Source organism: Micromonospora sp. DT178 (assembly GCF_049841695.1).
Taxonomy (GTDB): domain Bacteria; phylum Actinomycetota; class Actinomycetes; order Mycobacteriales; family Micromonosporaceae; genus Micromonospora.
This window is the reverse complement of record NZ_JBNCKV010000001.1, coordinates 450486-565828: the sequence shown is the minus strand read 5'-3', so window position 1 is coordinate 565828 and position 115343 is coordinate 450486. Positions and strand designations below refer to the sequence as shown.

Genomic DNA, 115343 nt, shown 5'->3' with positions numbered 1-115343 from the left:
CGGAAGCTGGACGCGGCGGCCGCCCACCGGCGCAGCGCCAGCAGGCTCAGGCCGACGTTCAGGTGCAGGTGACCGGCGGTCAGGTCACCGATCTGCGGGGACGGCGCCCGGCTCGGGTCGGCCAGCAGGGCTTCCAGCCGCCGGTACTGCTCGATGGCCTCGCGGTGCCGGCCACCCTGGGCGAGGCTGCCGGCCAGCAGGGACAGCCCCTGCGCGTAACCGTCCCAGTCCGCGGCGGCCTCGAACAACGGCAGCGACCGTCCGGCCGCCGCCTGCGCCCCGGTGGCGTCGCCACGACGCCGGGCCGCGGACCCGAGGTAGGTCCACGCCCACGCCTGCTGGCGGGGGTCGCCCGCGGCGCCGGCCAGCCGCAACGCCTCCCGGGCCGGCACCTCCGCCAGGTCGGGACGCATGGCACACATCGTGTACGCCCACGAGACGTAGTTCAGGTGGACGGCCCGCCCGCGTGGGTCGCCGAGCGCCTCGGCGGAGGCCGCCGAGAGCTGGTACACCTCCAGCCAGTGTTCCCAGTGCGTCCACCGGTCGGAGAACCAGTGCATGGCGTCGGCGACCGCCATCACCTCGGCGTGCCGGCCCGCGGCGAAGGCCGTCCGCAGCGCGCCGAGCCAGTTCAGGCTCTCCTGCTCGATCCAGCGGCTGGCCGCCGCGGCCGAGGCCGGCCCGCCGCCGGCCCCGCCGGCGTACTCCGGCTCGAACCACCGCCCGGCGGCGACCGCGGCGTCGAGCAACCAGGTCACCATCCGGTTCTCGGCCTGTCGCCGCGCCTGGGAGGTCTCCTCGGCGGACAGGCGTGCCCGGGCGAACAACCTCATCAGGTCGTGGAACCGGTAGCGGCCGTCGCTGGCCGGCTGGAGCAGCCCCAGCTCGGCCAGCTCCTCCAGGGCCGCCTCGGTCTCCCGGCCGCCCAGGCCGGCCGCCTGCGCGGCCAGCTTCAGGCCGACGTCCGGGCCGGGGATCAGGGACAGCCGCCGGAACGTGCGGGCGGCGGCAGGGGACAGTTGCCGGTAGGAGAGCATGAACGGCGCCGCGATCTGGAGGTCGCCGGCGACCAGGAGGTCGAGCCGGTCGTCCTGGTCGGCCAGCCGGCGCAGCAGGAACTCGATGCTCCAGTCCGGGCGGCTGAGCAGGCGGTTGCCGGCGATCCGCAGCGCCAGCGGCAGGTCTCCGCAGGCCTGCGCGAGGCCGAGCAGCATGGCGTCCGGCTCGGCGGCGGCGCGGTCCGGCCCGATGATCTGTTGCAGCAGCGTGACCGCCTCACCCCTGGCGAGCGCCGGCAGGGGAAGCCGGTCGACCGCCTCCAGGCCGACCAGCCCGCGCCTGCTGGTGACGATCGTCATCGTGCTCCCGGCGCCCGGCAACAGCGGGCGGACCTGCGCCTCGTCGGCGGCGTTGTCGAGCAGCAGCAGGCTGCGCCGCTCGGCCAGCAGGGCCCGGTACTGGGCGCTGCGGGCGTGCGCGTCGCCCGGCACCTGGGTCTCCGCCACGCCCAGCGCGGTCAGCAGGCGTAGCAGCAGATCCTCCGGGCGGGGCGGGTCGGCGTCCAGGCCGCGTAGGTCGACGAAGAGCACACCGTCCGGGAACGACTCGGCGTACCGGGTCGCGGCCTGCAAGATGAGCGCCGTCTTGCCCAGGCCGGGGGGCCCGGACACGACCGCGACCACGGGAGCACCCTGCCGGTCGGGTGGTTCGGCGCTGCGGGCGACGAGGTCGCCCAACCAGCGCAGTTCGCCGTGCCGACCGGTGAAGTCGGCGACGGTCCGCGGCGGCGCCAACGCCGGCGCGGACCGCGCGACGCGACGGCCGGCGCGGGCGGTCTCCCGTAGCGCGGTGGCCGCGCTGGCCGACAGACCCAGCGCCCGAATGAGCGCCTCGACGGTACGCCGCTGCGGCACCCGGCTCCGCCCACGTTCCATGTCGCTGATCGCCCGCACGCTGACCTGCGACGCTGCCGACAACTCCTCGATCGTCAGGCCGGCGTCGCTGCGATGCCGGCGCAGTCGCAGACCGAAGCGGTTCGGCTCGGTCGGGTCGAGGCGGTCTGCTGGGGCCGAGCGATGCGATGCCGCCTGCCCACCGACCCTCCGCGGTGACCAGCCACCGGGGGAAGCCATCAGGTCGGCGGCAGGGTCGCCTCGTGGCCACGGGTCACCTGGTCCGTGGGGGACGAGTCGATCACCTGCGGCATGTGCCCGATCATGCCAGCAGCCCGTGCCGGGTGTAACCCCCGATGAGCAGGCGTTCGCCGCCATCGGGTGGCGTGTGCCAGGGGCGTCACGCCGGGCCCGCCGGCAACCACGCCGGCGGCGGGCGCCAGGCCGCTGGGCCGCGCACGAAGCAGGCGGGCGAAGCGGTGGGACGGACGAGCCGGAAACACATCAGCGGCCTGGTCGAATCGCTCTCGACCAGGCCGCTGACCTGCAAAAAACAAGGGTGGAGCCGAGGGGACTCGAACCCCTGACCCCCACACTGCCAGTGTGGTGCGCTACCAGCTGCGCCACGGCCCCTTGCCTCGTCCCGGTCACCCGGGCACGAGAGAACTATACACAGCGCCCGCCGCATGGTCATCTCGCGGGGGGCCCACCCGTGCGCGGCTCAGTTGAGCGCCACGTCCGGCGGGAAGTGCGCGACCGCCGCCATCATGCCGCCCTGACGGCGCAGCACCATCGGCCACAGGTCGTCCGGCCGGTCGACGAAGGCGTCGCCGGGCAGCGCGTCCAGCACGAACCAGGAGCCGTCCTCGATCTCCTGCTCCAACTGCCCCGTGCCCCAGCCGGAGTAGCCGGCGAAGACCCGGATGCCGGTGATGCCCTCCCGCAGCGGCCCCGGGTCGACGGAGAGGTCGAGCGTGCCGACCGCCCCGGAGACCTGGTGGAATCCCCTGAGCCGCTGCACCGGGTGGCGCATCCGGGCCAGGCAGATCGCCGAGTCGGGCTGCACGGGGCCGCCCTCGAAGAGCACCGCCGGGTCGCGGGCCAGGTTGCTCCAGTCGCCGAGCACGTCGGCGACCGGCACCTCGGTGGCCCGGTTGAGCACCACGCCGAGGGCGCCGCCGGGCTCGTGCGCCACCAGCAGCACCACCGTACGGTCGAAGTTCGGGTCCTTCAGCGCCGGCGTCGCGACCAGCAGCCGCCCGGTCATCGACCCCGTCCGCCCGCCGATCGCCTGCCCCTCTCCCTGCATGCCGGACACCCGTCAGACCGACCGGACCAGGACGCCCGGGGGCACCGGTGTCATCCGCGCTGTGAACGCCATGTCTGGCACCATAGCCTGCCCCCGGGGCGGTGGCTAAGGTCTGACGTGCGGTAGATCGACGGACACGAGGGAGGACCTGTGGACCCCACGGCGGAACTCGCGGTGATCGGCGGTTCGGGGCTCTACGCGTTGCTCGACGGCGCGACCGAGCACGTGCTGGAGACGCCGTACGGGCCGCCGTCCGACGCCGTCACCATCGCCGAGGTGGGCGGCCGGCGGGTGGCGTTCCTGCCCCGCCACGGCCGGGACCACCGCCACCCGCCGCACCTGATCCCCTACCGGGCCAACCTCTGGGCGCTGCGCTCCCTCGGGGTACGCCAGGTGCTCGCCCCCTGTGCCGTGGGCGGCCTGCGGCCGGAGCTCGGCCCGGGCACGTTCGTGGTGCCGGACCAGCTGATCGACCGCACCAGCGGGCGGGCGCAGACCTACTACGACCGGGGCGCGGTGCACGTCTCCTTCGCCGACCCGTACTGCCCCGCCGGCCGGCGCACGCTGCTCGCCGCCGCGGCCCGCCGGGACGTGCCCGCGGTGGACGGCGGGACGGTGGTGGTGGTCGAGGGCCCGCGCTTCTCCACCCGCGCCGAGTCGCGGTGGTACGCCTCGATCGGCGGCACGGTGGTCAACATGACGGGCCACCCGGAGGCGGTGCTGGCCCGCGAGCTGGCCCTCTGCTACTCCTCGATCGCCCTGGTCACCGACCTCGACGCGGGCGTGGAGGGCGGCGAGGCGGTGACGCACGAGGAGGTGTTCCGCGTCTTCGGGGAGAACACCGAGCGGCTGCGGGGCCTGCTGCTGGCGGCCGTCGCCGCGCTGCCAACCGAGCGCGACTGCGCCTGCGGACGCGCGCTGGACGGCATCACCCTGCCCTTCGCGCTCCCCTGAGGCGAGGAGCGCGAAAGGCCCCGGATCGCCCGGGTCGCCCCGATAGCCTGGGGGCGATGGCAACGGTCCGCGACACCACGTACGACCTGCTCCGCGCCCTCGGCCTGACCACCGTCTTCGGCAACCCGGGCTCCACCGAGGAGCCGTTCCTGCGGGACTTCCCGGACGACTTCCACTACGTGCTCGCCCTGCACGAGGCGTCGGCCGTCGGCATGGCGGACGGCTACGCGCAGGCCACCGGCGGGCCGGCGCACGTCAACCTGCACACCGCCCCCGGCACGGGCAACGGCATGGGCAACCTGGTCACCGCGTGGCACAACCGCACGCCGCTGATCGTCACCGCCGGCCAGCAGACCCGGGAGATGCTGCTGATCGAGCCCCGGCTGACCAGCCGGCGGGCCACCGAGCTGCCCCAGCCGTACGTGAAGTGGAGCCACGAGCCGGTCCGCGCGCAGGACGTCCCGGCGGCACTGATGCGGGCGTACGCGACGGCGGTGCAGCCGCCCGCCGGGCCGGTCTTCCTCTCGCTGCCCCTCGACGACTGGGCGCAGCCGGCCGACCCGCCGCCGCCGGTGCGGACGGTGGCCACCCGGTTCGCGCCCGACCCGCGCCGGCTGCGCGAGTTCGCCGCCGTGCTGGCCGCCAGCCGCGCGCCCGCGCTGGTGCTCGGCGCGGCCGTGGACCGGGCCGACGGCTGGCCCGCCGCCGTGGCGCTGGCGGAGCGGCTCGCCGCGCCGGTCTGGTCGGCGCCCGCGCCGGAGCGGGCCGCCTTCCCCGAGGACCACCCGCACTTCCGGGGGGTACTCCCGTTCGCGATGGGGCCGCTCTCGGAGGCGCTGGACGGGCACGACACCGTGCTGGTGGTCGGGGCGCCGGTGTTCCGCTACTACCCGCACGTGCCGGGCGACCACCTGCCCGCCGGGGCCCGCCTGCTGCACGTCACCGACGACCCGGACGAGGCGGCCCGCGCGCCGGTGGGCGACAGCCTGCTCGCCGACGCCGCGCTGGCCCTGGCGGCCCTGGTCGACCTGCTCCCGGCGGCGGACCGGCCGGCGCCGCCGGCGCGTCCCGACCCGCCCCCGCCGGCGGACGGGCTGCCGCTGGCCCCGGACGCCCTCTTCGCGGCCCTGGCCCGGCACTGGCCGGCCGACGGGATCCTGGTCCAGGAGTCGCCGTCCAACCTGCCGGCGCTGCGCCGCCGGCTGCGCAGCACCCGCCCCGGGTCGTACTTCACGATGGCCAGCGGCGGCCTCGGGTACGGGCTGCCGGCGGCGGTCGGCATCGCGCTCGCGCAGCGCGACACCGGGCGGGGACGGCCGGTGGTCGCGGTCATCGGGGACGGTTCGTTCCACTACTCGGTGCAGGCGCTCTGGACCGCCGCGCGGCTGCGCCTGCCGCTGGTCGTGGTGGTGCCGGTCAACCAGCAGTACGCCATCCTGAAGGCCTTCGCCGACTTCAAGGACACCCCGGGGGTGCCCGGGCTGGACCTGCCCGGGCTGGACATCACCGCGATCGCCCGGGGCTACGGCTGCGCGGCCACCGTCGTGGAGACCCCGGAGCAGCTCGGCGACGCCCTGGCCGCCGGGCTGCGCGCGGACGGCCCGACGGTGCTGCCGGTGCCGGTCAGCACCGAGGTGCCCCGGCTCCTGTGAGCCGGGGCGGCCCGCTCGCGTCAGCTCGCCGCGAGCCGCAGCGGCGTGCCGGTGAGCACGTCGAGGATCGGCCGGTCGCCCAGCGGCGCCTTCAGCGTGGCGGTGACCGGTTCCAACTTCAGCATCGCGTTGCACACGCCGGTGGCGGTGATCACGCTGCCGCCCACCACGACGACGTCGTCGCGCTCCTGCACCAGCGGGGTGATCCCGGTGTCACAGCTGCCCACGCCGAGCCGCCAGGTCAGCTCGGTGCCGTCCACGGACTGGACGTTCTGCGCGCCGACCAGGCCCGCCGGGGCCGGGCTGGCCGGCGGGGCGGGCTCGGGCAGGGCGGTGACGGCCTCCGGTGCCACGGCGAGCCGGGCCACCGGCGCGGTGAGTTCCTCGACGGTGAACAGCCACGCGGGCACCTGCGCCTCGCCCCGGCTGGTGCGCACGGGCGCGGTGCCCAGCTTCACGGCCGTGACCGTCAGCGGGACGCAGGCGCTCTGCGGGGCGCTGCTCACCGGACCGTCGGGCCCCGGCTCGATGGTGGGGCCGCCACCGGGGAGCTTCGGTCCGGGGTCCTTGGGGCGGCCGCCGCACGGCGGTGGGTCGCCCTGGTCGAGCTGCCCGTACGCGGTGGCGGCGCTGACCAGCGGGACGGTCAGCGTGCCGTCCGGGAACCGGATGGTGCCGTCGGCGGGCTTCGCGACGGGCAGGTCGACCTGGTCGCGGTACCAGCCGCCGAGGAAGGCGATCTTGGTCTCCCCGGTGAAGCCCGGGTCGCCGATGAGCACCGTCGGGTCCTGCATCGGCACGTAACCGGACTTCCACGCGGGAAGCGGTCGCCACGCGTCGGCCACCTCGGTGGCCCGCTGGACGAAGGCGTCCCGACGCGGGTCGGAGTCGACCGGGTCGACGGCCGGGTCGGAGCCGGCCGGCGCGCACCCGGCGACGATCATCAACAGCGGAAGGCCCAGCAGGGCGGCGGTACGGCGCATGTGGGTTGGACGCCGGTACGCCCACGCCGGTTCCCCAGGTCAGGTCTCTCCGCCCAGATCCGTCTCGTACGCCTCCCAGAGCAGGTCCGCGCCGCGCTGCCGGTGCCGGGCGAGGGCCCGTAGCAGGTGGGCGGCCCGGTCGAGGATCTCGTCGAGCGAGGCGTCCGGCACCTCCGCCGCCTGCTGGAGGGCGCTCAGCGCGGCGGCGATGGCGACGTGCTCCCGGGCCAGCAGCCGCACCCCGCGTTCCAGGCGGGGCGCCTGGCCGAGCAGCTCGGCGTAGAGACCGGCGGGCCCCTCGGTGACCCGGACGTGCTCCGTGAAGCCCCGGCGCACGGGGCCGAGCCCCACGAGGAAGCGTTCCCGCCAGCGTGGACCGGCCGGCGCGACGGCCAGCGCCCGGGCGAGCGGGTGCAGGTCCCCGGGCGGGGTGGCGGGGAGCCGGCGCGCGGCGGGCGGCCGGAGCCCTCCGGGCGGGGTGGGCGGCTGCTGGATCGGACCGGTGACCATGGGCACCTCCCGCGTCGCGTCTGACCGCGTACAGCGATGGTGGACCCGCGCGTCCGCCCTGTCCAGAGGCGGAGCGGACCTCATCGGCCCCATCCGTCGCGCCCGTCCCGTGCGACCCGGCCGCCCCAGGCGCGACCGCCCCGGAGACGCCGATGCGCCCCGGTCCGGTGGACCGGGGCGCATCGTCTGGTTGTGGAGGTGCCGGGAATCGAACCCGGGTCCTTCGCCGGTTTGTCAGGGCTTCTCCGAGCGCAGCTCGCTATGCCTCTACTCGGCCCCACCGCTCACGCGAGCAAGTTGGTGTGACGGGCCCAGTCGCTGATTGATCTCGCCGCACGGACCCCGCGACCGGGTCCGATTGGCCAGCCTTCTAGCTGATGCCGGCTAACTGGGTCGAAGGCGCTCCCAGGCCGACAGACTCACTACTCGCCTCAGGCGGCGAGAGCGAAGTCAGCGCGATTGTTCTTGGCGCTTATTGGTTTCCGACGACCGATTCTCGAGACGACGTCGGCTTCCTCGGCTCGCTTCCCCTGTCGCTGCGTACGAAGTCGAAACCAGTCACCCCCTCGACGGGCCGCCCTTGTGGCGGCACTGACAAGCGTAACGCCTGCCGCAACGGGTTTCATCCCGAGCCCCCGGCGGGCGCGCCGAATCGGACAGGACGGACACCTCAGTCATCCATGCCCTTGCCGCGCCGGCCGGCGACGCGGGCGATCTCCCGGTCCGCGTCCCGCTTGGCGAGGTCCTGCCGCTTGTCGTACGACTTCTTGCCCTTCGCCAGGGCAATCTCCACCTTGGCCCAGCCGTCGGAGAAGTAGACCTGCAACGGGACCATGGTCAGGCCGCCCTCGCGGGTCTTGCCGATCAGCCGGTCGATCTCCAGCCGCTTGAGCAGCAGCTTGCGGGTCCGCCGGGGCTCGTGGTTGGTCCACGTGCCCTGCGTGTACTCGGGAATGTGCATCGCGTGCAGGTAGAGCTCGCCGTTGCGCTCCTGCGCGAACGCGTCGACCAGCGACGCGCGCCCGGCCCGCAGCGACTTGACCTCCGTGCCGGTCAACGCCATGCCCGCCTCGTAGGTGTCGAGGATCGCGTAGTCGTGCCGGGCCTTCTTGTTGGAGGCGACGACCTTGCGTCCCTTTTCCCGTGGCATCGGCGCCACCCCCTCTCCGGTGATCCGCGCCGGACGTGACCGGCCGCGGGGCGGGAATCATGCTACCCGAACGACAAGGACCCTCCCGCGCCGTTTATTCCTGGCGCGGAAGGGTCCCGTCGAGCCGTACGGCGTCAGACCCGCAGGTAGAAGCGGAGCGTGACCCAGGCGGTCACCGCGCTGACCAGACCACCGACGCCGGCCATCAGCGGGAACATGAACAGGATGTCGCCCCAGCTCACCGGCGAGAGCAGGCCCTGCAGCGCCTGGAGCGACCCGTCGAAGAGCAGGTACTTGGCCGCGATGAGGGCCACCAGGCCGAGCAGCGAGCCGATCAGGCCGGCGACCACGGCCTCCAGCACGAACGGCGCCTGGATGAACCAGTTCGACGCGCCGACCAGTTTCATGACCGCGACCTCACGCCGCTTGCTGTACGCCGCCACCTGGATCGTGTTGGCGACCAGGAGCAGCGCGGCGATGGCCATCACGATCGCGGCGGCCAGGGCGATGTTCTGGATCGAGGTGAGGATGTCGAAGATCTTGTCCAGCAGCCGGCTCTGGTCGACGATCTCGTCGACGCCCTCGGCGTCCTTGTACTGGTCGTAGATGTTCTTGTACTGCTCCGGGTTGTTCAGCTTCAGCCGGAACGACTCGGGCAGGCTGTCCGCCTTGACGGCGCTGAGCAGGTCGGGAGCGTCCTGGAACATCTCCTGGAAGCGCTTGTACGCCTCGTCCTTGTTGACGTAGAGGACCTCCTTGACCAGCGGGTCGCCCTTGAGCTTGGCGTCCAACGCGTCACGCTGCTCGGGGCTCACCTCCTGGTCGAGGAAGATCGAGACCTCGATGTTCTTGTAGTAGAGGTCCTTCATGTCGTCGACCTGGCGGTACATGAGACCGCTGGCGCCGAGCATGGTCAGCGAGACCGCCATCGTGATGATCATCGCGATGGTCATGGTCACGTTGCGCCACAGTCCGACCAGTACCTCGGACAGGACGTATTTCACGCGCATCGGGATTTCCTCCGGGTCTCCGGCATGAGGTGTTCGTCGTCAGGCTGCGCAGGGGTGGCGTCGGCTCAGCCGTAGACGCCGCGGGCCTGGTCGCGCACGATGCGGCCACTCTCGATCTCGATGACCCGGCGGCGCATCTGGTTCACGATGTTGGAGTCGTGCGTGACCATCACGACGGTCGTGCCGGTGCGGTTGATCCGGTCCAGCAGGCGCATGATCTCGATCGAGGTGTCCGGGTCCAGGTTTCCGGTCGGCTCGTCCGCGAGCAGGATCAGCGGACGGTTCACGAACGCCCGGGCGACGGCGACCCGCTGCTGCTCACCACCGGAGAGCTCGTGCGGGTAGCGGTGCTCCTTGCCACCGAGCCCGACCAGCTCCAGAACCTCCGGCACGACCCGGCGGGCGACCGCCTTGGTCTTGCCGATCACCTCGAGGGCGAACGCCACGTTCTCGTACGCGGTGCGGTTCGGCAGCAGCCGGAAGTCCTGGAACACGCAGCCGATGGAACGCCGGAAGTGGGGACGCTTCCACGAACGCATCGACGTGACGTCCTTGCTGTTGACGACGACCCGGCCCTTGTTGGGCGCGACCTCGTGCAGCAGCAGCTTGATGATCGTGGACTTGCCGGAGCCGGATGGACCGATGAAGAAGACGAACTCGCCCTTCTCGATCGAGACGGACACGTTGTCGAGCGAAGGCCGGGACGCCTTCGGGTACGTCTTCGTCACTTGCTCAAGCTGAATCACGGGTGGTGAGTCTACGCGGTGTAACCGGGGAGCCAAGCCCCACGCCCCGCCGTTGCGAGTCGCGTCATGCAATTCGGGCGTACCGGAGAGATCGACGACGCGCTCCGCCCATGGTTGATCACGCAGCGTCTCCGGCGAGCTGCTGCTGCTTGCGCCACCGGATGCCCGCCTCGAGGAACTTGTCCAGATCGCCGTCGAAGACCGCGGTCGGGTTGCCCGTCTCCTGCTCGGTCCGGAGATCCTTCACCATCTGGTACGGGTGCAGGACGTACGAGCGCATCTGGTCGCCCCACGAGCCGGCGGCGTCGGTCTTGAGGCCCTGGAGCTTGGCCTGCTCCTCCTGGCGCTTGCGCTCCAGCAGCCGGGCCTGGAGCACCCGCAGCGCGGACGCCTTGTTCTGCAACTGGGACTTCTCGTTCTGGCAGGTGACCACGATGCCGGTCGGGATGTGCGTGAGCCGCACGGCGGAGTCGGTGGTGTTGACGCTCTGCCCGCCCGGACCGGAGGAGCGGTAGACGTCGACCCGCATCTCGTTCTCGGGGATCTCGATGCTGTCGGTCTGCTCGACCACCGGCAGCACCTCGACGCCGGCGAAGCTGGTCTGCCGGCGACCCTGGTTGTCGAAGGGGCTGATCCGCACCAGCCGGTGGGTGCCCGACTCGACGCTGAGCGTGCCGTACGCGTAGGGCACCTTGACCGTGAAGGTGGCCGACTTCAGGCCCGCCTCCTCGGCGTAGGAGGTCTCGTAGACCTCCGTCGGGTAGCCGTGCCGCTCCGCCCAGCGCAGGTACATCCGCAGCAGCATCTCGGCGAAGTCCGCCGCGTCCACGCCGCCGGCGCCGGCCCGGATGGCGACCAGCGCCTCCCGGGAGTCGTACTCGCCGGAGAGCAGGGTGCGGACCTCCATCTCCTCGATGGCCTTGCCCAGCGAGGCGATCTCCGCCTCGACCTCGGTGAGCACCCCCGGGTCGGACTCCGCCTCGGCCAGCTCCAGCAGCACCTTGGCGTCGTCGAGCCCGGAGCGGAGACTGCCGAGCTTGCTGATCTCGCCGTTGACGTACGACAACTGGGAGGTCACCTGCTGGGCCTTCGCCTGGTCGTCCCACAGGTCGGGCGCGGAGGCCTCCTGCTCCAGGCGGTCCTTGTCCGCGCGCAGCCGGTCGATGTCGAGCACCGCCTCGATGTTGCGCAGGGTGGCGTCGAGGCCCTTGAGCTGTTCGGCGTAATCGGCAGCGGTCACGACAGACAAGGGTACTGCTCGTGCGAGGAGTGAGCTTGCGAGCCCCGCAGTCACGAGCCAAAAAGGTCCAGCTCGTGCGAGGAGCGGGCCTGCCAGCCCCGCAGTCACGAGCCAAAAAGGTCCAGCTCGTGCGAGAAACGGGTCTGCGGAGCGGCGGCGGTCAGCCGACCGGGGCGCTCTTCAGCCAGGACAGGGCGGCCTTGTGGTAGGCGACGGCGAACTCCAGCGCGCTGGCGTCGTACGCGTCGCCCTCCTTCTTGGCGTTCTTGACCTGCTCCCGGACCTTGGCCAGGGCCTCGGTGTGGTAGTCGTTGGCCGCGGCCTGGAGGTTCTTGAGCTGGCTGGCCGAGTGCAGCTCGCCGAAGGCGATCCGCAGGGCGATCGGGTTACGGATGGTGTCCCGCCCCGGCTCCTCGGCCAGCCAGCGGGAAAATGTCCGTTTTCCCGCCGCCGTGATCGCGTACGGCTGGCTGGAGCGCGGGCCGGGCTTGCCCATCCGGACCAGGCCCCGCTCGGCCAGCACCGGCAGCTCCCGGTAGACCTGACTACGCGTCATCGACCAGTACGGCGCCAGTCGGCGCTCGGCGGCGGCCATCAACTGGCCACCTGTCATGGGGCCCTCGTGGAGCAGCCCGAGCAGGGCCGCCGCCGTGGGGTTGACTCCGGAATCCGCCATGCCCCTCACGCTGCCACTTTGCCGACGCGGCGTCCAGGATTTGGCATTTTCGCCACCCGGTCGGGTTCCTATGTGCACTGTCGGCGCGAGACAGTCCGCCGGGGAGGCGCACGGCGGGCCGCCGGACGATCACAGTCGGCTACGCAGCTCCCACAGTTCCGGGTAGAAGCGGGTCTCCACGCGGGAGCGCAGGTACGCCCCACCGGCCGAGCCCCCGGTGCCGGGCTTCGTGCCGATCTGCCGCTCGGCCATCAGCACGTGCCGGGCCCGCCACAGCGAGAACGCCTGGTCGTGGGCGACCAGCGCCTCCGCGAGGTCCCACAGCGGCCCGAACCGCTCGCGGTCCCCGGCGATCGTGGCGTACGCGGCGAAGCGCGACTCCTCCTCGGCGACGTCGAAGCCGGCCCGGCCGAGCACGGCCAGGAAGCCGTCCCAGAGGCTCGGTTCGGCCAGCCGCCGCTCCAACCGCTCCCGCTCCACGTCGGGCAGCCCCCGGAAGCGGCGCAGGTAGTCCGGGTCCTTGAGGCCGGAGAGGAACTCGATCTCCCGGAACTGGGCGGACTGGAAGCCCGAGGCCGGGGCGAGCTTGGTGCGGAAGGCCAGGAAGTCCTGCGGGGTCATCGTGTCGATCACGTCGACCTGACCGATCAGGACCCGTTCCACCACGTGGCAGCGCTCCAGCCGCACCCGGGGCAGGTAGGTCTCGCCGGCCAGCAGCCGGTCCCGGGCGTCGGTCAGCTCCGCGAGCAGCAGCTTGAACCACAGCTCGTAGACCTGGTGGATGGTGATGAAGAGCAGCTCGTCGTGGGAGGCCGGGTCGGACTCCGGCACCTGGGCGGCCAGCAGGTCGGCCAGCCGCAGATAGTCCGTGTAGGTGAGCAGGCCACCCTGCTCGCCGAAGTGGGGATCCTGCGCGGGGGTGGGGTGGGTCACAGCGGCCACCGTACCGCCGCCCGGCGGCCCCCGCCTCTCGCGGTGCGGGCACGCAAAGGGCCCTCTCCCCCTACCTCGGGAGAGGGCCCCTGCGCACGCCTCAGCCCATGTGGGGGTACGTGTGGTCGGTCGGCGCGACGAAGGTCTCCTTGATCGTCCGGGGCGACATCCACCGGACGAGGTTGTGCCAGGAGCCGGCCTTGTCGTTGGTGCCGCTGGCCCGGGCGCCGCCGAAGGGCTGCTGCCCGACCACCGCGCCGGTCGGCTTGTCGTTGATGTAGAAGTTGCCGGCGGCGTACCGCATCTTCTCGGCGACCGCGTCGACCACCCGGCGGTCCGTCGCGAAGATCGACCCGGTCAGGGCGTACGGCGCGATCGACTCGGCCTGGCCGACCACCTCGTCGAAGCGGCCGTCGTCGAAGACGTGCACGCCGAGGATCGGACCGAAGTACTCGGTGGTGAACGTCTCGTGCGCCGCGTCGGTGCACTCGAAGAGCGTCGGCCGGACGAACCAGCCGACGGAGTCGTCGGCGGTGCCGCCGGCGAGGACCCGGCAGGCGTCGTCGCCGGAGATCAGCTCCAGCGCGGCCGTGTGCCGTTCGAACGCCTTGGCGTCGATCACGGCCCCGCCGAAGTTGCCGAAGTCGGTGACGTCGCCGTAGGTGAGGGACTCCGCGGTGGCGGCCAGCCGGTCGCGCAGCCCGCCCTCCCACAGCGACCGAGGGACGTACGCCCGGGACGCCGCCGAGCACTTCTGGCCCTGGTACTCGAAGGCGCCGCGGATCAGGGCGGTGTGCAGGGCGTCGACGTCGGCGCTGGTGTGCGCGACGACGAAGTCCTTGCCACCGGTCTCGCCGACCAGCCGGGGGTAGCCCCGGTAGCGGGAGATGTTCTCGCCGACGGTCCGCCACAGGTGCTGGAAGACCTTGGTGGAGCCGGTGAAGTGGATGCCGGCCAGGTCCGGGTCGGCGAGCACGACGTCGGAGACCTCCTCGCCGCGCCCGGTGACCATGTTGATCACGCCGGGGGGCAGGCCCGCCGCCTCGAACAGCCGCATGGTGAAGTGCGCGGCGAACTGCTGGGTCGGGCCCGGCTTCCAGACCACGGTGTTACCCAGCAGGGCCGGCGCCGAGGGCAGGTTGCCCGCGATGGCCGTGAAGTTGAACGGGGTGACCGCGTAGACGAAGCCCTCCAGCGGGCGGTGGTCGAAGCGGTTCCACACCCCCGGCGACGACATCGGCTGCGCCTCGAGCAGCTCCCGCGCGAAGTGCACGTTGAACCGGAGGAAGTCGATGAACTCGCAGGCCGCGTCGATCTCGGCCTGGATCACGGTCTTCGACTGGCCGAGCATGGTGGCCGCGTTCAGCGTGTCCCGCCACGGGCCGGCGAGCAGCTCGGCGGCGCGCAGGAAGATCGCGGCCCGCTCCTCGAACGGCAGGGCCCGCCACATCGGGGCGGCGTCCTTCGCGGCCTTCACGGCGGCGCGCGCGTCGTCGTGGGTGGCGTGCGCGGTGACGCCGAGCACGTGCGCGTGCTTGTGCGGCTGCACGACGTCGATCGACTCGCCGCCGGCCATCCGCTGCTCGCCGGCGATGGTCATCGGCAGGTCGATCCGCTCGGCGGCCAGCTCGGTCAGCCTCCGCTGGAGCCGTTCCCGGTCGGTGCTGCCCGGCTCGTAGTTGCGCACCGGCTCGTTGCGCGGCTCAGGTACGGAGAACACGGCGTCCATCAAGGCTCCTGGCGATCTCGACAGCGGTGGCGAAACCGGACCCGCGGGCACCGGCCGGGTGACCGGCGCCGACGCCGCGCCGGGTTGACCGGTCACGGCAGCGGGACCTTCCCCGATTCTTCCACGCCCCAGCCCTTCGGCCTTCCCACCCTGCGCGGGGCGGGCCACGGGTGGTGGGGTGGTGGACGCGTACGCTGGGTGGCCGGTGAACTGCCGGCCCACCGGGGCCGGGCGTCCGTCGGAGGGAAGACGATGACCAAGCAGCCCGGCAGCTCCGCAGCCGCGGAGTCGGACCCCGCCGGCGACAGCGCCACCGCGCCGGCGGACGCGACGAGCGGCACCGGTGCCGGGACCGGGCGCTCGGCCGACGGGACGGCGCCGGCGCTCGCGCCCGGTGCGCCGGTACTCGCGCTCCTGGCGCTCGGGTGGCTGGCCGCGATGCTCTGGTCGACCCGCGAGGTGATCAGCTCGGCGGCCGCCGGGCTCACCGCCATCAGCCTCTCCGCGTTCGCCCTGCCGGGGGTGATCTCGGCCGCGCTGGTCGCCGGCGCCGGCTTCGCCCTCTTCGGCGTCGACCTGCTCGCCCGCCGGGGCAGCGACCGGGTCACCCTGCGCTTCGTAGCGGCGATCGGCACCGGCCTGCTCGTCGGGCTCGCCGCCGCGTTCGCGATCAACCTGACGTACGCCGACAACGCGACCACCAACGTGATCGCCGCGACCACCGCCGCCGCCGCGACCGTCGGCGGGGCCATCGCCGGCGCCCGCAGCGGGTCCGTGGTCGGGGCTGTGGTGGCCGCCGCCCTCGGCACGCTGATCTTCGTGGTGGCCTTCAGCCGGGCCCGCGACCCGCTCTTCGACCTGTTCGGCGGCGGCGACACCCAGGAGTCGCTGCTCAGCGCCGCCAAGTGGGTGTCCCGCACCGAGTCGCTGCTCGCCGGCCTGCTGGCCGGGCTGCTGGCCTTCGGATACCTGACCCTGGCCCGCCGCCGGGCCGCCCGGCACGACGCGGCGGCGCCCGCGCCCCGCTGGCCCGCCTACCTGCTGGCCGGCGCCGGCCCCGGCCTGCTCCTGATCGTCGCCGAGGTGATCATCCGGGTCGGCGGGCGGTCCCTGCTCGACCTGGCCGGCGCGCTGAGCGAGGCGGACGCGGTGGCCCAGACCTCGCTGGGCACCTCCCGGATCGACAACGCCATCTGGGTGCTCTTCGTGGGCGCCCTGACCGCGATGATCGCCTTCGGCCGCACCCTGGGGCCGGCCCACGCCGACGACGACGAGCCGGCCGAGGCCGCCCCCACCCGCTGACCCCGGCGCCCGCCGCGCCGCCGGCCCGGGCGTCGCCCGTCGGTGCCGCCGGCATCGGTCGACACCCCGTCGGCGGGGCGCGCGGAGGTCAGGAGGTCGCGCGGAGCAGCAGGTCCAGCTCGGTGACGTCGTACCACTCCAGCTCGTGGTCCTCGGCACCGTCGACCGTGAACTGCGCGTCCTCGTCGCCGGCCAGGGCCTCGGTGACCACCTCCGCCGCGGCGGACACGTCGTCGACCGCGTCGGCGCCGTCCACGTGGACGGCCGCGACGGCGCCGACCGGCACGGGGGCGCCCAGCTCGACCGCGCTGGAGCCCAACTCCCCGTCGCCCCGGCCCACGGCCGAGGCGGGCAGGTCAACCGAGACGACGACCCGGCGGCGGGGCGCGTCGGGGTCGGCCCGGAGCAGCTGCAACGCGTCCTGGGCGGCCCGGGTGAAGGCGACGTACTCCAGCTCCTCCTCGTCGCCCTCGGCGTACCACTCCCGCAGGGTGGGGGTCACCGCGTGCGCGGCGGCCACCGGCAGGCCCGCGCCGCGCAGGAGGGTCAGCATCGGGACGGTCGCCGGCACGTACACCCGGACAAGCTCCTCGGTCACCGGTCGTCTCCCCCGCTCAGGTCCTGCGCCGGCCTCCGCCGGTACCGGCCGATCATGCCCTATGCCGTGACCGTCATACACCGCGCACCTTCCCGGTGGAAGCGTCCCGCCGGTGTGTCCCGGGGCGTGTCGCCGCAGGTGGCGTCCCGGCGGCTGGGCCATGTCGGCCGTCGGTGGCAAACTGAACCAAACGACGCCAACCCCGGGGGTTTTCGTGGAGCCGAGGTTCCTGCTGCTCTCCGACGTGGCCACCGAGCTGAACGTGTCGGACTCGCAGGTCTACCACATGGTGCGCAGCGGCGAACTGCCCGCGATCAAGATCGGCGGGCGCGGCCAGTGGCGGGTGGAACGCGCCCGGCTGGAGGAGTACATCGAGCGCAAGTACGCCGAGACGGCCGACTGGGTGCGCAGCAACCCGCTGGCCGACCGCGACCCGGAGTAACCGGACCGATCCGTACGGGCATTGACCGTGGACTCTGCCATGCCTGAGAATGGAAGCAGTCGGAGGCAAACGAAAGCAAACGCAAGATCATGGGAGGTAACCGGATGACCGACCCACGCCGCCCCGGGCCGGCGCGACCTCCCGTCCGGTTGCGCCCCGCCCCCTCGTTCGAGCCGCCGTTCACCGACGACGACGCCGCCCACTGGCCGGCTGCGGGCCACGCCCAGCTCGTCCTCGACCTGTTCGAGCCGTCCCGGCGCGAGGCCGACCGGCCACCCGGCCGACGGCAGCGGCCGGTGCCGAGCGGCCCCGGTAGGCGGCCCGCCGCCCCGCTGCCGCTGGACGCGCTGGTGACCGCCACCCCCGAGGCGACCCGGGCCGCGCACCGCTTCGTCCGCACCTGCCTGGAGGTGCTCAACGGCTACCGCCCGCCCGGGCAGCTCAGGCCGCTGCTCGACCCGGCTCGGGCGGCCGGGCTGCTGCCCGAACTGGCCCGCGCCACCGCCCGCTCCGGTCCGGTGCGCCGCCGGTCGACCCGACCGGCCGTACGCCTGCTCCGGCTGCGGGTCTGCGAGCCGCGCGCCGCCGCCGTCGAGGTGGCCGCGGTGCTCGCCAGCACGGGCGGGCGCACCTGGGCGATGGCGCTGCGCCTGGAGCACCGCCGGGGCAGCTGGCTCTGCACGGCCCTCCAGGTGCTCTGAAACGCAGGCGAGCCGCGGTCCCCAAGGACCGCGGCTCCACACTGCTCGGGCGGGCGCGGGCCCGCTCAACTGCTGGTCACGCGCCGCCGTTGGGGGAGCCGTGGCAGCGCTTGTACTTCCGGCCGGACCCGCACGGGCACGGCGCGTTGCGGGACGGACCGTTGCCGGCCTCCGCCTGCCCCGGTGCCACCCGCCGGTTGTTGCCGGCCGGGACGCCCGGGCCGCGCAGACCGGACGCCGGACGCTGCGGCGCCGCCGGGGCGGTCGTCCCCGGCGCGGCCGGGGCGGCCGGGACCGGACGACCGACACCCAGCGCGGGGGCCTGCTGTTCGTCACGCTCGACGGCCACCGCGCCGGCACCGGCCTCGCCGTCGATGGTCGGCGCGGAGTACTGCAGGCCCTGCTGCTGCGGCGCCCGGCCCAGGCCCTTCGCCCGGATCTCGACCGGCTTGTCGAGCAGCTGGACCTCCTCGGCCTCGGGCTCCGGCTCGTTGACCTGGACCTCGAGGTTGTAGAGGAAGCCGACCGTCTCCTCCTTGATGCCGTCCATCATGGTGGCGAACATGTCGAAGCCCTCGCGCTGGTATTCCACCACCGGGTCGCGCTGGGCGTACGCCCGCAGGCTGATGCCCTCCTGGAGGTAGTCCATCTCGTAGAGGTGCTCGCGCCACTTGCGGTCGATGACCTGGAGCAGGACCATCCGCTCCAGCTGGCGGGTGCCCTCCTCGCCGAGCTGCTCCTCGCGCCGGTCGTACGCGGCGTGCGCGTCCTCCTTGAGGCGGGCGAGCAGGAAGTCGGCGTCGATGCCGGCCCGCGAGCCGCCGGCCTCCTCCTCCAGCTCCTCGATGGTGATACCCACCGGGTAGAGCTGCTTGAGGCTGGCCCAGAGCTGCTCCAGGTCCCAGTCCTCGGCGTAGCCGTCGGCGGTGGCCCCCTGCACGTACGCGCCGACGACGTCGTCGATCATGTTGCGGACCTGGTCGGAGAGGTCCTCGCCGTTGAGCACCCGCAGCCGCTCGGCGTAGATCACCTGGCGCTGCTTGTTCATGACCTCGTCGTACTTGAGGACGTTCTTGCGGATCTCGGCGTTCTGGCCCTCGATCTGGGCCTGCGCGCTCTTGATCTGCTTGGTGACCATCTTCGACTCGATGGGCACGTCCTCCGGGATGTTGAAGCGCTCCATGACCGCCTCGACGGCGCCGGAGCGGAAGCGCTTCATCAGCTCGTCCTGGAGCGAGAGGTAGAAGCGGGACTCGCCGGGGTCACCCTGGCGGCCCGACCGACCGCGCAGCTGGTTGTCGATGCGGCGGGACTCGTGCCGCTCGGTGCCCAGCACGTAGAGGCCACCGGCGGCGGCGACCTCCTCCGCCTCGGCGTCGCAGGCCTGCTTCCACTGGGGCAGGACCTCCTCCAGCGCCTTGGCGTACTCCTCCTCCTGCTCGACCGGGTCGAGACCACGCTGGCGCAGCTCGTTGGCGGCGAGGAACTCGGCGTTGCCGCCGAGCAGGATGTCGGTGCCGCGGCCGGCCATGTTGGTGGCGACGGTGACGGCGCCCTTGCGGCCCGCCTGGGCGACGATCTCGGCCTCCCGGGCGTGGAACTTGGCGTTCAGCACGGAGTGCGGGATGCCGCGCCGGCGCAGCAGCTGGGAGATGATCTCGGAATTCTCCACCGAGACCGTGCCGACGAGCACCGGCTGACCCATCGCGTGCCGCTCGGCGATGTCCTCCACCACGGCGTTGAACTTGGCCTTCTCGGTCTTGTAGATCACGTCCGGCCGGTCCTGCCGGACCATCGGCCGGTGGGTCGGGATCGTCACCACGCCGACCTTGTAGACCTTGTTGAACTCGCCCGCCTCGGTCTGGGCGGTACCGGTCATGCCGGAGAGCTTCTCGTAGAGGCGGAAGTAGTTCTGGAGGGTGATGGTGGCCAGCGTCTGGTTCTCCTGCTTGATCTCCACCCCCTCCTTGGCCTCGATCGCCTGGTGCATGCCCTCGTTGTAGCGGCGGCCGTGCAGGATGCGACCGGTGAACTCGTCGACGATCAGGACCTCGCCGTCGCTGACGATGTAGTCCTTGTCGCGCTTGTAGAGCTCCTTGGCCTTGATGGCGTTGTTGAGGTAGCCCACCAGCGGGGTGTTGACCGACTCGTAGAGGTTGTCGATGCCCAGCCGGTCCTCGACCTTGGCCACGCCGCGCTCGGTGACCGCGATGGTGCGCTTGGAGTGGTCGACCTCGTAGTCGCCCTCGCCGTCCTTGCCGGGCTGGAGCCGGGCCACGACGCCCGCGAACTCGCCGTACCAGCGGGCGGAGTGCTCGGCCGGGCCGGAGATGATCAGCGGGGTGCGGGCCTCGTCGATCAGGATCGAGTCGACCTCGTCGACCACCGCGAAGTTGTGGCCGCGCTGGACCAGCTCCTCCTTCGACCACGCCATGTTGTCGCGCAGGTAGTCGAAGCCGAACTCGTTGTTGGTGCCGTAGGTGATGTCGCACTCGTAGGCGGCCCGGTGCTCGGTGGCCGGCCGGTTGGGCAGCACCACGCCGACGGTGAGGCCGAGGAACTCGTGCACCCGCCCCATCCAGGCGGCGTCGCGCTGGGCCAGGTAGTCGTTGACCGTGATGACGTGCACGCCGTCGCCGGAGAGCGCGTTGAGGTAGACCGGCATGACCGAGGTCAGGGTCTTGCCCTCACCGGTCTTCATCTCGGCGATGTTGCCGAAGTGCAGCGCCGCGCCGCCCATGACCTGGACGTCGTAGGGCCGCTGGCCGAGCACCCGGGCGGCCGCCTCACGGCAGACCGCGAACGCCTCCGGCAGCAGGTCGTCGAGGGTCTCGCCGTCGGCGAGCCGCTCCTTGAACTGGTCGGTCATGCCGCGCAACTCGTCGTCGGTGAGGTTGACGTAGTCGTCCTCGATCGAGTTGACGGCGGCGGCGATGGCCTTGAGCCGGCGCACCATACGGCCCTCGCCCGCGCGGAGGACCTTTTCCAGAATCGACACGGATCAACGCTCCCCTAGACAGTCTCGAACCATCGTAGGCGCTTCATCGGCGCGATGGTCACTGGTGGCGGCCCTCCGAGCCGGCGAAACCGACATAACACGCTCGACTCGCGCCGGCCCGCCGAAATCCGGTTACGCCGTCCGCGAACGGTCCGGCACGATGGCTCGGGTGGAACCTGTGGAGATCACCGAGGACGGCCTGTTGCTGCGACCCTGGCGGGCGACCGACGCCGACGCGGTGCACCGGGCGTGCCAGGACCCGGACATCCAGCGCTGGACCACCGTACCGCGCCCGTACCTGACCGAACACGCCCTCAGGTTCGTCACCGAGGTGACCCCGGCGGACTGGGCGGCGGGCACCGGGGCGCCGTTCGCGGTCTGCGACGCCGCCACCGGCGAGCTGCTCGGCTCGTGCGGGCTGGTCTCCGTCGACGCCGGCCTGCGCTCCGGCGAGATCGGCTACTGGACCGCGCCCTGGGCCCGGGGCGCCGGCGTCAGCGTCCGGGCCGCCCGGGCCGTCGCCCGCTGGGCGTTCGACTCGCTGGCGCTGCGCCGGCTGATCTGGCAGGCCGAGGTGGGCAACCACGCCTCCCGCCTGGTCGCGCTCCGGACGGGCTTCCGCGTCGAGGGCCGGCTGCGGCTCGCCGACCCCGCCCCCGACGGCAGTACGCAGGGCTGGATCGGCTCGCTGCTCCCGGGCGAGGTGCCCGCCCCCGGCGAGACCGGTCCGGCCGGCCCGGGGACCCTGGAGGCCCGCCGCGCCGCCGTCTTCGGCGGGCCCCAGCCCGTCCTCTTCGCCACCGCCGGCGCCACCGAGCTGCGGCTGCGCCCGATGGAGGAGCGCGACCTGGACGCGATCGTCGACACCTGCCGGGACCGGGAGACCCTCCGCTGGACCAGCGTGCCCGACCCGTACGAGCGGGCGGACGCCGAGTCGTACCTGGAGTTCGGCCGGGGCACCTGGGCCGGCGGCACCAGCGCCTGCTTCGTGGTCGCCGACGCCGAGGACCGGTACGTCGGCACGATCGACCTGCGACTCTCCGCCGCCGACCCGCTGCTGGCCGACGTCGGCTTCATGGCCGCCCCCGCGGCCCGGGGCCGGGGCTACCTGTCGGCCGCGCTGACCGCCCTGAGCGCCTGGGGATTCACCACGCTGGGCCTGGCCCGCATCGAGTGGCGGGCCCACGTCGGCAACACCGCCTCCCGTCGGGTCGCCGAGAAGGCCGGCTTCACGGTCGAGGGCATCGCCCGGAGCGGGCTCACCCACCGCGACGAGCGGGTGGACGTCTGGGTCGGCGCGCTGCTCGCCGGGGACCTGACGTGACGCCTGAGGTGATCGAGGCCGACGGGGTGCGGCTGCGGCAGTTCCGCCCCGCCGACGCCGCCGACCTGACCGCCGGCTGCGGCGACCCGGTCAACCTGCGCTTCAACCCCGGCATGCCGCAGCCGTACACCAAGGCCGACGCCCGCTGGTGGATCGCCGAGGGCGCCCCGGCGGCCTGGGCCACCGGCGGGGCCGCGTACGCCATCGCCGACCGGACCACCGACCGGCTGGTCGGCGGCGCGGGCATCGGCCAGGTCGTGGCGCCGCGCCGGCAGGCGGAGGTGGGCTACTGGGTCGCGCCGTGGGCGCGGCGGCGCGGGATCGCCACCGCCGCGACGCGGGCCCTGGCCGACTCGGCGCTCCGACACGGCATCGACCGGCTGGAACTGATGACCCACGCCGAGAACCCGGCCAGCCAGCGGGTGGCGCTCGCCGCCGGCTTCACCCACGAGGGGGTACGCCGGGCGGCCGGCCAGCTGCGCGGCGGCGGGCGGACGGACCTGCTCGCCTGGGTACGGCTCGCCGACGACCCGCCCGGTCCCGCCCCCCGGCTCCTGCCGGACCTGCCCGACGGCCGGCTCACCGACGGCGTGGTGACCCTGCGCCGGCTCGGCCCGGACGACGTCGACCTGATGTACCGCCTGCACACGCGGCCGGAGGTGGTGGCGAACCAGGCCCCACCGGTGCCCCCGACCCGGGCGGCCGTCGAGCGGCGTTGCCTGCTGGCCGAGAGCGCGTGGCTCACCGGTGCCATCGCCCGCCTGCTGATCGTCGACGCGGTCACCGGCGAGCCGGCGGGCAGTTGCGGGCTCAGCCTCTCCGACCCGGAGGCCGGTGAGGGTTCGATCGGCTACGCGCTCCTGCCCGACCAGCGGGGACGCGGGCTGGCCACCAGGGCGGTGCGGCTCCTGGCCGGCTGGGCGTTCGGCCCGGCCGGCATCGCCCGGCTGGTCGCCGGCACCGTGCCCGGCAACACCGCCTCGCACGGGGTCCTGGAGCGGCTCGGATTCCGCCGGGAGGGCCTGCTGCGCGGGCGGCTGCCGGGGCTCGCCGGCACCCGGCTCGACGACCTGGTCTTCGGGCTGCTCCCCGACGAACTCCGCTGACCCGCCCGTCCGCCCGGATCGGGTGTCGGGGCGCCCCGGGGCGACGTCGACCCCGGGCGCCCGGCGCGACTGCCCGCCCCGGGCGGGCCGTGGTGGCGGGGTGGGCCGCCACCACGGCGCCGGAGGGGTCAGACGGCGAGGGAGATGATTCCGTAGTCGTAGGCGTGCCGCCGGTAGACGACGCTCGGGCGGCCGGACTCCTTGTCCTGGAACAGGTAGAAGTCGTGGCCGACGAGTTCCATCTGGAACAGGGCGTCGTCGACGGTCATCGGCTCGGCGGGGTGCACCTTCTCCCGCGCGATGTGCCAGGGCTGGTCGCGTTCCTCCTCCTCGACCCGTTCGGCGACGGCGGTGGCCGTCCCGGCGCCGTCGGGGGACGCGCCCAGCGGCCCGTCGAGGCCGGCTACCGGCAGGCCGGCGGTGGCCGCGGCGACGGAGAGCGGCGCGTGCCGGCCCCGGTGGACACGGCGGCGGTCGGCCGCCCGGCGCAACCGGGTGTCCAGCTTGGCGATGGCCGCGTCGAGCGCGCTGTAGAAGTCGTTCGTGCAGGCCTCCGCCCGGATCACCGGGCCACGGGAAACGCAGGTGATTTCGACGCGCTGGCAGTGGTCCGCCTGGCGTGGATTGCGCTCGTGAAACAGCTCTACATCGACACGAATAAGTTTGTGGTCGTAGCGTTCGATCTTCGCGAGTTTCTCCGCCACGTGCACCCGGTAATGATCCGGCACTTCGACGTTACGGCCCTTGACCACGATGTCCATGTGACCTCCCTAGTTCGGACGGTCGTTCGTTCCGGCATCCGGTCGCGCCCCTGGGGGAGGTCCCACTCGGCGTCGACCGGTCAGTGCGGCTACGCCTCCTTTCACCGCCGGGGCGGGTGGAAAGACCTCCTACCCCCGACACGAAAACGCTAACTCCTGTTCGCCCGACAGTCACCCCCGGTCGCCACGACAACTAACAATTTTTCACAGCTCATACACCAACGGGTGAAACGGAAACACGCACCGTCACAACTTGCGCCGTTTCTCGGTCGCGGCGAGCACCGCGGCGACCGTCGGTGACAGCCCGCTCGCGGTCAGCGCCCGCCCCACCGTGGCGAGGGTGGCCCCGGTGGTCAGGATGTCGTCGAGCACCACCACCGCCGCCCCGTCGGGCGCGGACGGGACCCGCGGGCGCACCCGGAAGGCCGCCTCGGCCGCCGCCGCCCGACCGGCGCTGTCCAGCGTCACCGAGTCGGGGCGGGGCAGGGCCCGCAGCGGTCGCCGCACCCGCACCGGCCAGCCCGCCCGGCGCAGCCGGTCCGCGCAGTGCCGGGTCAGCCGGTCGAGGTGGTCGCCGTAGCGGGCGCGGGCCGCCGCTGCGGTGTCCGGCACCGGCACCAGCGTCACCGGGCGGACCCCGCCCACCGCCGCCGCCACGACCTCGGCGAGCAGCGACCCCAGCGGCCGGGCCAGCCCGTGCCGGCCGTGGTCCTTGTACGCCAGCAGCGCCTCCCGCAGCGGGCCCGCGTACGGGCCGAGGGCGACGCAGGGCGGCAGGTCGGGCGGGGCCGGGGTCGGGCGTACGGCCCGGGGGCGCAGCGCGCCGAGCGCCGCCACGCACTCCGGGCAGACGCCGTGCCGCAGCCCCGGCCGGCGCTCGCGGCAGCCGGCGCACTCCACGGGCAGCACCAGGTCGGTGAGGTCCGCCCAGAGCCCGCCGAGATCCCGCACGGAGATCAGTAGAGGAAGAAGGGGGCGGTCGGGTTGCCGGCGCGCGCCCCGGCCGACGGCGCGACCTCCTGCACCTGCTCGGGCTGGATCCGCTCGAACGGGCCGCTGCGGTACGCCACCCCGTTCGCCTCGTACATCGCGGCGCCGACGCGCCCCACGGCGTTCGCCGGGTACGCGGCCAGGTGCGTCACCCGGGCGCCGATCTTGTCCTCCAGCCGGCTCTCCCGAGCGCCGTCCACGCTGACCTCGTAGACCGCCGGGCGGCCGACCGCGCCCGCGAGGACCAGGGCGTTCTCGCCGTACCAGTCGACGGCCGACAGGCTGGTCAGCCGGGTGTGCAGCCGACGGGCCGGGCCGGGGGTGACCCCCGCGCCGTCGGGGCTGAGGGCGGCGACGTAGAGCGCGCCCCCGGCGATGGCGGCGATCCGGTGGCCGTCCAGCGAGGCCGCCACCGCGGTCACCGGGCCGGGCACGCCCAGCGACACGGCGGTGAGCTGCGCCTGGGCGTCGAAGCGGTACAGGCTTCCGTCGGCGACCACCAGCCCGGCCGGCTGCCCCCGGTACGTCGAGCGCAGCCAGACGGGCCGGCTCATGGCGGCGTAGCCCTTGGCGCTGCGGCTGAACACGGCCACCGGGTCGGTGCCGGTGCCGACGGAGAGCCACTGTCGGCCGGCGTCGGTGACCACCAGCGCCGCCAGGATCTGGTTGTCGGCGCGGCTGAGCCCGGCGGACACGACGTTCCGGTTGGCCTTGGCGTCCACGGGCACCGGGCCGCTCGGCTCGCCGGCGTAGGCCAGCGGGTGGACGGCTCCCTCGTAGACGCAGAACCGCTGGAAGCTCTCCGGGAGCTGGTGCACCGGGCGGTCCAGGCGCCGCCGCTCCAGGTCCGGGATCAACTCCTGGGACTGGTTGCGGATCTTGATGTCGAGCGGCCCGTCGAAGTCCGGCAGCGACCAGGCGAGCTGCGTGCCGAGCTGCTCCAGCCGGGCCTTGTTCTCCGGCATCTCCAGGTCGACCTCCCAGCGGCCGTCCGTCCGGGTGGCGTTGTTGATCAGGCGGGTGCCGTCCGGCAGCCTGCTCACGGCCGTGCCGAGCCAGGCGGAGGGGCCGGCGGTCAGCCACTTGACCACCTCGCTCACCCGCCGCTCGTCCGGCACGGCGAGGGGGAGGTAGCGCTGGTCGGGGACGAGGCGGCTGCGGTCGTTGTTCCAGAAGTAGATCGTCCGGCTCTGGTAGTACGTCTCCAGCGCCTCGACGCTGAGCAGCAGCGCGGTCGGCGGGTTCGCCACGTACAGGCCCCCGTCCGCCAGGCCCTCCTGGCCGGGCTGGCTGCGCAGCTCGAACGTGTACGTCGTGGTGCTCGTCTCGGGCGGGCCCAGCGTGCCGTCGTTGCGCAGCTGCCCGACCTGCTGCACCTTGAGGGTGACCTCGGTCCGGTCCGGGGCGGGCTCGATCACCGGCTCCTCGGTGAGCCGGACGACGGCCAGCGCGACCTCGCTGCCCTGCTTCACCTGGAGACGGTCGCGGTCGGCCGGCGCGATGAACTGCCGGACCCGTTGGTAGGCGCGGTCCGGCTCGCCGGCCGCGGCGGAGAGGAAGTTCTCGACGAACAGCTCCGCGTCGGCGCCGGCCGCGCTCCGGCTCGGGGGCTCGCCCCGGCTGCCGCTGGTCGAGCCGCCCTCCGCCGCCGGGCCCGGCCCGTCCACCGTGACCTCGGTGTTCTCCGGGATGCCGCAGCCGACCGCGCCGCTCAGCAGCAGCGCGCCGCCGAGCAGGCCGGCGAGCAGCCGACGCCTCACGACCCCACCTCCGCGTGCCCCCCGTTGCCCGGCCGGCGCGGACCGACGGCCAGCGCGCCGTCGGTGCCCGGCCCGATCGTGAGCGCGCCCCCGGTGCCGGGGCCGATGGCCAGCAGCCCGCCCGCCCGGGGTCCGCCGAAGGGCAGCGTGGCGTCGGCCGGGACCAGCCGCAGCGGCGAGGTGGTCAACCGGTCGCCGGCCCGCGACGGCAGGGTGAGCCGGAACTGGGCGCCCTGCCCGGGCGCGCCCCACGCCTCCAGCCAGCCGCCGTGCAGCCGGGCGTCCTCCAGGCTGATCGACAGGCCGAGCCCGGTGCCGCCGGTCTGCCGGGCCCGGGACGGGTCGGCCCGCCAGAACCGGTTGAACACCAGCTTCTCCTCGCCCGGCTTGAGCCCCACCCCGTGGTCGCGGACGGTGATCGCCACCGCCGTGTCGTCCACCCCGAGCGTGATCAGCACCGGCTTGGCCTCGCCGTGCTCGACGGCGTTGCCGACCAGGTTGCGCAGCACCCGCTCCACCCGCCGGGGGTCGACCTCGGCGATCACCGGGGTGCCGGGGACGTCCAGCTCGATGGCCACCCCGACGCGCTCGGCGAGACCGGCCAGGCGGTCGGCCACCCGGTGCACGACCGGCACCAGGTCGGTCGGCTCGGAGTCCAGCATGGCGAAGCCGGCGTCGAAACGGCTGATCTCCAGCAGGTCGGTGAGCAGTTCCTCGAACCGGTCCAGCTCGGCCTGGAGCAGCTCGGCGCTGCGGGCCACCGCCGGGTCGAACTCGTCCCGCTCGGCGAAGATCAGGTCGGCGGCCATCCGGACCGTGGTCAGCGGCGTACGCAGCTCGTGCGAGACGTCGGAGGTGAAGCGGCGTTGCAGCCGGGACATCTCCTCCAGCCGCAGGATCTGCCGTTGCAGGTTGGTCGCCATCTGGTTGAACGACGCGGCGAGCAGCGCGAGGTCGTCCTCGCCGTTGACCACCATCCGCTGGTCGAGCAGGCCGGCGGAGAGCCGCTGGGCCGTGCGGGCGGCCACCCGTACCGGGGTCACCACCAGCCGGGTGACCAGGCCGGCGAGCAGGGCGAGCAGGAGCACCAGGGCCGCTCCGGTGGCGGCCACGGTGCCCCGTACGTCGGCGGCCGTGGCGTCCTGCCGGGTCAGCGGCACGAGGTAGTAGAGCTCCACCTGGCCGAACCGGGTGGGCACCGGCGAGCCGTAGACCAGGTACTTCGTGCGCTTCTCGCCCAGCCGGCCGGTGCGGATCTGGCTGGCGACCTTGCCCCCGGCGACGGTCTCGCGCAGCTCGCGGCTGATCAGCGGGCGGACGTTGACCGCGGGCGAGGACCGGGGCTGGATGGCCCCGGTGTGGTTGTCGGCGGTGAGCGCCACGATCACGCCGGTGGTCTGCTGCGGGTCACCGCCGGCCAGGTAGTTGACCGTGCCGTCGATGGTCTCCTGGAGCTGACCCTCCTGCGGCTGGTTGTAGAGGCCGAACTGCTTCGCCGCGTAGTCCGCGCCGCCACCCAGCCGCAGCCGCACGTCGGTCTCGACGTTCTCCACGAGGATGCCGGTGATCTTGTCGGCGATCAGGTAGGCGAAACCGCCCACCAGCAGGCTGGAGGCGACCAGGGTGATGGTCACCACCCGCAGCTGGAGCGACCGCCGCCAGCTCTGGTGCAACCCGGCGAGCAGGCGGGCGGCCCGGCCGCTCACGCCACGCCACAGCTCGCGCGCGGCGACACGCCGGCGCGGAGCTGCCGTCGGGGGGTCCGGAATCGGGGAGGTGGCCACAGTGTGACCAGGCTATCCGGTGCCCGCCTTGTAGCCCACGCCCCGCACGGTGAGGATGATTTCCGGCCGCTCCGGATCCGGTTCGATCTTGGCCCGCAGCCGCTGCACGTGCACGTTGACCAGCCGGGTGTCCGCCGCGTGCCGGTAGCCCCAGACCTGCTCCAGCAGCACCTCGCGGGTGAAGACCTGGCGCGGCTTGCGGGCGAGCGCGACCAGCAGGTCGAACTCCAGCGGCGTCAGCTTCACCTCCTCGCCGTTGCGGCTGACGGTGTGCGCCGGCACGTCGATGGTGATCTGGTTGCCGGGCGGCCCGATGGTCAGCATCTCCGGGGCGACGTCCTCGCCCCGGCGCAGCCGCGCCCGCATCCGGGCGACCAGCTCCTTGGGCTTGAACGGCTTGACCACGTAGTCGTCGGCCCCGGACTCCAGGCCGAGGACCACGTCGACAGTGTCGCTCTTGGCGGTCAGCATGACGATCGGCACGCCCGACTCGGCCCGGATCGACCGGGCCACGTCGATGCCGCTCATGCCGGGGAGCATGAGGTCGAGCAGGACGATGTCGGGCCGGCTCTCGCGGAACGCGGCCAGCGCCCGCTCCCCGTCGGCGACGAAGGAGGGCAGGAAACCCTCGCTGCGCAGGACGATGCCGAGCATCTCGGCGAGCGCGGGGTCGTCGTCGACCACCAGTACCCGGGCTCTCATGGGGTTAATGTTTCCATCCCGTTCAGTTCGGTGGGATCCACGTCACCCGGCACGCTACTGCCGTGGGACGCCGCCGCCCAGCAACCGACGCCCGGCGTCGCCGCCCCGGCGTGCGGGTCCACCCGATCGGAACCCGCGTGTCACCATGATCCCCGCGTGCGCCGTCACGCGCCACCGCCGCCCGTCCCCAGGAGTACGCGTGCCCGACGCCGGCCCGACCGCCGTGCTCCCGCGCCGCCCCCTCACGGTCGGTGAGCTGCTGGACTCCGCGGTCCTGCTGCTGCGCGGCCAGGCCCGGGTGCTGGTTCCGCTCGCCCTCGTCCTGACCGTGGGCGAGCAGCTCCTGCTCCATCCGCTGCGGCTCGCCGCCGGCACCGTACCGCCGGTCTGGTTCGTCGAGTTCGACCGGTTCGGCGTGTTCTGGCTGCTGCTGGCGGTGGGCGCGGCGACCGAGGCGGTGATCGTCCTGCTGCTCGGCAACCCGGCCGCCCGGGCCGCCGGAGCCGCGCTGTTCGGCCGCGCGGCGGGCCCCCGGGAACTGCTCCGCCCGGCCGGCGCGCGCTGGGGCGCCACCGCGCTGCTCGCCGTCCTCGTCGGCGTGCTGATGTGCGGGGTCGCGCTGTTCGGGCCGGCGTGGATCGTCGGGTTCGCCCTGCTCGGCGCCGTGGCGCCGGCACTGGTCGTCGACCGGGTGCACCCGCTGCGCGCCCCGCTGCGCGCCGCCGCCCTGGCCGTCCGCGCCGCCGGCCGGGCCGGCTGGATCCGGCTGCTCGGCTACCTGGTGTGGTGGATCGTCCGCGTCGGCCTCGGCGTCGGCGTCTACCTCGGGCTGGACTCGTTCGACCTCGTCGACCGCGCCTGGGCCGGGTGGCTGTCGCTGGCCGTCTGGGCGGGCGTGAACAGCGTCGCCTACCCGGCCCTGGCCTGCCTGGACGCGGTGCTGCACCTGGAGACCCGGATGCGTACCGAGGGCCTGGACATCCGGCTCTCCCGGGCCCGGGCGGGCACGCCGGAGACCATCCTGCTGGCGGCCGGGCGATGAGCTTCAGCCGGTGGTGGACCGAGACCACGGCGGCGCTCGGCGACCGGGTGCCGCTGTCCCTGGTCGCGCTGCTGCTGGTGCTCGCCGCGGTGCTGGTCGCGGCCGGCTGGTACACGTTCCCGGCCTGGGTCCCCCGGCGGTTGCCCCGGCTGCGCCGACGCCGCCGGAAGAGCTCGCCGCCGGACGCCCCGCCGCCGGTCGTCCCCGCTCCCCGCGAGCCCGAGTTGCCGGCCGCCGCGTACGTCTCCCTCGCGGACCGGCTCGCCGCCGAGGGCCGGTACGCCGAAGCCGTCCGGGAGCGGCTGCGCGCGATGGTCCGGGAGCTGGCCGCCCGCCGCGTGGTGCAGCCGCAGCCCGGCATGACCGTCGCCGAGCTGGTGCGGGCCGCGACGGACACCCGGCCCCAGGTGGGCCCACCGCTGAGCGCCGCCGGCGCGATCTTCTCCGAGCTCTGGTACGGCCAGCGCCACGCCTCTGCCGAGCACGACCACCGGATGCGCGAGCACGCCGCCGACCTGGACCGGGTGCTGACCGGCCGACCCGAGGACGGGCCACGACCATGAGCGCACAGGCCACCGCCGTCCCATCGGCGCCACGCGCGGACGCCGCCCCCCGGCGACGACGCCGCCGGCACCGGCTGCTGATCCCGCTGGGCCTGGCCGCGGCGCTGCTGGCCACCACCCTGATCACCCACGCGGTCGACCAGCCCGACCCCGGCGACCGGGGTTTCCTCTCCCCCGTCGCGACCGGGGACGACGGCGGCAGCCGGCTCGCCGACGCGCTGCGGGAACGGGGCGTCACCGTGCAGCGGGAGACGGACACGCTGCGCGCCCTGCTGGCCGCCCGCAGCGGCGCGGCCACGCTCTTCGTGCCCGCGCCGGCGCTGCTGCACCCGGACACGGTCGGCGCGTTGGACTCGCTGCCCTCGGCCACCAGGCTGGTGCTGGTGGACCCGCCGCGGCGGGTGCTGGAGGCGGTCAGGCTGCTGCCGGTGGAGCCGGCCGGCCGCCGGTGGGCCGCGCAGGCGGTGGGGCCGGACGCGCGTGGCCTGCCCTGCCCGTTGCCCGAGCTGCGTCAGCTCGGGCGCGTGGCGGTCGGGCTGCAACGCTACGCGCTCGCCCTGGGCGCGTCGGCGCCCGTCAGGTTCTGCTTCGCCGACGGGCTCGCCCTGTTGTCCCGGGTCCCCGAGAGCACCGTGGCGGTGGGCGCCAGCGACCCGTTCCGCAACGACCGGATCGACGAGTGGGACAACCGGGCGTTCGCCACCGCGCTGCTCGGCGGGCCGGGCCGGGTGGTGTGGCTCGACCTGGACGGCCCCGAACCCCCGCCGGTCTTCGGCGACGGCAACAGCGGCAGCCCGGCCTGGTCGCCGACGCCGGGCGGCTCCACCGGGAACGGCGGCCCCGGCCGCGGCACCGGGGACGGCGACGGGCGACCCGGCGACCCGGCGGGCCCGGGCGGGGAGCCCGACGACGACAGCGAAAGCGAGGGCCGCGACGACTCCCGGGCCGACAGACCCGACCCGCCGAACCCGCTCTGGTCCGCCTTCCCCGCGTGGCTGTGGGCGTTGCTGGCCCAGCTCGCCGTGGCCGCCCTGCTGGCCGCGCTCTGGCGGGCCCGCCGGCTCGGCCCGCCGGCGGTGGAGCCGCTGCCGGTCACGGTCCGCTCGGCGGAGACGGTGCTCGGCCGGGCGCGGCTCTACGAGAAGGCGGGCGCCCGGGACGCGGCCGCGCGGACGCTACGGACCGCCGCCCTGGACCGCCTGACGCCCCGGCTGCACCTGCCGCCGACCGCGCCGCCGGCCGACGTGGCCGCGGCGGTCGCCGCCCGCACCGGCGACGACCCCCGGTGGACCTACGAGGTGCTGCACGGCGCCGGGCCCGAGACCGACCAGGACCTGCTGGACCTGGCCCGCGCGCTGGACCGGCTGACCCGCGTCGCCGCCCCGCACGCCACCGACGGCCCGCACCCGCCCGCCGAGGCACCGCCGCCGGCCGCCGCCGCCGGGCCGCACCCGCCCGCCGAGGGGCCGGTGGCTCAGCCGCCCGGTCCGGTGCAGCCAGCGCCGCCCCCGCCTGCCGCGCCGCCCGCCGAAGGGCCGCCCCCGCCAGCCGCACCGCACCCGCACCGAGCCGAAGGAGACCCCCGGTGACCCGACCCGCCGGTACCACCGAGCCGCCGACCACCGACCCCGTCGACCCCCGCGCCGCCCTGCACCGGCTGCGCGCCGAGGTCGCCAAGGCGGTCGTCGGGCAGGACGCGGTCGTCACCGGCCTGGTGATCGCCCTGCTCTGCCGCGGGCACGTGCTGCTGGAGGGCGTGCCGGGCGTGGCCAAGACCCTGCTGATCCGCACCGTGGCCACCGCCCTCGACCTCGGGTCCAAGCGGGTGCAGTTCACCCCGGACCTGATGCCGGGCGACGTCACCGGCTCGCTGATCTTCGACCCGCGCACCGCCGCCTTCACCTTCCGCGAAGGGCCGGTCTTCACCAACCTGCTGCTCGCCGACGAGATCAACCGGACGCCGCCGAAGACCCAGTCGGCGCTGCTGGAGGTGATGGAGGAGCGGCAGGTCTCGGTGGAGGGCGAACGGCGGGCGCTGCCCGACCCGTTCATCGTCGCCGCCACCCAGAACCCGATCGAGTACGAGGGCACCTACCCGCTGCCGGAGGCGCAGCTCGACCGGTTCCTGCTCAAGCTCACCGTGCCGCTGCCCAACCGGGACGAGGAGCTGGGCGTGCTCCGCGCGCACCACGCCGGCTTCGACCCCCGCGACCTGGGCGCCGCCGGCGTACGGCCGGTGGCCGACGCGGCCGACCTGGCGGCGGCCCGGGCGGCGGTCGGCCGGGTGCACGTGGCGGAGCCGCTCTTCGGCTACATCGTCGACCTCTGCCGGGCCACCCGCAACACCCCGGCGCTGGAGCTGGGCGCCTCGCCCCGAGGCGCCACCGCGCTGCTCAACACGGCCAAGGCGTGGGCCTGGCTGGCCGGCCGCGACCACGTCGTACCGGACGACGTGAAGGCGGTCGCCCGGCCGACGCTGCGGCACCGGCTGCGGCTGCGCCCCGAGGTGGAACTGGAGGGCGTCGGCGTCGACGCGGTGCTGGACACGGTGCTCGCCACCGTGCCGACGCCGCGATGACCTGGCAGGCGGCGCTCCTGCTGGCGGTCGGCGCGCTGACCCTGCCGGCCTGGCCGTCGCCGTTCGCCGGGCTGCTGGTGATGACCGGGGCGGTGCTGCTGCTGGTGCTGCTCGACCGGGCGCTGGCCGCGCCGCCGGGCGCGCTCACCGCCGCCCGGGAGGGGGACCGCGCGGTCCGCCTCGGCGGCACCGCCACCGTCACGCTGCTGCTGCACAACCCCTCCGGCCGTACGCTGCGGGCCAAGGTCCGCGACGCCTGGGTGCCCTCCGCCGGCGCCCGCCCCGACGTGCCCCCGGCGCGGCTGGTACGCGTCGAACCGGGCACGACGGTGGCGCTGCCCAGCCGGCTCACCCCCGTCCGGCGGGGCGACCGGCCGGCGGTGGCGCTGACGGTGCGCTCGTTCGGGCCGCTGGGCCTCGGGTTCCGGCAGCGCTCCGGAAGGCCGGCCACCCCACCGTGGACGGTGCGCGTGCTGCCCCGCTTCGACTCCCGCCGGCACCTGCCGGAGAAGCTGTCCCGGCTGCGGGTCATCGACGGCACCCAGGTGAGCCGAGGACGGGGTCAGGGCACCGAGTTCGACACCCTCCGCGAGTACGTGGTCGGCGACGACGTGCGGTCGATCGACTGGCGGGCGAGCGCACGCCGGGCCGACGTGCTGGTGCGCACGTGGCGGCCGGAGCGGGACCGCCGGCTGCTCTGCGTGCTGGACACCGGACGGACGTCTGCGGTGCGGGTCGGCGACGAACCCCGGCTGGACACCGCGATCGACGCCGCGCTGCTGCTCACCGCCCTCGCCGCCCGCGCCGGCGACCGGGTCGACCTGCTCGCCGCCGACACGGCGGTGCGGGCCACCGTCACCGGCACCGGCGGGCCGGCCCTGCTCTCCCGGGTGGTGCACGCCCTCGCCCCGCTCCAGCCGACGCTGGCGGAGACGGACTTCGACCTGATCGCGGGCGAGCTGCTGCGCCGGCAGCGCCAACGCAGCCTCGTGGTGCTCTTCACCGCGTTGGAGGCCGGCGCCCTCGGCGAGGGGCTGCTGCCGGTGCTCCCCCGGCTGGCCGCCCGGCACAAGGTGGTGATCGCGGCGACGCACGACCCGGTGCTGACCGCCCTCACCACCGCCGTCCCGCAGCGGCCGGGGGACGCCTACGCCGCGGCGGCGGCCTGGCGGGCGCTCGCCGAACGCGACCGGGTCCGCGCCGCCCTGGGCCGGCACGGCGTGACCGTGGTCGACGCCCCGGCGGGCCGGCTGGCCCCCACGCTGGCCGACACCTACCTGCGCCTGAAGGCCCTCGGTCAGCTCTGATCAGGTTCGGCGGCGACGGCGCGGCGACCGAGGACCACCACGTACGCCAGGAAGGCGAGCCAGACGGCGGCGCCCGCGGCGACGCGGAGCGGAACCGGCACGGGCGCGGGGGTCACGAACGCCTCGATGACGGCGGAGACCGCGAAGAGCCCCACCAGCCCGAGGGCGACGAGGACGCCCTCGCGTCCCGCCCGGGCCACCGCCTGCCCCCGGGTGAGCTGCGTCGGCGGCGCGATCCACGCCCACCCGATGCGCAGGCCCACCCCGGCGGCCACGAAGACGCCGGTGAGTTCCAGCAGCCCGTGCGGGGTGATCAGGCCGAAGAAGACGTCTGCGCGGCCGTAGGCGACCATCACCCCGCCGACCACGCCGATGTTGAGGGCGTTCTGCCAGAGCAGGTAGAGCACCGGGACGATCAGCACCCCGGCGGCGAGGCACTGGGCGGCGAGCCAGGCGTTGTGCGTCCACAGGTGGAAGGCGAACGTCGGCGCGGAGAACTCGGTGTAGTAGCCGGCGAAGCCGGACTCGACCAGGTCGGCGGCCGCCGCGTCGCCGATGAAGGCCGCCGCCGTCTGCGGGTTGCCGGCGACGAACCAGATGAGAAAGAGGCTGAGCAGGCTGAACCCGGTCGCCACCCCGCACCACCAGGGCCAGGCGCGGTAGACCGCGGCGGGGAAACCGGCCACGAGGAACCGCCCGACCGCCGCCCACGACGGGCGCGGGCGCCCGGTGAGCCGGGCCCGGGCGCGCAGCACCACCTGGGAGAGCTGACTGACCAGCGCCGGGTCGGGTGAGCGGCTGCGCAGCACCGACAGCTGGGTGGTCGCGCGCTGGTAGAGGGCGACCAGCTCGTCGACCTCGGCGGCGTCAAGCCGGCCGCGCCCGGAGAGTTCCTCCAGCCGTCGCCACTCCCCGCCGTGTTCCGCGACGTACGCGTCGAGATCCACCGTCACCCCCGTCCGGCGATCATAGTGTTCACTGTCGGGGTGAGAGCACAACCGCGACCGCCGGCCAGACCCGCCCCGTGGGGCGACGCCGGGCTGGTCAGCGGGGAGGCCGTGGAGCTGGACGTCCGGGCCGCCCGCATCGGTTCCCGGGTGCTCGCGCTGCTGCTCGACGTCCTGGCGCAGGCGGCCCTCATGCTGGTGCTCTCCATGAGCGTCGGCGTCGCGCTGCTCAACCTGCCGGAAGGACTGGTCGACGGCGCCCTGGCCGGCGGGCTCGCGACGGTGGGCCTGATCATGGTGCTGGTCGGCTACCCGGTGCTGTGCGAGCGGTTCAACCACGGCCGCACGCTGGGCAAGATGGCGGTCGGGCTGCGCGTGGTCAGCGCCGACGGCGCTCCGGTCGCGGCGCGGCAGTCCCTGATCCGGGCGCTGGTCGGCGTGGCCGTGGAGTGGCCCGGTCTGGTGCTGCCGCTGCTGAGCTGGGTGGCCGGGGTGACGGTGATGGTGACCGACCGGCGCGGGCGTCGACTGGGCGACCTGGTGGCGGGCACGCTGGTCGTGCACACCCGGACGGCGACCGCCTGGCGGCCCGTCCCCACGGCGGTCCCCGCGCTGGCCGGCTGGGCGGGCACGGTGGACCTGAGCCGGCTCGACGACGGCCTGGCGTTGGCCGCCCGCCAGTACCTGGCCCGGGTGCGCCAGCTGGCGGAGCCGGCGCGCGGGCAGCTGGGGCGCGGGCTGTGGACCGAGGTCTCGGCGGTGATCGCGCCGCCCCCGCCACCGGGCATGCCCGAGTCGGTCTACCTGGCCGCGGTCCTCGGCGAGCGGCACCGGCGGGCGCGCTACCGGCTGGGCCTCGGCCGGTCGGCCGCCGCGACGCTCTGGCCCGAGCTGGTGTCCGGTCCGCCCGACGCCACCTCCCGGCCCGGCCCGATCCGGCCGGCGGCGCCGGACCTCGCCCTGGTGGCCGGGCCCGCCGTGCCGGCGCAGACCGCCCCGGCGGTACGACCGGCCGTCGTACCGGCGACGCGGGACGACGCCCCGTCCACTGTCGACTCCCGCACCTGAGCAGCGGCGCGGAAGCGGGCCGGGCGCCGGCTGTGGCAGGATCCGGCTCGCCCCTACGAGACAGGATGACCGTGGCTGACGACCTGTTCACCCCCACGATCGCGCCGCCGACGTACGAGGTGCGACGCCCGCCGTGGCGGCCCCAGTCGCTGATCTTCCCCGCCGTGTTCGGCGGTCCGACGGCCGTCACCGTGCTGGCCCTGGTCAACGGGCACCGGCTGGGGGTGTCCCGCCCGGCACGCCTGGCGGTGCTCGGCGCCGGGCTGGCCGCGCTGATCGCCCGGCTGGCGATCACGCTCGCGATCTTCGACGACGGCGGCAACCGCCCCGTACGACTGGTCGGGGCGCTGGCCGGCGGGCTGGTCTGGCTCGTCGCCGCCACCACCCAGAAGCGACAGTTCCGGGCATACGAGCTGCGTGGCGGCCAGCCCGCCTCGCTGTGGCTGCCCGGTCTCGGGGCGGTGCTCCTGCTCGGTTTCACCGAGGCCGTGCTGGTCTCCCTGGTGGCCGCCGCGTGACCGCCCCGGAGATGCAGCTCGCCCGGGTGGCCCAGCTGCTGGAGGTGAACCGCCCGGAGCAGGCCCTGGCGGAGGTCGACCGGCTGCCCGCCCCGCTGGCCACCAGCCTGCTCGCGTTCCGGCTGCGGGCGGGCGCGCTGACCGTGCTCGACCGCTGGGACGACGTGGTCGCCGTGGCCCGGCAGGGGCTCGCCGAGCACGGCCCGGACGCCGAACTGCTCGGCCGGCTCGGCCTCGCGCTGCGGCACCGCCGCGAGCACCACCTCGCCGAGCGGGCGCTGCTGGACGCGCTCGCCATCGAGCCGGAGAACCCGTGGCTGCTCTGCCAGTACGCCGACCTCTGCTGCGCCGTCGGCCAGACCGACAAGGCGGAACGCCTGGTGGCCCGCGCCGCGGCGATCGCCCCGGACGCGCCGGCCGTCTTCGCCTCCCGCTTCCAGCTCGCGTACGCCCGCGGTGACGACCGGGCGGCCGAGCGGGTCGCCGGGGAGTTCCTGGGGGCGTGGCCGGGCAATCCGGTGGCGCTCGCCCTGCACGGCGTCGCCGCCGCCCAGCGGGGCCGGGTGGGCGCCGCCCACCGCGCCTTCGGTCAGGCGGCGGCGCACGACCCGACCGACGCCGACTACGCGGACGCCGCCTGGGAGACCCGGGTGTACGCGCACCCGCTGCTGCTGCCGTTGCGCCCGCTCTACCGGCTGGGGATCTTCCGCACCTGGCTGCTCGCGGTCGGCGTGATCGTGCTGCTCAGCGCCGCCGGCCTGAACGTGCTCGGCGGCCTGTTCGCCCTGGCCTGGATGCTCTTTTGCGTCTGGTCGTGGATCGCTCCGCCGCTGGTGCGCCGGATGGTGCTCGGCCGGTGGCGGTCGTGAGGGCGTTCGGGCCGTGGCTGGCCGTCCTCGCCGTGGTGCTGCTGCTCGACGCGCTGCGCCTGCGCACGCTGGCGGCCGTGGTCTCGGTGGCCTGGCTCGTCTGGTGCGTGTGGAGCTGGATCCGCCCCGCCCGTCGCCGCTCCCCCCGGGACTGACCGCCCGCCGGCACACGTCCACACCCGTGCGGACGCCGGCGGGCTCGACCCGTGGCGGCGCGTGCCCGCCCGTGCGGACACCGGCCGGCTCGACCCGTGGCGGCGCGCGCCCGCCCCCGGAAACGCCGACCGGGCCGGCCGCTGGGAAGAAGCGGTCGGCCCGGTCGGTGCGGTCGGTGTCAGTAGCGGTAGTGCTCCGGCTTGAACGGGCCCTCCACGGGGATGCCGAGGTAGGACGCCTGCTCCTTGGTCAGGGTGCTCAGCTTGGCGCCGAGCGCCTCCAGGTGCAGCCGGGCGACCTTCTCGTCGAGGTGCTTCGGCAGCACGTAGACGCCGATCGGGTATTCCTCGGTCTTGGTGTACAGCTCGATCTGGGCGATCGTCTGGTTGGCGAACGAGTTCGACATCACGAAGCTCGGGTGGCCGGTGGCGTTGCCCAGGTTCAGCAGGCGGCCCTCCGACAGCACGATGATGGCGTGCCCGTCGGCGAACTTCCAGAGGTCGACCTGCGGCTTGATGTTGACCCGCTCGACGTCGGAACGCTTCGCCAGGCCGGCCATGTCGATCTCGTTGTCGAAGTGGCCGATGTTGCCGACGATGGCCTGGTGCTTCATCCGGGCCATGTGCTCGTTGGTGATGACGTCGAAGCAGCCGGTGGCGGTGATGAAGATGTCGGCCTTGTCGACCACGTCGTCCAGGGTGGCGACCTGGTAGCCGTCCATCGCCGCCTGGAGCGCGCAGATCGGGTCGACCTCGGTCACCACGACCCGGGCGCCCTGGCCGCGCAACGACTCGGCGCAGCCCTTGCCGACGTCGCCGTAGCCGAGCACGACCGCCATCTTGCCGCCGATCAGCACGTCGGTGGCCCGGTTGATGCCGTCGATCAGCGAGTGGCGGCAGCCGTACTTGTTGTCGAACTTGCTCTTCGTCACCGAGTCGTTGACGTTGATGGCGGGGAAGAGCAGGGTGCCGGCGCGGTGCATCTCGTAGAGCCGGTGCACGCCGGTGGTGGTCTCCTCGGTCACGCCCTTGATGCCGGCGGCGATCCGGGTCCACCGCTGGCCGTCCTCGGCGAGCGAGCGGTGCAGCACGCCGAGGATGACCGCGTACTCCTCGGAGTCGGCGGACTCGACCGGCGGCACGGCGCCGGCCTTCTCGAACTCGGCGCCCTTGTGCACCAGCAGGGTGGCGTCGCCGCCGTCGTCGAGGATCATGTTCGGGCCCTGCCCGTCGGGCCAGGCGAGCACCTGCTCGGTGCACCACCAGTACTCCTCCAGGCTCTCGCCCTTCCAGGCGTAGACCGGGACGCCGGCCGGGGCCTCGGGGGTGCCCTCCGGGCCGACCACGATCGCGGCGGCGGCGTGGTCCTGGGTGGAGAAGATGTTGCAGGACGCCCAGCGGACCTGCGCGCCGAGCGCGACCAGGGTCTCGATGAGGACGGCGGTCTGGATGGTCATGTGCAGCGACCCGGTGATCCGGGCACCGGCGAGCGGCTGGGCGTCGGCGAACTCACGACGGATCGCCATCAGGCCGGGCATCTCGTGCTCGGCGAGCTGGATCTCCTTGCGCCCGAACTCGGCGAGCGACAGATCCGCCACCTTGTAGTCGCCCTCGGCGAGAGTGCTCGGCCGGGCCTCGGACGGCGTGCTGGCGGACGCCGGGAGGGTGCTGGTCATGAAATCTCCTGTCGGACGATGTGCTGCGCGACCATTCACCTTACGCTCGCGGACCGCCGCCGGGAGGACCGGCCGGTGAAGAGAGCACGAAGACATCAGCGGACAGCGCACGGGGCGGTCGGTCGTGAACGGTGTCCCGTCCACCAGCCGCCCGCCCCGTGCATCCCCCCGGTTTGGTTCCCCCGCGCGTTCTCGGACCTTCGTCGCGATAACGCTGCGTACTCATATAGTCACACTCAGCCAGAGCCGAGTCAGGCTATTCCGGGAAAGTCGGACTTGCGCCGCCGCCCGGCAACCAGCTCCACCGTCCGACGCTTCGCGCCTCAGCGCAGGCCGCAGCTCGCGACGTACGCCTCCCCCACGCCGCCCAGGCGCAGCGGTCCGGCGGCGGCGCTCCCGACGGCCGCCCGTCCGGGCGCCAGCGTCACCGCGCCGGCCCCGTCGTCGACGGAGACCTCGCCGGAGCGGCAGAGCACCACCCGGGGCCCGGGCACCTCGACCGTGACCTCCGGCAACCCCGCGTCGACAGTCACCCGGTGCAGCGCGAAGTCCTCCACCGGCACCGGCCAGGTGACCACGCCCGGGGCGACCTCCAGCGGCGGCACCACCGGGTCGCGCAGCACCTCGAAGCGCAGCACCCGCAGCAGTTCCTCGACGTCCACCCGCTTCGGCGTCAGCCCGCCGCGCAGGACGTTGTCGCTGGCCGCCATGATCTCCACGCCGGTGCCGCGCAGGTAGGCGTGCAGGTTGCCCGCCGGCATCCAGATCGCCTCGCCGGGGGCCAGGCGCACCCGGTTGAGCAGCATCGCCACCAGCACCCCGGGGTCGCCCGGGTAGGCGGCGGCCAGGTCCCGGGCCAGCTCCGCGTCCGGCCCCGCGATCGGCGCCGACGCCACGGCCGCCACCAGCGCGTCGCGCCGGTCGGCGGGCCAGGTCAGCAGCAGTCGTACGGCGTCGCGCAGGCCCGCCGGCCCGGTCCGCAGCGCCGCCAGCACCGGCTCCAGCGCGGGTACGCCGAAGCCGGCCAGCACCGCCGCCGAGGCCACCGGGTCCCGGAACCCGCAGAGCGCCTCCATCGGCGAGAGCGCGACCAGCAGCTCCGGCTTGTGGTACGGATCGACGTAGTTGCGCTGCCCGTCGGGGCGGGCGGCGTCGGCGGCGTGCCCGGCGCGGGCCTGCTCGGCGTCCGGGTGCGCCTGCAGGCTCAGCGGGGCGTCCGCGGCGAGCACCTTGAGTAGGAACGGCAGCCGGGTGCCGAACCGGCCGACCAGCCGCTCGCCGAGCCAGTGGTGCGGCTCGGCGAGCAGCAGGTCGGTGAGGCTCACCCGGTCACCGTCGCGGTCGACCAGGGCCGGGCCGCCCGGGTGGGCGCCCAGCCACAGCTCGGCCTCCGGGCCGTCGCTCGGCGCCGGGCGCCCCTGCAACTCGGCGATCGCCGAGCGGGACCCCCAGGCGTAGTCGCGGATCGGTCCGTGCAGCAGTTCCACCGGTCAGCTCCCGGGCCGCCCGGCGACCTCACCCGGCTCGGAGGGCGACGCGCTCCCGGTCCCCGCCGGCTCGGCGGTGGCGCGGTAGATGTCCGGTTCCAGGTAGATCACCCGGGCGGTCGGCACGGCGGCGCGGATCCGATCCTCGACGGTGTTGATGCTCTGCGCCAACACCTCCGCGGTGACGCCGGCCGGCACGGCGACCTTGGCGGCCACCATCAGCTCCTCGGGGCCGAGGTAGAGCGTCTTCATGTGGATGATCCGCTCGAACTCGGGGCCGTCGGTGACCGACTTCTCCAGCGCGGCGACGTCGTGCGCCTCGGCGCCCTCACCGAGCAGCAGGCTCTTGGTCTCGATGGCCAGGATGATCGCGATGACCACCAGCAGCACACCGATCATCGCGGTGCCCACCGCGTCCCACCGGCCGTTGCCGGTGATCAGCGTCATGCCCACGCCGAAGAGCGCGAAGATCAGACCGACCAGCGCGCCCAGGTCCTCCAGCAGCACCACCGGCAGCTCGGGCGCCTTGGCCCGCCGGACGAACTTCACCCACGACTGGTTGCCCCGGACGAGGTTAGACTCGACGATCGCGGTGCGGAAGGAGAACGTCTCCATGATGATCGCGGCCACCAGCACCACGACCGGCACCCAGTGCCACGAGGTGATGCCCTCCTCGTGCGACCACTTGTGGTACGCCTCGTAGAGGGCGAACAGGCCACCGACGCTGAACAGCACGATGGAGACGATGAACGCGTAGATGTAGCGCTCGCGGCCGTAGCCGAAGGGGTGCTGAGGGGTGGCCGCGCGCTTGGCCCGCCGCCCGCCGAGCAGCAGCAGGGCCTGGTTGCCGGAGTCCGCCACCGAGTGGATCGACTCGGCCAGCATCGACGACGACCCGGTCAGCAGGAACGCGACGAACTTGGTGACGGCGATGCCGGCGTTGGCCAGCAGGGCGGCGACGATCGCCTTCGTACCACCGTTGGCGCTCACGCCGTCGCTCCGTTCGGTCGCGCGGCACCGCCGGGCATCGGCGCGGCGCGCCGTTCGACCCGTTCCCTGCTATCGCTCACTGGTTTGCCAGCTCCTTCATTTCGGTGATGGCCGGCACGGCCATCGGGTCCAGTCCGTGTGCCAGGGCGAGGTAGATCGAGGCGAAGTCCGGCACGGCGACCAGCGAGGCGAGCCGCTCCAGCGCGGAGCCGCCCTCGGCGGTCACCACGTCGCAGCGCACACCCCGCCGCTCGGCGAGGGTCTGCACGGCGTCCGCGCGGCGCTCCTCGACGTCGAGCGGCTCGTCGGCGTCGTCCTCCGGGTTCAGCCCCCCGTCACGCAGCAGCACCAGCCGCAGCCGGGTGCCCGACGGCGCCTCCGCGTCGGGATCGGCGAAGATGTCGCGCTCCCCCTCGGCCAGGCCGCCGAAGACGCCGTCGAGCAGGCCGACCCGACCGCGCCCCGCCTCGCCGAGCGCCCCGCTGACCACGGGGTAGCGGGCGTTGGCGGACAGGGTGTCGCCGAACCGGCGCGCCGCGACCGTCGCCAGCGGCGACGAGCCCCAGACGATCGGCACCGAGCCGGCGAGGCCCAGGGCCAGCGACTTCGCCGGGTTGACGAAGGACTCGGCCGTCGGACGGCAGCGGTCGGCCTCCGCGTCCAACCGGGCCGCGGTCTCCGCCAGATCCGCCTCGTTGACCTTCACGAGCCCGAGCGTACGGGCGGCGAGCAGGACCGGCACGGTGAGCGCCCAGAGGCTGGCCCGGGCCGGGGCGCGCCGGGGCACCGGGATGAACGGCGCCCGGGCCCGCTCGGCCACGGACTGCAACTGCGAGTCGGGCGCGCCGACGGCGACCAGCCGGGCGCCCCGCCGGTGCGCGGCCTCGGCGGCGCCCAGCGCCTCGGGGCTGCGACCGGACGCGCTGACGGCGATGACCACGTCGGCGGCGCCCACCCAGCCGGGCACGCCGGCGCTGCGGTGCGGGATGACCGGCACCGGGCAGCGCGGCCCGGCGACGGTGGCCAGCACGTCGCCCGTACGCCCGGCGGTGCCGATGCCGGCGATGACGACCGCCCGGGGGCGGCCCTCGTCGGCGAGCACCTGGAGGTTGGCCTCGGCGGCCAGGGCGGCCGTCTCGCGGACCTGCGCCCCGGCGGAGGCGGTGTGCCGCAGCATGCCGCCCGGGTCGTGCTCGGCCAGCGCGGCCGGGTCGTCGAGAAGTGCCTCGTCGGGCTCGCGACGGCCGCTGACCCCGGCCGCACCGTCGATCATGACTGCTCCGAAGGGCCGCGCGCCTCGTCCAGCAGCAGCACCGGCACGTCGTCGCGGACCTCGAAGACCCGACCGCACTCGGTGCAGGTCAGCGTCTGCGCCTGCGCGTCGTAGTCGAGCGGGGCGTGATGCGTGTCCGGACAGGCGAGGATTTCCAGCAACTGCGGGTCCAGGGCCACGGCGCGGCTCCTTCCACGTATGCGGTCTCACCGATCGACGGTGCCGACCGGCGCAGGCGATCTTATCGGCGAACCCGGTCGAGCACCTCGTCACGGAGGGCGGCCATCCGCTCCCGCGTCGGGGCCTCGACGTTGAGCCGCAGCAGCGGCTCGGTGTTGGAGGCGCGCAGATTGAACCACGCGCCGTCCGGGAAGCGCAGGGTCAGCCCGTCCATCTCGTCGGCGTCGGCCTGCGGGTACGCGGCCCGCACCTCGGCCACCCTGGCGGCCTGGTCGGCCACCGTCGAGTTGATCTCGCCCGAGGCCACGTACCGCTCGTACTCGCTCGCCAGCACGGACAGCGGCAGCGACTGCTCGCCCAGGGCCGCCAGCGTGTGCAGCGCGGCGAGCATGCCGGTGTCGGCGAACCAGAAGTCCCGGAAGTAGTAGTGGGCGGAGTGCTCGCCGCCGAAGATCGCGTTCGTCCGGGCCATCTCCGCCTTGACGAAGGAGTGCCCGACCCGGGAGACGACCGGCTCGCCGCCGTGCTCGCGGATGATCTCCGGCACCGCCCGGGAGGTGATCAGGCCGTGGATCACCGTCGAGCCGGGGTGCTTGGCCAGCTCGCGGGCCGCCACCAGCGCGGTGATCGCCGACGGCGAGACGGGCTCGCCGCGCTCGTCGACCACGAAGCAGCGGTCGGCGTCGCCGTCGAACGCCAGGCCGATCTCGGCGCCGTGCTCGATCACCGCGCGCTGGAGGTCGACCAGGTTGGCCGGGTCCAGCGGGTTGGCCTCGTGGTTGGGGAACGTGCCGTCGAGTTCGAAGTAGAGCGGCACGATCTCCAGCGGCAGCGCCGGCAGGACGGTGTCGCCGAGCACGGCCGGGACGGTGTAGCCACCCATGCCGTTGCCGGCGTCGACGACCACCTTCAGCGGACGGATGCCGGAGAGGTCGACCAGCTGCCGCAGGTACGCCGCGTAGTCGGCCAGCAGGTCGCGCCGCTCGGCCGACGCGGCCGGCCTCCCGGTCGGACGCTCGCCCTTGTCCAGCAGGGCCTGCGCCCGCTCGCGGATCTCGGCCAGCCCGCTGTCCTGCCCGATCGGGCGGGCCCCGGAGCGGCACATCTTGATGCCGTTGTACTGCGCCGGGTTGTGGCTGGCGGTGAACATCGCACCGGGCAGCCCCAGCGCCCCGGAGGCGTAGTAGAGCATGTCGGTCGAGGCGAGGCCCAGCTCGACGACCGCGCGCCCCTCGGCGCGGACGCCGGCGGCGAAGGCGGCGGCCAGCCCAGGCCCCGTGGCGCGCATGTCGTGCGCGACGAGCACCGCCTCGTCCTGCTCGCCGAAGCCGTTCAGCACCTGCGCGAAGGCCGCGCCGAGGGCCTCGGCGGCCTGCTCGTCCCACTGGTCCGGCACCGTCCCACGGACGTCGTAGGCCTTCACGATCTGGGACAGATCAGACACCGGTCTCGCTCCTTGCGCCGCAGGTCCTCAACGGCCTGAGCGTATCGGAGGGGCGCGGCGCGGCCCGGCTCAGCCGGGGAGCCGGGGCATGAACACCGTGTGGTCGCCACCGCCGGTCTCCGGCGGCGGGTCACCGGGCTTGCCCTGGGCGGGCGGCACGGGCGGCGGCGCCCCGTACTGCCCCGGCACCGGGGGCGCCGGCCTCGGGCTCGCGGGCGGGGCCGACACGGGCGGGGAGGCGGGCGGGGAGGCGGGCGCGCCGGGCACCACCTGCGTGGCCTCCGGGGCCGGTGCCGGGCGGCTGCCGTACACGCCGCCGGCTGGACGCGGCGCGGGCGTGCCGCCGGCCGGACGCGGCGCGGGCGTGCCGCCGTACAGGCCGGGGGCGGGAGGCTGCTGCCCGTACACCTGGCCGGGTGGGCCGGGGGCGGCGGCCGGGCCCTGCCCGGAGCGGTACGTGGTGCCGCCGGGGTTGCGGGGCAGCGGGACGTGGCCCGGGTCGGCCGGCTTCTTGTCCGCCCGCGAGCGGCGGAACAGCAGGACGATGAGCAGGATCCCGACGGCGACCATGGCGATGCCGAAGAACATGACCACCGAGCCGCCGGAGGACGCCTCCTCGGCGGCGTTGCTGACGGCGCCGGCGCCCTGGCCGGCGGCCAGGCTCGGGTCCGCCGCGCCGGCCCGCACCTCGGTGGCGGCCGCGCTCGGGGTGGGCGACGGCTTCTTCGAGGGCTTCGGCGTCGGCGAGGGCGTGGCCCGGTCGCCGACCACCCGGGACGCCACCGCGCCCCGCCCCAGGGCCCGCCCGAGCGCGTCGCTGGCCGCGCCGCTCACGGTCAGCCGGCCGCCCGGCACCTCGGCGGCGAACGCCACCCGGTAGCGCACGGTGATGCTCTTGCCCTTGCAGAGCCTCGGGTTCAGCGGCGAGGTGGCCGACGTGGCCGCGCTGCCCCGGCTCCCGGAGAGCGGCACCGGGAACCAGCGTCCGCCCACGTTGACCTGCGCGCTGACCTGGTCGGCGCGCAGGCCGGTCAGGCGCAGCCCCAGTGCGGTACGCAGCAGCACGCAGCCGTCGCTGCGCTTGCGCACCTCGATCGAGACGCCTCCGGCGGAACCGCCGGCGGTGAAGCTGCCGGCCGAACGCACCCGGACCGAGTCGCCTGCGGCGAGCGCCGGCGTCGCGCCGAGCGCCACCAGGCCGCCCAGCAACGCGCAGACCGTCGCGAGCCGCGCCGCGTGCCGACGTACCGCCATGATCACCTCGCCGTTCCTCCCCCGACGGGGGTCCGCCGGTCAGGCTACTACCGGGCCCGGTAGAGGCCCGGTCATTGAGCGCCCCGGATGTGCGCCGTATTACCCCGCGACCCGGTCCGCGTACCTGGCCGGCGGCGGGACACCTCGCGCGCCGGTCGGGCCGGGGCCGCCGGAACCGGTGGCGGCTTCAGGCGGCGCGGGCGGTCGGTCCGTCGGCGGCTTCGGGCATCGCGGACGGTCCCTCCCGCAGCGACCCCGGGATTGCGGGGCGGCCCCTCGGGGGCGGCTTCAGGTGGGGCGGGCGGTCGCTTCGGCGGCGGCCAGGGCGTCGCGGCAGAGCCGGTCGGCGGTACGGGTGGTCTCCGGCAGCCGGTAGCGCGGCGTCAACGCCAGCACCCGCGCGGTCGCGTCGTCGAGGCTCATCCGGTGGCCGACACTGACGAAGACCGGCTTCACGCCGTCCCGGGTACGCAGCACCCGACCCACGATCTCGTCCCCGTCGCGCAACGGCGCCCACGAGCCCCGGCGGCCGGCCGGCGGCGTCCACTCCCCCAACAGGGGCGTCTTGCCCACACCGATGGCCGGCAGGCCGGTCACCACGCCCAGGTGGCAGGCGAGCCCGAACCGGCGCGGGTGGGCCAGCCCGTGCCCGTCGCAGACCAGCAGCTCGGGCCGCACGGTCAGCCGGTCGAGCGCGTCGAGCAGCGCGGGCAGCTCGCGGAAGGCGAAGAGCCCCGGGACGTACGCGAACGCGGGCCGACCCACGCTCACCGCCGAGTCGACCACCGCGAGGGTCCGGGCGTCCAGCACGGTCACGGCCGCCGCGAGCCGGTCACCACTCTCGGCGTACGCCACGTCCAGGCCGGCCACCGTCGCGGGCTCGGCCGGACCGGGCCCGACCAGGTCCACCAGCGGCCGCAACCGCTCCTGTACGGCCAGCGCCTCCGCCACGCTGCCCGGCGTGACCGTCCGAGGGTCCGGCGCCCCGGACGTCTCCACCGGCACGGCCCCGGGTTCGCCCGACATCACGACGCCCCGTCGGTACGCGCCCTGTCGGCGCCCTGCCCGTCGATACCCGGCGTCCCAACACCCTCCCGGCCGACTCGCTGCCGCTCGGCGGCCTGCTCGTGAGCGTTCCGCCCGTCGTCGTCCTCACTGCCGGGATCGCTGACGGCGTCCTTACTGTCGTCGCTCTCGCTGCCGGCGCTGTCCTCGTCTTCGCTGTCGTCGTCCTGGGTGCTGCCGGCTCCCAGGGCGACGGCGAAGGCCAGCCCCATCACGATGCCGACGCCCACACCGGCGACCCCGTCCAGCGCGGCCAGGCCGATGACCAGACCGAGCAGGAGCCCGACCGGCCAGGCCCAGGTGTTGGAACGCCACCTGCCAGGGCCGGACGACTTCTGCCCATTGTCTGATTCAGCCATTTCGCCATGGTATTCCGGCCCGGCAAGCCGACCTGAATCTGCGCCTCTTTGCCACGGCGGGTTGCCAGCCGGCTGGAAGCAGGAGACGCACCTCGGTTCATAGGTGACCGCTGGTCCCGCAGCACTCGAAGAGCAGGCCCCCCATCCACCGTGTCGCCGCCCGAGCAGGGATCATCGTCGATGGGGGAACGAGTTCGACCAGCCGAAGCGCCGGGTAGAGGCATCGCTGGAGAGGGCGGCGGCTTGGTCGACGGAGAGTCAGCCATACCAGCGTCCCGAGTCAGGGCTCGACGAGCCGCAACAGGTCTCCGCAGCGCGCCAAGCTCAGGAAGAACTGCTCCCGTCAATCCCCAAGGAAGGATCAGCTGCGGGGTCACCCGCCTGTTGAAGCTGCTCTTCGAACATGACGAAGGTCTTTCTTCGAATACCTCCCACCAACGCCGACTCGTGCGGCGTGAGCGGCCGCCGTTCGAGGTCCGCCTGCTCCACGATCGCGTTTACTGTCTCGTAAAGCGCGAAGATCGGGCCGGCGCCGCGAAGGTACCTCCCTCGGTCATGTTCGGTGTACTCGATAAATTCATTGCGGGACAACTCCTCGATCTCATCGCCGCCCACAAGGAGAATCTTCCTGACGAGATCGTCGGCTCGCTCCCAGCCGCCATCAGCTTTCGAAAGCTTCCATCCGATCACATGGCCCACTTCATCAGCCACCAGCTTGACCGGAGTCTCGTAGTAGCTGAAGAAGGCCGGGAGACTGCCCGGAGGTCGGTGGCTCACCGCTCCCCCCTTCCTTCCTGGTGGCGCTCCAGGGCGAGCCGAAACGCCTCCTGCCCCTTCAGAGCAAGTCCGTCCCTGATTGCCAACTCTCTTGTCGTCAAGGGACGACCTTGCGATTCTGCCATGGCATCAAGGTCCCTACGCACCTCGTAAAGCGCGTGCTCCCACTCTGCCACCTCATCCATCGCAAGGAGCTGCAGGCGAAGTTCAGCGATGTGACCATTTGACATCCGCAAACTTAACAGCACATCTCGGTACCCGCTCAACTGGGCTCCGAGGAAACGATCCTTTTTAGCTATCACCTCGACGTCGGGGTCCTGACCGATTCGCGAGAGGGTCTGATACAGGTCGCTCAGGCTGTCGAACTGGATCCTGGCTCCGGCGAGATCTTTTAGAGACGAAACATCGTTCCCATATTCACCTATCTTGTCGAGTACGCGCTGATGGTCCTTGGGCTTCTCGCGCCAGCTTGCCAGACCACGCTCGCCGGCCATTCGTACCGCCAGTTCGTTGAGTTCCAGTTGAGCCGCCGAGGCTTCCCTGTAGAGATTGCTGAGGTAGTCCAACCGATAGTTCTCGTCTTCCTTTCGGGAAGGGTCGAAGCCGGGCTGGTGGACCTTTCGCTTCCGAGGACCGACCGAGTCGCTGAGCGCCTTCAGCTCGTCACTCAGAGATCCCTCAGGCGGCCGCACCTCTACGGCGGGCACCGCTTCGAGACCGGACTTCTCGATGTGATCCAAGACGGACCCGAGGACGTTGACCGCCTGTTGCTGACTGGCGAGGTGATGCAGCGTCACGGGACGAGCCGTCAGCGAAGTGGCCAACTCAGGCGTAACAAGGACCATCCGCGCCAATTCAGGTCGCTGCGCCAACTGTCGGACGAGGTTCTCGGCCAACATCGGCTCGTCCTTGGGCGGCTGCCGCCACGTCTCGTCCAGCATCCGCTGCACGCGTGGATCCGCGAACAGCCGTGCCACGTCTTCGGCGCCCGCGTCGTCAAGTTGCGGTACGAGTCGCCGGAGTGTCGGGGGGTCTACGCCGGCCGCCACCTCGGCCGGCGTCACGCCGGCGGCGAAGACCCGTCCCAGGTCGGGCTCTGCGGCCAGGATCGCGCCGACGGCAAGCGGGTTCCCCGCCCGGTCGGCCTGCGCGCGTTCCCGCACCGTCCGCAGGTCCTCGGACGGTGTGTCGCTGCGTTCGGGAACCGGTCCCGCCTCGTCGGACTGTCGTGGGAGCCCTGGTGGCATCGACCCGTCGGACGGAGCCGAGCCCGGTCCGTCCAGCAGGTGCATGCGGTTGAGGAACAGTTCGCCGTACCCCTGGTCGGTTTCGACGGGTGGGTACTCCGGCAGGTCCGGTCGCTGGCTGAACCGCCCCCGCCGCAGCCCGCCCAGCGGCATCGGTCTGCCGTCGGAGCCGATCACCAGGACCTCGGTGTCGACGGCGTTGTGCGGGTGCGGGACGCCCTGGTGCCGGTACAGGGGCGTCGTCGAAACGGCGTTGGTCTGCGGGTCGAGGTAGAGAATGGTGCCGTTCTGGTTGAGGGCGACCCAGATGTGGGAACCGCCCTGTTCCCAGTTGTTGATGACGAAGGCGAAGCTGCCGTGGCCGCCGAGGCGGAGCTGGTCGTGCAGGTTGCGGTATCCCGTGTCGATGGCCCGCTGCCGCTCAACACCCTGGATGTCCTCGGTCGGCTGGCAGAGGCGCTGGAAGCGGCCTCCCGTGATGTCCTCCACCCGCCCGATGCCGTCGCGTTCGCCGTTGATGGGGCACGTGATGTCGCCGGCCAGGTAGGCGTCGAAGGTGCGGGGAGCGGCCACCCGGGGGCGACCGTGCATCCAGGTGTCGAACATCGACAGGGTGCAGTCGATGCAGTTGATGCCGCGGGTCGGGTCGGCCTGCGGTCCGCCGTCGTTGACCAACCCGAACCAGCCACCCACTCGCGGGTCGGCGTTGCGCCGGACGCTCCCGTCGGGTTCTCGGGGCACCTGCCGTTCGATGTCGGTCTGGTGCAGGGCCAGCGGTGGACGCAGACCGCCGGGCCGGCCGTAGTTCCGGGACCGGTCGATCGGCGGCGGGTAGTCGTCGCCCGTCAAGGCCGAGCGGTCGGCGGTCTCCACGGCACCGTATGCCAGGTCGCCGACGTCGTCGTTGATCCGGCGGAAGTCCGCGGGATCGACGACGCCCACGACGGACGGCACGACGCCGCCGGCCAGTACGGCTTCCGCGTAGTCCAGGTACTCGTCGTACGCCCGCATCTCGTCGTTCGCTGCCCGCTGCCACCCGTCAGCCTGGCGCGCCTGGCCCGTCTGGTGCAGGTGGAAGGCGTGGGCGGCGAAGTCCCGCGCCCTCTGGTGGTGCTCGTCCGCGCGGGCCCTGAGTCGCACAGCTTCGTCATAACGGCGCTTGTCCTCGAACCACGCCCGCTGTGACTCGTAGTAGCCGCGGTAGCGACGTCTCTCGAACGCGTCCCGGTCGAGGGCCCACTTGGCCGCGTACCACTCGGGGCTTCTGACCCGGGGGCCGGCCGAATCATCCTGACCGGCGGCTGCCGACGTGTCGCTGGGGACGTGCGGATTCTGCTCGGCTGCCGGCGCATCGGGCGAAGGCAGCATCGTCGGTGGTGCCGGCCGCGGCTGTGCCGGCACCGTTCCGGTGGCTCCTCGTGCGACGGCGGGCTCGGGATTGGCGACCGACGGCACCTGGCCCGCACCGGGGGCGGAGGCAACCGTTCTCGGCTCAGGGAACGAGGCGGGGGTCGGCCCGACCGTCGCGGTGCCCAGGCCGGTGCTGGGGCCGTTCACCGGAGCCGCTGTCGGCGCATTCGACGGGCCGGCAGCACTCGCGACGTTGACGGAGGCGGCGCCGATCGCGGCGTTTCCGGAAATGGTCGACTGGCCCTCCATGCCGACCGAGACGCCCCCGACGGCGCCGTGGACGAGGGCTGCCGTCGTGACAGAGGAGAGAGTCGGGCTGAGTGCGGACTCTGGCAGCGCGGGCGACGTGGCCGCCACGGTCGCGCCGGCCCGTTCGGTTCCGGCAGCGTTCACAGGCGCGGTCGTGTCACCCGCTTGGGCGGCGGCGATGGTCGTCGCGGGACCGTTCGGCTCCGTCCGGCCCTCCGCCGACGGCCGGGCCGACGGTGCCGTCTCCGCAGCGGCCACACCTCGCTGGCCCTCATCTGGCGCGCTGACAGATGCCCCCGCTCCGTGGACCGGAGGACCCGCTCCCGCGTCGGGCACGGTGACGGACGGCGCCACCCCCGCGCTGGGCAGGGCGACAGGTGGCCCATCCGCTGCCGGCACTTCGGGAGGCGTCGAGAGCCCGCCGGCTCCCGTCGACGTCAGCGACATCCCGGCCAGGGCGCTCATCTGGCCGTTGAGCCGTGCCTGCAACGCCGCGTCGGCCTGCGCGGTGGCGGAACCACGGGCACCGGACGCGGCCGCGCGGGCCGCGTCCTCCACCGAGGTCAGCCCCCGGCCCGTGGCGAGACTGGCGGCCTGATCGGCCATCACCTCGCCGGCCATCTCGCGGCCGAAGTGCTCCCCGATCCGGGCGCCCCGGCCGGTGGCGTGCCGCCCGAGACCGGCCAGCGGCGCGACCGCCCCGCCGGCCATACCGCCGAGCGCCGTGGTGCCCAACTCCGTCACGTCCAGCCCGTGCCGGCGGCCGGTCGAATTCTGGTACGCCTGGGTGGCGAGGTTGATGCCGCTCTCCTCGGCCGCCTCGGACACACCGCTCAGCGCCGCGCGGCGGCTGAACCCCCGCACGCCGCCCTTCGTGACCTCCTTCGCCGCCCGCTCGCCGGCCTCCTTGAGCCCCTGCTTGATCGACTTGCGGGCCAGCTGCGCCATCAGCCGCTTGAAGATCTGCTGCACGATCAGCCTGGTGGCGGTGATCGCCGCCCCGGCGGCGGGCGAGGCCGCGCCCGCGGTGAGCACGGTCGCGACGGCCAGCGACAGCAACTCGATCACCAGGATGCCCAGCTCGATCCAGACCTCGAGCTTGGCGCCCTCGATGTCGCAGCCACACTCCTCCACCAGCCGACCCAACTCGGTACTCACGGCGAGCAGCACGGGCAACGGCGCCTCGTCACCCTCCGCCACCCGACGCCAGGCGGTGTCGAAGGCGGCAGCGACCGCCCCGACGCCGCCGTACCCGCTGCGCACCTCACCGGCGGCGGCAACGGCGTCGGCACGCGGCCCGGCCAGCACGGCGGCCACCGCGTACCACTGGTCCGCGAGTTCCCAGACCGCGCGTTCGTTGCCCTCCGGCCACTCGACACCGATGACCCAGTCCAGCGCCTCGTAGACCCAGCCGGGCAACTGCCAGGGCGAGTAGTCGAGCGGGTGCGGGATGGGGCTCGGCAACACACTCATCCGGGTCTCCTCAGCGGATCAGCGCTGCTGGTGCCGGTCGCTGACACGGCCGAGCCGACCCGCACCCGCCGCGTCCGTCCGCAGGTTGGCGTCCACCGACCGGACCACGTCCGCCCCGAGACCCTCCAGGTGCCGACCCACGCCCTCCCACGCGCGCAGGACCAGCTCCTCGAAGCCGCGGTACTTCTGCTCGAACGCGGCCCCGATGTCGTCCTTGCCCCAGGGCGACCGGTCGCTCGCCGCCGCGATGGCGCCGCCCACCTGGCGGCGACATGCCGTGATCGCCTCACCGGAGAGCGAGAGGTCGACGCCCCCGCGCCGGGCCCGCTGCGGGTCGAGCCAGAGCTGACCGTCCATCACTCGCCCCGGCGCAGCACGGCGTCGGCCCGGCCCAGCAACGAGCCGAAGTCACCCGTACGCAGGAAGTCAGTCGCCCCGGACCCGGCAGGCAGGTAGCCGGCCACGAGTTCCTGGGTGGCCGCCACCGCCGCAGCGCCGGCCTGGTGGACGGTGGTGGTGATCTTCCGGCTCAACGCCTTGGCGTCCCGGTCCTGAAAGACGGAGGGGTGCAGCTCGACCGAGATCACCTCGCCCCGGGCACCGGCGGTGGCGGTCACCTGACCGTCCTCGGAGCGCTCGGTCACCCGTAGCCCGGCGAGCCGACCCTGCAGCTCGTCCAGACCGGACCTCAGTCGCTGGTAGTCCCCGTACACCTCGTCGAACCGCGCCCGCAGCGCGCGGTTGGCGTCGCGGTCCACACTCTCGGCCAACGCCACCCTCCCCCGGTTACCGTCGGTAGGGCGAACCATACCGGGCGCCACGAATCCGTGGGGTCCGGTACTTTCAAGCCGTGATCGATCGCCAGCAGGCCGAGCAGCTCGCCGCCGTGTGGGCCCGCCGCGAGTCACAGCGCCTGGGACACGAGTGCCGCCCCAGCGTCGACGAGTTCGAACTCGGCTACGTCATCACGTCCACCGTGCCCATCGAGGCGATAACGATGCCCGGCGACCTGCCGACCACGGTGGTGGACAAGCTCACCGGCGAGGTGACCACCTGGCCGCGCGTGCCGGTCGACGTGGTCGCGCAGATGTACCGCCGGAGCCGGCCGGAGGGCCCCCCGGTGCCCCGTACGGTCGACCCGGCGAGCCAACTACTCCGCGAGATCCGCCGCCTGCCGACCCCCGGCACGGCGGCGCACCTGACGGTCGAGGGGCGGCTGTTCCGCGCGCAGGGCGCCAAGGGCGACGTCACGCTGAACCACCACCCGCTGGTGCGGTCCTACCTGGACGGGTTACCCCCCGGGCACCTGGTGCGCGGCGGCGACCGGCACGCCGAGTTGATCGTCGTCTCCGACGTCCTGCACGACTACGACCACCGCCGCGCCGCCGAGGGCATCGCGCCGCTCGGCATGGCTGACGCGAAGGACATCCTGCAGACCGGTCGGTTCGAGGTCTTCCGGGTGCGCGAGCCGGGCGATCCGAACGGCGGCCTCGCCGACCGCCCTTGCGACTCGTGTGTGGACCTGCTGGTGGATTTCAACGTCCTGCCCTGGTCCGACCGGGCCTTCACGATGCCGTGGCAACCGGACCCGCAACCCGACCCTGCGCCGGGCCGGTTTCACCCGGACGTCGCGCAGGCACTCGTCGCGGCCGGCTGGCGGCCGCACTTCGGGGACGAGGTCGTCGCCCTGTCCGCCATCAGGGACGTCAGTGCCGTCAGGGGTGAGACGTCCGCGCATCCCGACTTCCCTGCGGTCCTGTCGACACTCACCGCCTTTCCGAGCCTGGTGGGCGCCCGGCGCGGTCCCGGCGAACAGGTGTGGATCTCCCGCTTCGACATCCGTCCACGACAGGTCGCGCACACCGCCGACACGCTGGCCGACTTCGCCGCGGTGCTCGGCGTACGGCTCTTTCCCATCGGCACCGAGCGGCAGGAGAGCATCCTCGCCGTCGACGAGCGGGGGTGGGTCTTCGCGTTGGACCAGGCCGGCGAGTGGTTCCTCGGCGAGGACATCGACGCCGCGCTGACCACCCTGCTGCTCGGCCGGGCGCCGGCCCGCGTCCGCGACGACGGCACCTGGTGAGCGGGCGACAGTTGCTGAGCGGGCGGCACCCGGTGAGCGCTACAACGACAGGCCGGTCAGCACCATGACCCGGGGTTCCGTGTAGTCGTCCATGGCGCTGCGCAGGCCCTCGCGCCCGACGCCGCTGCCCTTCACCCCGCCGTACGGCATCTGGTCGGCCCGGTACGACGGCACGTCGCCGACGATCACGCCGCCCACCTCCAGCGTGCGGTGCGCGGCGAAGGCCGTGTCGAGGCGGTGGGTGAAGACGCCCGCCTGCAACCCGTACGCCGAGTCGTTGACGGCGGCGAACGCGGCCTGGTCGTGCGCGACGCGGGCGACCACCAGCACGGGCCCGAAGACCTCCTCGGCGCAGACCTTGGCGTCCGCCGGCACGCCGGAGAGCACGGTCGGCGGATAGGTCGCGCCGTCGCGCCGGCCGCCCAGCTCGATGGTGGCGCCGGCGGTGACGGCCTCGTCCACCCACGCCTCGACGCGGCGGGCGGCGTCGACGGAGATCAGCGGCCCGACGTCGGTGAGGGGGTCGGACGGGTCGCCGACGCGCAACTCCTGCACCGCCGCGACGAGGCGGGGCAGGAACGCGTCGTAGAGCCATTCGTGCGCGTAGACCCGCTGCACGGCGATGCACGACTGCCCGGCCTGGTAGTTGGCGAACGTGGCGATGCGGTGCGCGGCGAAGGTCAGGTCCTCGTCGGTGTTCCAGTCCTCGCAGATCACGGCGGCGGCGTTGCCGCCCAGCTCCAGGGTGACGTGCTTCTCGGGCACGCGGCGACGGATCGCCGCGCCGACCGGCCCGGAGCCGGTGAACGAGACCACCGGCAGCCGGGGGTCGACGACCAGTTCGACGGCGCGCTCGTTCGGCAGCGGCAGCACCGAGAACATGCCCTCCGGCAGGTCGGTCTCGGCGAGCAGCTCGCCCAGCAGCAGCGCCGACAGCGGGGTGGCGGGGGCGGGCTTGACGATGATCGGGGCGCCGACCGCGATGGCCGGGGCGACCTTGTGCGCGACGAGGTTCAGCGGGAAGTTGAACGGCGCGATGCCGAGCACCGGCCCCTTGGGCGCCCGCCGGACCAGGGCGATGCGCCCGGTGGCAGCGGGGTCGGTGTCGAGGCGTTGCAGCTCGCCGGAGAAGCGCCGGGCCTCCTCGGCGGCCCAGCGGAAGGTGGAGACGGCCCTCGCGACCTCGGCGCGGGCCCACTTCAGCGGCTTGCCGTTCTCGGCGGTGATCAGCCGCGCGGACTCCTCGGCCCGCTCGGCGAGCCGGCGGGACACGTGGTCCAGGGCCGCCGCGCGGGCGTGCGCGGGCAGGGCCGCGGCCACCGCGGCCACCCCGGCCGCTGCCGCGACGGCCGCTTCGACCTGGTCGGCGGTGGCGAGGGTGGTACGACCGACGGCGCGCCCGTCGTACGGGTGGTGGACGGTCAGCTCGCCCTCGCCGTGGGCGGGGCGGGAGGCGACATGAAAGGCGACCGGGTCCACACGCAGCAGCGTAGACCTCCACGTGGCAGTGAGCCCGGCTGATCCATTACCGCAGTCCGCACCCCTAATACAAGTCCCCCTCACGTCTCCACATTTTGCCGTGGAGGCCCTACGCTCTTGCTCACTTTGATCAATTGCGATCGATGGCGCACCCGCCGTCGTGTAGCGAGAGGAACACCCGAGGGATGACACTCCCCTACCCCGCCGCGCGCCGCTGGCGCGTCGGTGTGTTGACCGCCGCCGTCGCCACCGCCGTGGCGTTCGGCGCCCCCGCGACGGCCGCCCCCGCCGAGGGACAGATTCTCATGGCGGGCGGCGCCACCGCCGTCGACGACTCGTACATCGTGGTGTTCAAGGACGCCTCCGTGGGCCGGACCGACGTCACGAAGAAGGCACGTGACCTCGCCGGCCGGCACCGGGGCGCGGTCAACCGGACGTACCAGAACGCGCTGCGCGGGTTCGAGGCCCGGATGTCCGAGGCGGAGGCCAAGCGGCTCGCCGCCGACCCCTCGGTGCGCTACGTCCAGCAGAACCACACCATGCGGATCAGCGGTACGCAGAGCCCCACCCCCTCCTGGGGCCTCGACCGGCTCGACCAGCGCGCCCTGCCGCTGAACAACTCGTACACCTACCCGAACACCGGCTCGGGCGTGAAGGCGTACATCATCGACACCGGCATCCGGTTCGGCCACAGCGACTTCGGCGGCCGGGCCGTCTCCGGCTTCGACTCCATCGACGGCGGCAGCGCGGACGACTGCAACGGGCACGGCACGCACGTGGCCGGCACGGTCGGCGGCACCGCCTACGGCGTCGCCAAGGGCGTCACGCTGGTCGGCGTCCGGGTGCTCGACTGCGAGGGCAGCGGCACCGACGCCGGCGTCATCCAGGGCGTCGACTGGGTGACCGGCGACCACGCCGCCGGCCAGCTCGCGGTGGCCAACATGAGCCTCGGCGGCGGGTTCAGCCAGGCCCTCAACGACGCGGTGGCGCGGTCCATCGCCGACGGCGTCACCTACGGCCTGGCGGCTGGCAACGACTACGGCGCGAACGCCTGCAACAGCTCGCCGGCCAGCCTCCTCGCCGGCATCACCGTCGGCTCGACCACCAACACCGACGCCCGCTCGTCGTTCTCCAACATCGGCACCTGCCTGGACATCTTCGCCCCCGGCAGCTCGATCACCTCGGCCTGGCACACCGGCGACACGGCCACCAACAGCATCAGCGGCACCTCGATGGCGACCCCGCACGTGGTCGGCGCCGCCGCGCTCGTGCTCGCCGCCAACCCGACGTTCACCCCGCAGCAGGTGCGCGACAAGCTCGTCGCCGACGCCACCAGCAACGCGGTGACCAGCCCCGGCACCGGCTCGCCCAACAAGCTGCTCAACCTCGGCGACGGCGGCACCACGCCCCCGCCGCCCACCGGCTGCACCCAGACCAACGGCACCGACGTGACCATCCGCGACAACGCCACGGTGGAGAGCACCATCACCATCGCGGGCTGCACCGGCACCGCCGGCTCCACCAGCACGGTCGCCGTGCAGATCGTGCACACCTACATCGGTGACCTCGCCGTCAGCCTCGTCGCTCCCGACGGCAGCGCCTACACCCTGCACAACCGCACCGGCGGCTCCGCCGACAACATCAACCAGACCTACACCGTCAACCTCTCCTCCGAGGTGGCCAACGGCACCTGGAAGCTGCGGGTCCAGGACGCGGGCGCCGGCGACACCGGCTACGTGAACAGCTGGACGCTCAACCTGGGCGGCTCCGGCACGACGAACTGCACCGGCACCAACGCCAACAATGTCACCGTCGGCGACAACGCGACGGTCACCAGCAGCGTCGCGATCGCCGGCTGCACCGGCACCGCCTCGTCGACCAGCAAGGTCGCCGTGCAGATCGTGCACACGTACGTCGGCGACCTCGTCGTCAGCCTCGTCGCCCCCGACGGGAGCGCCTACACCCTGCACAACCGCACCGGCGGCTCCGCCGACAACATCAACCAGACCTACACGGTCAACCTCTCCACGGAGACCCGTAACGGCACCTGGAACCTGCGCGTCCAGGACGCCGCCTCCGGCGACACCGGCTACATCGACGGCTGGACCCTGACCCTCTAGGGCTCGTCACTCGAGGGCACGGCCCGAGGGGCCCCTCGCCACGCACCCGCCTGGCGAGGGGCCCCTCCTCCTCTTCTCCCGCCCGGCGGGGTGGGGGCTACGTGGGTCGGTTCTTGCGGCGGGTGTGCAGGGTGGTGGTCAGGGTCAGTAGGAGCGCTAGCACGAACATCGCGGTGCCGATGACGTTGACCTGGGGCGGGATGCCCCGCTGGGCGGCACCCCAGACATACATGGGGAACGTGACGGTGGTGCCGGCGTTGAAGTTCGTGACGATGAAGTCGTCGAAGGAGAGCGAGAAGGCGAGCAGCGCGGCGGCCACGATGCCGGGCAGCGCCAGCGGCAGGGTGATCCGCCGGAAGGTCTGCCACTCGCTCGCGTAGAGGTCCATGGCGGCCTCCTCCAGCCGGGAGTCCATCCCGGCCAGCCGCGCCCTGACGGTGACCACCACGAACGACAGGCAGAACATGACGTGGGCGACTACGACCGTCCAGAAGCCCTGCGGCACCCCGGCGGAGACGAAGAGGGCCAGCAGCGAGGTGCCCATCACCAGTTCGGGGGTGGCCATCGGCAGGAAGATCAGCACGTTGATCCCGGCGCGGCCACGGAACCGGTGCCGCGCGAGCGCGAACGCCATCAGGGTGCCGAGCACCGTGGCGACCACGGTCGAGACGAAGCCGATCTGGACGCTGCGCACCACCGCGTCGCACATGTCGGAGGTGGCGCACGGGTTGCGCCAGTTGTCGAGGGTGAACTCGTTGAAGTCGTACGACAGGCGGCTGGAGGGGCGGTTGAAGGAGAGCGCGGCGACCACGGCGACCGGCAGGAGGAGGTAGCCGAGCACCAGCAGCGCCACGCCGGCCAGCCAGCGGTCGGCCAGCCAGCGGGAGATCCGCGTCGTCACAGGACCTCCTCCGGGCCGGTCCGGCGCAGGTAGCCGAAGACCACCGCGAGGATGGCCGCCATCAGCAGGAACGACAGCGCCGCGCCCTGCGGGTAGTCCAGCCGGACCAGGAACGCCGAGTCGATGACGTTGCCGATCATGTACTCGTTGGGGGTGCCGAGCAGCTCGGCGTTGATGTAGTCGCCGCTGGCCGGGATGAAGAACAGCAGCGTGCCGGCGACCAGGCCAGGCATGGACAGCGGCAGCGTGACCCGGCGGAAGGTTCGCCACGGGCCGGCGTAGAGGTCGCCGGCCGCCTCCAGCAGCCGGGGGTCCAGCCGCTCCAGGCTCGCGTAGAGCGGCAGCACCAGGAAGGGCAGGAAGTTGTACGTCAGGCCGAGCACCACCGCGACGGGGGTGGCCAGCAGCCGGCCGTCGGGGGCGAGCAGGTGCACGTCGCGCAGCAGCCCGACGAGCCAGCCGTTGTCCGACAGGATGGTCTTCCACGCCAGCGTGCGCACCAGGAAGCTGGTGAACATCGGCGCGACCACGCAGACCAGCAGCAGGTTCTTCCACCGGCCGGCCTTCTGCGCGATGGCGTACGCCAGCGGGTAGCCGGCCAGCAGCGCCAGCACCAGCGCGGCCCCGGCGTAGCCGAAGGACCGCCCGAACTGCGGCCAGTACGCGGCGAGCGCGTCGGGGTAGTTGCCGAACGCCCACGTCATCGCGTACCCGGTGGCGAGCGAGCCCGCGGGGTCGTAGAGGCTGGCGGCGGCGAGCTGCACCAGCGGCACCGCGAAGAAGAGCACCAGCCACGCCGCCGCGGGCAACAGCAGCAGGTACGGCAGAAGCCCGGGCCGGCGGGGCGGCGCGGGCGGCGTCGGCTCCCCGGGTCCGGTGGGCAGCCGGGCCGGGGCGCTCACGAGGGTGCGCCGACCGGCTCGTCCCGCGCCGGCGCGCTCCGGTCCTGTCCGCCGGCTTCCCGGGGCAGCAGGAAGGCGTGCCGCGGGTCCCAGTACGCCACCGCCTCCGCGCCCAGCGGCAGCGGACGGGCCGTGCCGCTGTTGGCCACGAAGGCCGTCAGCTCGCCGCCCCAGCCGGTGCGCAGCAGGTACTGCGTGCTCACCCCCACGTAGGAGGCGTCGGTGACGATGCCGGTGACGTGCTGGCACCCGGCGGGGACCTGGTCGACGGAGTCGGCCAGGTGCAGCTTCTCCGGGCGTACGCCCAGGTGGACCGGCCCCCGGTCGACCCGGGCCCGGCCGGTGGGCACCGAGAAGCGACGGCCGTGGGCCGACACGGCGACCTCGTCCCCGCCCGCGCCGGACGCCTCGCCGGCGAGCAGGTTGGACTGGCCGAGGAAGTTCGCCACGAACGCCGTGGCGGGGTACTCGTAGAGGTCGGCGGGGGCGCCGAGCTGCTCGATCCGCCCGGCGTTCATCACCGCGACGATGTCGGCCATCGTCATGGCCTCCTCCTGGTCGTGGGTGACGTGCACGAACGTGATGCCGACCTCGGTCTGGATCCGCTTGAGTTCGATCTGCATCCGCCGGCGCAGCGTCAGGTCCAGTGCGCCGAGCGGCTCGTCGAGCAGCAGCACCTGCGGGCGGTTGACCAGGGCACGGGCCAGCGCGACCCGCTGCTGCTGCCCGCCGGAGAGCTGGGCGGGACGGCGGTGGCCGTGGTCGTCGAGCTGCACCAGCGCGAGCATGCCCATGACCTCGTCGTCGACGGAACGGATGCCCCGCCGGCGCAGGCCGAACGCCACGTTCTCGAAGACGTCCAGGTGCGGGAAGAGCGCGTAGCTCTGGAAGACGGTGTTCACCGGCCGCTTGTACGGGCGCAGCCGGGTCACGTCCCGTTCGCCCAGCAACACCTGCCCGCCGGTCGGCTCCTCCAGGCCGGCGATCATCCGCAGCGTGGTGGTCTTGCCGCAGCCGGACGGGCCGAGCAGTGCGAAGAAGGAGCCCTGCGGGACGGTCAGGCTGAGGTCGTCCACCGCGGTGACGACGCCGAACCGCTTGGTGAGGTTCGCCAGCCGCAGGTCGCCGGCCGGGGTCTCGCGTCCCGCAGTCGTCGTACCCATCCCGCTCACGCTCCGATGACCTGCTGGAACTTGGTCTCGTACTCGCGTTCCTGCTTCTCGTCCAGCGCCATGAAGACCTTCGACCTGGCGAGCATGGCATCGTCGGGGAAGATCAGCGGGTTGGCGGCCAGCGCCGGGTCGATCTTCTCCATCTCGGCCTGGGCGCCCCGGACGGGGCAGATGTAGTTGACGAAGGCGGCGAGCCGGGCGGCGACCGCCGGCTGGTAGTAGTGGTCGATGAGCCGCTCGGCGTTGCCCTTGTGGGTGGCCTTGTTCGGCACCACCACGTTGTCCGACCAGATCATCACCCCGGACTCGGGCACCACGAACCTGATCCTGTCGTCGTCGAAGCCGAGCTGGATGGCGTCGCCGGACCAGCAGATGCAGGCGGCGATGTCGCCCTTGGCGAGGTCCGGCGCGTAGTCGTTGCCGGTGAACCTGCGGATCTGGCCGGAGTCGACGGCCCTCTTGAGCTTGGCGAGCGCGTCGTCGAACTGGGCGCCGGTGAAGTTCGCCGGGTCGTGGCCGTTCGACTGGAGCAGCAGGCCCATGGTGTCCCGCATCTCGGCCAGCGCGGTCACCTTGCCCTTGAGGTCGGGGCGGGTGAGCAACTCGTCGACCGTCCGGATCTCCCTGGTCACCCTGCCGTTGTAGGCGAGGCCGGCCAGGCCGGACTGCCACGGGATGGCGAGCTGGTCCTCCGCGTCGAAGGACCGGCCGCGCAGCGAGGGCAGCAGGTTGGCCTCGACGTTGGGCAGCTTCGACTTGTCCAGCTTCTGGATCCAGCCGAGCCGGATCATCCGGGCCGCCATCCAGTCGGTGAGGACCATGATGTCCCGCCCGGTCGGCTGGCATCCCGCGAGCTGGTTCTGCACCTTGCCGAAGAACTCGTTGTTGTCGTTGACGTCCTCGGTGTAGGCGACCTGGATGCCGCTCTCCGCGACGAAGGCGTCGAGGGTCGGCCGCTTGGCGGAGTCGGTGTCGTCCACGTCCATGTACTGCGGCCAGTTGGAGAACGTCAGCGTCTTCTCGGTGCCGGACAGGTCCTCGCTGACGCAGCCGGCCTCCGTCTGGGCGGCGCCCGTGGTGCCGCAGCCGGCCAGGGAGCCGCCCGCCGCCAGCAGTGCCGCCGAGCCGAGGGCGCCGGTCAGCAGCCCACGCCGGGTGAGGGGCCGGAGGGGAGGTCGCATGTGACGACTCCTCGAGGTCATCGTCGGCGGCCAGGCGGGAGTGGCGCGCCGACGGACGTCAGGTGCGGTGAACGACAGATCTTGGCATGGGCCGACGGCGCCGACGGACGGCGGGTCGGCGTGCGCGAAGGGCGAAGGCGCGACCACATTCCGCTCGCCGCCGGGAGTGACGCGATCGTCGCGGGAGTAATGCTGACCGTCGCGGAGGCGATGCTGACCGTCGCGGAGGCGATGCTGACCGTCGCGGAGGCGATGCTGACCGTCGCGGAGGCGATGCGGATCGTCGCGGCGACCGGCCGCTCTCGCCACCGCGGCGCCGTCCGCCTCATGCGACGTGCGCAGGCGTACGCCTGAGGCGCCGGTGCCGGCCCCGTGGGCCGCGCCGACCGCCCTGTCCGATCAGCCGGCGCGCCCGTGCCGGCCGGCGGACCCGACGAACGCGCGCCAGGCGTCCGGCGCGAAGGTGAGCACGCCCCCGGCGCGGTCCTTGCTGTCCCGCACGAGCACCCGGCCGGGCAGGTTGTCGGCCACCTCGACGCAGTCGCCGCCGTTGTTGCTGCTGCGGGTCGCGGTGCGCCAGCGGGCGTCGGTCATGTCCATGTCGTCGCCACTTCCCCGATCAGCTCGATCGACTGGCGTCGCGGCAGCGCCTCGCCGGCGACGCTCTCCCATCTCGCGCCCAGGCTAGCAATGTCGGCACTCTCGGTCACGACCTGACCGCGCAGCTGGTTGTCCAGATAGGCCGTCTCGGCGCCGTCGGGCAGCCGGATCAGCACGAACGGCCCGGCGAGGCCGGTGTGCCACGGCGCCTCGGCGGGAATCACCCGGACCTGCACGTGCTCCTGCGCGGCGACCGCCAGCAGGTGGGCCAGCTGCCCGGCCATCACCGCCTCGTCCCCGACCCGCCGCCGCAGCACCACCTCGTCGATCACGGCGACCAGCTGGGGCGGGGCGTCCCGGGCCAGGATCGCCTGCCGGGCCAGCCGGCCGCCCACGATCTCGTCGACCTCGGCCGCCGGCAGCAGGCCGCCGGTCGCCAGCACCGCGCGGGCGTACCCCTCGGTCTGGAGCAGGCCCGGCACGAGCAGCGGCTGGTACGACCTGATCGTGACGGCGTCCTGCTCCAGCTCGGCCCAGGGCCGGAACCACGGCAGGTCGCGGCGGCGGAACGGCTCGGGCCACAGCTCGGCGGCGTCGCGCCCGAGGACCTCGGCGACGGCGAGCCGGGTCCTGGGGTGCGGGATCCGGCCCGCCGCGAGCCACCGTCCCGCCGTCTTCGGGTCGACACCCACCTTCTCCGCCAGCGACTCGGCGGTCTCCCCCTTCTCGGCCATCGCCACCCGCAGTGCCTCGTTCACCATCCGACCTCCCGCGCCCGCGATCACACTGGGGCGCACGGTAGCCACGCTGAGTGCCCTTGTCGTCACGCTGCCGGCGTGTCGCGGTGGGATCTGTTTCGCGCGCCCGAGGTGGCCGACGACCGCCCGGAAAAGGCCCTGGACATGCCTCCGCCGCAGCGTCCGACCAGGCGCGGAACGAGCGGATCGCACCTCCGAAGGGCCGCGCGCCGGCCGTGCCGGACCCACCTCACCCGCGCTGTCGAACTGATGTCGCAGACGACTCAGCCCTCGGCGGCACAGCCGGACACCGCCCCGATCACCAACCCCGCCGTGCGACGGTGCCTTGATGTCGTAGACGATTCAGCTCGACAGTGCCCGGCGCGACCATCGGGCCCGCACCTCTGCCGGCGAGCTGCCGATTCCGCGCGGACTTCTCTCGCCGGTGCCCGTGACCTTCACCGGGCGGCGGATCAGTGGTTCGGGGGGATGACGCGCAGGTGACCCCGGCGGCCCGTCTGGGGAGTCGAGTTGGTGGTGTGGTCGTCCTCGGGCGGGCGCGGGGCCACCGGGCGGGCGGCCTCGCGGACGGCCTCGGCCAGGGCGACCAGATCGTCGGTGGTGGGCGGCGGGGGCTCGAACTCGCCCTCGTGCCGGACGACGTCCCAACCGCGCGGCGCCGTCAGGCTCCGGGCGTGCGGTTCACAGAGGTCGTACGTGTGCGGCTCGGCGAATGCCGCCAGGGGGCCGACCACCGCTGTCGACTCGTTGTAGACATAGGTCAGCGTGGCGACCGCTTGCCGGGGGCAGCCGTTACGGGAGCAGCGCCGTGGTGACCTCACGGCGGCAGGGTATCTCCATTACCGGGTCCGGCGCACTGCTTCGCGTTGCGACACGCCCGTCACGGTGATCACAATTCGGCCGGTTGCTCACCGGCCGGCTGCCCTGGCGGGCGAGCACCTCGCGCAGATGCCGACCGCGCCGCGCCGCGTCAGTGGCGCTGCCGCAGGCCAGGTCGGTGCGGGCGCTAACCTTTCCTCATGACGAGCCCGGAACACCGCCGCCCCGGCCCCGGCCGGCGCGCCCACCGCGACCGGCACGGGCGCGGCCTGCGCGGGCGGCTGGTGCCGGCGACGGTGCCGTTGGCGCGTACGAAGGCGGAGATCTTCGACGACCTGGTGCTGGACACGGTCGAGACCCTCGAACGGCGGTTCGCCAAGGAGCTGGCCGGGGTCGAGTTCGCCGTAGAGGACGTGCCGCCCGACCTCAACGTCTACGACTCCGACGTGCTGGAGGACGGCGAGGTGCCGCTCGCCCGGCTGCTGCCGGGTCGCCCCGGCCGGCAGGAGGTGCCCCCGCGGATCGTGCTCTACCGCCGGCCGTTGGAGTTCCGTGCGATGGACCGCGAGGACCTCGCGGATCTCGTGCACGACGTGATCATCGAACAGGTGGCCAATCTGCTCGGGGTGGACCCCGACGAGTTGGCCTGAGCCGGGCGGCCCCCACCGCCCCGGCCCGGCAATGCTCAGGCGACCCGCCGCTTGAGCTTGCGCCGCTCCCGCTCCGAGAGCCCACCCCAGATCCCGAATCGCTCGTCGTGACCGAGAGCGTATTCGAGGCATTCCGTCTTCACCTCGCAGCGCGAGCAGATCCGCTTCGCCTCGCGGGTCGAGCCGCCCTTCTCGGGAAAGAACGCCTCCGGATCGGTCTGGGAGCAAAGCGCCCGCTCCTGCCACTCCGGCGCGTTTCCGAGCAGGTCGGCCACCTCAAGCTGGCCGTCCATCAGATGCCTCCTTGTCGCGCACCGGCGTCATCGCCGCTGCAACCCCCCACGCGGAAGGCGTGCTTGTCCGTACGGTCCCGATTTGTTGCGTTCCGCGCGAACAACCCCATTCAAATTACACGCGTGTAATGCGTGCGCCGTCAAGCCGGACTTGATAATGGAGTCGCCCTCCCGACAACACTCCGGACGGCCACCCGACCACCCGGCCTCGCAACCTGCCCTATCGATTCAGACCCCGGCCGAGTAACGCCCTCTCCGGCGAGTTGCCCGAGTTTTCTCCCGTGGCGCCTCCCCGCCGACCCGACGGGGAAGGCCGATGAGGACCCTCGGAAGTCACCCACCACGATTCGTTGATCTTGGTGGGGCACAGGTTAACCCGAGTTGGCGCGGACCGCCCGCCGAGCCGGAGACGCCGGCCGCGCTCCGCCCACGATGTGGACGGAGTGCGGCGGTGCGACCGCGTCCCCCGGATCGTGGCGGGTCGCCGACACGCTGCTGGGCCGGACGAATCCGGTCGTTCCTCCACTTGCGACAGAAATCCTGGAGACCGGCCGGTGCTCGTCCCACCAGGCGGTACGGACGCGGCTGACGCGCCCGGCCCGGCCGGTGGCGTGGAGCACGGTGTCCGTTGTGGACGGTCAGGCGACCCGTCGATGCTAGGGGCGAGGGCTGCCGTACGCGGTCGTGCGTTTGCGGGCCGGTCGTCCGGCGGCCGTCGCGATCGCGATCAACTGCTCCTCCGTGCGCGCCGAGCCGTTGCCGGAACCGGCCATCCGGGAGATCGTCTCCTCCATCAGCGTGCCGCCCAGGTCGTTGCAGCCGCCCCGGAGCATCGCCGCCGTGCCCTCGTCGCCGAGCTTCACCCACGAACACTGAATGTTGTCGATCCGGCCGTGCAGCAGCAGCCGGGCCATCGCGTGCACCACCCGGTTCTCCCGCCACGTCGGCCCCGGGCGGGCGATGCCGGCCAGGTAGATCGGCGCATTCGTGTGCACGAACGGCAGCGCCACGAACTCGGTAAACCCGCCCGTACGGTCCTGCAACCCCGCCAGCACCCGGAAGTGCGCGAGCCACTGCGCCGGGTGGTCCACGTGGCCGTACATCATGGTGGAGCTGGACCGGATGCCCAGCTCGTGGGCCGTGCCGACCACGTCGACCCAGGCGGCGGCCGGCAGTTTGCCCTTGGTGAGCACCCAGCGCACGTCGTCGTCGAGGATCTCCGCGGCGGTGCCCGGGATGGTGTCCAGCCCGGCCTCGCGGAGCCCGGTCAGCCACTCCCGCACCGACACACCGGCCTTGGCGGCGGCGGTGACGATCTCCATCGGCGAGAACGCGTGCACGTGCATCCCCGGCACCCGCGCCTTGATCGCCCGCACCAGGTCGGCGTAGACGGTCACCGGCAGCTTCGGGTCGATCCCGCCCTGGAGGCAGACCTCGCTGGCGCCGGCCGCCCACGCCTCCTCGGCCCGGTCGGCGACCTGGTCCACCGAGAGCCGGTAGGAGTCGGCGTCGCGCTCCCGCTGGGCGAAGGCGCAGAACCGGCAGCCGACGTAGCAGACGTTGCTGAAATTGATGTTGCGGTTGACCACGTACGTCACGTCGTCGCCGACCGCCGCCCGGCGGACATCGTCGGCCAGCCGGCACAGTTCGTCGAGCGCCGGCCCGTCGGCGGCGAACAGCGCCAGCGCCGCGTCGGCGTGCTGCGGCTCCAGCAGCGCGGCCGGATCGTCGGCCGCCAGCCGCAGCCCCGCCCGCAGGTCGCGGTCGGTCCCCGCCCCGCCCCCGGCGGTGACCTTGCCCGCCACCTCCGACCAGTCGCCGTAGACGTGGTCGAAGTCGCCGCGCCGGTCGCCGGTCCGCCCGGTGGTGTCGATGGTGGCGTGCAGGTCGGTCCGGCCGCCGTACGTCTCGTCGGGCTCCTGCCAGGGGCGGCCCACCGGTCGGGCCTCCTCGACGGCCAGCCCCGTCGCCGGGTCGGCCAGCGCGCCGACGTGCGGCAGCAGGCGCGGGTCCAGCCACGGGTCGCCGGCCCGCACGTACTCGGGGTAGATCGTCAGCCGCTCGCGCAGGGTGAAGCCGGCCTTCTCCGTGTGCCGGGCCAGCTCGTCGATCTGCGGCCAGGGGCGCTCCGGGTTGACGTGGTCCGGGGTCAGCGGGGAGACCCCGCCCCAGTCGTCGATGCCGGCGCGCAGAAGCAGGGCGTACTCGCCCGCGATGAGGTTCGGCGGGGCCTGGATCCGGGCCTTCGGCCCGAGCAGCACCCGGGCCACCGCCACCGTGGCGGCCAGGTCGTGCAGCTCCGCGTCCGGCATGCCGCGCATCGCCGTGTCCGGCTTCGCGCGGAAGTTCTGCACGATCACCTCCTGGAGGTGGCCGTACTCGCGGTGCGCCCGGCGGATCGCGAAGATCGCGTCGACCCGCTCGGCAGGGGTCTCGCCGATGCCGATCAGGATGCCGGTGGTGAACGGCACGCCGACCCGGCCCGCGTCGTCGAGCACCCGCAGCCGGACCGCCGGCTCCTTGTCCGGCGAGCCGAAGTGCGGGCCGCCCGGCTCCGACCAGAGCCGCGTCGCCGTGGTCTCCAACATCATCCCCATGCTGGGCGCGACGGGCTTGAGCCGCTGCAACTCCGACCAGGAGAGCACGCCCGGGTTGAGGTGCGGCAGCAGCCCGGTCTCCTCCAGCACCGCCACCGCGCAGGCGCGCAGGTAGTCGAGCGTGGAGTCGTAGCCGCGCTCGTCCAGCCACTGCCGGGCCGCCGGCCAGCGTTCCTCCGGCCGGTCTCCGAGCGTGAACAGGGCCTCCTTGCAGCCCTGGGCCGCCCCCGCCCGGGCGATGGCGAGAACCTCGTCCCGGTCGAGGAAGGCCGCCGGCAGCCGGTGCGGCACGGTCGCGAAGGTGCAGTAGTGGCACCGGTCCCGGCACAGCCGGGTGAGGGGGATGAAGACCTTCTTCGAGTACGTGACCACGCCCGGCCGCCCGGCCTCGCGCAGGCCGGCGTCGCGGACGGCGCCCGCCACGTCGAGCAGCTCGTCCAGCGCCCCGCCCCGGGCGGCCAGCAGCGCGGTGGCCTCGTCGACGTCGAGCGCCCGCCCGCTCGCGGCCCGGTGCAGTGCCCGCCGCACGCTGGCGTCGGTCGGGCCGGGCACGGTGCGATCAACCATCCGCCCAGCCTAAGCGCTCATCTGCCCCGTCCCGCGAACCTGACCGGCGTGAACAAGCGCACCCCGCCGGTCGTCGCGGTGATCAAGAGGTTTTCGTCCTGCGGAGCGCCTTCTGCGCCCCAGAACCTCTTGATCACCCGCGACGAGGAGGTGGGGTGGGACGGGGAGCGCCCCGCACGGGTGCCGTGCGGGGCGCTCGGGTGGGACGGCGTCGCGATCAGCGCGGGGCGTCGGGGCTGTCGCCGGGGTTGATGTGCTGGGTGCGGTCGGTCTCGTCGGCGGCGGGACGCGGAATCGCCTGGGTGGGCTCCGCCAGCTCGGCGGACTGGCGCGGGATCGCCTGGGTGGGGTCGGCCGAGGGCGGCTGACCGAACGGCGGCGCGCCCTGCGGCTGGCCGAACGGCGGCGCGGACTGCGGGGCGGGAGCGGCCGGGGGCGCGGAGTGCGGGGCCGGGGCGAACGGCGAGCCCGGCTGCGGGCCGCCGGCGTACGGCGCGGGCTGCTGACCGTACGGGGCGCCGTAGGGGCCCGGCGCCTGCCAGCCGCCCTGCTGACCGGGGGCCTGCTGGCCCGGGACCTGCTGGCCCGGAACCTGCTGGCCGGGGACGGGGTAGCCGCCCTGCTGCTGGGGCCAGCCGGGCTGCGGCTGGCCGTACACGCCGGGCTGCGGCTTCGGCTTCGGCACGTGGTAGAGGGTGCGCCAGACCTTGAACACGACGTACGCGGCGACGGCGAACAGCGCCAGCCACGCCACGCGGCTCAGCAGGCCCAGGAAGGCGTCGAGGATCTCGCCCTCGGCCAGCCGGTTGACCGTCCAGAAGAGGAAGGTCAACCCGCCGAAGAGCGCGCTGACGGCGTACTCACCCAGGGCGACCTGGGTGATCAGCTTCGCCTTCGGCACCGGGGGCTTCACGTGCGTGGCGAGCAGCACGGCCAGCAGCGGCAGGAACACCGACTCCACGCCGACGAAGGCGAAGAAGGCGCTGCCCGCCCGACCGCCGAACGTGCTGTAGTCGGTCGGCGTCACCAGCCGGATCAGGCCGACGAAGAGGAACACGGCGTTCGCGCCGAGGAGCACGAACGCGGCGAGTTCACGCAGCGGCTTGGTCAGTTGGCTGGCCTGCGTCGCGTCGGTGGACGCGGGCTCGGCGGGGCTGGTCACGGGATCCCCCTCGGGGCGAATGCGGACAGTTGCCGACGTGAGCCTAGTCTCCCGGCCCACGGGCGGACCGGAGGCGGCCCGTACGCGAGGATGGGCGACATGCGCATCGTGGTTCTGACGGGTGGCATCGGGGGCGCTCGTTTCCTGGTCGGCGTACGGGCGTACGCCCGCGAGGTCGGCGCCGAGGTGACCGCCGTGGTCAACGTCGGTGACGATCTGCTCCTGCACGGGCTCAAGGTCTGCCCCGACCTGGACAGCGTGATGTACACGCTGGGGGGCGGAGCCGACCCCGAGCGAGGCTGGGGGCGCGTCGGCGAGAGCTGGACGGTCAAGCAGGAACTGGCCGCGTACGGCGCCGAGCCGACCTGGTTCGGGCTCGGCGACAAGGACATCGCCACCCACCTCGTGCGGACCACGATGGTCAACGCCGGCTACCCGCTGCACGCGGTCACCGAGGCGCTCGCCGCCCGCTGGCAGCCCGGCGTACGCGTGCTGCCGGCGACCGACGACCGGCTGGAGACGCACGTGGTGGTGGAGCTCGACGGCGGCCAGCGCGCGATCCACTTCCAGGAGTGGTGGGTGCGCCACCGCGGCGACGTCCCCACCCACCGGTTCGTCTTCGTCGGCGCGGAGGCCGCCAGGCCGGCGCCCGGCGTGGTGGAGGCGATCGCCGGAGCCGACGTGGTGCTGATCGCGCCGAGCAACCCGGTGGTGAGCGTCGCCCCGATCCTGGCCGTGCCCGGGCTGCGCGAGGCGGTCGCCGACGGCCCCGCACCGGTGGTCGGCGTGTCGCCGATCATCGGCGGCGCACCGGTGCGCGGCATGGCCGACCGCTGCCTGGCGGTGCTGGGGGTGGAGTGCAGCGCAGCCGGCGTGGGCCGGCTCTACGGCGGCCGGTCGGCCGGCGGGCTGCTCGACGGCTGGCTGGTCGCCGAGGAGGACGCCGGCACGGTGGTGCCGGAGGTGACGGTCCGCGCGGCACCGCTGCGGATGACCGACGAGGCGGCGACGGCGGCCATGGTCCGCGCCGCGCTGGAGCTGACGTGAGGCTTGAGATCCTGCCGGTGCCGGGCATCGGCCACGTGTCCGAGGGCGACGACCTGGCGGCCCTGATCGCCACCGCCGCGCCCTGGCTGCGCGACGGCGACGTGCTGGTGGTCACCAGCAAGATCGTCTCGAAGGCGGAGGGGCGCCTCGTCGACGTCCCGGCGGACGGGCCCGAGCGGCTCGCCGCGCGGGACGAGGTGCTGGCCGCCGAGACGGCGCGGGTGGTGGCCACCCGGGGCGCGACCCGGATCGTGCAGACCCACCACGGCTTCGTGATGGCGTCGGCCGGCATCGACGCCTCGAACGTCGACAAGACCCGGCTGGTGCTGCTCCCCGAGGACCCGGACGCCTCGGCCCGGGCGCTGCGCGCCGCCCTGCGCGAGCGCCACGGCGTGGACGTCGCGGTGATCGTCAGCGACACGATGGGCCGGCCCTGGCGCAACGGGCTGACCGACGTCGCACTCGGCGTCGCCGGGATGGACGCGATCCGCGACCACCGGGGCGAGGTCGACCCGTACGGCAACGAGCTCCAGCTCACCCAGATGGCGGTGGTGGACGAGCTGGCCGGCGCGGGCGAGCTGATCAAGGGCAAGTGCGACCAGATGCCGGTGGCGGTGGTGCGCGGCTACCTCACCACGCTCCGGCCGGACGACGGCGACGGCGCGTCGGCGCTGATCCGGGACGCGTCGATGGACCTCTTCTCGCTGGGCACCGCCGAGGCGAAGGCCGCCGGGCTGGCCGCCGCCGCAACCCTGCCGGACGGCCCCAACCCGACCCCGCCCGACCCGGCGGCCGTACGCCGGGCGATCGGCACCGTCGCGGGCCTGGTCGCGCCCGGCACGGTCTTCAGCCTGGTCGCCGACGAGGAGGCCCGCGCCGGGCTGACCTCCCGGGTGCCCGGCTGGCCGGCGGAGGCGACGACGCTGGTGCTCGGCTCCCCGGCCACCCCGGCCGGCCCGGCCGACCTGGTCCGCTTCGGCGCCGACCTGCAACGCCTCCGCACCGCCCTGGCGGCCGAGGGCGTCGCCTCCCTGCTGCTCCCTCCGCCCCCGGGCACCACCGCCAGCGCCGCGCTGGCCCTCTGACGCCGGCCGGCGCCGTCACCCGGCGGGGGGCCGGCGCCGCCATCCGGGCTGTCGCGCCGCGCGGTCCCACCACCAGCCGGCGTACGACCCGGCTGTGCCGCCACCCGGGCGGGCGCGGGCGCGCTCAGGAGTTGAGCATCGCCCGCCCCAACGGGGTCAGGGTGTGCAGGACGGTGTTGCGGTCGCGCTGGCTGACCAGGAGGCCGGCGTTGCGCAGCACGGTGGTGTGCTGGCTCGCGGCGGCGGCCGAGATGTTCAGCCGGCGGGCCACCTCGCCGGTGGTGCAGCCGTCGTCGCTGGCCGCCAGCACGGCCGCCCGGGTGCGGCCGAGCAGCGCGGCCAGGGCCTCGCGCCCGGGATCCGACGCTCCGGGGCCGCCGCCCTCGCCGGGGGCCGGCAGCAGGCCGCCGAGCCGGTCCACCGGGTAGACCAGGACCGGGGGCAGCGCCGGATCGAGCAGGGCGACCGGCGTGGCCGCGCAGAAGTACGACGGCACCAGCAGCAGCCCGCGCCCGCCCAGGTGCAGCTCCCGGCTGTGCGGGTAGTCGCGGATCTCCAGCACCCCCGACTCCCAGCGCATGGCGGGCCGGAGGCTGGCCAGCAGCCCCTCCACCCCGCCGTCGAGCAGCGCCCGGGCCCGCCGGGTGCGGTCGGCCTCCACCGCCGCCTGGATCCGCGGCCAGTACGGGTCGATGGCCAGGCCGCGGTACCGCTCCATCGCGCCCGTCAGGCCGCGCAGCGTGTCCGGCTCCCCCCGGGCCAGCGCCCCGGCGCCGGCCGACGGGGCGCCACCGGCGGCGAGCAGCGCCAGGTCGCGTTGCAGCACCGCCACGGGGGTGCTGCGGACCGCCTCCATGCCCGCGTCGAACCCCGACACGCTGTCGTACGGGGTGAGGAAGTCGGGGAAGTAGCCGCGGGGCGGGTTGAGTGACAGCAGGAGCCGCAGCCCCGCCGAGCCGCTGTCCTCACGCAGCCCGCGGGTCACACTGTGTCGCCAGCCCGCCAGTAGCGGTTCCCGGCGACGGCCGGGCAGCAGGTGCAGGCTGAGAACCAGCTCCCACACCGGATCCGCCGCCGGAGCCACCCGGGTCCGGAGGATGTCCTCGGCGGAAAAGTAGATCTTCAGCATGGACGGCTCCCGCGTCGCCCGGCAGAGGGGATGCCTGGCAACCGTTCGCACTGTACCTGGCCGGCACTTATCTCCGTCTTTAAGCGTGGGCTGAAAAACCTCGACGCCCCCGGGGACCGTTCGGCATGCTCTCACTGCCCGCACACGGGGGCGGGCACGTCACCCGACGCGCCCGGAACCGGGCACCCGGGGGACGGGGAGAGACCGGCGACCGGGCGGCACCACGAGGGTCTGCGGCCATGTTCCGCGGAGGTGTCGTCCGGCCGCCGGTCCACCGCAGGTCAGTCGACCCAGAGCGCCACCCGATGGTCCTCGTCGGTGACGTAGAAGCTCTGCCCGCCCCACTCGGCCACTCCCTCCACGTGATGGAACGGCGCCAGGTCGGCCACCAGCTCGCCGGGGACCAGGTGCCCGTCGCCGGGCGGGGGAAACCGGACGTGCCGGGAGGTGACGTCGCCGCCGGTCGGGTGGTCGTCGAGCAGCACCGAGCCCTTGCCCAGCGCGTCGATCGACCCGATGACCGCCGCGTAGCCGCCGTCGTCCGTGGGCGTGATCGCCCGGAAGCCGGCCAGCGTGCCGGGCGGCGTCACCCCGGTCAGGACGTACGCCCCCGACGCCTGCGGCCAGCTCGGCGCGGGGTCGAACATGCCCGGCACACCGGTCAGCTCGACCAGGATCGGCTCACCGTCGGCGGTGACCGGGAACCGCAGTCCGAGCAGGACACCGCCGGCCGGCGTGAAGGCCGCCGCCTCGACGTTGAGCGGCAGGTCGTCGGCGACGAGCCGGCTGACCCAGCCCTTCGACCGGGCGGCGCCCCGGGCGACGGTCTCCCCGATGAACCGGGCCCGCACCCGCTCGCCCGGCGGCAGCGGGGTGAACGCCGCCTTCAGCAGGGCGTCGTTGACCGCCCGGTGCAGCCGGAACCGGTTGCGGACCACCTGCACCGGCAGAGGGCCCGCCGCCGCGTCGTCCTCGCGGAACCGGGCCACGAAGGCGCGTCGCGGGCGCAGCGGCCCCGCCTTCGAACCGAAGTGGGAGCCGAAGACGTACACCCAGCCGTCGTGGTGGGCGAGCGCCTCGCCGTCCTCCGTGCGGCCGTTCTCCGCCCCGGCGTCGGCGGCCACGTGGTGGGCGACCCAGCGGCCGTCGTCCAGCTCCAGCAGCAGGGCCAGGCAGTGCTCCACCGGCCCCTCGTCCAGCACCGTCCAGAAGCCGCGCCGGGCACCGTGCGCCCGCAGCAGCGGCACGGAGCGCACCGGCAGCAGGTCGCTGGCCTCGTTGCCGGCCACGACGAACTCCAACAGTCGCAGGGTCACCGGGCCAGGGTACGAAGCGTCGGCTCGTACAGTGTCGACATGGCCGACTCCCCCACCGCCGCCTCCCGGACGCCGTCGGACGTCGAGGTGTACGCGGCCCTGCACGCCGACGCCGTCGCGACGCTGAGCCGGTGGGAGCCGACCGGACCGGTCGCCGCCGAGGCCCGCGACCGCACGGTGGCGCTGCTGGCCGCCGGGCCGGTGGCGATGAGCCGGGCGCACCGACCCGGGCACGTCACGGCGAGCGCGCTGGTGCTCGACGCCACCGGGTCACGGGTGCTGCTCTGCCTGCACGGCAAGTTCCGGCGGTGGGTGCAGCTCGGCGGGCACTGCGAGCCGGCCGACCGGACCCTCGCCGCTGCCGCCCTGCGCGAGGCCGGCGAGGAGTCCGGCATCGCCGGCCTGCGGATCGACCCCGTCCCGATCGACGTCGACATCCACCCGGTGAGCTGTCAGGGCGGCTCGCTGCACCACGACGTACGCTTCGCCGTGCTCGCCCCGCCCGGCGCGGTGGAGCGGGTCAGCGAGGAGTCCGAGGCGCTGGGCTGGTTCCCGCCGGACCGGCTGCCGGAGCCGCTGGCCGGCGGGACGGCGCACCTGGTCGCCCCGGCCCTGGCGACGCTCAGACGAGCCCCTCTTCGCCCCGTTCCTTGAGCTCGTCGACGACCTTCTTGACGTCCTGCGCCCGGTCCCGGGGGCAGACCAGCAGCGCGTCCGGGGTGTCGACGATGACCAGGTCGTGCACGCCGACGGCGGCCACCAGCCGCCCGGAGTAGGGCACCACCACCAGTCCGGAGCTGTCGCGCAGCAGCACCCCCGGCTTGGCGTCGGCGCCGAGCACCACGTTGCCGTCCGCGTCGGCGGGCAGCACCTCGCCCAGGGTGTGGAAGTCGCCGACGTCGTTCCAGCCGAAGTCGCCCGGCACGGTCGCCACCCGGCCGGCGGTCGCCGCGCCCTCCATCACCGCGTAGTCGACGGAGATCTTCGGCAGCGTCGGCCAGACCGTGCCGAGCACGTCGTCCTGCTCCTCGGTGCCCCACGCCTCGGCGATCGCGGCGATGCCGGCGTGCAGGGCGGGCTGCTGGCGGGCCAGCTCGGCGAGGAACACGTCGACCCGCCAGACGAACATGCTGGCGTTCCAGAGGTGCCGCCCGGAACGCAGGTACGCCTCGGCCACCTCGGCGCTCGGCTTCTCCTTGAACTCCGCCACCGGCCGCAGCGGGCCCCCGTCGACCGGGTCACCGGTCTGGAGGTAGCCGTAGCCGGTCTCGGCCCGGGTCGGGGTGATGCCGACCGTCATCAGCAGGCCCTGCTCGGCTCCGCGTACCGCCTCCCGGACGACCTCCCGCCAGCGCTCCGGGTCACCGATCAGGTGGTCGGCGGCGAAGGAGCCCATCACCGCCTCCGGGTCGCGCCGCGCGATGACCGCGGCGGCCAGGGCGATCGCCGCGCACGAGTCCCGGGGCGACGGCTCGACCAGGATGTTCTCCTCCGGCAGCCCGGCGAGCTGGCGCGCGACCGCCGCCACGTGCGCGGTCCCGGTGACCACCAGGGTGCGTTCGGCGGTGGTCAGCGGGCCCAGCCGGTCCACCGTCGCCTGGAGCAGCGAGGCGGCGGAGCCGGTCAGCGGGTGGAGGAACTTGGGGTGGCCGGCGCGGGACAGCGGCCACAACCTCGTGCCACTGCCACCCGCCGGAATGACGGCGTAGATCACCCGCACATCATGCCCGATTCGCCTGACCGGGGACGCATTCTCGCGCCGCCGGCCGCGGCGGTCAGGACCGGGCCCGGCTCCAGGCGGCGATGTGCACCTCGGCGCTGGACTCCCAGGTGAACTCCTTGGCCCGGTCGAAACCGGCCTTGGCCAGGGACAACCGCCGCTGCTCGTCGTCCAGCAGCGCCGCCAGGTCCGTGGCGATCTGGTCGGGCGCCTCGCTGGTGTACGCGACCGCGTCGCCGCCCACCTCCGGCAGCGACAGCCGGGGCGTGGTGAGCACCGGGGCGGCGCACGCCATCGCCTCCAGGATCGGCAGGCCGAAACCCTCCCCGTAGGACGGGTAGGCGGCCACCAGGGCCCCGCCCAGGAAGCCGGGCAGGTCCGCGTAGCGGAGGTAGCCGGGACGGAGCAGCCGCAGGTGCGACGGGACCTCCGCCACCGCGCGGTCGATGTCGTCGTCGTGCCCCTGGCCGCCGGCGATCACCAGGGCCGGCGGATCCACCCGGTCGGCCACCGCGCGGGCCCAGCCGCGGATCAGGTTCGGCACGTTCTTGCGCGGCTCCTTGGCCCCGAGGAAGGCCACGTAGTTGGTGCCGCCGAGCCCCAGCCGGGCCCGGACCCGGGCCTTCTCCTCGTCGCTGGGCGCGTGGAAGGCCGCGTGGTCGACGCCGTGGTAGGCCACGTCGATCCGGGTGGGGTCGGCGTCGAGCAGCCGGATCAGCTCGTCGCGGGTGGCCTTGCTCGGCACGATCACCCGGTTGGCGCGGCGCAGCGACGTCTTGATCGCGCTGCGGAAGAAGGTGCGCCGCGACTTGTCGTAGTGCTCCGGCTCGGTGAAGAACGTCGCGTCGTGCACGGTCACCGTGACGGGGCAGCCGGCGCGCAGCGGGCAGGTGTAGAAGGGCGAGTGCAGCACCTGCGCGCCCACCTGCTGGGCGAGCAGCGGCAGGCCGGTCTGCTCCCAGGCGAGCCGGGCGGGGCGGTGCGCGACGGCCGCCGGGGCCGGGATGATCTCCGCACCGGGCAGCATCCGGCTGTAGCGCTCCAGGTCGGTGCGGAGGCAGACGACGGCCAGCTCCACCCCCGACCCGCACACCTTGCCGAGGGCGCCGAGCAGGCCGTCGACGTATCGACCGACACCACCACGGTCGACGGGGACACTCGTGGCGTCGATGAGCACGCGGGGCGGGCGACCGGCGGTCACGGGGCGACTCCTTGAACTGACGGGCCTGTGGGGAACAACACTCCGGCAAGCCTACGCCGGAGCCTGGCGCCGACGCTGACTGCGACCCGACCGTACGCCGACTTGTCGTTGTCATCGAGTACGGCGACCGGGGGCGTATCGTTCGCGCCGATGGCCGACAACATTGCCCGGGTCTTCGCCGACGCGATCGCGACCGACCCGACCCGACCGCTGCTGACCTGGTACGACGACGCCACGGGCGAACGGACCGAGCTGTCCGGCGCCACGCTGGCGAACTGGGTGGCCAAGACGGCCAACCTGCTCGTCGACGAGGTGTCCGTGGGCCCCGGCGACGTCGCCGCGGTGTTGCTGCCCCCGCACTGGCAGACCGCCGCGGTGCTGCTCGGCTGCTGGTCGGCCGGGCTGACCGTCGCCGACACGCCGGGCGACGTGGACGTGCTCTTCACCGCCGCCACGCGGGTGGCCGAGGCGGACGCCTGGTCGGCGGGCGAGCGCTACGTCCTCGCCCTCGACCCGTTCGCCCTGCCGATGCGCCAGGTGCCGCCCGGCTTCGCCGACTACGTGTCGGAGGTACGCGCGCACGGCGACCACTTCAGCCCGTACGCGAAGGGTGGCCCGGTCGAGGCGGAGCTGCTGGTCCGCGCGACCGCCCGCGCGGCGGAGTGGGGCATCGGTCGCGGCGACCGGGTCCTGATCGACACGGGGACGTACCCGGACCCGGTCGACTGGCTGCTCGCCCCGCTGGCCGCCAACGCCACCACGGTCCTCTGCGCCAACGCCGACCCGTCCACCCTCCCCGCCCGCGCCACCACGGAACGAGTGACCCACCCCCTCCCCTGACCACCCACCCCGCCCCCGCCCCCGCCCTCGCAGGGCGGGCGAGGGCGGGGTTGGGGCGCGGGTGGGTTACGGGCGGGGGGTGCGGTTCTGGGCGAGGGTGGCGAAGGCCGTGAGGGACTCCGGGTTGGCCAGGGCGCCCCGGGCCGCCGCCGAGTCCACCGGGGTGCCCGTGAGGATCTTCTTCACCGGCACCTCCAGCTTCTTCGCCGACAGGGTGCGCGGGACGGCCCGCACCTGGTGGATCTCGTCCGGGACGTGCCGGGGCGACAGGGCGGTACGCAGCTCGCGGCAGATCTTCTTCCGCATCGCGTCGTCCAGCTCCAGCCCTTCGGCGAGCACCACGAACAGCAGCAGCTCACCGGCGCCGCCCTCGTCGTCCTCCAGGTGCACGACCACCGAGTCGACGACCTCGTCGAGCCCCTCGACGACCGAGTAGAACTCGGCGGTGCCGAGCCGCACGCCGCCCCGGTTGAGGGTGGCGTCGGAACGGCCCGTGATCACGCAGCCGCCCCGCTCGTTGATGGTGATCCAGTCGCCGTGCCGCCAGACGCCCGGGTAGAGGTCGAAGTACGCCTCCCGGTAGCGGGTGCCGTCCGCGTCGTTCCAGAAACCGACCGGCATGCTCGGCATCGGCTCGGTGATCACCAGCTCGCCCAGCTCGCCGACGACCGGGGTGCCGTCGGCCGAACGGGCCTCCACCTTGGCGCCGAGCGCCCGGCAGGTGATCTCACCGGCGTGCACCGCCAGCAGCGGCACGCCGCCGACGAATCCGGTGCAGACGTCCGTGCCGCCGGAGAGCGACTGGAGCTGGAGGTCGTCGCCGACCGTCTCGTACACCCAGGTGAAGCCCTCGGCGGGCAGCGGCGCGCCGGTCGAGCCGACCCCGCGCAGCGCGGAGAGGTCGGCGGTCTCCTTCGGCACCAGCCCGGCCTTGCGGCAGGCCAGCAGGAACGGCGCGGACGTGCCGAAGTACGTGGTGCCGGTCTCCCCGGCCAGCCGCCACAGGGCGCCCAGGTCGGGGTGGCCCGGGTTGCCGTCGAAGAGCACGATCGCCGCGCCCACCGCCGGCCCGGAGACCAGGAAGTTCCACATCATCCAGCCGGTGGTGGTGAACCAGAAGAACCGGTCCGCCGGACCCAGGTCGTGGTGCAGGGCGAGCATCTTCAGGTGCTCCAGCAGGATGCCGCCGTGGCCGTGCACGATCGGCTTCGGCAGCCCCGTGGTGCCGGAGGAGTAGAGCACGTAGAGCGGGTGGTCGAAGGCGACCGGCGTGAAGGTCAGCGGCTCGTCGGTGTCGGCGGCCAGCTCCGACCAGGCCAGCGCGCCCTCGGGCGGCGGTCCGGCCGGGTCGAGGTAGGCGATGCTGACGGTGTGCTCCACCGACGGCAGGGCGGCCCGGATCGCGGCCACCTCGCCGCGCCGGTCGACCGGCTTCTCGCCGTAGCGGTAGCCGTCCACGGCGACGAGGACCTTCGGCTCGATCTGCTGCCACCGGTCGGTGACGCTGCGGGTGCCGAACTCCGGCGCGCAGGAGGAGAAGATCGCGCCCAGGCTGCTGGTGGCGAGCAGCAGCACGTACGTCTCGGGGATGTTGGGCGCGTAGGCGGCGACCCGGTCGCCGGCGGTGACGCCGAGCCGGCGCAGCCCGGCGGCCACCCGGCGGACCTGCTCGCGCAGCTCGGCGGCGGTGAGGGTGACCGGCGCCCGGGTCTGGCCGTGCGCGATGACCACCGCGTCGTCGTCGGCCCGGCCCGGCATCCGCAGCACGTTCTCGGCGTAGTTGAGGGTGGCCCCGGGGAACCACCTGGTCCCGGGCATCCCCCGGCCGCTCAGCGTGGCGGTCGGCGGGGTGTGCGCGACCACCTCGAAGTGGTCCCAGACCGACCGCCAGAACGCGTCCAGGTCCGTGACCGACCAGCGCCACAGCTCGTCGTAGTCGGCGAAGTTCAGCCCCCGGTGCTCACGCAGCCAGCGCAGGTAGCTTCCGATCCGGGACCGCTCGCGTACGTCCGCCGGCGGCGTCCACAGCACGTCACCCACTGCTCCACCCTCCCCTGGCCCCGCACGACACTGTGAAATGGGCCGTGGCGCCATCTTGCCCTACCTCAGAGCGCCATTCTCCGCACCCGACCTCCGTCGGCGCACGTGCGGAACCCACATGCCCCACCATGCCCCTGTGTGGGCCGGGCGGGGAAGCGCCCCCGCCCTGACGGCCGAGACCGGTGCGGCGGCCCGACGTGCCGCTGGAGCGGGATCCGCCGGCGCGGGACCGGACGTGTCCGCCGGCCGCTGGCGTGTCAGCCGGCGCGGTGGGCCTGGATGGCGCGTCGCCGGGCCAGCCGGTGCGCGCGGCGGATCTCCGCCTCCCGGAACCGGCGCTCGTCCTCCGGGCTCTCCGGCAGCACCGGCCGGACCGCCCGCGGCGCGCCGCCGAGGTCGACGCCCACGAAGACCAGGTACGCCGTGGCCACCCGCACCGGCTCGTCCTCGGCCGAGTCCCACCGCTCGGCCACCACCCGGACCCCGACCTCCATCGAGGTCTGCCCCGTCCAGTTCACCTGGGCGTGCGCGTGCAGCAGGTCCCCGACCCGGACCGCCTCGGTGAAGACGATCTCGTCGATGGCCGCGGTGACCGCCGTGCCGCCGCTGTGCCGCGCCGCGGCTGCCCCCGCCACGTCGTCGATGAACTTCATCAGCACCCCGCCGTGCACGGTGCCGTAGAGGTTGACGTCGACCGCGGTCATGATCCGGCTCAGGGTGACCCGGGAGTAGGAGGTCGGCTTGCCGGCCGGCGCGGTGGAGGGGTGCTCGGTCATGTCGGAAACGGTACGGTGCGCGGATGCGACATCTCTGGAGCTTCCTCGCGGGGTTGGTGGTGGTGCCCGTCACGTGGGTGCTGGTCACCCTCGGGCAGGACGGGTCGGCGGGCACCGTCGACCGTTGGGTCGAGATCGGCACGTCGAACTCGGCCAATCTCATCGAGCCCGCCGTCTACCTCGCCGTCGGCGGGGTGCTGCTCGGCCTACTCGGCACGCTGCGTACCTCACCGCTCGGCCCGCTCGTGGCCGGGCTGCTGCTCGCCGCCCCGTACGTGGGGATGTTCGTCGCGCCCTTCGACGTGCGGGACCGCATCCCGGACGGCTGGAAGGTCTTCGGCGACCCCCTGCCGCTGCACCTGCCGGTGGAGAACGGCACGCTCTTCCTCATCGGCATGCTGCTGGTCGTGGCCACCTTCAGCGGGCAGCGCTGGCGGCGGTGGCCCCGACCGGTGGTCGAGCCGACCCCGGCGCCCGCCGAGGGGCCGGAGCGCAACGACTTCACGCTGACCGACTGGCCGCCGGCCGAGCCGGCCGACCGGGACACCGCCCCGCCGAGCCTCGGCTACCCGGACGAGACGCCGACGGAGCCGCTGCCGCGCCGCACCGGCGGGGGTTCGCCCTGGTCGGCGCCGCCGCGCGCCGGCAACCGCCCGGAAGACGAGACGACGACCGAGATCCGGTGACGCTCCGGCCGCACGCGCGCCGGCTGGCGGGCGGCGGGGGGACCGGGATCCGGTGACGACACGGGCGGGCCGGACGACCGGCCCGCCCGCCGACCCGCTCAGCCCTTCAGGAGCTGACGGGCCATCACGATGCGCTGCACCTGGTTGGTGCCCTCGTAGATCTGCGTGATCTTGGCGTCCCGCATCATCCGCTCGACCGGGTAGTCGCGGGTGTAGCCGTAGCCGCCGAGCAGCTGCACGGCGTCGGTGGTGATCTCCATGGCCGCGTCCGAGGCGAAGCACTTGGCCGCCGCGCCGAAGTAGGTCAGGTCGGCGTCGCCCCGCTCGGACTTGCCGGCCGCCGCGTACGTCAGCTGCCGGGCCGCCTCCAGCTTCATGCCCATGTCGGCGAGCATGAACTGGACGCCCTGGAACTCGGCGACCGCCTTGCCGAACTGCTTGCGCTCCTGGACGTACCCCTTGGCGTAGTCGAGCGCGCCCTGGGCGATGCCGACGGCCTGCGCGGCGATGGTGACCCGGGTGTGGTCCAGGGTCTTCATCGCGGTGCCGAAGCCGGTGCCCTCGGCGCCGATCATGCGGTCCGCGGGGATCCGGACGTTGTCCAGGTAGACCTCGCGGGTCGGCGAGCCCTTGACGCCGAGCTTCTTCTCCGGGGCGCCGAAGCTGACCCCTTCGTCGGACTTCTCGACCACGAAGGCGGAGATGCCCCGGGACCGGGCCGACGGGTCGGTCACCGCGAAGACGGTGTAGAACTCCGACACCCCCGCGTTGGTGATCCAGCGCTTCACGCCGTTGAGCACCCAGTGATCGCCGTCACGCACCGCGCGGGTGGTCATCGACGCCGCGTCGCTGCCGGCCTCCGGCTCGGAGAGGCAGTACGAGAACATCGCCTCGCCCGCCGCCACCGGGGTCAGGTAGCGCCGCTTGAGCTCCTCGGAGCCGGCCAGCAGCAGCGGCATGGTGCCGAGCTTGTTGACCGCCGGGATCAGCGAGGACGAGGCGCAGGCACGCGCCACCTCCTCGATCACGATGGCCGTGGCCAGCGCGTCCGCGCCCGCGCCGCCGTACTCGACGGGGACGTGCGGGGCGTGGAAGTCGGCGGCCCGCAGCGCGTCGTAGGACGCCTTCGGGAACTCGCCGGTCTCGTCCGCCTCGGCGGCGTGCGGCGCCACCTTGGCCGCACAGACCTCACGGACCGCCTCCCGGATCGCCTCGTGCTCCTCGGGCAACCGGTAGACGTCGAACGACTGCTCTGCGGCCATGTCGGCCCCTCCCCTTCACCGCTATCATGCGCAGTCTGTAGCGTCTCCTGACCGCCGACGGCGCAGACTGAAGGATAGCGACAGAGTTCAGGTCATGTTACCGCCGCGTAGCCTTGGACGTGGCGGAGCGCCGACGCCGCCCGGCGACGATGGAACAGGCAGACGTTAGAGTCCCTCCGGTGCCCGCCCAGGCGCCGCAGCAGAACGCGACGCGACGATGCGACGCCAGCGCGAGCGGAGAAGACAGGCGTGACGATCCCGTACCCGAACACCCAGCCGATGCCCGCCATCGCCGCGGTGACGCCCCCCTCCGGCGCGCAACGGCCGCGGGTGACCTTCCTGGGCACCGGCTATCTCGGTGCGACCTACGCCATCTGCTACGCGGAACTCGGCTACGAGGTCCTCGGCTTCGACGTCGACGCCGACAAGATCGCCATGCTAAACGCCGGCGAGGTGCCGATCCACGAGCCCGGCCTCGACGAGCTGCTCAAGCGCAACCTGGCGGCCGGGCGGCTGCGGTTCAGCACGGACATCGCCGAGGTCGCCGAGTTCGGTGACGTGCACTTCATCTGCGTCGGCACGCCGCAGCGCGCCGACGGGATGGGCGCCGACCTGTCGTACGTCGAGGCGTCGGTCACCAGCCTGGCCCAGCACCTGACCCGCAAGGCGCTGATCGTCGGCAAGTCGACCGTGCCGGTCGGCACCGCCGAGTGGGTGGAGCAGCTGGTCAGCAAGCACTCCCCTGCCGACCTGGGCGTCGAGGTGGCGTGGAGCCCGGAGTTCCTCCAGGAGGGCTTCGCCGTCGACGACGTGCTGCGGCCCAACCGGATCGTCGTCGGCGTCAAGAGCGAGTGGGCCAACGGCATGCTCTACGCCGCCCACAAGGGCGTCTTCGACCTGGCCGCCACGGAGGACCGCGAGGTGCCCCTGGTGGTCACCGACTTCGCCACCGCCGAGCTGGTCAAGGTCGCCGCGAACGCCTTCCTCGCCACCAAGATCTCCTTCATCAACGCGATGGCCGAGGTCTGCGAGGCCTCCGGCGGCGACGTCACCCACCTCGCCCGGGCCATCGGCTTCGACCCGCGCATCGGCAACCGGTTCCTCCAGGCCGGGCTCGGCTTCGGCGGCGCCTGCCTGCCCAAGGACATCCGCGCGTTCCAGGCCCGCGCCCAGGAGCTGGGCGCCGGGGAGGCGTTGCGCTTCCTGCACGAGGTCGACCTGATCAACCTGCGCCGCCGGACCCGGGTGGTCCAGCTCGCCGCCGAGCTGCTCGGCCGCCGCTCCGGGCCCGCCGGACCGGACCTCTCCGGCACGCGCGTGGCCGTCCTCGGCGCGACCTTCAAGCCCAACACCGACGACGTACGCGACGCGCCGGCCCTCTCCGTCGCCTCGCTGCTGCGCAAGGCCGGCGCCGACGTGCACGTCTACGACCCGCAGGGCATGGAGCGGGCGCGCGCCGTGGCGCCCGAGCTGGTCTACGAGCCCGGCATCAACGAGGCCGTGACCGGGGCGGACCTGGTCTGCGTACTCACCGAGTGGGCCGACTTCCGCAACGCCGACCCGGTGGCCCTCGGCGAACTGGCCGCCGGCCGCAAGGTGGTCGACGGCCGCAACTGCCTCGATTCGGCACTGTGGACGCAGGCCGGCTGGGAGTACCGCGGCATGGGTCGCCCCTGACGATCGACGACCGACGGCCGGTCGCGGAGCACACTCCGCGACCGGCCGTTCGCCGTCCGCGTGGACGATCTTTGCCCCGGACCCGCCGACAACTGTCGAAATCCGCGCCCACATTGGGCATGCTGCCAAGGTGGGAGTCCACAGTGCGGGTGGAGGGGTGTCGTGGCGACCTTTCAGTGCTCCTCGTGCGGCCGGGAGATCAAACCGGCCGTCAGCTGCCCGCACTGCGGTGCGCACCAGCCACAGTGGGTCGAGCACCTGGCGGAGATCGAGCGGTCCATCGCGGAGATGAAGGCCCGCGAGGCCGCCATCGCCAGCGAGCAGCGGCAGATCGCCGCCAAGATGCAGGCCGCGCTCTTCCAGCGGGACATCCTCGCCCACGCGGGTGAGGAACGTCTCAAGCAGGCCACCCGCCCCCGTCGGGTGCTGCGCCGCAGGCCGGGCCGCCGGCCGCCCACGGCCGCCACCGGCGCCCCGCCCCGGGTCCCCCGGCAGGGCACCCCGGCCGGCCCGGAGGACCCGCCCCCGCCCCCGCCGTCGACCGCCACCTGGCTCGACGCCGACGACCCGGAGCACCCCCCGGAGGCGTCCTCCCGCGAGGTGCAGAACATCCCCCTCGGGCTCGGCGCGCTGCTGCTCGGGGTCGCCGCCGTGGTCTTCGCCGCGGTGGCCACCAGCTCGATGGACGCGCTGGCCCGGCTGGGCATCCTGCTGCTCGCGACCGTGCTGATGCTGCTCGCCCCGCCGGTGCTGGCCCGGCGCGGGCTGACCTCGACCGCCGAGACCATCTCCGCGGTCGGCCTGCTCCTGGTGCCGCTCGCCGGCTACGCGCTGTGGGCGGTGGACCGGATCGGCAACGGCGGCGCCTCGGGCGCGATCTTCGCCGGCATCATCTTCGCCGTCACCGCCGGCGTCTCCTTCGGCTACGCGGGCTGGACGGGGCTGCGCGCGCCCCGGTTCGCCACGGTGCTGGCCGCCCAGCCGGTGCTGCCGCTGCTGGCGGCCGACCGGATCACCGGCCCGGGCGGCTGGGCCCTCGTGCTGACCGCGGTGGCCCTGCTCGACCTCTGGCTGGCGCGGTCGACGGTCACCGTGGAGCGGCCGGTCCGCCGGGACCTGCCCGGGCCCTCGGCGCCCCCCGCCGGGTCCCCGGCCGCGCCCCGGCAGCGCCGCGCCGACGGCCGCCCGGAGGGGGCGCCCGAGGAGGCCGGCGAGGTGCTCGACGGCGGGCTACCGGCGCAGGACCGAGTGCCCGCCGCCCGCCCGGTGCCGTGGCTGCGCGAGCTGACCTGGGCGCTGCACGGGGTGGCGGTCGCCCTCGCCCTCGCGTACGCCGTCTCCGCCCTGCTCCGTGCGAGCACCGTGCCGGCCGCGACCGGGGCCGGCACGGTGCTGCTGCTGGCCGCCGCGGTGGGGCTGGCCGGAACGCTGGTGCTGCGCCGGCCGCCGCTGCCCGACCTCGGCGCCGGGATCTTCACCCTCGCCGTGATCGGCGCGCTGAGCCGGATCGCCTCGGTGGCGTTCCCCGGGCGGGCGCTGCTGCTGATCGCGGCGGTCATCACGCTGACCGGGCTGGCCGTCCGGGCGGTGCCGGAGGCGGCCCGACGCGGGCCGCAGCTCGCCTCGGCGGTGGCGCTCACGGTCAGCGGGGTGGTGGTCGCCGGGGGTGCCCTGCGCGCCGGGGTCGCCCCCGTCCGGGCCGCGCTGCCGGCCTGGGCGGCCGACCTGGACCGCTACCCGGCCGAGCTGGCGGCGGCCGTGGGACCGGCCGCCTGGCAGCTCGCCGTGAGCGCCTTCCTGCTGACCGTCGCCGCGGTGCTGGCCCTGCCACCCGAGATCCGCCGGGAGTTCGCGGTGGTCGGCGCGGCGCTGACCGCGCTCGCCGTACCGGCGTCGTTCGGTCTCGGCTGGGCGCTGGCGCCCTGGCCGATGGTGCTGACGGCCGTCGGCATCGGGGTGGTCGGGCTCTCCGCCCGCACCGAACGCGCGGCGCTGGCGCACGCGGCGACCGCCGCCGGCGTCGGCCTGTTCGGCGCGGGCGCGGGACTGGCCCGGCCGGCGTTGACCACCGCGGTCCTGCTCACCCTGTTCGCCGCCGGGGTCCTGGTCGCCGTGGCGCCCCGGATGCGGCTCGCCCCGGCGGCGGCCGACACCGTCTCGGCCTGGGCCGCCGGAGGCGCGGCGTTCGCGCTGCCGGGCGCGGTGGCCGCCTTCGTGGCCGCGACCGTGCCGGCCGACCCGACGCTCACCCCGGCGAGCCTGCGCGAGGTCACCGTCCCGGTGCTCGCGGCCAGCTTCCTGGCGGTCTGCGTCACCCTCGGACACGCCGCCGTCGTGCAGGTCTCCCAGCGCCGCATCCCGACGCCGCTGGCGGTGGGTACCGCACTCGGCGCGGTCACGGTCACCGCCGCCGCGTTCGGGGCCCCGGGCGCCACCGCCGCCGACGCGTGGGTCGGCGGCCTGCTGCTCGTCGCCGCCGCGATGGTGGTGTTCGCCGGTCCCATCGACGCCGGCCGGCGCTCCGACCTCACGCTGGACGGCTCCGACCTGGCCGCCGCGGCGGTGACCGCCGCCCTGATCGCCACCCTGGCCCGGATCGCGGCCGTCCTCGCCCCCGGCGGGCAGCTCGCCGTCGCCGCCGCGCTGGTGCTGGTGGTGGCCGTGGCCGCCCGGGCCATGCCGGAGGAGTGGCGACGCGGGCCGATCGTCGGCCTCGCCGTCGGCGGCGTGCTGATCGGGCTGCTGGCCGGCTGGAGCGCGCTGCGGGGCGGGCTGGGGGTGCTCGCCACCCCGGGTCCGATCTGGGCCGGCGACCTGGCCGGTTGGCCGGCCGGGCCGACCGGTGGGTCGACGTGGCAGGCCCCGGTCGCGCTGGCCCTGCTCGGCGTCGCCGCCGCCGTCCTGCTGCCGCCACCGTGGAAGTACGACGTGTCGGGCGCGGCGGCCGTGCTCGCCACGATCGGCGCGCCGGCCGCGTTCGACCTGCCGTGGTGGTCGCCCGTCCTGGTCGGCGGCATGGTCGCCACCGTCTTCGGGGCTGCCGCCGTGGCCGCGGTCGACCCCCGCGCCGGCTTGTCCCGGGCGGTCGTGGCCGGTGCCGTCGCCCTGCACGCCGCCGGGGCGGGCCTGGTCCGGCCGTGGACCACCGCGCTCGCGCTGGGCAGCATCGCGCTGATCGGCATCGTGGTGGCGGCGCTGGCCCGGTCGCTGGCCGTGCCGCTGGTGGACGACATCGAGACCGAGGGGATGCCCCCGCACCTCGCCCAGATCGGGGGCGCCGCGGCCGGCGCCGCCCTGCTCGCGTTCCCCGGTGCCGTCGCGGCGCTGGCGGCCGAGTTCGGGCGTGCGCCGGAGGTGGTGCTCACCGCCGCGTTGGCCGCGTCGAGCCTGGGTCTGGCGGCGGTGGCCGCCGTCCGGCGACGGATCCCGCAGTACCTGCCCTGGGCGAGCGCGGCGGTGGTCGGCGGTGCCACGGTGAGCGCCCTGGCCGCCGTCCCCGCCGGCATGCCCGTCGGCGTCTACGCCGCCGCGGCGGCCCTGCTCGGGGTGCTCGCGGAGCTGGTCCGGGGCGCGACCGAGCCGCCGGTCGGCGCGGCCCAGCCGGTCCGGCGCTGGTCGGTGCTGCTCGACGGTGCGCTGCGGCGGCTGCCGGACGACGGCACGCAGCGCCGCTGGCGGGTCAGCCCCGCCGCCGGTGCGCTCGCCGCCGCCGCGCTGCCCACCGCCCTGGCACTGGTGTCGATCGCGCCGTCCCTGGTCGTCGCCCTGGTCGATCCGCACCGCAGTCTCGGCCGGGTCTGGCAGGGACCACCGCCGGAGCTGCTCACCCCGCCGCCCGACGCGGTCGACGCGACCCACGTGCTGACCGCGCTGCTGCTCACCGCGACCGCCGCGCTCGCCGCCACCGGCTTCAGCGGCGGGCGACGTTCCCGGGCCGTGCCGGTGGTGCTGCCCGGCGCCGCCGTCACCCTGCTGATCACCCCGGTGTCGCTCGGCAACGGCTGGCCGGCGAGCACCCTGGCGGCGCTGTCCGTGTTCACCATCTCGATGCTGGGCCTGGCGCTCACCCCGCCCCCGCCGCTGGCCGAGCGGGCCCGCTCGCTGCGGCTGGCCCGGGTGCTCGTCTTCGCCATCGGCCTGGCCGCCGGGAGCGCGGGCCTGATCGGCGGCCTGGCGACGCGGGAGCTGACCCTGTTCACCCTGGGCGGCGCGGTCGGCGTCGGCACGGTGGCCGCGATCTTCGGCACCACCCAGCGGGCGCGCATCCTCGGCTGGCTGTTCGCCTCGCTGACGGCGCAACTCTTCGTGCTCACCGCCGGCCTGGTGGCCGGCCTCGCGGCCGTCTGGTCCGCGTTCGGCGTACTGGCGGTCGGCGCGGCCCTGCAGGTGTTCGCCGCGACCCTGCCTCGGCTGCGTCGCCCCGAGGCCCAGCGGGAGGCGGCCACCGTCGAGTGGAGCGGGTACGCCGCCGCCCTGATCGCCCTGGCGTTGGCCTTCGACTCGCCCCGGCACATCGCGGCGCTGCTGGCCGCCTGGGGTGCGGTACTGGGCGTGGCGGCGACCCGACCGGGCCGCCGGCCGGTGGAGCGGCGCATCCTGTTCTGGGCGGTGGTGGTCTGCGAGATCGCCGCCTGGTGGATCCTGATGCGGGTCGCCGACGTGGCGCTGCCGGAGGCCTACACGCTGCCCTTCGCGGCGCTCGCCCTGCTCGTGGGGGTGCTGGAGTTGCGGCACCGGCCCGACCTGAGCAGCTGGGTCGCGTACGGGCCCGCGCTGGTCGCCGCGTTCGTGCCGACCCTGGCGATCGTGCTGGCCACCGACTCCAGCACGCTGCGCCAGGTGCTGCTGCTGCTCGGCGCCGTGGCCGTCCTCGTCTTCGGCTCGATGAGCCAGCAGCAGGCGCCGGTGATCGTCGGCGCCGCCGTGACGGCGATCGCGGCGGTGCACGCCCTGTTCAGCCTGGGGCCGTGGCTGGCCCTGATCCCCGTCGGCATCCTGCTGCTGGCGCTCGGCGCGAGCAACGAGCGCCGGCGCCGCGCCCAGGAACGCCTCCAGACGGCCCTACGCGGCATGCGATGAGATCGACGGGCCCGTCCCCGGCTACCGGCGCGGGCGGGCCCGCTGAGCCCCGTGGCAGCCGGCGGGTCAGGCGCTCCGGTGTGGGCGTTGCGTCCCCCGCTCCGGTGTGGGCGGCAGGTCCGCCGCTCCGGTGTGGGCGGCAGGTCCGCCGCTCCGGTGTGGGCGGCAGGTCCGCCGCTCCGGTGTGGGCGGCAGGTCCGCCGATTTGGCGCTACGCGGCAGCTCCCCACCGCCGCTCGGCGCTGCGCGGCAGGCCGCCCGACAGGGCCTTCGCGCCTAGGACCGGCGTCCAACGCCCTCGGTGATCGCTGATCGTCGGGGTCGCCGGCCTTCCGGAGAACACGCAGTGTGACTTCGCGGCTCGACCGGCCACTTGCCCCGTCTCCCCTTTGCTCTGCAGCCATCGACGCAACAGTCACCATTCGTCACGGACACTTGAAGCTTCAACCACCGCAGCGATAAGAAAACACCAGCTCAGACCGCTGGTGCGTGGATGCCTGCAGAGCAAAGGGGCAGAAGGGACGCCCCCGCCCCGAGCCGTCATCGTAACCCTGAGTAACGCACGCTTCCGTCACGGACAGCGACTACCTCGCACGCGCCGACGGCACGGACCACCTCAGCCTCGCCGACGGCACGGACCATCTCGGCCCCGCCGCCGACCAGCGCCAGGTCGACGTCCGGCCCTCAGGGTCCGGCGCGGAGGATCTCAGGCGAGGGAGGCGCGCAGGGCAGCGTCCTTCTCGGCGACCAGCTGCTCCAGGTCGGCCTGGTAGGCCGACATGCGGTCGAGCAGAGCGCGGTCGGCGGCGGCCAGGATGCGGACGGCGAGCAGCCCGGCGTTGCGGGCGTTGCCGATCGACACGGTGGCCACCGGCACGCCGGCCGGCATCTGCACGATGGAGAGCAGCGAGTCCATCCCGTCGAGGTGCTTCAACGGCACCGGGACACCGATCACGGGCAGCGGGGTGACCGAGGCGACCATCCCGGGCAGTGCGGCGGCGCCACCCGCCCCGGCGATGATGACCTTCAGGCCCCGGTCGGCCGCAGCGCGCCCGTAGTCGATCATCTTGATCGGGGTACGGTGCGCCGAGACGACCTCGACCTCGTACGGCACCTCGAACTCGTCCAGCACCTCGGCGGCGGCCTTCATCGTCGGCCAGTCCGAGTCGCTGCCCATGATCAACCCAACGACGCTCAAGCCGGTCCGCCTTTCGTTCGCGACTGCGGGGCTCGCAGGCTCACTCCTCGCGCTCACCCGTCCGCCTCTCGTTCGCGACTGCGGGGCTCGCAAGCTCACTCCTCGCGCTCACCCGTCCGCCTTTCGTTCGCGACTGCGGGGCTCGCAAGCTCACTCCTCGCGCTCACTGGTGCCCCTCGCGCAGCCAGCGCGCGGCCCGCGCGGCCCGCGTCCGTACGTCGTCCAGGTCGTCACCGAGCACCGTGACGTGCCCGATCTTGCGGCCTGGCCGCACCTGCTTGCCGTAGAGGTGCACCTTCGCGCCCGGCTCGGCCGCGAAGAGGTGGTGCAGCCGCTCGTCGATGGAGATCCCGCCCGGCTCGCCACCGAGCACGTTCGCCATCACCACCACGGGAGCGGTCAGCGAGGTGTCGCCCATCGGGTAGTCGAGCACCGCCCGCAGGTGCTGCTCGAACTGCGACGTGCGGGCGCCCTCGATGGTCCAGTGCCCCGAGTTGTGCGGCCGCATCGCCAGCTCGTTCACCACGATCCGGCTGCCCCCGGGCGCGGCCCGGTCGGCGACCTCGAACAGCTCCACGGCGAGCAGGCCGACCACGCCGAGCGCGGTGGCCAGGTCGATGGCGAGCTGCTGGGCGGCGACCGCCAGCTCCTCCGGCAGGCCCGGCGCGGGGGCGAGCACCTCGACGCAGATGCCGTCGCGCTGCACCGTCTCCACCACCGGGTACGCGGCGACCTGCCCGAACGGCGAGCGCGCCACCTGCACGGCGAGTTCCCGGCGCAGCGGCACCCGCTCCTCGACGATCAGCCGGGTGCCGCCGGCCAGCAGGGTCGTGGCCAGCTCCTCGGCCTGCGCCGCGTCGTCGACCAGCCAGACGCCCCGGCCGTCGTACCCGCCGCGGGCAGCCTTGAGCACCACCGGCCAGCCGGTCTCGTCGCCGAACGCCACCAGGTCGGCGGGCTCGGCGACGGGGCGCCATGCCGGGTTCGGTGCGCCCAGCTCGCCGAGCCGCTCCCGCATGGCCCGCTTGTCCTGGGCGTGCAGCAGCGCGTCGGCCGGCGGGAAGAGCTTCACGCCCTCGGCGGCGAGCGTGCGGATGTGCTCGGTGGGGACGTGCTCGTGGTCGAAGGTGACCACGTCGCAGGCCTTGGCGAAGGCGCGCAGCGCGGCGAGGTCGGTGTGGTCGCCGTACTGGACGTCGGCGGCGACCAGCGCGGCGCCGTCGTCGGGGGCCAGCGCGAGCACGCGCAGCGACTGGCCGAGGGCGATCGCGGACTGGTGGGTCATCCGGGCCAGCTGGCCGCCGCCCACCATGCCGACAACAGGCAGACCGGTACGGGAATCCATAGCGGCGCCAGCCTATCGGGGCGCCCCGCCAGCCGCGCCGCCGGATGGTGCATCGAACACCCGCCACCCCTGCTGAAAGGATCATGGCATGACGATGCGTACCCTGCTCCGTGGCCTGCCGGTGCTCGCGCACGACATGCCGTCGTTCGATCCTGCCGCCGCCCCGGCCCAGCCGCTGGCCCTCTTCGTCGAGTGGATGGCCGGCGCGATCGACGCCGGCGTCGACGAGCCGCACGCGATGACCGTCTCCACCGCCGACGCCGACGGCATGCCGGACGCCCGGGTGCTCATCCTGAAGGACCTCGACGAGGCCGGCTGGCACTTCGCCACCAGTTCGGCCAGCGCCAAGGGCCGCCAGCTCGCCGAGAACCCCCGGATCGCGCTCAGCTTCCACTGGCGGGAGCAGGGCCGCCAGGTCCGGGTGCGGGGAATCGCCGCCCCGGCGGATCCCGACGTGTCCCGGGCCGACTTCCTGGCGCGGCCCGACGGGTCCCGTGTGGCCAGCCTCGCGGGTCGGCAGAGCGACGTGCTCACCGACCGCGCCGAGCTGGACCGTGAGCTGGCCCGGATCCGGGAGCGGCTGGCCGCCGACCCGGACCTGGTCGCCGGGACGCACACCGTCTACGCGGTCGCGCCGCACAGCGTCGAGTTCTGGCAGGCGGACGCGCAGCGCCGGCACGTCCGGCTCCGCTACCGCCGCACCAGCGCGGGCTGGGAACGCGAGCAGCTCTGGCCGTGAGCACCGGCGCGGGCCGGAGGCTTCACCGCCGGGCGAGCTGGCCGACCAGGTCGTCCACCGTCGTCACCGGGCGTTCGCAGACGAAACCCCGGCAGGCGTACGCGGTGGGTTGCCCCTCGACCATCGGCCGGTCGGCGAGCAGGGGCACCCCGGGCTGGCCGGACCGGCCCGCCACGATCACCGCGCCGGGCGGGGCGTGCCGGTGTGCCGCCGCCACCAGCGGGTCCCCGGCCGGCTCGTCGGTGACCACCGCGATCTCGTACGGCCCGGAGAGCAGCGCCTCCCCGACGGCCGCCGCGTAGCCGGTGAACCGGGCGTGCCGGCCGACGATCGGCGCCACGGTCGACAGGGCGGCCTCGGCGGCCTCGCGGTAGCGGGTCTCGCCGGTCAGCGCCGCGTACGCGACCAGCGCCGCGACGATCGCCGAACGCCCGGACGGGGTGGCGTTGTCGGTCGGGTCGGCCGGCCGGCTCACCAGCCGCTCGGCGTCGTCGGCGGTGTCGTAGAAGGCGCCGCCAGGCGCGGCGAACCGCTCCAGCGCGACGTCGAGCAGTCCACCGGCCAGGGTCAGCCAGCGGCCGTCCCCGGTGAGCTGGTGCAGGGCGCAGAACGCCTCGGCCACGCAGCCGTGGTCCTCCAGCACGCCGGCCGGCTCGCCGACGACCCCACCACGCGAGACGCGGCGCAGCCGCCCGGCCACGATGTGCCGGTCGGCCAGTACCTCGCCGATCCGGACCGCCGCGGCGGCGGTGACGGGGTCCCCGGTGAGCGCCGCGTGCTCGACCAGCGCGGTGACCGCGAGCCCGTTCCAGGAGGCGACCACCTTGTCGTCGCGGGCCGGTTGGGGCCGGGTGTCGCGGACCTCTCGCAGGCGGGCCCGGATCCGCTCCCATCGGGCGGCCACCTCCCCGGCGGCGTCGTCCACGTCCCGGGCCAGCCGCAGGACGCTCGTACCGTGCTCGAACGTGCCCTCGTCGGTGACCGCGAACAGGTCGGCGGCGAAGCGGCCGTCGTCCTCCCCCAGCGCCTCGACGAGCTGCGCCGGCGTCCAGGAGTAGGTGAGCCCCTCGACGCCCTCGGTGTCGGCGTCGAGGGCGGAGGCCAGGCCGCCCTCGGGGGTGCCCAGGTCGTCGATCATGAAGGCGGCGGTCTCGGCGGCGACGCGGGCGGCCAGCGGGTCGCCGGTCAGGCGCCAGAGCTGGGTGTACGTCCGCAGCAGCAGCGCGTTGTCGTAGAGCATCTTCTCGAAGTGCGGCACGGTCCAGTGCCCGTCGACCGAGTAGCGGGCGAAGCCGCCGGCGAGCTGGTCGTAGATGCCGCCCCGGGCCATCGCCTCGCAGGTGTGCCGGGCGATCTCCAGGCTGCGCGGCGAGCCGGTGCGCTGGTGGTGCCGGAGCAGGAAGAGCAGGTTCATGTGCGGCGGGAACTTCGGCGCGCCGCCGAACCCGCCGTTCGTGGCGTCGTACTCCTTGGCGAGCTGGTCGGCCGCGGCGTCGAGCAGCGCGGCGTCCAGCGGCGCGGTGGGCCCGCCCACGGCCTGCGCGCCGCCGATCGCCTCGACCACGGCGGCGCCCTGCTGGATGACGGCATCGCGCTGGTCCCGCCAGGCGGCGGCGACCGACTGGAGCAGCCGGACGAAGTTCGGCCGGGGGAAGTAGGTGCCGCAGAAGAACGGGGTGCCGTCCGGGGTGGCGAAGACGGTCATCGGCCACCCGCCCTGCCCGGTCATCGCCTGGGTGGCGGTCATGTAGACGGCGTCGACGTCGGGGCGTTCCTCGCGGTCCACCTTGACGCAGACGAAGTCGTCGTTCATCAGGGCGCCGACCTGCTCGTTCTCGAACGACTCGTGGGCCATCACGTGGCACCAGTGGCAGGCGGCGTAGCCGACCGAGATGAGCACCGGCACGTCCCGGCGCCTCGCCTCGGCGAACGCCTCGTCGCACCACGGCCACCAGTCGACCGGGTTGTCGGCGTGCTGGAGCAGGTACGGGCTCGTGGCGTCAGCGAGTCGGTTCACCCGACGACCATAACCACCCGGCGACGCGCCCGCCCGCGCTCCGGCCTCCCCTCGGCGGGGTGGGGTCAGGAGGCGCCGTCGGCGCGCAGCGGGAAGACGTTGGGGCGGGCCTCGTCGAGCAGGGTGCCCAGGACCGCGCCGATCTTGTCGGCCGGCATGGGCTTGAAGAAGTGGTAGCCCTGGGCGGCCGTGCAGCCCAGCTCGGCCAGGGCGGAACGCTGCTCGGCGGTCTCCACGCCCTCGGCGACCACCCGCAGCCCCAGCTCGTGGGCGAGGCCGACGGTGGTCCGTACGATCGCCGCCGCCTCCGGGGAGTCGGCCATCCGGATCACGAAGGAGCGGTCCACCTTGAGCTCGTCCACCGCGATCCGGGTGAGGAACGTCAGCGAGGAGAAGCCCGTGCCGAAGTCGTCGACCGCGAGCTGCACGCCCATCGACCGCAGGGTGGCGAGCACCTCGTCGATGACCTCCAGCTCGCTCATCACCACCGTCTCGGTGATCTCCAGGACCAGCCGGTCCGGCGGCACCTGGTGCCGGCGCAGGGCGTCGGCGATCTCGGTGGGCAGGCGGGGGTCGAGCAGGCTGCGCGCCGACAGGTTGACCGAGATCGGCACGTCGAGCCCGTCCCGGGCCCAGCCGGCGGCGACGGCGAGCGCCTTGTCCAGCACGTAGCGGGTGAAGGTGCCGAGCTGCTCGCTGTTCTCCACCGGGCGGATGAAGTCGTGCGGCCCGAGCCAGCCCCGGCGCGGGTGCCGCCAGCGGATCAGCGCCTCCACCCCCGTCGGGGCGCCGGTGGTCAGGTCGACCGCCGGCTGCAACGCCAGCACGAGCTGGTCGTCGGTCTTCAGCGCCTCGCGCAGCTCGGCCAGCAGGGCCAGCTGGTCGGTGCTCGCGGCGTCCCGGGCGGAGTCGTACGCGGCGACGCTGCCGCCGCCCTCCTTGGCCTGGTACATGGCGATGTCGGCCCGGCGCAGCAGCTCGGTCAGGTCGGCGGTGCCGGCGTCGGCGACCACCACCCCGACGGAGACCTCGACGGACATCCGCACCCCGGCCACCTCGGTCGGCGCGGCGAGCCGCTCGGCGATCTCGCGGGCCTGCCGCAGCGCGTACGCCATCGGGGCGGCGCGGTCGCCGATCACCGGGACCGACGTCAGCAGCAGCGCGAACTCGTCGCCGCCGAGCCGGGCGAGCAGGTCCCCGGGGCGGGCGAGGGTGCCCAGCCGGTTGGCGGTCAGCCGCAGCAGCTGGTCGCCGGCGGCGTGCCCGAGGGTGTCGTTGACCTCCTTGAACTGGTCGATGTCGAGCAGCAGCAGCGCGACCGGGTGGTCGTGGGCGAGCTGGCGCAGCGCCTGGTCGCCCTTGCTGAGCATGGCCGACCGGTTCACCAGCCCGGTGAGCTGGTCGTGTACCGCCTCGTACGACGAGCGGGCGGTGACCAGGCGCAGCTCGCGGTGGGTCGCGGCGTCGTGCAACGCGGCGGCCAGCGCGTCGCCGAACGCGGCCACGGCGTCGCGTTCCCGGGCGTTGGGGGGCGCGCAGCGCGGGAACCGGACCCGCAGCTCGCCCACCCGGGCGGCGCCCACGGAGAGGGTACGCACCAGCTCGTGGTCCTCCGGCCCGGTCTGGCCGGGCGGTGCGACCTCCCGGTCGACCAGCTGGCCGCCCGGGTCGCCCCGGTAGCGCCGCCAGCGGCCGTCGCCCCGGGCCACGTCGACGTCGACGAGTTCGGCGTTGAACAGGGTCAGCGCGCCGGTCACCGCGGCCGTGGCGACGCCCCGCTCGTCGAGCTGGTTGAGCGCGGCGGTGGCCTCGGCGAAGGCTCGCCAGGTGCGGCGCTCCTGGTCGGCGCGGAGCCGGTGCCGGTAGGTCTGCTGGAGCAGCCAGAGCGGCGGCGGGAGCAGCAGCAGCCAGCGCGCGTCGATTTCCAGCAGCGCCACCACGACCAGGCCGACGGCCACGTTCCCGACGAACATCAGCAGCTTGCCCCGCAGCGCGGCGAGCAGCGGCGGCGCGACGGGGATGCCGTGCCGCAGCGCCAGGGTGGCGCCGCCGAGCCAGGCGGTCGCGAGGAGGTAGGTGACCGAACCCGCGAGCACGGCCAGGGCGAGCGCCGGGGTCGGCGTCGCCAGCAGCGGCTCGCCGAGCACGGTGGTGACCGAGACGGCCAGGGCGGTGGCGGCGGTCAGCGAAGTCGTGATCCGGACGACCTCCAGCACCGGTCGCCGGTCGCCGATCAGCGACATGGCCGACCAGGCGAGCGCGGCGCCGAGGAGCGCGGCGGAGGGGAGCCAGCCGGTGGGCGTCAGGTAGAGGCAGATGATCAGTGCGGCCTCGCCCCAGGTGATGCTCACCATCCCGGCGGCGGTGCGGAACCGCAGCCGGGCCAGCTGGGCGACGGCGAACACGGCGACGGCGAGGCCGAAGCGGGCCGGCCCGCCGAGCGGGTCGTCGGCGGGAAGCCGGGTCGGGGTGGTCCACCCCAGCCCGGCGGCGACCAGCGCGGTCAGCGCGACGGCGGCGGTGAGCAGGAGCAGCCGCGCGGGGGTGCCGCGGACTCCGATCCGGTCGGTCGACTCGCCGGCCCTGCCGGAGGTCACCGGGCCGCTCCGCCCGCGGGCCGCTCGCCGGTACGACGGGCGGCCGCTGGTGTGGTGGTCATCGGCGCCCCCTCCCGCGCACGGCTCGGGAACTCTTGGTCCCCCCGGCGAGAGGCTAAGGCAAACCCGGTGGCCGCAACAGGGGGCGACGACCGGGTTCGACGTGAATCATGGGCGGACTAGCCGTTGCGACGCTGCTGACGCCCGGTGGGAGCGGCGGAGGATGAATCCTGCGTCAGCGCACCTTCTGTCGGATCGACGACTGCCGCGTCCGCCCGGTCGGGGGTCGCCGGCGGGCCCTGCTGGGGGAACCGGTCGGGCAGCCGACGCAGCCGGGAGTTCATGTTGCGGATCAGCAGGACGGTGGCGGCGGCCAGAACGAGGATGAGGAAGAGGCCCATCGGCCCGGCCAGGCCACCCGTGCGGGTGTCCCCGAAGTTGTTCTGGGCGAGCACCTGTGCGGCGGTCAGCATGGCGTTCCTCCGGTGTGCGGTTGGTGACCAGGGTAGCCCCGTCCCGGATCAGCGGGCATGGGCCGTCTCGCGTACCCCGGCGAAGAGGTCCGACTCGGGCAGCGGGCTGTCGACGAGCGAGCGCACCAGCTCGAAGTCCTCCGTCGGCCACGCCCGCCGCTGCATCTCCATCGGCACCTGGAACCAGAAGCCGTCCGGGTCGATCTGGGTGGCGTGGGCGCGCAGCGCGTCGTCGCGGACCGGGAAGTAGTCGGCGCACTCGACCCGGGTCGTGATCCGGGGACCCTTGTCGGGGCGGTCCTCCCAGCGCTTGATCCACTCCTCGTAGGGCGACGTCAGACCGGCGGCGAGCAGCGTCTCGTGCAGCGCCATGATCTTGCCCTTGGAGAAGCCGATGTCGTAGTAGAGCTTGAGCGGCTGCCACGGCTCGCCCAGCTCCGGATAGCGCTCCGGGTCACCGGCGGCCTCGAACGCGGCCACGCTGACCTTGTGGGTCATGATGTGGTCGGGGTGCGGGTAGCCGCCCTCCTCGTCGTACGTGGTGACGACGTGCGGACGGAACTGGCGCATCAGCCGCACCAGCGGGCCGGCCGCCACCTCGACGTCCTGGAGGGCGAAGCAGCCCTCGGGCAGCGGCGGCAGCGGGTCGCCCTCAGGCAGGCCCGAGTCGACGAAGCCGAGCCACGCCTGCTCGACGCCGAGGATCGCCCGCGCGGCGTCCATCTCCGCCCGGCGGACGTCGGCGATGTTGGCCCAGACGTCCGGCCGGTCCATCTTCGGGTTCAGCACGCTGCCGCGCTCGCCGCCGGTGCACGTGACCACCAGGACGTCCACGCCCTCGGCGACGTACTTCGCCATGGTCGCGGCGCCCTTGCTCGACTCGTCGTCGGGGTGTGCGTGGACGGCCATCAGTCGCAGTTGCTCTGCCAACGTCGGCGCTCCTCGTCTCTGGCCCCGGCGGACCCCCCGCGGGACCGCCCGGCTGACCTGCCGGAATCTTCCCCCCGCGCCGGGACCTGCCGGTGCCGACCTGTCATATTTGACGACGGGACGGGCTGGGAAGATGGAACCCTGCCATTCTTGCCGATGCCCACGACAACGACGCCAGGAGATACCCGCCGGTGACCGAGACGCACGCCACACTTCCGTCGGGCGCGCCGGCCTTCCCGCCCGGCCGGTACGGCCGCCGCCGGGAGCCCGGGCGCCGCCGGCCGCTGCTGATGGCGCTGCTGGTGGTCGCCCTGGTGGCCGTCATGACCCTGGTCGCGGTGCGGCTCTACCGGCAGTACGGCGACCCGAACTACGACGCCGAGGTGATCACCTACACGGGGATCACCGACGGCCAGGTGGTGGTCGACTTCCGGGTCACCGTGCCAGAGGGCGGCTCGGCGGTCTGCCTGCTGCGCGCCCGCGACCGCGACGGCGCCGAGGTGGGCCGGGAAGAGGTGACGGTGACCGCCCGGCCCGACCAGCGGCAGGTGACCGCGCAGCACCGGGTGGCCACCACCGCCCGGCCCTTCGTCGGCGAGGTGCTGCGCTGCCGGCCCGTGGGCTGAGCGGCCACGACGCGGGCCGGGACGTGCGTACGGACGCCCTCGGCGGCCCGGGCGCCGGCGGCACCCCCGGTGTTCGAGCACACCCTGTGTCGTACGGCACTGGTAACTTGGAAGTTCACCTGTCAGCCAGCACGCACGAACGAGGAGACCGCCTGTGTCCACTGGCAACGAGGCGCCCGCCACCTGGCTGTCCCAGGACGCATTCGACCGGCTCCAGGCCGAGCTCGACGAGTTGATCGCCAACCGGCCGGTCATCGCCGCCGAGATCAACGCCCGCCGCGAGGAGGGCGACCTGCGGGAGAACGGTGGCTACCACGCCGCCCGCGAGGAGCAGGGCAAGGCCGAGGGGCGCATCCTCTACCTCAAGGAGCTGCTCCGCACCGCCAAGGTGGGCGGGGCGCAGGCCGCCGACGTGGTCTCGCCCGGCATGGTCGTGACGATCTTCTTCGACGACGACAAGGACGACACCGAGACCTTCCTGCTCGGTTCCCGGGAGATCGCGTCGACCACCGAGCTGACGGTGTACAGCCCGGAGTCGGCGCTGGGCCAGGCGATCCTGGGCGGCCGGGCCGGCCAGACCTGCACCTACACCGCACCCAGCGGGGCCGACATCAAGGTGACCGTGGTCAGCTTCGAGCCGTTCGCCGGCTGAGCCCCCGCCGCCCGGCCGGGGCGGGCCGGGCGGGCGACACGGCCGCCCGGGCACCGGTCCGGCCAGGCGGCAACGACGCGCGACCGCGCTGCTCGGCGACGGGGCGGACACCCTGCCGCCAGGCGAGGCGTGGCACCGGTCCCGGTGTCACGCCTCGCCTGCGAAGACCACCTGGTAGCCACTGGCCCGCAACGCGCTGATCAGCGTGTCGGAGTGCTCGACCCCCCGGGTCTCCACCGACAGGGCCACCTCCACCTCGCCCAGGCGCAGGTGCGGATTGGCCCGCTGGTGCTCCACGTCCACCACGTTCGCCCGGTGCTCGGCGATCTCGCCGAGCAGCGACGCGAGCTGGCCGGGGCGGTCCGAGCAGCGCACCGTCACCCGCAGGTAGCGCCCGGCGGCGGCGAGGCCGTGCTCGATCACCCGCAGCATCAGCAGCGGGTCGATGTTGCCGCCGGAGAGCACCGCCACCACCGGCGCCTGCACCTCGACGACGCCCGCCAGCAGCGCGGCCACGCCCACCGCGCCGGCCGGCTCGACCACCTGCTTGCCCCGCTCCAGCAGCATCAGCAGCGCCCGGGAGATGTCCTCCTCGGAGACCGTGACGATCTCGTCCACCAGCTTGCGGACGTGGGTGAAGGTGAGTTCCCCCGGCCGGCCGACGGCGATGCCGTCCGCGATGGTGCCGAACGACGGGAGGCGTACCGGCTCGCCGGCCACCAGGGAGGGCGGGAAGGCGGCGGCGCCGGCGGCCTGCACCCCGATGATCCGCACGTCGGGCCGCAGCGCCTTGGCCGCCACCGCCATGCCGGAGACCAGCCCGCCGCCGCCCACCCCCGTGATGATCGTCCTGACCTCGGGGCACTGTTCGAGGATCTCCAGGGCCACCGTGCCCTGGCCGGCGATCACGTCCCGGTGGTCGAACGGGTGGATCAGCGTCGCGCCCGTCCGCTCGGCGTAGGTCTGCGCCGCGACCAGGGACTCGTCGACGGTGTTGCCGACCAGCTCGACCTGGGCGCCGTAGCCCTTGGTGGCGGCCACCTTCGGCAGGGGCGCGTTCACCGGCATGAAGACCGTGGCGTGCGTACCGACGAGGCCGGCGGCGAGCGCGACCCCCTGGGCGTGGTTGCCAGCGCTCGCCGCGACCACCCCCTGGGCCCGCTCCGCCTCCGACAGCCGGGAGATCCGCACGTACGCGCCGCGCACCTTGTACGAGCCGGCGCGTTGCAGGTTCTCGCACTTGAGCCACGTCGGCCCGCCCAGCGCCGCGCTGAGCGGCCGGGAGGGCTCCAGCGGGGTGGTGCGGACGACGCCGGCGAGAAGCTCCCGCGCGGCCCGTACGTCGGCGAGACCGACCAGTTCCGTCATGCCCTGATCGTGCCACCCGCCACCCGCGCCGACACGCGCACGCCACCCCTCAGACGGCAGCCGGGATCCGGGGATAGCCGGGGGCGTGGCGGGACCAGGGAGCCTGCATCTCGAACTGGCCGGCGACGCCGAGGAGCAGCAGCTCGCTGCCGGGCGGGCCGATCAGCTGCACCGCGACCGGCAGCCCGTCCGGGCGGCGGCCGACCGGCACCACCAGCGCGGGCAGTCCGGCGATGTTCCACGGGGCGGCGAACGGCGCGTACCTGACGCTGGCCAGCATGTTCGCCCGCCAGGACCGGCCGGACCAGCCCGTGGCCTCCGGCGGCACGGTCGCCAGGGCGGGCGTGAGCAGCAGGTCGACCGAGTGGTCGGCGAAGAAGCCGATCGAGCGCTCGCGCCAGGCGGCCCGGTCGGCCTCCCGGACGTACCCCCGCCGCTGCGCCCACTCGCCGAGGGCGACGTGCCGGCGGCTGCGCCGCTGGAGGCCCCGCCGGTCCAACCCGGCGGCGCGGACGTCGGCGGCCGCCGCGGCGAACCAGGTGGCGATGCCCTGCAGGCCCAGCGCCGTCGGGTAGACCGGGTCGGCCGGCACGGTGTCGTGGCCCGCGCCCGCGAGCAGCCGGCCGGCGGCGGCGACCGCGTCCCGGTTGGGCGCGTCGGCGTGCACGCCGCGCACGGGCGAGCGGAGCGAGACGCCCACCCGCAGCCGCTGCGGCGGCACCAGCTTGTCCGGGCGGCGGCCGGCCAGCACCGAGAAGCCGACGGCCGCGTCGGCGACCGTGCTGGTCAGCATGCCGTGCTCGGTGAGCCCGAACCAGTCGTCCGCGCCGAGCTGGCACGGGACCACCCCCCGGCCCGGCTTGAGCCCGACCAGGCCGCAGCAGGCGGCCGGGATGCGGATCGAGCCGAGGCCGTCGTTGCCGTGGGCGATCGGCACCAGGCCGGCGGCGACGGCGGCGGCCGCGCCGCCGGACGAGCCGCCGGGGGTACGCCGGGCGTCCCAGGGGTTGCGGGTCACGGCCGTCTCGTCGTCGGTGATGCCCCAGAGGCCGAGTTCCGGCATCCGGGTCACCCCGAGGATCACCGCGCCGGCGCCGCGCAGCCGCCGGACCACCTCGTGGTCGGCCTCGGCCACCGGCGTACGCACCGCGGCCGACCCGTTCCAGGTGGGCAGCCCGGCGACGGCGGTGTTCTCCTTGACCGCCACCGGCACCCCGGCCAGCGGCAGGTTGGCCAGGTCCTCCTGCTCGTCGACCTTCTCCGCCTCGGTGATCGCCTCCCCGCCGCGTACCGCACGGAACGCGGCGAGGTCGGCGTCGACCCGGGCGATGTGGTCCAGGTGGTCGGCGACGACCTGGGTGGCCGTGACGTCGCCCCGGCGTACGCCCCGGGCGATCTGCTTGGCGGTCGCCCCCACCCAGGTCGGCATGATGTCCTGCACGGCCACCCTCCCAGCCAGCGGTCAGCCCAGCGCCTGCTCCAGATCGGCGAGCAGGTCGTCGACCGTCTCGATGCCGACAGACAGTCGCACGAGATCGCCGGGAACTTCAAGCGGCGAGCCGGCAGCACTTGCGTGTGTCATCCGGCCCGGGTGCTCGATCAGGGATTCCACGCCGCCGAGCGACTCGGCGAGGATGAAGAGCTTCGTCCGGTTGCAGATCTCGACGGCGTGCTCCTCGCCGCCGGCGGCCCGGAACGAGATCATGCCGCCGAAGCGGTGCATCTGCTTCGCGGCCACCTCGTGGCCCGGGTGCGCGGGCAGCCCCGGGTAGATGACCTGACCGACCTTGGCGTGCCCGTCCAGGTAGGCCGCGATCCGCTCGGCGTTGTCGCAGTGCCGGTCCATGCGTACGCCCAGGGTCTTGATGCCGCGCAGGGTGAGCCACGCGTCGAAGGGGCCGTTGATCGCGCCCATCGCGTTCTGGTGGTAGCGCAGTTCCTCGCCGAGCCCGGCGTCGGCCGCGACCAGCGCGCCACCGACCACGTCGGAGTGGCCGCCGATGTACTTGGTGGTCGAGTGCACCACCACGTCCGCGCCGTGCGCGATCGGCTGCTGGAGGTACGGCGAGGCGAACGTGTTGTCGACGACCAGCAGGGCGCCCGCGTCGTGCGCGACGCCCGCCAGCGCGGCGATGTCGGCGATGCCGAGCAGCGGGTTGGTGGGCGTCTCCACCCAGACGATCCGGGTCCGGCCCGGCTCGACGGCGGCCCGGATCGCGTCGGGGTCGGAGACCTTCGCCGGGGTGAAGTCCAGCCCCCAGCGCTCGGCCACCCGGGCGAAGAGCCGGTACGTGCCGCCGTACGCGTCGTCGGGGATCACCACGTGGTCGCCCGGCTTGCAGACGGTACGCAGCAGGGTGTCCTCGGCGGCCAGGCCGCTGGCGAAGGCGAGCCCGACCGGGCCGCCCTCCAGCGCGGCGAGGCACTCCTGGAGGGCGTCGCGGGTCGGGTTGCCGGAGCGGCTGTACTCGTAGCCCAGCCGGGGCGCGCCGACGGCGTCCTGGGCGTAGGTGCTGGTCTGGTAGATCGGTGGGATCACCGCGCCGGTGCGGGCCTCGGGGTCCTGGCCGGCGTGGATGGCGAGCGTGTCGAAGCCGTGACTCATCCCGTGAGGCTAATCCCCCGTCCCGAGGGCTGGAACGGAACGGTGCTGTCGGGCCCGGACCGGCGGGTTGGCGGGTCGGCGGGTACGGGCCCGGCGGGCCAGCGGCCGGCGCGGCAGGCGTCTCCCGTGTCGGGCCGGCGGCATAGCCTGGACGGATGAGCGGGTGCGTGTTCTGCGGGATCGTGGCGGGCGAGGTCCCCGCCTTCCGGGTCGCCGACGAGCCCGACGGGATGGCGTTCCTGGACACCCGGCCGGTCTTCAAGGGGCACGTCCTGGTGGTGCCGCGCACGCACCTGGTCACGCTGGCCGACCTGCCCGCCGAGGCGCTGGCCGGCTACTTCGGCCTGGTGCGGCGGCTCGCGGTCGCCGTGGAGACCGGCACGGAGGCCGGTGGGACGTTCGTGGCGATGAACAACAAGGTGTCCCAGTCCGTCCCGCACCTGCACACCCACGTGGTGCCGCGTACCAAGGGCGACGGCCTGCGGGGCTTCTTCTGGCCGCGCACCCGCTACGCGGACGACGCCGAGGCCGGGACCTACGCCGCCCGCATCACCGCAGCCCTCCGCCCCGCCACCTGACGACGCGAGGCGACACGGGCCGGCGCGACGTGGGTGGCGCGGGACGCGGCGGGACGCGGCGCGACCCGGGGCGCGAGACCGTCCGGGGCGCTCCCGATCCTGGGCGCGGGCGCGGCCCTTCCAGGCGCCGGAACCAACCATGGCCTCGTGGGTCACCGCGCGTAGCGGGCGATCCAGAGGTGGGGAAGGACTTCCTCGTCCCCCGTGGAGGCGAACCCGAGCGACTCGTAGAGCTGTCGGGCCGGGCGGTTGTCCCGGCCGGTGGCGACGACGACGCGGCGGTCGCCGGCACGGGCCAGCACAGCGCCCACCAACGCCCGCCCGACGCCGCGCCGGTGCGCGGTTGGGTCGACCACCAGACGATCGATGTCGACGGTCGTGTCGTCCTCGGTCCAGCCGATCGCCCCGATCAACCGCGAACCGGAGCGGGCCCCGAGCCAGTGCAGGGGCATCGCCCGTACGTCGGCGAGGGTCTCGTGCAGCGGCGGGATGCGGTCATCGCCGATCAGCGCGGCCTCGACGGCGTACGCCGCGTGCTGCACCGCGAGCAGTGACCGGGCCAGCCCCTCGTCGGCCCCGGGCCAGATCCGGACGACCGAAACCCCACCGCCGTCCCCGCCGCCTCGACCTTGTCCGGACCGCTCCGCTCCGATCGTCCGCATTCCTCGCGTTCCCTTTCCTAGACCACTATTCGGGACAAAACTCGACACTCGACGCCCACCCATGCCCGATGCCCCGAACCGCCCCGGACGCCCAGCCCAGCCCGCCGCCCTCGGTGCCGACCCCGCCGCCCGGGCACGGCCACGGGAAGTCGCCCGCCGTCAGCCACGGGAAGTAACCACAGCAGCAGTCAACGCTGCGACATAAACCACCCGGCACCCAGTTCCTCCGCACGAGCGCCCGCCGGCTGACGGTGTGACCCACGCGCCCCCTTCCTCCCGCGCGAGCACCTACCGCCCGGTGGCGTGACCCACCCGGCCCCCTCCTCCCGCGCGAGCACCTACCGCCCCGCGGCGTGGCCCACGCGCGGACCAAGGTGATCAGGACGCCATGGACGTTACGCGGCCGTTTTAGCGTCCATGGGGTCCTGATCACCAATGGCTGGACCGGCGTTCGTGTAGCGTGTCAGCGACTAAGCTGACAATTCGGGCGAGGGTGTCGCAGTGGCGTCGTCGACCGCGAGACGCAGCGTCAGACTGCCCGCCGCGTACCGCTTCGCGTCGAGCGGCATCGCGCGCGGGCAAGTAGTGCCAGCAGCGCTGCGTGACGTCAATGGCGGCTGCGCGTCAGCTTCTGGAATCGCCCCCAGCGGCTTGCCCTCGCCCCCGCTCTGCATCCTCATCCGCACCACCGCACCACCGCACCACCGCACCGATCATCGGCCGACAGCGCCGCATCTCACGCTCCGTCCGCCGGATCCGTCTGAGTGCGGGTGGAGCGGGTAAGGAAGGCGGGTCCGGCGGTGTTGCACGCTGGGAGAGGTACGAGAGGAGTCCCACCGTGTTCCTGCGCCGCATGAAGGCCGAACTGCCCACCTCCGACCAGGCCCTGCCGGGTCGCCTGATCGCGATGCCGATCGCGGACCGGCACGAGGTGCTGGGCACCCCGCTCAAGGGTCCCTTCCCGGAGGGCTCGCAGGTGGCCGTGTTCGGCATGGGCTGTTTCTGGGGCGCCGAGCGGCTGTTCTGGACCCTGCCGGGCGTGATCACCACGTCCGCCGGCTACGCGGGCGGCATCACGCCGAACCCGACGTACGAGGAGGTGTGCTCGGGCATGACGGGGCACGCCGAGGTGGTCCAGGTGGTCTACGACCCCGCCACGATCAGCTACGAGGACCTGCTGAAGGTCTTCTGGGAGAACCACGACCCGACCCAGGGCATGCGCCAGGGCAACGACGTGGGCACCCAGTACCGGTCGACGATCTACGTGACCACGGACGAGCAGCTCGCCACCGCCCAGGCGTCCCGGGACGCGTTCGCACCGATCGTGGCGCGGGCCGGCAAGGGCGAGATCACCACGGAGATCGACCGGCTCGGCGAGTACTACTTCGCCGAGGATCTTCACCAGCAGTATCTGGCCCCCACGAAGAACCCGAACGGGTACTGCAACCACGGCCCGAACGGGCTGAGCTGCCCGGTCGGCGTCGCCCGCACCTCGGGCTGAACCCCGCCCTCAGGGCGGGACCATCGGCACGATCACCGGAACCACCCGACGATCACCCGGACCACCGGCACGATCACGAGGGCCACCGGCACGATCACGCGGGCCGGCGCGGCGTCAGTCGCGCCGGCCTCCGCGCCTTCCGGAACTGAGCAATCGATCACACCTGCCCCGGCGCGGAAACCGCCCCACCCGGCACTCCTGACGCGGTCCGCCACCGTGGTCGACACGCGCCGTGACGGAATCGCGCAGTGTAGCAAAACTTCAAGAAACTGTTATCAGCCCAACGGGCAATCCTCGCTGCCCTCTGGCAGCATTGCCTGGCATGTGCGGACTTGCGGGAGAGTTCCGCCGTGACGGTTCACGCGCCGACGTGGCGGCGGTGGAGCGCATGGCGGCCACGATGAGCGACCGGGGGCCCGACGACAGCGGCGTCTGGGCCCAGGGCCCGACGGCCCTCGGACACCGACGCCTGAAGATCATCGACCTCTCCGCCGCGAGCGGGCAACCGCTGGTCGACCCCGGTGCGGGCCTGACCGGCGTCTTCAACGGGTGCATCTACAACTACCGCGAGCTGCGCGAGGAACTCCAGGCCAAGGGCCACCGGTTCTTCTCCTCGGGCGACAGCGAGGTCGTGCTCAAGGCGTACGCCGAGTGGGGGCTCGACTTCGTCGACCACCTGATCGGCATGTTCGCCGTGGCGATCAGCGAGCGGGACACGGGCCGGCTGGTGCTGGCCCGCGACCGGCTCGGCATCAAGCCGCTCTACCTGGCCGAGACGCCCGGCGCGGTGCGCTTCGCCAGCACCCTGCCCGCGCTGCTGGCCGGGGGCGGGATCGACACGGGCATCGACCCGGTCGCGCTCGCGCACTACCTGAGCTTCCACAGCATCGTGCCGCCGCCGCGCACCATCCTGCGCGGCGTCACCAAGCTGCCCCCGGCGACCGTACGGGTCTACGAGGCGGACGGCCGCACGTCCGAACGGGTCTACTGGGACCCGGCCTTCACCCGCTCCGCCGAGCGGGCCGGCTGGTCCGAGAAGGACTGGCAGGACGCCCTGCTGGAGTCGCTGACCACCGCCGTACGCCGGCGGATGGTCGCCGACGTGCCGGTCGGCGTGCTGCTCTCCGGCGGCCTCGACTCCAGCCTGGTGGTCGCCCTGCTCGCCGGCGAGGGCCAGCGCGGGCTCTCCACCTTCTCCATCGGCTTCGACGCGGTCGGCGGCCGGGAGGGCGACGAGTTCCGCTACTCCGACCTCGTCGCGAAGACGTTCGACACCGACCACCACCAGATCCGGGTGGCCGCCGCCGACCTGGTGCCGCCGCTGGAGGCGGCCGTCGCCGCGATGTCCGAGCCGATGGTCAGCCACGACTGCGTGGCGTTCTACCTGCTCAGCGAGGTGGTGTCGCAGCACGTCAAGGTCGTCCAGTCCGGCCAGGGCGCGGACGAGATCCTCGGCGGCTACCACTGGTACCCGCCGCTCGCCCGGGTCGGCCGGGACGGGGCGCTCGACACGTACGCCGGGGCCTTCTTCGACCGGGACGCGGCCGGGCTGGCCCGGGTGCTGAACCCGGCCTGGCTGACCGACGGCGACCCGGCGCGGGAGTTCGTGGCCGCGCACCTGGGCCGGGCCGGCGCCGAGACCGCCGTCGACGCCGGCCTGCGCATCGACACCCAGGTCATGCTGACCGACGACCCGGTCAAGCGGGTGGACAACATGACGATGGCGCACGGGCTGGAGGCCCGGGTGCCGTTCCTCGACCACGAGTTCGTCGAGCTGGCCGCGAGCTGCCCGCCGGAGCTGAAGCTGGCGCAGGGCGGCAAGGGGGTGCTCAAGGAGATCGGCCGCCGGGTGCTGCCGCACGAGGTCATCGACCGGCCGAAGGGCTACTTCCCCGTGCCCGGCCTCACCCACCTGGAGGGCAAGCTCCTCGACCGGGTACGCGACGCGCTCTCCGCGCCCGAGGCCCGCCGCCGCGACCTGTTCCGCGCCGACTACGTCGACGCCCTGCTCGCCGATCCGAACGCCGAACTGACCCCGTTGAACGGAAACAAGCTGTGGCAACTCGGACTCCTGGAAATGTGGCTCCAGAGCCACGGAATCGACTGACCGTGACCGACACCCTGGCGACAGGCGCGGCCCGGACCGACCGGTCGCGCAACGGCCGGCGACGGGAGCGGGTGGGCCCCGGCGGCGATCCGATGGCACCGGAGCCGGCGGAGCCGCCGACCCGGGAGGGCGACACCGACGTGGTGCTGGACTGCGGCTGGGGGCGGCTCGTCTTCGGGCAGACCTTCGCCGACCAGGCCGCCGTCGCCGCCGTGCTGCGCTCCGAGGCCGCCGGTTCCCGGGACATCTGCATCTACCTGCGCGACCCGCACGTGCTGGTGTCCCGGCTGCCCGACGAGCTGTTCATCGATCCGTCGCTGACCTACCGGCTGCCGCTCGGCGGCGACCGGCCGGCCGGTGACGGCGACGTGCCGGGGCTGACCATCCGCCCGCTGGCCGACGCCGCCGACGCGGACGCGGTGAACCGGATCTACGCCCGCAACGGCATGGTCACCGCACCGGTGGACGTGCTCGTCGACAACGCGCGCACCGACCGGTTCCTGCACCTGCTCGCCGAGGACGCCACCGGCGAGATCGTCGGCACCATCACCGGCGTCGACCACGTCGCGGTCTTCGACGACCCGGAGAACGGCGCCAGCCTGTGGTGCCTCACCGTCGACTTCAACACCGCGCCGCCGGGCACCGGCCAGGCGCTGATCACCGCGCTGGCCGCCCGGCTGGTCGAGCGGGGTCGGGCGTACGTGGACCTGTCCGTGCTCGCCGAGAACGCCGGGGCGATCCGGCTCTACGAGCGGCTCGGCTTCTACCGGACGTCGACGCTCTGCGTGAAGCGGAAGAACCCGATCAACGAGCGGCTCTTCCTGCCCGCCATGCCGCAGGGGTACGACCAGCTCAACCCGTACGCGAGGATCGTCGCCGACGAGGCGATGCGGCGCGGCATCCGGGTGGAGGTCACCGACCCGGCCTGGGGTGAGCTGCGGCTGAGCAGCGGCGGGCGGACCGTGCTGACCCGCGAGTCGCTGTCGGAGCTGACCTCGGCGGTGGCGATGAGCCGCTGCGACGACAAGCGGGTGACCCGCCGCATCCTCACCGAGGCGGGGCTGTCGGTGCCGCGCGGCCGGACCGCCACCGGCGACGACGGCGACACCGCCTTCCTCGCCGAGGTCGGCCGGGTGGTGGTGAAGCCGGCGCGCGGCGAGCAGGGCAACGGCATCACGGTGGGCGTACGGACTCCCGAGGCGCTGGCCGCCGCCGTCGAGCTGGCCGCCCGGTTCTGCCCGGACGTGCTGATCGAGGAGATGCGCGCCGGCGAGGACCTGCGCGTCGTCGTCATCGACCACGAGGTGGTGGCCGCCGCGCTCCGGCGGCCCGCCTCGATCACCGGCGACGGGGTGCACGACATCGCCGAGCTGATCGAGCGGCAGAGCCGTCGCCGGGCCGCCGCCACCGGTGGCGAGTCCCGGATCCCGCTCGACGACATGACCCGCGACGTGCTCGCCGAGGCCGGCCACGAGCTGCACGACGTGCTGCCCGAGGGGCAGGTGCTGGCCGTACGCCGGACCGCGAACCTGCACACCGGCGGCACCATCCACGACGTCACCGCCGAGCTGCACCCGGCGATCGCCGAGGCGTGCGTGGCGGCCAGCCGGGCGCTGGACATCCCGGTCACCGGGCTGGACCTGCTGGTCGGAGCCCCGGACCGGCCGGAGCACGTGTTCATCGAGGCCAACGAGCGGCCCGGCCTGGCCAACCACGAGCCGCAGCCGACCGCCGAGCGCTTCGTGGACCTGCTCTTCCCGGGCACCCGGGCGCCGCAGCGGCTCTGGACCCCGGCCGGCCCGGGAGGTGCCGCGTGAGCCCGAGGCCCCTGGAGATCGACCTGGACTACCTGCGCCAGGTGCTGGTGGAGCTGCTGGAGATCCCGAGCCCGTCGGGGCGTACGGACCACGTGCAGCAGTACGTCGGCGAGCGGCTCTCCGCGCTCGGCATCCCCTCCACGCTGACCCGGCGCGGCGCGCTGAGCGCCTGCCTGCCCGGCCCCCGCTCGACCGGCGCCGACCGGGCGATCGTGGTGCACACCGACACCATCGGCGGCATGGTGAAGCGGCTGAAGGAGAACGGCCGGCTGGAGCTGAAGACCATCGGTACGCACAGCGCCCGGTTCGCCGAGGGCGCGCACGTGCGGATCTTCACCGACGACCTGGAGCGGGTGATCACCGGCCAGGTGCTGCCGCTGAAGGCCAGCGGCCACCGCTACAACGACGACGTGGACCTCCAGGGCGTCGGCTGGCAGCACGTCGAGGTCCGGGTGGACGAGCCGGTCGAGGACATCGCCGGGCTGCGCGCCCTCGGCATCGACGCGGGCGACTTCGTGGCGTTCCTGCCGAACCCGACGATCACCCCCAGCGGGTACGTCAAGTCGCGGCACCTGGACGACAAGGCCGGCGTGGCGGCGGTCCTCACCGCGCTCAAGGCGATGGTCGACGCCGGCGTGCGCCCGGCGGTCACCGCGCACCTGCTGGTCACCGTGACCGAGGAGATCGGGCACGGGGCGTCGCACGGGCTCGACCCCGACGTGGCGGAGATCGTCTCCGTGGACGCGGCGGTGGTCGCGCCCGGCCAGCAGTCCCGCGAGGACGCGGCCACGCTGGCGATGGGCGACGGGGTCGGACCGTTCGACTACCACCTGACCCGCAACCTGGCCTCGATCGCCGCCGAGCACGGGGTGGACCTGGTCCGCGACGTCTTCGAGTACTACCGCTCGGACGTGGCGGCGGCCGTGGAGGCCGGCGCGCACGCCCGGGTGGCGCTGCTCGGCTTCGGCGTGGACGCCACCCACGGGCACGAGCGCACCCACCTGGAGGGCCTGCGCCAGCTCACCCAGCTGCTCTGCCTCTATCTCCAGAGCGACCTGGTCTTCCCCGAGTGGGACGCCGAGCCGGAGGGCGACCTGGCCGACTTCCCGTCGCTGGCCGTGCAGCCGGCCAGCGAGGAGGGCCCCCGCGAGGGCCCGATCGGCATCGCCGAGGCCCCGTGACGCCCGTCGGACATTCCCGTGGACCCTGTGATCGAAATCCGTTGCCGGAGGTCGCCGCCGCTCGATAACGTGGCCGTACACGGGAAAGGAGGTGGTCCAGACTTGTATAGCAATCGGACTCGTGAGGTGGCTGTCCGCTAGCCGCTGTCCTCGACAGTAAACTCGTCCGCCGCGAGGCGGGCACAGCACCATCGTCGAGACCGTGTGGCAGCGGTGCGGCGAAACCACGACAGCCACCCGACCCCCGGGGTGCCGGCCCAGTCCAGCCGGCCCGTGCGCGAGCACGGAAGCCCCGGGGGTCGACCCTTTCCGCAGGCCAGGTGGTCGACGCAGCCGGAGGTCAGCGTGTCGATGCGCGAGCTGGTGGTGCTCGGGACGGCCAGCCAGGCCCCCACCCGGCAGCGCAACCACAACGGGTACGTGCTGCGCTGGGACGACGAGGTGATCCTCTTCGACCCGGGCGAGGGCAGCCAGCGGCAGCTCCTGCACACCACGGTCACCGCCACCGACCTGACCCGGATCTGCGTCACCCACTTCCACGGCGACCACTGCCTCGGCCTGCCCGGCACCATCCAGCGGCTCTCGCTGGACCGGGTGCCGCATCCGGTGGCCGTGCACTTCCCGGCCGGCGGCGCGGAGTACTTCGCGCGCCTGCGGCACGCCTCCAGCTTCCACGAGACCGCCGAGCTGCGCGTCGAGCCGATCGACGCCGACGGGCAGCGGATCGCGCTGGGCGTCGGCACGCTGGAGGCCCGCCGGCTGCGGCACCCGATCGAGACGTACGGCTACCGGCTCGTCGAGCCGGACGGCTGCCGGATGCTGCCGGAGCGGCTGGCCGCGTACGGCGTCACCGGGCCGGCGGTCGGGGAGCTGATCCGCGTCGGCCACCTCGACGTCGGCGGGCGCCGCGTCACCCGCGAGGAGGTGAGCGTGCCCCGGCCCGGGCAGCGCTTCGCCTTCGTCATGGACACCGGCCTCTGCGACGGGGTGTACGCCCTCGCCGAGCACGCCGACCTGCTGGTCATCGAGTCGACGTTCCTCGACTCGGAGGCCGCGCTGGCCGCCGAGGTCGGCCACCTCACGGCGGGCCAGGCCGCGCGGGTGGCGGCCGAGTCGGGCGTACGCCGGCTCGTGCTCACCCACTTCTCCCAGCGGTACGCCGACCCGCGCCGCTTCGCCGACGAGGCCCGCGCGCACTTCGACGGCGACCTGGTGATCGCCGAGGACCTGACGACCGTGCAGGTCCCGCCCCGGCGGGTAGCCTCGGCCGGGTGACGGTCACCCTGCGCTCCGCCACCGTCGACGACCTGATGGCGGTGGGCGCGCTGCACCAGCGTTCCCGGGTCGCCGCCTACGCGGCCTTCCTGCCGGCGCGGGCGCTGGCCGACCCGACGCCGGAGGCGATGGGCGCGTACTGGACCGAGCGGTGGACGTGGGAGCGGGACGAGCACCGGATGACCGTGGTCGAGCGCGACGGCCGGCTGGTCGGCTTCAGCTACCTCGGCCCGGACGACGACGGCGACCCGGCGACCGGCCTGCTCAACGCCATCCACCTCGAACCCGCCGAACGCGGCCGGGGCACCGGGCGCGCCCTGATGGTCGACGCGCTGGACGCCATGCGCACCCGCAGCTGGTCCCGGGCGGTGCTCTGGGTGCTGCGGGACAACGCGCACGCCCGGGCCTTCTACGAGCGCGGCGGCTGGACCTTCACCGGCACCGCACGCGACGAACACATCGGCCCGGCGGTCGTGCCCCAGCTCCGGTACGCCCGCCCGTTGTGAGGAACGCCCCCTGCCGTGCGCACCAGGCGTCGACAGGGGGCGTTCCCCAAGCGGTCAGCGGGCGCCGAGGTGGGCCAGCAGGTCCTGCCGGGTGAGGACGCCCTTCGGCTTGCCGTCGACCAGCACCAGGGCGGCGTCGGACTTCTCCAGCAGGCCGACCGCCTCGCTCACCGGCTGCCCGCCGCCGATCATCGGCAGCGGCTCGGCCATGTGCCGCTCGATGGTGTCGTGCAGGTGTGCCTGGCCGGTGAAGAGCGCGTCGAGCAGGTCCTTCTCGGCGATCGAGCCGGCCACCTCGCCGGTCACCACCGGAGGCTCGGCCTTGAGCACCGGAAGCTGCGAGACACCGTACTCGCGCATGTAGTCGATCGCGTCGCGGACCGTCTCGGTCGGGTGCACGTGCACCAGCTCGGGCAGGCCGCCCGGCTTGCCCGCGAGCGCGTCGGCGACCGTCGGCTCCGTGCCCGAGTTGTCCAGGAAGCCGTACCGGGCCATCCAGGTGTCGTTGAAGATCTTGGACAGGTAGCCCTTGCCGCTGTCCGGCAGCAGCACCACGACCACGTCGTCCGGGCCGGCCTTGCGGGCCACCTCCAGGGCGGCCACCACGGCCATCCCGCAGGAGCCGCCGACCAGCAGCCCCTCCTCGCGGGCCAGCCGCCGGGTCATCTCGAAGGACGCCTTGTCGGAGACCTCGATGATCTCGTCGGCGACACCCTGGTCGTACGTCTCCGGCCAGAAGTCCTCACCGACGCCCTCGACCAGGTACGGCCGGCCGGTGCCGCCGGAGTAGACGGAGCCCTCCGGGTCGGCGCCGACGACCTTGACCCGACCCTCCGACGCC

Annotated in this window: 99 protein-coding genes, 1 tRNA gene and 1 other RNA gene (2 of these 101 cut by a window edge); 37 read left to right on the top strand and 64 right to left on the bottom strand. The window is 73.8% G+C overall.

The annotated features are described in order from the left end of the window. From ACLQ22_RS02665 to ACLQ22_RS02655, 3 genes are all read right to left on the bottom strand, one after another. On the bottom strand, positions 1 to 2132 hold the 5' portion of the coding sequence (locus ACLQ22_RS02665) for an ATP-binding protein (protein ID WP_425690877.1). 226 nt of this gene lie to the left of the window's left edge; the window shows 2132 of its 2358 coding nt (coding positions 1-2132); it begins with the start codon at positions 2130 to 2132; the stop codon falls past the left edge of the window. Positions 2133 to 2452: 320 nt separating this feature from the next. Continuing rightward, positions 2453 to 2525, bottom strand: a tRNA-Ala gene (locus ACLQ22_RS02660). 88 nt (positions 2526 to 2613) lie between these two features. Further along, positions 2614 to 3201, bottom strand: coding sequence for a YqgE/AlgH family protein (locus tag ACLQ22_RS02655; protein WP_425690876.1), 588 nt, complete (start codon positions 3199 to 3201; stop codon positions 2614 to 2616). A gap of 150 nt (positions 3202 to 3351) precedes the next feature. Here ACLQ22_RS02655 and ACLQ22_RS02650 point away from each other — a divergent pair, with 150 nt between their 5' ends. After that, the gene (locus ACLQ22_RS02650) at positions 3352 to 4155 is read left to right on the top strand and encodes an S-methyl-5'-thioadenosine phosphorylase (RefSeq protein WP_425690875.1); all 804 of its coding nucleotides are present in this window, start codon (positions 3352 to 3354) and stop codon (positions 4153 to 4155) included. Between the two features lie 56 nt (positions 4156 to 4211). Further along, on the top strand, positions 4212 to 5807 hold the full coding sequence (gene mdlC / locus ACLQ22_RS02645; RefSeq protein WP_425690874.1) for a benzoylformate decarboxylase: 1596 nt from the start codon (positions 4212 to 4214) through the stop codon (positions 5805 to 5807). A gap of 20 nt (positions 5808 to 5827) precedes the next feature. Here mdlC and ACLQ22_RS02640 read toward each other — a convergent pair whose 3' ends face one another. The 10 genes from ACLQ22_RS02640 to pruA form a co-directional block, all read right to left on the bottom strand. Beyond that, positions 5828 to 6790 carry a hypothetical protein gene (locus tag ACLQ22_RS02640; RefSeq protein WP_425690873.1) on the bottom strand — a complete coding sequence of 321 codons (963 nt, stop codon included), beginning with the start codon at positions 6788 to 6790 and terminating at the stop codon, positions 5828 to 5830. A 39-nt stretch (positions 6791 to 6829) separates the two neighbouring features. Continuing rightward, complete coding sequence (locus ACLQ22_RS02635) at positions 6830 to 7300, bottom strand: hypothetical protein (RefSeq protein WP_425690872.1); 471 nt, start codon at positions 7298 to 7300, stop codon at positions 6830 to 6832. Positions 7301 to 7490: 190 nt separating this feature from the next. Continuing rightward, positions 7491 to 7866: a transfer-messenger RNA gene (gene ssrA, locus ACLQ22_RS02630) on the bottom strand. A gap of 104 nt (positions 7867 to 7970) precedes the next feature. After that, on the bottom strand, positions 7971 to 8450 hold the full coding sequence (gene smpB, locus ACLQ22_RS02625; protein WP_121399044.1) for an SsrA-binding protein SmpB: 480 nt from the start codon (positions 8448 to 8450) through the stop codon (positions 7971 to 7973). Positions 8451 to 8584: 134 nt separating this feature from the next. Then, positions 8585 to 9460: a permease-like cell division protein FtsX gene (ftsX, locus tag ACLQ22_RS02620; protein WP_416607783.1), complete on the bottom strand. Its 876-nt coding sequence runs from the start codon at positions 9458 to 9460 to the stop codon at positions 8585 to 8587. Between the two features lie 65 nt (positions 9461 to 9525). Further along, positions 9526 to 10206 carry a cell division ATP-binding protein FtsE gene (gene ftsE, locus ACLQ22_RS02615; RefSeq protein ID WP_091622236.1) on the bottom strand — a complete coding sequence of 227 codons (681 nt, stop codon included), beginning with the start codon at positions 10204 to 10206 and terminating at the stop codon, positions 9526 to 9528. A 118-nt stretch (positions 10207 to 10324) separates the two neighbouring features. After that, positions 10325 to 11446, bottom strand: a complete 1122-nt coding sequence (gene prfB, locus ACLQ22_RS02610; protein ID WP_311414173.1) for a peptide chain release factor 2 — start codon at positions 11444 to 11446, stop codon at positions 10325 to 10327. Between the two features lie 160 nt (positions 11447 to 11606). After that, positions 11607 to 12122 (bottom strand): PadR family transcriptional regulator, encoded by a 516-nt coding sequence (locus ACLQ22_RS02605; protein ID WP_121396454.1) that lies wholly within the window; start codon positions 12120 to 12122, stop codon positions 11607 to 11609. Positions 12123 to 12251: 129 nt separating this feature from the next. After that, positions 12252 to 13055, bottom strand: a complete 804-nt coding sequence (locus ACLQ22_RS02600) for a tryptophan 2,3-dioxygenase (protein WP_416607779.1) — start codon at positions 13053 to 13055, stop codon at positions 12252 to 12254. Positions 13056 to 13155: 100 nt separating this feature from the next. Continuing rightward, the gene (gene pruA, locus ACLQ22_RS02595) at positions 13156 to 14784 is read right to left on the bottom strand and encodes an L-glutamate gamma-semialdehyde dehydrogenase (RefSeq protein ID WP_425690871.1); all 1629 of its coding nucleotides are present in this window, start codon (positions 14782 to 14784) and stop codon (positions 13156 to 13158) included. Between the two features lie 252 nt (positions 14785 to 15036). Here pruA and ACLQ22_RS02590 point away from each other — a divergent pair, with 252 nt between their 5' ends. Continuing rightward, positions 15037 to 16086, top strand: a complete 1050-nt coding sequence (locus ACLQ22_RS02590) for a hypothetical protein (RefSeq protein WP_425690870.1) — start codon at positions 15037 to 15039, stop codon at positions 16084 to 16086. A gap of 88 nt (positions 16087 to 16174) precedes the next feature. On the opposite strand, the gene ACLQ22_RS02585 is transcribed toward ACLQ22_RS02590, so the two are convergent. Further along, the gene (locus ACLQ22_RS02585; RefSeq protein WP_366640690.1) at positions 16175 to 16684 is read right to left on the bottom strand and encodes a DUF6912 family protein; all 510 of its coding nucleotides are present in this window, start codon (positions 16682 to 16684) and stop codon (positions 16175 to 16177) included. A 214-nt stretch (positions 16685 to 16898) separates the two neighbouring features. On the opposite strand from ACLQ22_RS02585, the gene ACLQ22_RS02580 reads away from it, so the two are divergent. After that, positions 16899 to 17126: a helix-turn-helix domain-containing protein gene (locus ACLQ22_RS02580; RefSeq protein WP_121396459.1), complete on the top strand. Its 228-nt coding sequence runs from the start codon at positions 16899 to 16901 to the stop codon at positions 17124 to 17126. A gap of 104 nt (positions 17127 to 17230) precedes the next feature. After that, on the top strand, positions 17231 to 17827 hold the full coding sequence (locus ACLQ22_RS02575) for an Rv3235 family protein (RefSeq protein ID WP_425690869.1): 597 nt from the start codon (positions 17231 to 17233) through the stop codon (positions 17825 to 17827). A 76-nt stretch (positions 17828 to 17903) separates the two neighbouring features. Here the strand turns inward: ACLQ22_RS02575 and secA are convergent, their stop codons facing one another. Next, positions 17904 to 20825 carry a preprotein translocase subunit SecA gene (gene secA / locus ACLQ22_RS02570; RefSeq protein ID WP_425690868.1) on the bottom strand — a complete coding sequence of 974 codons (2922 nt, stop codon included), beginning with the start codon at positions 20823 to 20825 and terminating at the stop codon, positions 17904 to 17906. 160 nt (positions 20826 to 20985) lie between these two features. On the opposite strand from secA, the gene ACLQ22_RS02565 reads away from it, so the two are divergent. Together ACLQ22_RS02565 and ACLQ22_RS02560 are read left to right on the top strand one after the other, a co-directional pair. Continuing rightward, the gene (locus ACLQ22_RS02565; RefSeq protein ID WP_425690867.1) at positions 20986 to 22149 is read left to right on the top strand and encodes a GNAT family N-acetyltransferase; all 1164 of its coding nucleotides are present in this window, start codon (positions 20986 to 20988) and stop codon (positions 22147 to 22149) included. Continuing rightward, entirely contained in the window at positions 22146 to 23255 is a 1110-nt protein-coding gene (locus ACLQ22_RS02560; RefSeq protein WP_425690866.1) for a GNAT family N-acetyltransferase, read from the top strand. Before ACLQ22_RS02565 ends, ACLQ22_RS02560 begins: the two co-directional genes overlap by 4 nt. A gap of 128 nt (positions 23256 to 23383) precedes the next feature. On the opposite strand, the gene hpf is transcribed toward ACLQ22_RS02560, so the two are convergent. From hpf to mtrA, 5 genes are all read right to left on the bottom strand, one after another. After that, on the bottom strand, positions 23384 to 24016 hold the full coding sequence (gene hpf / locus ACLQ22_RS02555; protein WP_425690865.1) for a ribosome hibernation-promoting factor, HPF/YfiA family: 633 nt from the start codon (positions 24014 to 24016) through the stop codon (positions 23384 to 23386). A 246-nt stretch (positions 24017 to 24262) separates the two neighbouring features. Next, on the bottom strand, positions 24263 to 24967 hold the full coding sequence (locus ACLQ22_RS02550; RefSeq protein WP_425690864.1) for a ComF family protein: 705 nt from the start codon (positions 24965 to 24967) through the stop codon (positions 24263 to 24265). 5 nt (positions 24968 to 24972) lie between these two features. Then, entirely contained in the window at positions 24973 to 26766 is a 1794-nt protein-coding gene (locus ACLQ22_RS02545; RefSeq protein ID WP_425690863.1) for an LpqB family beta-propeller domain-containing protein, read from the bottom strand. After that, positions 26763 to 28550 carry an MtrAB system histidine kinase MtrB gene (gene mtrB / locus ACLQ22_RS02540; protein ID WP_425690862.1) on the bottom strand — a complete coding sequence of 596 codons (1788 nt, stop codon included), beginning with the start codon at positions 28548 to 28550 and terminating at the stop codon, positions 26763 to 26765. Before mtrB ends, ACLQ22_RS02545 begins: the two co-directional genes overlap by 4 nt. A gap of 12 nt (positions 28551 to 28562) precedes the next feature. Next, positions 28563 to 29252 carry an MtrAB system response regulator MtrA gene (gene mtrA / locus ACLQ22_RS02535; protein ID WP_425690861.1) on the bottom strand — a complete coding sequence of 230 codons (690 nt, stop codon included), beginning with the start codon at positions 29250 to 29252 and terminating at the stop codon, positions 28563 to 28565. Between the two features lie 199 nt (positions 29253 to 29451). On the opposite strand from mtrA, the gene ACLQ22_RS02530 reads away from it, so the two are divergent. The 5 genes from ACLQ22_RS02530 to ACLQ22_RS02510 are packed head-to-tail and all read left to right on the top strand — an operon-like array spanning position 29452 to position 34742. After that, a complete protein-coding gene (locus ACLQ22_RS02530) occupies positions 29452 to 30294 on the top strand; it encodes a hypothetical protein (protein ID WP_425690860.1) in 843 nt (280 codons plus the stop codon). After that, a complete protein-coding gene (locus tag ACLQ22_RS02525) occupies positions 30291 to 30857 on the top strand; it encodes a DUF4129 domain-containing protein (RefSeq protein ID WP_425690859.1) in 567 nt (188 codons plus the stop codon). The genes ACLQ22_RS02530 and ACLQ22_RS02525 overlap by 4 nt, the downstream gene beginning before the upstream one ends. After that, positions 30854 to 32446: a DUF4350 domain-containing protein gene (locus ACLQ22_RS02520; protein ID WP_425690858.1), complete on the top strand. Its 1593-nt coding sequence runs from the start codon at positions 30854 to 30856 to the stop codon at positions 32444 to 32446. The genes ACLQ22_RS02525 and ACLQ22_RS02520 overlap by 4 nt, the downstream gene beginning before the upstream one ends. Next, positions 32443 to 33435 carry an AAA family ATPase gene (locus ACLQ22_RS02515; RefSeq protein WP_425690857.1) on the top strand — a complete coding sequence of 331 codons (993 nt, stop codon included), beginning with the start codon at positions 32443 to 32445 and terminating at the stop codon, positions 33433 to 33435. Before ACLQ22_RS02520 ends, ACLQ22_RS02515 begins: the two co-directional genes overlap by 4 nt. Next, complete coding sequence (locus ACLQ22_RS02510) at positions 33432 to 34742, top strand: DUF58 domain-containing protein (protein ID WP_425690856.1); 1311 nt, start codon at positions 33432 to 33434, stop codon at positions 34740 to 34742. Before ACLQ22_RS02515 ends, ACLQ22_RS02510 begins: the two co-directional genes overlap by 4 nt. On the opposite strand, the gene ACLQ22_RS02505 is transcribed toward ACLQ22_RS02510, so the two are convergent. Next, positions 34733 to 35695 carry a stage II sporulation protein M gene (locus tag ACLQ22_RS02505; protein ID WP_366640705.1) on the bottom strand — a complete coding sequence of 321 codons (963 nt, stop codon included), beginning with the start codon at positions 35693 to 35695 and terminating at the stop codon, positions 34733 to 34735. The two genes, ACLQ22_RS02510 and ACLQ22_RS02505, sit on opposite strands and share 10 nt — an antisense overlap. Before the next feature lie 33 nt (positions 35696 to 35728). Between ACLQ22_RS02505 and ACLQ22_RS02500 the strand changes: the two genes are divergently transcribed. From ACLQ22_RS02500 to ACLQ22_RS02485, 4 genes are all read left to right on the top strand, one after another. Next, positions 35729 to 36757 carry an RDD family protein gene (locus ACLQ22_RS02500; RefSeq protein WP_425690855.1) on the top strand — a complete coding sequence of 343 codons (1029 nt, stop codon included), beginning with the start codon at positions 35729 to 35731 and terminating at the stop codon, positions 36755 to 36757. A gap of 65 nt (positions 36758 to 36822) precedes the next feature. After that, positions 36823 to 37275 carry a hypothetical protein gene (locus ACLQ22_RS02495; protein WP_425690854.1) on the top strand — a complete coding sequence of 151 codons (453 nt, stop codon included), beginning with the start codon at positions 36823 to 36825 and terminating at the stop codon, positions 37273 to 37275. Further along, a complete protein-coding gene (locus ACLQ22_RS02490; protein ID WP_425690853.1) occupies positions 37272 to 38144 on the top strand; it encodes a tetratricopeptide repeat protein in 873 nt (290 codons plus the stop codon). Before ACLQ22_RS02495 ends, ACLQ22_RS02490 begins: the two co-directional genes overlap by 4 nt. Continuing rightward, complete coding sequence (locus ACLQ22_RS02485) at positions 38132 to 38299, top strand: hypothetical protein (RefSeq protein WP_199729487.1); 168 nt, start codon at positions 38132 to 38134, stop codon at positions 38297 to 38299. The genes ACLQ22_RS02490 and ACLQ22_RS02485 overlap by 13 nt, the downstream gene beginning before the upstream one ends. Positions 38300 to 38478: 179 nt before the next feature. Here ACLQ22_RS02485 and ahcY read toward each other — a convergent pair whose 3' ends face one another. The 13 genes from ahcY to ACLQ22_RS02420 all read right to left on the bottom strand — a co-directional run bounded on the left by ahcY (position 38479) and on the right by ACLQ22_RS02420 (position 53959). Beyond that, complete coding sequence (gene ahcY / locus ACLQ22_RS02480) at positions 38479 to 39975, bottom strand: adenosylhomocysteinase (RefSeq protein ID WP_425690852.1); 1497 nt, start codon at positions 39973 to 39975, stop codon at positions 38479 to 38481. A gap of 323 nt (positions 39976 to 40298) precedes the next feature. Beyond that, a complete protein-coding gene (gene manA / locus ACLQ22_RS02475; RefSeq protein ID WP_425690851.1) occupies positions 40299 to 41462 on the bottom strand; it encodes a mannose-6-phosphate isomerase, class I in 1164 nt (387 codons plus the stop codon). A 3-nt stretch (positions 41463 to 41465) separates the two neighbouring features. After that, on the bottom strand, positions 41466 to 42452 hold the full coding sequence (locus tag ACLQ22_RS02470) for a cation diffusion facilitator family transporter (protein ID WP_425690850.1): 987 nt from the start codon (positions 42450 to 42452) through the stop codon (positions 41466 to 41468). A 76-nt stretch (positions 42453 to 42528) separates the two neighbouring features. Continuing rightward, positions 42529 to 43725 carry an SIS domain-containing protein gene (locus tag ACLQ22_RS02465; protein WP_121396477.1) on the bottom strand — a complete coding sequence of 399 codons (1197 nt, stop codon included), beginning with the start codon at positions 43723 to 43725 and terminating at the stop codon, positions 42529 to 42531. Further along, positions 43722 to 43904, bottom strand: a complete 183-nt coding sequence (locus ACLQ22_RS02460) for a Trm112 family protein (RefSeq protein WP_425690849.1) — start codon at positions 43902 to 43904, stop codon at positions 43722 to 43724. The genes ACLQ22_RS02465 and ACLQ22_RS02460 overlap by 4 nt, the downstream gene beginning before the upstream one ends. A 62-nt stretch (positions 43905 to 43966) precedes the next feature. Next, positions 43967 to 45349, bottom strand: a complete 1383-nt coding sequence (locus ACLQ22_RS02455) for a phosphomannomutase/phosphoglucomutase (protein ID WP_425690848.1) — start codon at positions 45347 to 45349, stop codon at positions 43967 to 43969. A gap of 69 nt (positions 45350 to 45418) precedes the next feature. Next, complete coding sequence (locus ACLQ22_RS02450) at positions 45419 to 46603, bottom strand: hypothetical protein (RefSeq protein WP_425690847.1); 1185 nt, start codon at positions 46601 to 46603, stop codon at positions 45419 to 45421. Positions 46604 to 46891: 288 nt separating this feature from the next. Further along, a complete protein-coding gene (gene nfi / locus ACLQ22_RS02445) occupies positions 46892 to 47629 on the bottom strand; it encodes a deoxyribonuclease V (protein WP_425690846.1) in 738 nt (245 codons plus the stop codon). After that, positions 47629 to 48027, bottom strand: coding sequence for a hypothetical protein (locus tag ACLQ22_RS02440; RefSeq protein ID WP_425690845.1), 399 nt, complete (start codon positions 48025 to 48027; stop codon positions 47629 to 47631). The genes nfi and ACLQ22_RS02440 overlap by 1 nt, the downstream gene beginning before the upstream one ends. Positions 48028 to 48351: 324 nt before the next feature. Next, on the bottom strand, positions 48352 to 48804 hold the full coding sequence (locus ACLQ22_RS02435) for a hypothetical protein (protein ID WP_425690844.1): 453 nt from the start codon (positions 48802 to 48804) through the stop codon (positions 48352 to 48354). Continuing rightward, positions 48801 to 53183: a toxin glutamine deamidase domain-containing protein gene (locus ACLQ22_RS02430; protein WP_425690843.1), complete on the bottom strand. Its 4383-nt coding sequence runs from the start codon at positions 53181 to 53183 to the stop codon at positions 48801 to 48803. Before ACLQ22_RS02430 ends, ACLQ22_RS02435 begins: the two co-directional genes overlap by 4 nt. An 18-nt stretch (positions 53184 to 53201) precedes the next feature. After that, the gene (locus ACLQ22_RS02425) at positions 53202 to 53540 is read right to left on the bottom strand and encodes a hypothetical protein (protein ID WP_425690842.1); all 339 of its coding nucleotides are present in this window, start codon (positions 53538 to 53540) and stop codon (positions 53202 to 53204) included. Further along, complete coding sequence (locus tag ACLQ22_RS02420) at positions 53540 to 53959, bottom strand: YbaB/EbfC family nucleoid-associated protein (RefSeq protein WP_425690841.1); 420 nt, start codon at positions 53957 to 53959, stop codon at positions 53540 to 53542. Before ACLQ22_RS02420 ends, ACLQ22_RS02425 begins: the two co-directional genes overlap by 1 nt. Positions 53960 to 54033: 74 nt before the next feature. Here ACLQ22_RS02420 and ACLQ22_RS02415 point away from each other — a divergent pair, with 74 nt between their 5' ends. Further along, a complete protein-coding gene (locus tag ACLQ22_RS02415; protein ID WP_425690840.1) occupies positions 54034 to 55266 on the top strand; it encodes an SUKH-3 domain-containing protein in 1233 nt (410 codons plus the stop codon). 39 nt (positions 55267 to 55305) lie between these two features. Here ACLQ22_RS02415 and ACLQ22_RS02410 read toward each other — a convergent pair whose 3' ends face one another. Next, a complete protein-coding gene (locus ACLQ22_RS02410) occupies positions 55306 to 56745 on the bottom strand; it encodes an aldehyde dehydrogenase family protein (RefSeq protein ID WP_425690839.1) in 1440 nt (479 codons plus the stop codon). Between the two features lie 185 nt (positions 56746 to 56930). On the opposite strand from ACLQ22_RS02410, the gene ACLQ22_RS02405 reads away from it, so the two are divergent. Continuing rightward, positions 56931 to 58865 (top strand): proprotein convertase P-domain-containing protein, encoded by a 1935-nt coding sequence (locus ACLQ22_RS02405; RefSeq protein ID WP_425690838.1) that lies wholly within the window; start codon positions 56931 to 56933, stop codon positions 58863 to 58865. A gap of 97 nt (positions 58866 to 58962) precedes the next feature. Here the strand turns inward: ACLQ22_RS02405 and ACLQ22_RS02400 are convergent, their stop codons facing one another. Genes ACLQ22_RS02400 through ACLQ22_RS02385 form a run of 4 tightly spaced genes read right to left on the bottom strand, consistent with a single transcriptional unit; the run spans position 58963 to position 63021 of the window. Continuing rightward, on the bottom strand, positions 58963 to 59766 hold the full coding sequence (locus ACLQ22_RS02400; RefSeq protein WP_425690837.1) for an ABC transporter permease: 804 nt from the start codon (positions 59764 to 59766) through the stop codon (positions 58963 to 58965). Beyond that, the gene (locus tag ACLQ22_RS02395) at positions 59763 to 60668 is read right to left on the bottom strand and encodes an ABC transporter permease (protein WP_425690836.1); all 906 of its coding nucleotides are present in this window, start codon (positions 60666 to 60668) and stop codon (positions 59763 to 59765) included. Before ACLQ22_RS02395 ends, ACLQ22_RS02400 begins: the two co-directional genes overlap by 4 nt. Further along, the gene (locus ACLQ22_RS02390; RefSeq protein ID WP_425690835.1) at positions 60665 to 61831 is read right to left on the bottom strand and encodes an ABC transporter ATP-binding protein; all 1167 of its coding nucleotides are present in this window, start codon (positions 61829 to 61831) and stop codon (positions 60665 to 60667) included. Before ACLQ22_RS02390 ends, ACLQ22_RS02395 begins: the two co-directional genes overlap by 4 nt. A gap of 5 nt (positions 61832 to 61836) precedes the next feature. Further along, a complete protein-coding gene (locus ACLQ22_RS02385; RefSeq protein ID WP_425690834.1) occupies positions 61837 to 63021 on the bottom strand; it encodes a polyamine ABC transporter substrate-binding protein in 1185 nt (394 codons plus the stop codon). Between the two features lie 120 nt (positions 63022 to 63141). Between ACLQ22_RS02385 and ACLQ22_RS02380 the strand changes: the two genes are divergently transcribed. Continuing rightward, positions 63142 to 63375: a hypothetical protein gene (locus tag ACLQ22_RS02380; RefSeq protein ID WP_425690833.1), complete on the top strand. Its 234-nt coding sequence runs from the start codon at positions 63142 to 63144 to the stop codon at positions 63373 to 63375. A 45-nt stretch (positions 63376 to 63420) separates the two neighbouring features. Here ACLQ22_RS02380 and ACLQ22_RS02375 read toward each other — a convergent pair whose 3' ends face one another. The 3 genes from ACLQ22_RS02375 to ACLQ22_RS02365 all read right to left on the bottom strand — a co-directional run bounded on the left by ACLQ22_RS02375 (position 63421) and on the right by ACLQ22_RS02365 (position 65200). Further along, the gene (locus tag ACLQ22_RS02375; RefSeq protein ID WP_132233542.1) at positions 63421 to 63621 is read right to left on the bottom strand and encodes a DUF397 domain-containing protein; all 201 of its coding nucleotides are present in this window, start codon (positions 63619 to 63621) and stop codon (positions 63421 to 63423) included. After that, the gene (locus ACLQ22_RS02370) at positions 63612 to 64379 is read right to left on the bottom strand and encodes a helix-turn-helix domain-containing protein (RefSeq protein WP_425691067.1); all 768 of its coding nucleotides are present in this window, start codon (positions 64377 to 64379) and stop codon (positions 63612 to 63614) included. The genes ACLQ22_RS02375 and ACLQ22_RS02370 overlap by 10 nt, the downstream gene beginning before the upstream one ends. A gap of 452 nt (positions 64380 to 64831) precedes the next feature. After that, positions 64832 to 65200 (bottom strand): DUF3499 domain-containing protein, encoded by a 369-nt coding sequence (locus ACLQ22_RS02365; RefSeq protein WP_121396491.1) that lies wholly within the window; start codon positions 65198 to 65200, stop codon positions 64832 to 64834. 198 nt (positions 65201 to 65398) lie between these two features. Here ACLQ22_RS02365 and ACLQ22_RS02360 point away from each other — a divergent pair, with 198 nt between their 5' ends. Continuing rightward, on the top strand, positions 65399 to 65848 hold the full coding sequence (locus tag ACLQ22_RS02360) for a metallopeptidase family protein (RefSeq protein WP_089001916.1): 450 nt from the start codon (positions 65399 to 65401) through the stop codon (positions 65846 to 65848). A 35-nt stretch (positions 65849 to 65883) separates the two neighbouring features. Here ACLQ22_RS02360 and ACLQ22_RS02355 read toward each other — a convergent pair whose 3' ends face one another. The 3 genes from ACLQ22_RS02355 to ACLQ22_RS02345 form a co-directional block, all read right to left on the bottom strand. After that, entirely contained in the window at positions 65884 to 66141 is a 258-nt protein-coding gene (locus tag ACLQ22_RS02355) for a WhiB family transcriptional regulator (RefSeq protein WP_088980572.1), read from the bottom strand. Positions 66142 to 66797: 656 nt separating this feature from the next. After that, positions 66798 to 69305, bottom strand: coding sequence for a bifunctional FO biosynthesis protein CofGH (locus ACLQ22_RS02350; protein ID WP_425690832.1), 2508 nt, complete (start codon positions 69303 to 69305; stop codon positions 66798 to 66800). Positions 69306 to 69522: 217 nt separating this feature from the next. Continuing rightward, on the bottom strand, positions 69523 to 70467 hold the full coding sequence (locus ACLQ22_RS02345; protein WP_425690831.1) for a hypothetical protein: 945 nt from the start codon (positions 70465 to 70467) through the stop codon (positions 69523 to 69525). A 99-nt stretch (positions 70468 to 70566) separates the two neighbouring features. On the opposite strand from ACLQ22_RS02345, the gene cofD reads away from it, so the two are divergent. Beyond that, complete coding sequence (cofD, locus tag ACLQ22_RS02340; RefSeq protein ID WP_425690830.1) at positions 70567 to 71514, top strand: 2-phospho-L-lactate transferase; 948 nt, start codon at positions 70567 to 70569, stop codon at positions 71512 to 71514. After that, positions 71511 to 72599: a coenzyme F420-0:L-glutamate ligase gene (locus ACLQ22_RS02335; RefSeq protein WP_425690829.1), complete on the top strand. Its 1089-nt coding sequence runs from the start codon at positions 71511 to 71513 to the stop codon at positions 72597 to 72599. Before cofD ends, ACLQ22_RS02335 begins: the two co-directional genes overlap by 4 nt. A 124-nt stretch (positions 72600 to 72723) precedes the next feature. Here ACLQ22_RS02335 and ACLQ22_RS02330 read toward each other — a convergent pair whose 3' ends face one another. Next, positions 72724 to 73728 (bottom strand): ArsR/SmtB family transcription factor, encoded by a 1005-nt coding sequence (locus ACLQ22_RS02330; RefSeq protein ID WP_425690828.1) that lies wholly within the window; start codon positions 73726 to 73728, stop codon positions 72724 to 72726. A gap of 281 nt (positions 73729 to 74009) precedes the next feature. Next, positions 74010 to 75044 (bottom strand): hypothetical protein, encoded by a 1035-nt coding sequence (locus ACLQ22_RS02325; RefSeq protein ID WP_425690827.1) that lies wholly within the window; start codon positions 75042 to 75044, stop codon positions 74010 to 74012. Between the two features lie 39 nt (positions 75045 to 75083). Between ACLQ22_RS02325 and ACLQ22_RS02320 the strand changes: the two genes are divergently transcribed. Next, positions 75084 to 75698: an NUDIX hydrolase gene (locus ACLQ22_RS02320; protein ID WP_425690826.1), complete on the top strand. Its 615-nt coding sequence runs from the start codon at positions 75084 to 75086 to the stop codon at positions 75696 to 75698. On the opposite strand, the gene ACLQ22_RS02315 is transcribed toward ACLQ22_RS02320, so the two are convergent. Together ACLQ22_RS02315 and ACLQ22_RS02310 are read right to left on the bottom strand one after the other, a co-directional pair. Beyond that, complete coding sequence (locus ACLQ22_RS02315) at positions 75667 to 76758, bottom strand: mannose-1-phosphate guanylyltransferase (protein WP_425690825.1); 1092 nt, start codon at positions 76756 to 76758, stop codon at positions 75667 to 75669. The two genes, ACLQ22_RS02320 and ACLQ22_RS02315, sit on opposite strands and share 32 nt — an antisense overlap. Positions 76759 to 76819: 61 nt before the next feature. After that, positions 76820 to 77965 carry a glycosyltransferase family 4 protein gene (locus ACLQ22_RS02310; RefSeq protein ID WP_425690824.1) on the bottom strand — a complete coding sequence of 382 codons (1146 nt, stop codon included), beginning with the start codon at positions 77963 to 77965 and terminating at the stop codon, positions 76820 to 76822. A 150-nt stretch (positions 77966 to 78115) separates the two neighbouring features. Here ACLQ22_RS02310 and ACLQ22_RS02305 point away from each other — a divergent pair, with 150 nt between their 5' ends. Further along, positions 78116 to 78805 (top strand): TIGR03089 family protein, encoded by a 690-nt coding sequence (locus ACLQ22_RS02305; RefSeq protein ID WP_425690823.1) that lies wholly within the window; start codon positions 78116 to 78118, stop codon positions 78803 to 78805. 66 nt (positions 78806 to 78871) lie between these two features. Here ACLQ22_RS02305 and ACLQ22_RS02300 read toward each other — a convergent pair whose 3' ends face one another. Together ACLQ22_RS02300 and ACLQ22_RS02295 are read right to left on the bottom strand one after the other, a co-directional pair. After that, positions 78872 to 80845 carry an acetoacetate--CoA ligase gene (locus tag ACLQ22_RS02300; protein WP_425690822.1) on the bottom strand — a complete coding sequence of 658 codons (1974 nt, stop codon included), beginning with the start codon at positions 80843 to 80845 and terminating at the stop codon, positions 78872 to 78874. A gap of 257 nt (positions 80846 to 81102) precedes the next feature. Continuing rightward, a complete protein-coding gene (locus ACLQ22_RS02295) occupies positions 81103 to 81621 on the bottom strand; it encodes an acyl-CoA thioesterase (protein ID WP_121396503.1) in 519 nt (172 codons plus the stop codon). A gap of 23 nt (positions 81622 to 81644) precedes the next feature. Between ACLQ22_RS02295 and ACLQ22_RS02290 the strand changes: the two genes are divergently transcribed. After that, positions 81645 to 82307, top strand: a complete 663-nt coding sequence (locus tag ACLQ22_RS02290) for a hypothetical protein (RefSeq protein ID WP_425690821.1) — start codon at positions 81645 to 81647, stop codon at positions 82305 to 82307. A 98-nt stretch (positions 82308 to 82405) separates the two neighbouring features. On the opposite strand, the gene ACLQ22_RS02285 is transcribed toward ACLQ22_RS02290, so the two are convergent. After that, the gene (locus ACLQ22_RS02285; protein ID WP_425690820.1) at positions 82406 to 83569 is read right to left on the bottom strand and encodes an acyl-CoA dehydrogenase family protein; all 1164 of its coding nucleotides are present in this window, start codon (positions 83567 to 83569) and stop codon (positions 82406 to 82408) included. A 249-nt stretch (positions 83570 to 83818) separates the two neighbouring features. Between ACLQ22_RS02285 and ACLQ22_RS02280 the strand changes: the two genes are divergently transcribed. Together ACLQ22_RS02280 and ACLQ22_RS02275 are read left to right on the top strand one after the other, a co-directional pair. Further along, positions 83819 to 85246: a UDP-glucose dehydrogenase family protein gene (locus tag ACLQ22_RS02280; protein ID WP_425690819.1), complete on the top strand. Its 1428-nt coding sequence runs from the start codon at positions 83819 to 83821 to the stop codon at positions 85244 to 85246. A 162-nt stretch (positions 85247 to 85408) separates the two neighbouring features. Next, complete coding sequence (locus ACLQ22_RS02275; RefSeq protein WP_425690818.1) at positions 85409 to 90325, top strand: SCO7613 C-terminal domain-containing membrane protein; 4917 nt, start codon at positions 85409 to 85411, stop codon at positions 90323 to 90325. A gap of 706 nt (positions 90326 to 91031) precedes the next feature. Here ACLQ22_RS02275 and purE read toward each other — a convergent pair. Both purE and ACLQ22_RS02265 read right to left on the bottom strand, forming a co-directional pair. Then, positions 91032 to 91523 (bottom strand): 5-(carboxyamino)imidazole ribonucleotide mutase, encoded by a 492-nt coding sequence (gene purE / locus ACLQ22_RS02270; protein ID WP_311414331.1) that lies wholly within the window; start codon positions 91521 to 91523, stop codon positions 91032 to 91034. A 163-nt stretch (positions 91524 to 91686) separates the two neighbouring features. Beyond that, complete coding sequence (locus ACLQ22_RS02265; RefSeq protein ID WP_425690817.1) at positions 91687 to 92868, bottom strand: 5-(carboxyamino)imidazole ribonucleotide synthase; 1182 nt, start codon at positions 92866 to 92868, stop codon at positions 91687 to 91689. 88 nt (positions 92869 to 92956) lie between these two features. On the opposite strand from ACLQ22_RS02265, the gene ACLQ22_RS02260 reads away from it, so the two are divergent. Further along, on the top strand, positions 92957 to 93607 hold the full coding sequence (locus tag ACLQ22_RS02260; protein WP_425690816.1) for a pyridoxine/pyridoxamine 5'-phosphate oxidase: 651 nt from the start codon (positions 92957 to 92959) through the stop codon (positions 93605 to 93607). Positions 93608 to 93629: 22 nt separating this feature from the next. Here ACLQ22_RS02260 and ACLQ22_RS02255 read toward each other — a convergent pair whose 3' ends face one another. The 4 genes from ACLQ22_RS02255 to mca form a co-directional block, all read right to left on the bottom strand. Continuing rightward, the gene (locus ACLQ22_RS02255; protein WP_425690815.1) at positions 93630 to 95624 is read right to left on the bottom strand and encodes a thioredoxin domain-containing protein; all 1995 of its coding nucleotides are present in this window, start codon (positions 95622 to 95624) and stop codon (positions 93630 to 93632) included. A 65-nt stretch (positions 95625 to 95689) separates the two neighbouring features. Then, positions 95690 to 98185 carry a putative bifunctional diguanylate cyclase/phosphodiesterase gene (locus tag ACLQ22_RS02250; RefSeq protein WP_425691066.1) on the bottom strand — a complete coding sequence of 832 codons (2496 nt, stop codon included), beginning with the start codon at positions 98183 to 98185 and terminating at the stop codon, positions 95690 to 95692. Positions 98186 to 98400: 215 nt separating this feature from the next. After that, entirely contained in the window at positions 98401 to 98694 is a 294-nt protein-coding gene (locus tag ACLQ22_RS02245; protein ID WP_425690814.1) for a hypothetical protein, read from the bottom strand. Between the two features lie 48 nt (positions 98695 to 98742). Next, on the bottom strand, positions 98743 to 99624 hold the full coding sequence (gene mca / locus ACLQ22_RS02240) for a mycothiol conjugate amidase Mca (RefSeq protein WP_121396513.1): 882 nt from the start codon (positions 99622 to 99624) through the stop codon (positions 98743 to 98745). Positions 99625 to 99815: 191 nt separating this feature from the next. Between mca and ACLQ22_RS02235 the strand changes: the two genes are divergently transcribed. Together ACLQ22_RS02235 and greA are read left to right on the top strand one after the other, a co-directional pair. Then, positions 99816 to 100250, top strand: coding sequence for a DUF4307 domain-containing protein (locus ACLQ22_RS02235; protein ID WP_425690813.1), 435 nt, complete (start codon positions 99816 to 99818; stop codon positions 100248 to 100250). 154 nt (positions 100251 to 100404) lie between these two features. Continuing rightward, complete coding sequence (greA, locus tag ACLQ22_RS02230; RefSeq protein ID WP_121396515.1) at positions 100405 to 100902, top strand: transcription elongation factor GreA; 498 nt, start codon at positions 100405 to 100407, stop codon at positions 100900 to 100902. 147 nt (positions 100903 to 101049) lie between these two features. On the opposite strand, the gene ilvA is transcribed toward greA, so the two are convergent. From ilvA to ACLQ22_RS02215, 3 genes are read right to left on the bottom strand one after another with little or no spacing between them, the layout of a single operon-like run. Beyond that, positions 101050 to 102270: a threonine ammonia-lyase gene (gene ilvA / locus ACLQ22_RS02225; protein ID WP_425690812.1), complete on the bottom strand. Its 1221-nt coding sequence runs from the start codon at positions 102268 to 102270 to the stop codon at positions 101050 to 101052. 49 nt (positions 102271 to 102319) lie between these two features. After that, positions 102320 to 103717: an amidase gene (locus ACLQ22_RS02220; RefSeq protein WP_425690811.1), complete on the bottom strand. Its 1398-nt coding sequence runs from the start codon at positions 103715 to 103717 to the stop codon at positions 102320 to 102322. Positions 103718 to 103732: 15 nt separating this feature from the next. Further along, the gene (locus tag ACLQ22_RS02215) at positions 103733 to 104875 is read right to left on the bottom strand and encodes a cystathionine gamma-synthase (protein ID WP_425690810.1); all 1143 of its coding nucleotides are present in this window, start codon (positions 104873 to 104875) and stop codon (positions 103733 to 103735) included. Between the two features lie 155 nt (positions 104876 to 105030). Between ACLQ22_RS02215 and ACLQ22_RS02210 the strand changes: the two genes are divergently transcribed. Beyond that, positions 105031 to 105453, top strand: a complete 423-nt coding sequence (locus ACLQ22_RS02210) for an HIT family protein (protein ID WP_425690809.1) — start codon at positions 105031 to 105033, stop codon at positions 105451 to 105453. 152 nt (positions 105454 to 105605) lie between these two features. Here ACLQ22_RS02210 and ACLQ22_RS02205 read toward each other — a convergent pair whose 3' ends face one another. Beyond that, entirely contained in the window at positions 105606 to 106115 is a 510-nt protein-coding gene (locus ACLQ22_RS02205) for a GNAT family N-acetyltransferase (protein WP_425690808.1), read from the bottom strand. Between the two features lie 838 nt (positions 106116 to 106953). Here ACLQ22_RS02205 and msrA point away from each other — a divergent pair. Continuing rightward, positions 106954 to 107616, top strand: coding sequence for a peptide-methionine (S)-S-oxide reductase MsrA (gene msrA, locus ACLQ22_RS02200; protein ID WP_366640752.1), 663 nt, complete (start codon positions 106954 to 106956; stop codon positions 107614 to 107616). Between the two features lie 32 nt (positions 107617 to 107648). Here the strand turns inward: msrA and ACLQ22_RS02195 are convergent, their stop codons facing one another. After that, the gene (locus tag ACLQ22_RS02195) at positions 107649 to 107843 is read right to left on the bottom strand and encodes a hypothetical protein (protein ID WP_425690807.1); all 195 of its coding nucleotides are present in this window, start codon (positions 107841 to 107843) and stop codon (positions 107649 to 107651) included. A 95-nt stretch (positions 107844 to 107938) separates the two neighbouring features. Here ACLQ22_RS02195 and ACLQ22_RS02190 point away from each other — a divergent pair, with 95 nt between their 5' ends. The 5 genes from ACLQ22_RS02190 to ACLQ22_RS02170 all read left to right on the top strand — a co-directional run bounded on the left by ACLQ22_RS02190 (position 107939) and on the right by ACLQ22_RS02170 (position 114502). Then, the gene (locus ACLQ22_RS02190; protein ID WP_425690806.1) at positions 107939 to 109723 is read left to right on the top strand and encodes an N-acetylglutaminylglutamine amidotransferase; all 1785 of its coding nucleotides are present in this window, start codon (positions 107939 to 107941) and stop codon (positions 109721 to 109723) included. A gap of 2 nt (positions 109724 to 109725) precedes the next feature. Further along, positions 109726 to 111540, top strand: a complete 1815-nt coding sequence (gene ngg, locus ACLQ22_RS02185; protein WP_425690805.1) for an N-acetylglutaminylglutamine synthetase — start codon at positions 109726 to 109728, stop codon at positions 111538 to 111540. Continuing rightward, complete coding sequence (locus ACLQ22_RS02180) at positions 111537 to 112721, top strand: osmoprotectant NAGGN system M42 family peptidase (RefSeq protein ID WP_425690804.1); 1185 nt, start codon at positions 111537 to 111539, stop codon at positions 112719 to 112721. The genes ngg and ACLQ22_RS02180 overlap by 4 nt, the downstream gene beginning before the upstream one ends. A gap of 345 nt (positions 112722 to 113066) precedes the next feature. Beyond that, positions 113067 to 113996, top strand: a complete 930-nt coding sequence (locus ACLQ22_RS02175) for a ribonuclease Z (RefSeq protein WP_425690803.1) — start codon at positions 113067 to 113069, stop codon at positions 113994 to 113996. Then, a complete protein-coding gene (locus ACLQ22_RS02170; protein ID WP_425690802.1) occupies positions 113993 to 114502 on the top strand; it encodes a GNAT family N-acetyltransferase in 510 nt (169 codons plus the stop codon). Before ACLQ22_RS02175 ends, ACLQ22_RS02170 begins: the two co-directional genes overlap by 4 nt. Positions 114503 to 114556: 54 nt before the next feature. Here the strand turns inward: ACLQ22_RS02170 and ACLQ22_RS02165 are convergent, their stop codons facing one another. Further along, positions 114557 to 115343: the 3' portion of a cystathionine beta-synthase gene (locus ACLQ22_RS02165; protein ID WP_425690801.1), read on the bottom strand. 584 nt of this gene lie beyond the right edge of the window; the window shows 787 of its 1371 coding nt (coding positions 585-1371); its start codon lies off the right edge, out of view — the gene reads right to left on this strand; its stop codon occupies positions 114557 to 114559.

Bases quoted from the DNA above. Each gene is read 5' to 3' on its own strand.
- ACLQ22_RS02330 (WP_425690828.1), bottom strand. From the start codon at position 73,728: ATGCTGAAGATCTACTTTTCCGCCGAGGACATCCTCCGGACCCGGGTG.
- ACLQ22_RS02295 (WP_121396503.1), bottom strand. From the start codon at position 81,621: ATGACCGAGCACCCCTCCACCGCGCCGGCCGGCAAGCCGACCTCCTAC.
- ACLQ22_RS02355 (WP_088980572.1), bottom strand. From the start codon at position 66,141: ATGGACGGCCAGCTTGAGGTGGCCGACCTGCTCGGAAACGCGCCGGAG.
- ACLQ22_RS02590 (WP_425690870.1), top strand. From the start codon at position 15,037: ATGACCAAGCAGCCCGGCAGCTCCGCAGCCGCGGAGTCGGACCCCGCC.
- ACLQ22_RS02565 (WP_425690867.1), top strand. From the start codon at position 20,986: ATGGCTCGGGTGGAACCTGTGGAGATCACCGAGGACGGCCTGTTGCTG.
- ACLQ22_RS02360 (WP_089001916.1), top strand. From the start codon at position 65,399: ATGACGAGCCCGGAACACCGCCGCCCCGGCCCCGGCCGGCGCGCCCAC.
- ACLQ22_RS02440 (WP_425690845.1), bottom strand. From the start codon at position 48,027: ATGGCTGAATCAGACAATGGGCAGAAGTCGTCCGGCCCTGGCAGGTGG.
- mtrA (WP_425690861.1), bottom strand. From the start codon at position 29,252: ATGAGAGCCCGGGTACTGGTGGTCGACGACGACCCCGCGCTCGCCGAG.
- ACLQ22_RS02450 (WP_425690847.1), bottom strand. From the start codon at position 46,603: ATGGCGGTACGTCGGCACGCGGCGCGGCTCGCGACGGTCTGCGCGTTG.
- ACLQ22_RS02215 (WP_425690810.1), bottom strand. From the start codon at position 104,875: ATGAGTCACGGCTTCGACACGCTCGCCATCCACGCCGGCCAGGACCCC.
- mdlC (WP_425690874.1), top strand. From the start codon at position 4,212: ATGGCAACGGTCCGCGACACCACGTACGACCTGCTCCGCGCCCTCGGC.
- ACLQ22_RS02190 (WP_425690806.1), top strand. From the start codon at position 107,939: ATGTGCGGACTTGCGGGAGAGTTCCGCCGTGACGGTTCACGCGCCGAC.
- cofD (WP_425690830.1), top strand. From the start codon at position 70,567: ATGCGCATCGTGGTTCTGACGGGTGGCATCGGGGGCGCTCGTTTCCTG.
- ACLQ22_RS02210 (WP_425690809.1), top strand. From the start codon at position 105,031: ATGAGCGGGTGCGTGTTCTGCGGGATCGTGGCGGGCGAGGTCCCCGCC.
- ACLQ22_RS02465 (WP_121396477.1), bottom strand. From the start codon at position 43,725: ATGATCGACGGTGCGGCCGGGGTCAGCGGCCGTCGCGAGCCCGACGAG.
- ACLQ22_RS02350 (WP_425690832.1), bottom strand. From the start codon at position 69,305: ATGGTTGATCGCACCGTGCCCGGCCCGACCGACGCCAGCGTGCGGCGG.
- ACLQ22_RS02575 (WP_425690869.1), top strand. From the start codon at position 17,231: ATGACCGACCCACGCCGCCCCGGGCCGGCGCGACCTCCCGTCCGGTTG.
- ACLQ22_RS02640 (WP_425690873.1), bottom strand. From the start codon at position 6,790: ATGCGCCGTACCGCCGCCCTGCTGGGCCTTCCGCTGTTGATGATCGTC.
- ACLQ22_RS02605 (WP_121396454.1), bottom strand. From the start codon at position 12,122: ATGGCGGATTCCGGAGTCAACCCCACGGCGGCGGCCCTGCTCGGGCTG.
- nfi (WP_425690846.1), bottom strand. From the start codon at position 47,629: ATGTCGGGCGAACCCGGGGCCGTGCCGGTGGAGACGTCCGGGGCGCCG.
- ACLQ22_RS02305 (WP_425690823.1), top strand. From the start codon at position 78,116: ATGGCCGACAACATTGCCCGGGTCTTCGCCGACGCGATCGCGACCGAC.
- ACLQ22_RS02245 (WP_425690814.1), bottom strand. From the start codon at position 98,694: ATGCTGACCGCCGCACAGGTGCTCGCCCAGAACAACTTCGGGGACACC.
- ACLQ22_RS02510 (WP_425690856.1), top strand. From the start codon at position 33,432: ATGACCTGGCAGGCGGCGCTCCTGCTGGCGGTCGGCGCGCTGACCCTG.
- ACLQ22_RS02265 (WP_425690817.1), bottom strand. From the start codon at position 92,868: ATGGATTCCCGTACCGGTCTGCCTGTTGTCGGCATGGTGGGCGGCGGC.
- ACLQ22_RS02390 (WP_425690835.1), bottom strand. From the start codon at position 61,831: ATGGGTACGACGACTGCGGGACGCGAGACCCCGGCCGGCGACCTGCGG.
- ACLQ22_RS02290 (WP_425690821.1), top strand. From the start codon at position 81,645: ATGCGACATCTCTGGAGCTTCCTCGCGGGGTTGGTGGTGGTGCCCGTC.
- ACLQ22_RS02205 (WP_425690808.1), bottom strand. From the start codon at position 106,115: ATGCGGACGATCGGAGCGGAGCGGTCCGGACAAGGTCGAGGCGGCGGG.
- ahcY (WP_425690852.1), bottom strand. From the start codon at position 39,975: ATGACCAGCACCCTCCCGGCGTCCGCCAGCACGCCGTCCGAGGCCCGG.
- ilvA (WP_425690812.1), bottom strand. From the start codon at position 102,270: ATGACGGAACTGGTCGGTCTCGCCGACGTACGGGCCGCGCGGGAGCTT.
- ACLQ22_RS02525 (WP_425690859.1), top strand. From the start codon at position 30,291: ATGAGCTTCAGCCGGTGGTGGACCGAGACCACGGCGGCGCTCGGCGAC.
- ACLQ22_RS02520 (WP_425690858.1), top strand. From the start codon at position 30,854: ATGAGCGCACAGGCCACCGCCGTCCCATCGGCGCCACGCGCGGACGCC.
- ACLQ22_RS02425 (WP_425690842.1), bottom strand. From the start codon at position 53,540: ATGGACGGTCAGCTCTGGCTCGACCCGCAGCGGGCCCGGCGCGGGGGC.
- ACLQ22_RS02495 (WP_425690854.1), top strand. From the start codon at position 36,823: ATGACCGTGGCTGACGACCTGTTCACCCCCACGATCGCGCCGCCGACG.
- ACLQ22_RS02385 (WP_425690834.1), bottom strand. From the start codon at position 63,021: ATGCGACCTCCCCTCCGGCCCCTCACCCGGCGTGGGCTGCTGACCGGC.
- ACLQ22_RS02320 (WP_425690826.1), top strand. From the start codon at position 75,084: ATGGCCGACTCCCCCACCGCCGCCTCCCGGACGCCGTCGGACGTCGAG.
- ftsX (WP_416607783.1), bottom strand. From the start codon at position 9,460: ATGCGCGTGAAATACGTCCTGTCCGAGGTACTGGTCGGACTGTGGCGC.
- ACLQ22_RS02655 (WP_425690876.1), bottom strand. From the start codon at position 3,201: ATGCAGGGAGAGGGGCAGGCGATCGGCGGGCGGACGGGGTCGATGACC.
- hpf (WP_425690865.1), bottom strand. From the start codon at position 24,016: ATGGACATCGTGGTCAAGGGCCGTAACGTCGAAGTGCCGGATCATTAC.
- ACLQ22_RS02285 (WP_425690820.1), bottom strand. From the start codon at position 83,569: ATGGCCGCAGAGCAGTCGTTCGACGTCTACCGGTTGCCCGAGGAGCAC.
- ACLQ22_RS02405 (WP_425690838.1), top strand. From the start codon at position 56,931: ATGACACTCCCCTACCCCGCCGCGCGCCGCTGGCGCGTCGGTGTGTTG.
- ACLQ22_RS02260 (WP_425690816.1), top strand. From the start codon at position 92,957: ATGACGATGCGTACCCTGCTCCGTGGCCTGCCGGTGCTCGCGCACGAC.
- smpB (WP_121399044.1), bottom strand. From the start codon at position 8,450: ATGCCACGGGAAAAGGGACGCAAGGTCGTCGCCTCCAACAAGAAGGCC.
- pruA (WP_425690871.1), bottom strand. From the start codon at position 14,784: ATGGACGCCGTGTTCTCCGTACCTGAGCCGCGCAACGAGCCGGTGCGC.
- ACLQ22_RS02430 (WP_425690843.1), bottom strand. From the start codon at position 53,183: ATGAGTGTGTTGCCGAGCCCCATCCCGCACCCGCTCGACTACTCGCCC.
- ACLQ22_RS02375 (WP_132233542.1), bottom strand. From the start codon at position 63,621: ATGGACATGACCGACGCCCGCTGGCGCACCGCGACCCGCAGCAGCAAC.
- ACLQ22_RS02635 (WP_425690872.1), bottom strand. From the start codon at position 7,300: ATGGTCACCGGTCCGATCCAGCAGCCGCCCACCCCGCCCGGAGGGCTC.